80 protein-coding genes, 2 pseudogenes and 3 riboswitches (2 of these 85 cut by a window edge) are annotated in these 115343 nt (G+C 50.3%); of the genes and pseudogenes, 35 read left to right on the top strand and 47 right to left on the bottom strand.

The window, feature by feature from the left end:
* The 5 genes from dapF to gltB all read right to left on the bottom strand — a co-directional run.
* Positions 1-604, bottom strand: the 5' portion of a protein-coding gene (gene dapF, locus BUB52_RS09510; RefSeq protein ID WP_009123326.1) for a diaminopimelate epimerase. It extends 251 nt beyond the left edge of the window; 604 of the gene's 855 nt are visible here — the first part of the coding sequence; it begins with the start codon at positions 602-604; the stop codon falls past the left edge of the window.
* A 346-nt stretch (positions 605-950) separates the two neighbouring features.
* Positions 951-1715, bottom strand: coding sequence for a glycerophosphodiester phosphodiesterase family protein (locus tag BUB52_RS09505; RefSeq protein ID WP_009123327.1), 765 nt, complete (start codon positions 1713-1715; stop codon positions 951-953).
* 120 nt (positions 1716-1835) lie between these two features.
* On the bottom strand, positions 1836-3545 hold the full coding sequence (gene asnB, locus BUB52_RS09500; protein WP_009123329.1) for an asparagine synthase B: 1710 nt from the start codon (positions 3543-3545) through the stop codon (positions 1836-1838).
* Positions 3546-3731: 186 nt separating this feature from the next.
* Positions 3732-5072, bottom strand: coding sequence for a glutamate synthase subunit beta (locus tag BUB52_RS09495; protein WP_009123330.1), 1341 nt, complete (start codon positions 5070-5072; stop codon positions 3732-3734).
* A 131-nt stretch (positions 5073-5203) separates the two neighbouring features.
* Positions 5204-9763 (bottom strand): glutamate synthase large subunit, encoded by a 4560-nt coding sequence (gltB, locus tag BUB52_RS09490; RefSeq protein WP_009123331.1) that lies wholly within the window; start codon positions 9761-9763, stop codon positions 5204-5206.
* Between the two features lie 364 nt (positions 9764-10127).
* Here gltB and glmS point away from each other — a divergent pair, with 364 nt between their 5' ends.
* The 4 genes from glmS to carB all read left to right on the top strand — a co-directional run bounded on the left by glmS (position 10128) and on the right by carB (position 18617).
* On the top strand, positions 10128-11972 hold the full coding sequence (gene glmS / locus BUB52_RS09485; protein WP_009123332.1) for a glutamine--fructose-6-phosphate transaminase (isomerizing): 1845 nt from the start codon (positions 10128-10130) through the stop codon (positions 11970-11972).
* A gap of 122 nt (positions 11973-12094) precedes the next feature.
* Complete coding sequence (locus tag BUB52_RS09480) at positions 12095-13978, top strand: amidophosphoribosyltransferase (protein WP_009123334.1); 1884 nt, start codon at positions 12095-12097, stop codon at positions 13976-13978.
* A 2-nt stretch (positions 13979-13980) separates the two neighbouring features.
* The gene (gene carA / locus BUB52_RS09475) at positions 13981-15159 is read left to right on the top strand and encodes a glutamine-hydrolyzing carbamoyl-phosphate synthase small subunit (protein WP_009123335.1); all 1179 of its coding nucleotides are present in this window, start codon (positions 13981-13983) and stop codon (positions 15157-15159) included.
* 116 nt (positions 15160-15275) lie between these two features.
* The gene (gene carB / locus BUB52_RS09470; RefSeq protein WP_009123336.1) at positions 15276-18617 is read left to right on the top strand and encodes a carbamoyl-phosphate synthase large subunit; all 3342 of its coding nucleotides are present in this window, start codon (positions 15276-15278) and stop codon (positions 18615-18617) included.
* Positions 18618-18743: 126 nt separating this feature from the next.
* On the opposite strand, the gene BUB52_RS09465 is transcribed toward carB, so the two are convergent.
* From BUB52_RS09465 to BUB52_RS09450, 4 genes are all read right to left on the bottom strand, one after another.
* Positions 18744-20105 (bottom strand): TolC family protein, encoded by a 1362-nt coding sequence (locus BUB52_RS09465; protein WP_009123337.1) that lies wholly within the window; start codon positions 20103-20105, stop codon positions 18744-18746.
* Positions 20102-23230: an efflux RND transporter permease subunit gene (locus tag BUB52_RS09460; protein ID WP_009123338.1), complete on the bottom strand. Its 3129-nt coding sequence runs from the start codon at positions 23228-23230 to the stop codon at positions 20102-20104. Before BUB52_RS09460 ends, BUB52_RS09465 begins: the two co-directional genes overlap by 4 nt.
* A 29-nt stretch (positions 23231-23259) precedes the next feature.
* Positions 23260-24327, bottom strand: coding sequence for an efflux RND transporter periplasmic adaptor subunit (locus BUB52_RS09455; protein WP_009123339.1), 1068 nt, complete (start codon positions 24325-24327; stop codon positions 23260-23262).
* A gap of 126 nt (positions 24328-24453) precedes the next feature.
* The gene (locus tag BUB52_RS09450; protein WP_009123340.1) at positions 24454-25344 is read right to left on the bottom strand and encodes a helix-turn-helix domain-containing protein; all 891 of its coding nucleotides are present in this window, start codon (positions 25342-25344) and stop codon (positions 24454-24456) included.
* Positions 25345-25512: 168 nt separating this feature from the next.
* Here BUB52_RS09450 and BUB52_RS09445 point away from each other — a divergent pair, with 168 nt between their 5' ends.
* The 6 genes from BUB52_RS09445 to BUB52_RS09420 all read left to right on the top strand — a co-directional run bounded on the left by BUB52_RS09445 (position 25513) and on the right by BUB52_RS09420 (position 32755).
* Entirely contained in the window at positions 25513-26781 is a 1269-nt protein-coding gene (locus BUB52_RS09445) for a TolC family protein (protein WP_009123341.1), read from the top strand.
* 37 nt (positions 26782-26818) lie between these two features.
* The gene (locus BUB52_RS09440) at positions 26819-27712 is read left to right on the top strand and encodes an HlyD family secretion protein (protein WP_009123342.1); all 894 of its coding nucleotides are present in this window, start codon (positions 26819-26821) and stop codon (positions 27710-27712) included.
* 43 nt (positions 27713-27755) lie between these two features.
* A complete protein-coding gene (locus BUB52_RS09435) occupies positions 27756-29216 on the top strand; it encodes an ATP-binding cassette domain-containing protein (protein ID WP_009123343.1) in 1461 nt (486 codons plus the stop codon).
* A 37-nt stretch (positions 29217-29253) separates the two neighbouring features.
* Complete coding sequence (locus BUB52_RS09430) at positions 29254-30357, top strand: ABC transporter permease (RefSeq protein WP_009123344.1); 1104 nt, start codon at positions 29254-29256, stop codon at positions 30355-30357.
* 67 nt (positions 30358-30424) lie between these two features.
* Positions 30425-31540 carry an ABC transporter permease gene (locus tag BUB52_RS09425; protein WP_009123345.1) on the top strand — a complete coding sequence of 372 codons (1116 nt, stop codon included), beginning with the start codon at positions 30425-30427 and terminating at the stop codon, positions 31538-31540.
* Positions 31541-31618: 78 nt separating this feature from the next.
* On the top strand, positions 31619-32755 hold the full coding sequence (locus BUB52_RS09420) for an acyltransferase family protein (RefSeq protein ID WP_009123346.1): 1137 nt from the start codon (positions 31619-31621) through the stop codon (positions 32753-32755).
* 75 nt (positions 32756-32830) lie between these two features.
* On the opposite strand, the gene BUB52_RS09415 is transcribed toward BUB52_RS09420, so the two are convergent.
* The 9 genes and pseudogenes from BUB52_RS09415 to BUB52_RS09375 all read right to left on the bottom strand — a co-directional run bounded on the left by BUB52_RS09415 (position 32831) and on the right by BUB52_RS09375 (position 43347).
* The gene (locus BUB52_RS09415) at positions 32831-33274 is read right to left on the bottom strand and encodes an Hsp20/alpha crystallin family protein (RefSeq protein ID WP_174263185.1); all 444 of its coding nucleotides are present in this window, start codon (positions 33272-33274) and stop codon (positions 32831-32833) included.
* A 247-nt stretch (positions 33275-33521) separates the two neighbouring features.
* On the bottom strand, positions 33522-33989 hold the full coding sequence (locus BUB52_RS15885; RefSeq protein WP_230324830.1) for an alanyl-tRNA editing protein: 468 nt from the start codon (positions 33987-33989) through the stop codon (positions 33522-33524).
* 147 nt (positions 33990-34136) lie between these two features.
* Positions 34137-35270: pseudogene (locus BUB52_RS15880) on the bottom strand (GNAT family N-acetyltransferase); the annotation flags it as partial.
* A gap of 283 nt (positions 35271-35553) precedes the next feature.
* Entirely contained in the window at positions 35554-37221 is a 1668-nt protein-coding gene (locus BUB52_RS09400; RefSeq protein WP_009123350.1) for a long-chain fatty acid--CoA ligase, read from the bottom strand.
* Positions 37222-37328: 107 nt separating this feature from the next.
* A pseudogene (locus tag BUB52_RS09395) lies at positions 37329-38788 on the bottom strand (potassium/proton antiporter).
* 94 nt (positions 38789-38882) lie between these two features.
* The gene (locus BUB52_RS09390) at positions 38883-40253 is read right to left on the bottom strand and encodes a sensor histidine kinase (RefSeq protein ID WP_009123353.1); all 1371 of its coding nucleotides are present in this window, start codon (positions 40251-40253) and stop codon (positions 38883-38885) included.
* On the bottom strand, positions 40243-41589 hold the full coding sequence (locus tag BUB52_RS09385; RefSeq protein WP_009123354.1) for a sigma-54-dependent transcriptional regulator: 1347 nt from the start codon (positions 41587-41589) through the stop codon (positions 40243-40245). Before BUB52_RS09385 ends, BUB52_RS09390 begins: the two co-directional genes overlap by 11 nt.
* Positions 41590-41822: 233 nt before the next feature.
* Positions 41823-42563, bottom strand: a complete 741-nt coding sequence (locus tag BUB52_RS09380) for a hypothetical protein (protein WP_009123355.1) — start codon at positions 42561-42563, stop codon at positions 41823-41825.
* Positions 42538-43347, bottom strand: a complete 810-nt coding sequence (locus BUB52_RS09375) for a metallophosphoesterase family protein (RefSeq protein WP_039951206.1) — start codon at positions 43345-43347, stop codon at positions 42538-42540. Before BUB52_RS09375 ends, BUB52_RS09380 begins: the two co-directional genes overlap by 26 nt.
* A 1389-nt stretch (positions 43348-44736) precedes the next feature.
* On the opposite strand from BUB52_RS09375, the gene BUB52_RS09370 reads away from it, so the two are divergent.
* Genes BUB52_RS09370 through BUB52_RS09360 form a run of 3 tightly spaced genes read left to right on the top strand, consistent with a single transcriptional unit; the run spans position 44737 to position 50094 of the window.
* Positions 44737-47052, top strand: a complete 2316-nt coding sequence (locus BUB52_RS09370; RefSeq protein ID WP_009120815.1) for an ABC transporter permease — start codon at positions 44737-44739, stop codon at positions 47050-47052.
* Positions 47053-47082: 30 nt separating this feature from the next.
* Positions 47083-47769 carry an ABC transporter ATP-binding protein gene (locus BUB52_RS09365; RefSeq protein ID WP_009120816.1) on the top strand — a complete coding sequence of 229 codons (687 nt, stop codon included), beginning with the start codon at positions 47083-47085 and terminating at the stop codon, positions 47767-47769.
* 3 nt (positions 47770-47772) lie between these two features.
* Entirely contained in the window at positions 47773-50094 is a 2322-nt protein-coding gene (locus tag BUB52_RS09360) for an ABC transporter permease (protein ID WP_009120817.1), read from the top strand.
* A 22-nt stretch (positions 50095-50116) separates the two neighbouring features.
* Here BUB52_RS09360 and BUB52_RS09355 read toward each other — a convergent pair whose 3' ends face one another.
* Positions 50117-51475 carry an MATE family efflux transporter gene (locus BUB52_RS09355; RefSeq protein ID WP_009120818.1) on the bottom strand — a complete coding sequence of 453 codons (1359 nt, stop codon included), beginning with the start codon at positions 51473-51475 and terminating at the stop codon, positions 50117-50119.
* Positions 51476-51574: 99 nt separating this feature from the next.
* Between BUB52_RS09355 and BUB52_RS09350 the strand changes: the two genes are divergently transcribed.
* The 3 genes from BUB52_RS09350 to BUB52_RS09340 are packed head-to-tail and all read left to right on the top strand — an operon-like array spanning position 51575 to position 54056.
* Positions 51575-52222: an HAD family hydrolase gene (locus BUB52_RS09350; RefSeq protein WP_009120819.1), complete on the top strand. Its 648-nt coding sequence runs from the start codon at positions 51575-51577 to the stop codon at positions 52220-52222.
* Positions 52223-52276: 54 nt separating this feature from the next.
* Complete coding sequence (gene panB, locus BUB52_RS09345) at positions 52277-53098, top strand: 3-methyl-2-oxobutanoate hydroxymethyltransferase (RefSeq protein WP_009120820.1); 822 nt, start codon at positions 52277-52279, stop codon at positions 53096-53098.
* On the top strand, positions 53079-54056 hold the full coding sequence (locus BUB52_RS09340) for an MFS transporter (protein WP_009120821.1): 978 nt from the start codon (positions 53079-53081) through the stop codon (positions 54054-54056). The genes panB and BUB52_RS09340 overlap by 20 nt, the downstream gene beginning before the upstream one ends.
* Before the next feature lie 22 nt (positions 54057-54078).
* On the opposite strand, the gene BUB52_RS09335 is transcribed toward BUB52_RS09340, so the two are convergent.
* Positions 54079-54444 carry a diacylglycerol kinase family protein gene (locus tag BUB52_RS09335; protein ID WP_009120822.1) on the bottom strand — a complete coding sequence of 122 codons (366 nt, stop codon included), beginning with the start codon at positions 54442-54444 and terminating at the stop codon, positions 54079-54081.
* 134 nt (positions 54445-54578) lie between these two features.
* Entirely contained in the window at positions 54579-56801 is a 2223-nt protein-coding gene (locus tag BUB52_RS09330; RefSeq protein ID WP_039950306.1) for a RelA/SpoT family protein, read from the bottom strand.
* Between the two features lie 105 nt (positions 56802-56906).
* Between BUB52_RS09330 and BUB52_RS09325 the strand changes: the two genes are divergently transcribed.
* Together BUB52_RS09325 and purT are read left to right on the top strand one after the other, a co-directional pair.
* On the top strand, positions 56907-58424 hold the full coding sequence (locus tag BUB52_RS09325; RefSeq protein WP_009120824.1) for a DUF4301 family protein: 1518 nt from the start codon (positions 56907-56909) through the stop codon (positions 58422-58424).
* Positions 58425-58606: 182 nt separating this feature from the next.
* On the top strand, positions 58607-59773 hold the full coding sequence (gene purT / locus BUB52_RS09320) for a formate-dependent phosphoribosylglycinamide formyltransferase (RefSeq protein WP_009120825.1): 1167 nt from the start codon (positions 58607-58609) through the stop codon (positions 59771-59773).
* An 84-nt stretch (positions 59774-59857) separates the two neighbouring features.
* Here the strand turns inward: purT and BUB52_RS09315 are convergent, their stop codons facing one another.
* On the bottom strand, positions 59858-60343 hold the full coding sequence (locus BUB52_RS09315) for a PepSY-like domain-containing protein (protein ID WP_039950307.1): 486 nt from the start codon (positions 60341-60343) through the stop codon (positions 59858-59860).
* Positions 60344-60445: 102 nt separating this feature from the next.
* Complete coding sequence (gene ispE, locus BUB52_RS09310) at positions 60446-61276, bottom strand: 4-(cytidine 5'-diphospho)-2-C-methyl-D-erythritol kinase (protein WP_039950401.1); 831 nt, start codon at positions 61274-61276, stop codon at positions 60446-60448.
* A gap of 215 nt (positions 61277-61491) precedes the next feature.
* On the opposite strand from ispE, the gene dnaB reads away from it, so the two are divergent.
* On the top strand, positions 61492-63066 hold the full coding sequence (gene dnaB / locus BUB52_RS09305; RefSeq protein WP_009120828.1) for a replicative DNA helicase: 1575 nt from the start codon (positions 61492-61494) through the stop codon (positions 63064-63066).
* A 90-nt stretch (positions 63067-63156) separates the two neighbouring features.
* Here dnaB and BUB52_RS09300 read toward each other — a convergent pair whose 3' ends face one another.
* From BUB52_RS09300 to BUB52_RS09275, 6 genes are all read right to left on the bottom strand, one after another.
* On the bottom strand, positions 63157-63984 hold the full coding sequence (locus tag BUB52_RS09300) for an N-acetylmuramoyl-L-alanine amidase-like domain-containing protein (RefSeq protein ID WP_009120829.1): 828 nt from the start codon (positions 63982-63984) through the stop codon (positions 63157-63159).
* A gap of 11 nt (positions 63985-63995) precedes the next feature.
* Positions 63996-67211 (bottom strand): glycoside hydrolase family 2 TIM barrel-domain containing protein, encoded by a 3216-nt coding sequence (locus tag BUB52_RS09295; RefSeq protein WP_039950309.1) that lies wholly within the window; start codon positions 67209-67211, stop codon positions 63996-63998.
* Between the two features lie 67 nt (positions 67212-67278).
* Entirely contained in the window at positions 67279-68145 is an 867-nt protein-coding gene (locus BUB52_RS09290; RefSeq protein WP_009120832.1) for an alpha/beta hydrolase, read from the bottom strand.
* Between the two features lie 109 nt (positions 68146-68254).
* Complete coding sequence (locus BUB52_RS09285) at positions 68255-70246, bottom strand: OPT family oligopeptide transporter (protein ID WP_039950403.1); 1992 nt, start codon at positions 70244-70246, stop codon at positions 68255-68257.
* 250 nt (positions 70247-70496) lie between these two features.
* A complete protein-coding gene (locus BUB52_RS09280; protein WP_009120834.1) occupies positions 70497-70892 on the bottom strand; it encodes a DUF1573 domain-containing protein in 396 nt (131 codons plus the stop codon).
* A gap of 91 nt (positions 70893-70983) precedes the next feature.
* Positions 70984-71691 (bottom strand): precorrin-2 C(20)-methyltransferase, encoded by a 708-nt coding sequence (locus tag BUB52_RS09275; protein WP_009120835.1) that lies wholly within the window; start codon positions 71689-71691, stop codon positions 70984-70986.
* A 122-nt stretch (positions 71692-71813) separates the two neighbouring features.
* Here BUB52_RS09275 and BUB52_RS09270 point away from each other — a divergent pair, with 122 nt between their 5' ends.
* From BUB52_RS09270 to BUB52_RS09245, 6 genes are all read left to right on the top strand, one after another.
* Positions 71814-72671 (top strand): AraC family transcriptional regulator, encoded by an 858-nt coding sequence (locus BUB52_RS09270; protein WP_009120836.1) that lies wholly within the window; start codon positions 71814-71816, stop codon positions 72669-72671.
* Positions 72672-72765: 94 nt separating this feature from the next.
* Positions 72766-73356, top strand: coding sequence for a DUF417 family protein (locus tag BUB52_RS09265; RefSeq protein ID WP_009120838.1), 591 nt, complete (start codon positions 72766-72768; stop codon positions 73354-73356).
* Positions 73357-73360: 4 nt separating this feature from the next.
* The gene (locus tag BUB52_RS09260; RefSeq protein ID WP_009120839.1) at positions 73361-74716 is read left to right on the top strand and encodes an FAD-dependent oxidoreductase; all 1356 of its coding nucleotides are present in this window, start codon (positions 73361-73363) and stop codon (positions 74714-74716) included.
* Between the two features lie 92 nt (positions 74717-74808).
* Positions 74809-75978 (top strand): ABC transporter substrate-binding protein, encoded by a 1170-nt coding sequence (locus BUB52_RS09255; RefSeq protein WP_009120840.1) that lies wholly within the window; start codon positions 74809-74811, stop codon positions 75976-75978.
* A complete protein-coding gene (locus tag BUB52_RS09250; protein ID WP_009120841.1) occupies positions 75975-77039 on the top strand; it encodes an iron ABC transporter permease in 1065 nt (354 codons plus the stop codon). Before BUB52_RS09255 ends, BUB52_RS09250 begins: the two co-directional genes overlap by 4 nt.
* Before the next feature lie 103 nt (positions 77040-77142).
* A complete protein-coding gene (locus BUB52_RS09245) occupies positions 77143-78165 on the top strand; it encodes an ABC transporter ATP-binding protein (protein WP_039950405.1) in 1023 nt (340 codons plus the stop codon).
* 14 nt (positions 78166-78179) lie between these two features.
* Here BUB52_RS09245 and BUB52_RS09240 read toward each other — a convergent pair whose 3' ends face one another.
* From BUB52_RS09240 to BUB52_RS09200, 9 genes are all read right to left on the bottom strand, one after another.
* Complete coding sequence (locus BUB52_RS09240; protein ID WP_009120843.1) at positions 78180-78854, bottom strand: outer membrane beta-barrel protein; 675 nt, start codon at positions 78852-78854, stop codon at positions 78180-78182.
* The gene (gene cbiD, locus BUB52_RS09235; RefSeq protein WP_039950310.1) at positions 78851-80746 is read right to left on the bottom strand and encodes a cobalt-precorrin-5B (C(1))-methyltransferase CbiD; all 1896 of its coding nucleotides are present in this window, start codon (positions 80744-80746) and stop codon (positions 78851-78853) included. The genes BUB52_RS09240 and cbiD overlap by 4 nt, the downstream gene beginning before the upstream one ends.
* A 4-nt stretch (positions 80747-80750) precedes the next feature.
* On the bottom strand, positions 80751-82604 hold the full coding sequence (gene cobM / locus BUB52_RS09230; protein ID WP_039950407.1) for a precorrin-4 C(11)-methyltransferase: 1854 nt from the start codon (positions 82602-82604) through the stop codon (positions 80751-80753).
* 67 nt (positions 82605-82671) lie between these two features.
* Complete coding sequence (locus BUB52_RS09225; RefSeq protein ID WP_009120846.1) at positions 82672-83904, bottom strand: bifunctional cobalt-precorrin-7 (C(5))-methyltransferase/cobalt-precorrin-6B (C(15))-methyltransferase; 1233 nt, start codon at positions 83902-83904, stop codon at positions 82672-82674.
* A 42-nt stretch (positions 83905-83946) separates the two neighbouring features.
* Positions 83947-85371: a precorrin-3B C(17)-methyltransferase gene (gene cobJ, locus BUB52_RS09220; protein ID WP_009120847.1), complete on the bottom strand. Its 1425-nt coding sequence runs from the start codon at positions 85369-85371 to the stop codon at positions 83947-83949.
* 109 nt (positions 85372-85480) lie between these two features.
* Positions 85481-86431: a sirohydrochlorin cobaltochelatase gene (locus BUB52_RS09215; protein ID WP_009120848.1), complete on the bottom strand. Its 951-nt coding sequence runs from the start codon at positions 86429-86431 to the stop codon at positions 85481-85483.
* Between the two features lie 40 nt (positions 86432-86471).
* Positions 86472-88706, bottom strand: coding sequence for a TonB-dependent receptor (locus BUB52_RS09210; protein WP_009120849.1), 2235 nt, complete (start codon positions 88704-88706; stop codon positions 86472-86474).
* A 52-nt stretch (positions 88707-88758) separates the two neighbouring features.
* Positions 88759-89042, bottom strand: a riboswitch (cobalamin riboswitch).
* Positions 89043-89821: 779 nt separating this feature from the next.
* Positions 89822-91021 carry a sirohydrochlorin cobaltochelatase gene (locus BUB52_RS09205; RefSeq protein WP_009120850.1) on the bottom strand — a complete coding sequence of 400 codons (1200 nt, stop codon included), beginning with the start codon at positions 91019-91021 and terminating at the stop codon, positions 89822-89824.
* Positions 91022-91095: 74 nt separating this feature from the next.
* Positions 91096-93156: a TonB-dependent receptor plug domain-containing protein gene (locus tag BUB52_RS09200; protein ID WP_009120851.1), complete on the bottom strand. Its 2061-nt coding sequence runs from the start codon at positions 93154-93156 to the stop codon at positions 91096-91098.
* Positions 93157-93296: 140 nt separating this feature from the next.
* A riboswitch (cobalamin riboswitch) is annotated at positions 93297-93500 on the bottom strand.
* A gap of 54 nt (positions 93501-93554) precedes the next feature.
* Positions 93555-93764, top strand: a riboswitch (cobalamin riboswitch).
* Between the two features lie 62 nt (positions 93765-93826).
* On the opposite strand from BUB52_RS09200, the gene BUB52_RS09195 reads away from it, so the two are divergent.
* The 5 genes from BUB52_RS09195 (at position 93827) to BUB52_RS09175 (ending at position 99398) form a co-directional block, all read left to right on the top strand.
* Positions 93827-94066, top strand: a complete 240-nt coding sequence (locus tag BUB52_RS09195; RefSeq protein ID WP_073212646.1) for a cysteine-rich CWC family protein — start codon at positions 93827-93829, stop codon at positions 94064-94066.
* Complete coding sequence (accC, locus tag BUB52_RS09190) at positions 94032-95543, top strand: acetyl-CoA carboxylase biotin carboxylase subunit (RefSeq protein WP_009120853.1); 1512 nt, start codon at positions 94032-94034, stop codon at positions 95541-95543. The genes BUB52_RS09195 and accC overlap by 35 nt, the downstream gene beginning before the upstream one ends.
* Before the next feature lie 12 nt (positions 95544-95555).
* Positions 95556-96071, top strand: a complete 516-nt coding sequence (locus tag BUB52_RS09185; RefSeq protein WP_009120854.1) for an acyl-CoA carboxylase biotin carboxyl carrier protein subunit — start codon at positions 95556-95558, stop codon at positions 96069-96071.
* A gap of 2 nt (positions 96072-96073) precedes the next feature.
* Complete coding sequence (locus BUB52_RS09180; protein WP_009120855.1) at positions 96074-97606, top strand: acyl-CoA carboxylase subunit beta; 1533 nt, start codon at positions 96074-96076, stop codon at positions 97604-97606.
* 106 nt (positions 97607-97712) lie between these two features.
* A complete protein-coding gene (locus tag BUB52_RS09175; protein ID WP_009120856.1) occupies positions 97713-99398 on the top strand; it encodes a putative transporter in 1686 nt (561 codons plus the stop codon).
* On the opposite strand, the gene BUB52_RS09170 is transcribed toward BUB52_RS09175, so the two are convergent.
* Together BUB52_RS09170 and BUB52_RS09165 are read right to left on the bottom strand one after the other, a co-directional pair.
* Complete coding sequence (locus BUB52_RS09170) at positions 99395-100156, bottom strand: nucleotidyltransferase family protein (protein ID WP_039950311.1); 762 nt, start codon at positions 100154-100156, stop codon at positions 99395-99397. The genes BUB52_RS09175 and BUB52_RS09170 overlap by 4 nt on opposite strands.
* Positions 100157-100159: 3 nt before the next feature.
* Complete coding sequence (locus tag BUB52_RS09165; RefSeq protein WP_009120858.1) at positions 100160-101590, bottom strand: RapZ C-terminal domain-containing protein; 1431 nt, start codon at positions 101588-101590, stop codon at positions 100160-100162.
* Positions 101591-101727: 137 nt separating this feature from the next.
* Between BUB52_RS09165 and BUB52_RS09160 the strand changes: the two genes are divergently transcribed.
* Complete coding sequence (locus tag BUB52_RS09160; RefSeq protein ID WP_009120859.1) at positions 101728-103104, top strand: cobyrinic acid a,c-diamide synthase CobB; 1377 nt, start codon at positions 101728-101730, stop codon at positions 103102-103104.
* A 3-nt stretch (positions 103105-103107) separates the two neighbouring features.
* Entirely contained in the window at positions 103108-103677 is a 570-nt protein-coding gene (locus BUB52_RS09155; protein WP_009120860.1) for a cob(I)yrinic acid a,c-diamide adenosyltransferase, read from the top strand.
* Here the strand turns inward: BUB52_RS09155 and BUB52_RS09150 are convergent.
* From BUB52_RS09150 to BUB52_RS09130, 5 genes are all read right to left on the bottom strand, one after another.
* On the bottom strand, positions 103672-104379 hold the full coding sequence (locus BUB52_RS09150; protein ID WP_009120861.1) for a TapB family protein: 708 nt from the start codon (positions 104377-104379) through the stop codon (positions 103672-103674). The genes BUB52_RS09155 and BUB52_RS09150 overlap by 6 nt on opposite strands.
* 33 nt (positions 104380-104412) lie before the next feature.
* Positions 104413-105576 carry a nicotinate phosphoribosyltransferase gene (gene pncB, locus BUB52_RS09145; RefSeq protein WP_009120862.1) on the bottom strand — a complete coding sequence of 388 codons (1164 nt, stop codon included), beginning with the start codon at positions 105574-105576 and terminating at the stop codon, positions 104413-104415.
* Positions 105577-105815: 239 nt separating this feature from the next.
* A complete protein-coding gene (locus BUB52_RS09140) occupies positions 105816-108203 on the bottom strand; it encodes an ABC transporter permease (RefSeq protein ID WP_073212644.1) in 2388 nt (795 codons plus the stop codon).
* 33 nt (positions 108204-108236) lie between these two features.
* Positions 108237-109229 (bottom strand): HlyD family secretion protein, encoded by a 993-nt coding sequence (locus tag BUB52_RS09135; protein ID WP_039950314.1) that lies wholly within the window; start codon positions 109227-109229, stop codon positions 108237-108239.
* A gap of 78 nt (positions 109230-109307) precedes the next feature.
* A complete protein-coding gene (locus BUB52_RS09130; RefSeq protein WP_009120865.1) occupies positions 109308-110708 on the bottom strand; it encodes a TolC family protein in 1401 nt (466 codons plus the stop codon).
* A 112-nt stretch (positions 110709-110820) separates the two neighbouring features.
* On the opposite strand from BUB52_RS09130, the gene BUB52_RS09125 reads away from it, so the two are divergent.
* From BUB52_RS09125 to cbiB, 3 genes are read left to right on the top strand one after another with little or no spacing between them, the layout of a single operon-like run.
* Positions 110821-112380 carry a cobyric acid synthase gene (locus BUB52_RS09125; protein ID WP_009120866.1) on the top strand — a complete coding sequence of 520 codons (1560 nt, stop codon included), beginning with the start codon at positions 110821-110823 and terminating at the stop codon, positions 112378-112380.
* Between the two features lie 10 nt (positions 112381-112390).
* A complete protein-coding gene (locus tag BUB52_RS09120) occupies positions 112391-113428 on the top strand; it encodes a threonine-phosphate decarboxylase (protein ID WP_009120867.1) in 1038 nt (345 codons plus the stop codon).
* 24 nt (positions 113429-113452) lie between these two features.
* The gene (gene cbiB, locus BUB52_RS09115; protein ID WP_039950408.1) at positions 113453-114424 is read left to right on the top strand and encodes an adenosylcobinamide-phosphate synthase CbiB; all 972 of its coding nucleotides are present in this window, start codon (positions 113453-113455) and stop codon (positions 114422-114424) included.
* A gap of 22 nt (positions 114425-114446) precedes the next feature.
* On the opposite strand, the gene cobC is transcribed toward cbiB, so the two are convergent.
* Together cobC and BUB52_RS09105 are read right to left on the bottom strand one after the other, a co-directional pair.
* Positions 114447-114977: an alpha-ribazole phosphatase gene (cobC, locus tag BUB52_RS09110; RefSeq protein ID WP_009120869.1), complete on the bottom strand. Its 531-nt coding sequence runs from the start codon at positions 114975-114977 to the stop codon at positions 114447-114449.
* Positions 114978-115067: 90 nt separating this feature from the next.
* Positions 115068-115343 carry the final stretch of an adenosylcobinamide-GDP ribazoletransferase gene (locus tag BUB52_RS09105; RefSeq protein ID WP_009120870.1) on the bottom strand. Its footprint extends 465 nt past the window's final position, so the window shows 276 of its 741 coding nt (coding positions 466-741); its start codon lies off the right edge, out of view — the gene reads right to left on this strand; the stop codon is at positions 115068-115070.

The following is a 115343-nucleotide window of genomic DNA, read 5'->3' as shown; positions in this document are numbered from 1 at the left end:
CTTGGGCAAACTCCACATTGATGCGGTCGGGGAAGAGAGGGTGATTCTCCAGTTTGGGGCCGATAGAGGAGAGGTCTGCCTTCGTAATGTCGTTCACGAAGATTACCAGATGCGGGTTTCCCATGGATACGGTAGTACCCGTATAGCGTATGCCGTCTATTTCGATGGGATGTTCTGTCATCGGCTTGCTCCCCTTGCCGTCATAGTTCACGGGTTCGTCAGACGGAATACCCATGTCAACGGTTACAGTGTCTACTTTATCGCCTGTCGCGTGTAGTTTTAGAATCTTGATGCCGGACAGGGTATCGAGTGTGATTTCTGTTTTGGAAGTCAGCTTGTAGTCATAAAGGTATTTGCCGATGCATCGGCTGGCATTGCCGCACATCTTGGCTTCCGAACCGTCCGCATTGAAAATGCGCATGCTGAAATCGGCTTTGTCGGAGCGCCCTATAAGTACCAGACCGTCACTGCCGATTCCCGTATGCGGTGCGCTCCATTTCTTCGAGAGTTTCTCCGGGTTCTCGATAGGATAGCGGGTAGTGTCTACATATATGTAGTCGTTTCCTGCGCCATGCATCTTGGTAAACTTTATGCTTCTTGTCATTTTGTACTTACTTGGTCAGTTGACTATATCCTTTTGTCTTATTTCAATGCAAATATACGACGTTTTGGATGATTTTTATCTATATTGATATCTGTTTTCTATTTATTTCTATTTCGGCTTTCATTCAGTGCAAATATATACGATTTCCCTTTCAATTTAAAAGTATATGATGCTATATTCGTAAAGATTGTAATATAATGCTCTCGCATTCTTGCGGGGAAATAATAAAAATGATTGTTTTATTCGCTTATTACTACCTTTTTGAAATATAAAAGCTGCTTCATTGTTTTCAGAATGAAGCAGCTTGTCTATAATAACTTTCTAAATGTATTATAAGCTGATGCTTTTACTGTAATATTTCTTGCAGTTCTACGGGGACGTTGGTAGTGATGAAATCCACACCGTGGTCAATCAACCACTTCATGTCTTTGGCATCGTTTACGGTCCAAGCATTTACTTTCATGCCCAAGTCGTGGGACTCTTTAATCCATTCGGGATGTCTTTTGAATACGCTGAAGTGATAGTCGGGTCCGGCGCATCCCCATTCTTTCAGTTCTTTGGGAGAGAGGTCGCCTTCCAGATAATATACCGGAGTTCCTTTGGGGGTAAGACGGATAAATTCTTTGGTGGCGTGTCGCGAGAAAGCGATGTATTCCGTGCGGTTCTCCAATCCCATGTCTTTCACCATCTTCACGATACTTTCTACGGCACGTGTTTCCCGTTCGGGTGTCTTGTGGGATTTCAGTTCCAGAATAAGGCGCGTTTTCAGTTGTCCGGCCTTTTCCAAGTATTGCCGCAGGGTGGGGAGTTGCTCTCCGTTGTCCAGTATGACGGCGGTACACTGTTGTGCGGTGGATTTCTGCATATTCACTCCCTTGAAAGTGCTGTCGTGGTTTACTACAAGTTGGTTGTCGGCGGTGAGCCATACATCGAACTCGGAACCGTAACAATTTATGGAGTCGGCTTTCACCAGTGCGGCAATGGAATTCTGTGCCGAACCGTCTGTTTTCCAGAAGCCGCGGTGAGCAATGACTTGGGTGGACTGTGCCTGTGTATAGCCACAAGCGGCAAGTAACAGGGCGGAAGTGATAATAAGGCTTTTCAGTTTCATGGGCTTTAGAATTAATTATTTTCATCGTTCTTTCGCAAAGGTAGCATAAGCTTACGAATATGAAACAGAAAGTATATTAAAAATCCGTTGCATTTGCCGTGTGGTTACTTTTTTTAAGGTTCAGTCCTTGTAGGCTTCTTCGTGCACACCGGCAACGGCGCGTCCGCTAGGGTCGTTTTTCCCTTGGAATGAGACGTCCCATGCCAATGCTTCGGCGGTGGAACAGGCTACACTCGGTACGCTGGGTACACTGCGGGCGGCACTCTCGCTGGGGAAGTGCTCCTCGAAAATAGTGCGGTAGTAGTATTCCTCTTTGTTCATCGGTGTGTTTACGGGGAAGCGTTCGGAGGCTTTCAGCATCTGTTCATCACTGACGGCAGCGGCAGTGACAGCTTTCAGCGTATCAATCCAGCTGTAACCCACACCATCGGAAAATTGTTCTTTCTGACGCCATGCGACGCTTTCGGGCAGCATAGCCGCAAAGGCTTCGCGAACCACTTTCTTTTCAATTTCTTTTCCGGGACACATCTTCGTGGCAGGATTCAGTCGCATGGCTACATCCAGAAATTCTTTGTCGAGAAACGGGACACGTCCTTCCACGCCCCAAGCGGCAAGACTCTTGTTGGCGCGCAGGCAATCGTAAAGGTACAGTTTGGAGAGTTTACGTACTGTTTCTTCATGGAAGGCTTGTGGTGTGGGCGCTTTGTGGAAGTAGAGGTAGCCGCCGAATACTTCGTCCGCACCTTCACCACTAAGTACCATCTTGATGCCCATGCTCTTGATGACACGCGCCAGCAAGTACATGGGCGTGGATGCGCGGACAGTGGTTACGTCGTAGGTTTCGATGAAGTAGATGACATCGCGAATGGCGTCCAGCCCTTCTTGAATGGTGTAGTTTATTTCATGGTGGATAGTGCCGATGTATTGCGCCACTTCACGTGCTTTGATGAGGTCGGGAGCGCCTTTCAAGCCTACTGCAAAAGAGTGGAGTTGAGGCCACCACGCATCTGCTTTGTTGTCCGTCTCAATACGTTTTCCGGCGTATTTCTTGGCGATGGCCGAGATTACGGAAGAGTCCAGCCCGCCGGACAACAACACGCCGTAAGGTACGTCCGACATCAGTTGGCGCTGTACGGCGGCTTCGAGGGCATCATGTACGGCAGAGACCTGAGTTTGGTAGGTTGTGGCATTGACGTCAGGGTAACCAGTATGATAGTTGTCTTTTACGTCAGGGTATTGCATCCAGTCGCGAGTGTACCAGCGGTGCATTTTACCCTCACGTCCCCGGTAATAGTGTCCGGGCAGGAAAGGCTCGTACTCGTCGCAGAAGCCTTCGAGAGCTTTCAGTTCGCTGCCGAAGTAGATGCGGCCTTCCTTGTCGCGGCCTATATATAAAGGTATCACTCCGATGGGGTCGCGGGCTATGAGGTAATCGTCCGTCTCTTCATCGTAGAGGGCAAAGGCGAAGATACCGTTCAGTTCTTCGAGGAAATTGATGCCCTTGTCTTTGTAGAGGGCGAGGATGACTTCGCAGTCCGAACCCGTCTGAAAGGTGTACTTTCCGGCGTAATGTGCACGGATATCGCGGTGGTTGTATATCTCACCGTTGACGGCAAGGATTTGCTTGCGGTCGGGCGAGTACAGAGGTTGCCCACCCGATTGAGGGTCGACGATAGAAAGCCGCTCGTGTGCAAGGATTGCGGAGCCGCCTACATAAATACCGCTCCAGTCCGGTCCGCGATGGCGGATTTTCTGTGCCATTTTTAAAGCTTTACTCCTGAGTTCCGGAGTCTGGGATTTTATGTTGAAAATACCTGCTATTCCACACATGGTTGTAGTTGTTTTAGAAGTTGATATCGGGATGATGTTAGTTGTATCGGGTGAGACTGGCAGTTTCGTCCGTTGGAACGGATTGTTTCAAGCGTTGAAACGAGTCGTTTCACACCGGGGGACAGAAAGTTTCATGCGTTGAAACTCTTGGTATCCCTCTTTGAAACTTTTTTCGTTGCCGCAAAACTACCGGTTGAAGTATTGGTCAATCCGCTGGGCTACTTTGCGACCGTCAGCCAGTGCACGTACTACGAGACTTGCACCATTGGCGGCATCTCCCGCCACGAATACATTCTCTGCAAATGTCGGCTGTTCCGGTTTGAGGAAGCCCATAGCCAACAGCACCATATCGGCTTCAATGACTTCTTTCTTACCCGTAGGTTTCATGGTGGGGCGGCCACCGTCTTTTGCCGGAAGCCATTCCACTTCTTCCACTTCCACGCCGCAAACCTTTCCGTTCTTGCCGATGAATCTGTTGGATGTCAGTGACCAGCGGCGTGTGCATCCTTCTTCGTGACTGGAAGTGGTTTTCAGGACAACGGGCCATTGCGGCCAGGGCGTAGCGTCATTGTGGCCTACGGGTGGTTGTGGCATGATTTCTATTTGTGTCACGTTCGTAGCTCCTTGGCGGATGCTCGTGCCGATGCAGTCCGAGCCTGTGTCGCCACCGCCAATGACAAGCACCCGTTTGCCACGGGCATTGACAAGCTGCTCTTTCGGGAATGTCTCTCCGTCGAGGATACGGTTCTGTTGAGCCAGCATATCGAGGGCAAAGTAGATACCTTTCAGTTCACGGCCGGGGATGGTAAGGTCGCGGGCAGTGGGAGTACCTGTGCAGACGGCGTAAGCATCGAAACCTGCGGGTAGCTTCTGCATATCGATGCAGACACCCATTTCAAACCGGATACCTTCGGCTTTCAGTACATCCATGCGACGGTCTATCACTTCTTTGGGTAGTTTGAAGTTGGGAATACCGTAGCGAAGCAGTCCGCCCGGCATCGGTTTGGAATCGAATATCGTGACTTCGTAGCCACAGGCATTCAGCCGTGCGGCAACGCTCAGCCCGGCAGGCCCTGCACCGATGACAGCTATTTTCCAGCCATTGCGTTCGGGGCGGACAGGCACGATATATCCTTCACGAAAAGCGGCTTCGGCAATGGCTGCCTCATTCTCGCGGATGGTTACGGGAGCATCGCAGGAGAGTTTCAGCACACATGACTTCTCACAAAGTGCGGGGCAGATACGTCCCGTAAATTCGGGGAAATCATTCGTCTCGTTCAGTACTTGATAGGCTTCGCGCCATTTTCCTTTGCAGAGTGCGTCTTGAAACTCCGGTTGCTTGTTGCCCAACGGACATGCCCAATGGCAAAAAGGTACACCGCACTCCATACAGCGTGAGGCTTGGAGCTTGCGGTCGTGACTGTTCAGCGTCTGTTCCACCTGGCTGAAATCTGTGATACGTTCGTGTATCGGACGGTAGCCCGCTTCTTGGCGGGGGATATTTAAGAATGCTTTTGAATCGCCCATGATTGATAAATTGAGAATTAAAAATTGAAAATTAAGAAATAATACTCAGAGAATCGAAAATTAAAAAGAACGTGGAATTTGTAAGTACGCACTATTCTGTATTTTTTAATTCTCAATTCTCAATTTTTAATTTAATAGTCTCTTTGCATATCCGCAATCTTCTGTTGCAGCTTCTTCATCTGTTCTTCTTGCAGCACTTTCTTGTACTCGATAGGGACTACTTGAATAAACTCGTCTACGTAGTGCGTCCAGTCATCGAGTAGGATGCGCGCCAGTTTGGAACCGGTGTAGAGATAATGCTGGCGGATGAGTTCGTGCAACTCCTTGCGGTATGAGGTTTCTTCAATGAGGCTTAGTTCCACCATTTCCATGTTACAGAAATAGTCGAAGTTTCCGTCTTTGTTCCAGACGTAGGCCACACCACCGGACATACCTGCGGCAAAGTTACGTCCCGTCTGTCCGAGCACCACTACACGTCCGCCGGTCATGTATTCGCAGCAATGGTCACCCACACCCTCTACAACGGCTATTGCACCGGAGTTGCGGACGGCAAAGCGTTCGCCTACGCGACCGTTGATATATACTTCGCCGCTGGTTGCACCATACAGAAGGGTGTTTCCGGCAATTGTGTTCTTCTCGGCCTCGAAGTTGCTGCGTACAGGGGGTAGTACGGCGATACGTCCGCCACTCAGCCCTTTGCCCAGATAGTCATTGGCCTCACCTTCCAGCTTGAAGTTGATACCCGGTACGAGGAATGCTCCGAAACTCTGTCCGGCCGAGCCTTTGAACTTGACGTTCAGTGTATGTTCGGGCAGGCCTTTTGCGCCGTACTTGGCGGCGATAGCGCCGGAGAGCATCGCACCGCAGGCGCGGTCGGTGTTGGCGATGGTATATTCGAGAGAAACTTCTTTCTGTTCGTCTACGGCATTGGCGGCGGCATTCAGCATTTCCACGTCTTTTACGCGGTCGATGCCGTGTTGTTGGTTTATGATGTGGCGGATGGCGGCTCCGTTGTCCACACGCGCCAGTACTTTGTCGAAGTTGATGAGTTGATGTTTCTTGATGCCGTCATCCGGTCTGCGGATGATGAGGTCGGTACGCCCGATGATATCATCCAGTTTTTCCACTCCAATCTCTGCCAGATACTCGCGTACTTCGCGGGCAAGGAAGGTAAAGTAGTTCACAAGGTATTCGCTACGGCCGATGAAACGTTTGCGCAGTTCCGGGTTCTGGGTGGCTACACCTACGGGACATGTGTTTTGGTTACACTTGCGCATCATCACGCATCCCAATACGATGAGGGCAGCGGTGGCGAAACCGTATTCTTCCGCACCGAGCATGGCCATGAGTACTACGTCGCGTCCGGTTTTCAGTTGTCCGTCCACTTGCAGCAGCACTTGTCCGCGCAGCCCGTTCAGTACCAGTGTCTGTTGCGTCTCACTCAGTCCGAGTTCGGGCGAGATGCCGGCATATCGGATGGAACTTGCGGGTGATGCGCCTGTACCGCCTTCGGCGCCGGAGATGACGATGAGGTCGGCTTTGGCTTTCGCCACACCTGCGGCGATAGTTCCCACACCGCTTTCGGCTACCAGCTTCACGCTGATTTTGGCTTTCGGATTGACGTTCTTCAAGTCGAAGATAAGCTGTGCCAGATCTTCGATGGAATAGATGTCGTGATGGGGCGGGGGAGAAATCAATGAAATACCTGGAATGGAGTGGCGCGTGCGGGCAATCACTTGGTCTACTTTGAATCCCGGCAACTGGCCGCCTTCACCCGGCTTGGCGCCTTGTGCCACTTTTATCTGTATTTCGTCGGCATTCACCAGATATTCCGTAGTGACCCCGAAACGTCCGGATGCTACCTGTTTGATGGCACTGCGCATTTCCGTTCCGAAGCGTGCGGCATCTTCACCGCCTTCACCCGTATTGCTTCGCCCGTGCAGTTTGTTCATGGCAACCGCCATTGCCTCATGCGCTTCCTGACTGATGGCTCCGAAAGACATGGCGCCCGTAACGAAACGTTTCAGAATGCTTTCCACCGGTTCCACCCTGTCTATGGAAATGGGGTTGTGACGGAAGTCGAGAAAGTCGCGCAGGAAGATAGGCTTTTCTTTCTCATCGACCAAGCGGGTAAACTCTTTGAATTTCTTGTAACTGCCCAGACGGGTGGCTATTTGCAGGGTACTGATAGTCTCCGGGTTCCAAGCGTGCTTTTCTCCGTCCTTACGGTATGCGTACAGTCCTTTGTTCGGCAATAGGGGAGCTTCACCACCATCATTCTTCATGCGCGTTTCTTCCTTTTTCATCGCTTCTCCTTCGTCGTGAAAAGTGATGGCGTCACGTGCCACCTCATCCAAACGGATGCCGCCGATAGCCGATTTTAATCCGCCGAAGTAAGCGTTGCTCAATTCTTCGCTCAGCCCGACAGCCTCGAATATCTTTGCGCCCCGGTAGGAGCGGATGGTGCTGATACCCATTTTGCTCATAATCTTGAACAGGCCTTTGCAAATGGCTTTGATGTAATTCTTCTCTGCGGTGGCATAGTCCAACTGTACCTCTTTCTTGGCAACGAGTTCGTTCAGTACGGCAAATGCCATATAGGGGTTCAGTGCGCTTGCACCGAACCCAAGGAGCAGTGCGGCGTGCATCACTTCGCGTATCTCGCCGCTTTCCACTACCAATGCGGTCTGTACGCGCTTTCCTACCGAAATGAGGTGGTGGTGCACTGCCGATACGGCAAGCAATGAGGGGATGGCGGCATGGACGGTATCTACGTTGCGGTCGGTCAGTACAATGTAGTTCACGCCTTCGGTGACGGACTCTTCGGCTTCCTTGCACAGGCGGTCAAGCGCTTCCTGCAGTCCTGCACGTCCTTTGGAGACTTCAAACAGTATCGGCAGCTTTACAGTCTTGAAGCCTTTATAGCGGATGTTGCAGAGAATATCCAATTGCGCATTCGTCAGGATGGGGTGGTTCAGCCGTACCATTTTGCAATGGCTTTCGTTGGGTGTCAGTATGTTCATGCCCACTGCGCCGATGTACTCGGTGAGAGACATTACCAACTCTTCGCGGATAGGGTCGATAGGCGGATTGGTGACTTGCGCAAACTGTTGGCGGAAGTAATTGTATAGTAGCTGCGGCTTGTCGGAAAGTACGGCAAGCGGGGTGTCGTTACCCATTGCGCTGACAGGCTCGGCGCCGTTGGATGCCATGGGTAGGATGATTTTCTCGACATCTTCTTTGGAGAAGCCGAACGTACGTAGCATACTGTTATAGTTGTCCACGTTGTGGGGCACTTTGCGCCCGCTTTTCAGTTCGTTCAGTTCGATGCGGTTGCTGGCGAGCCAAGTGCGGTAGGGCTTGGCTTCGGCAAGTTGCTTTTTCAGTTCGCCGTCGTAGTAAATCTCGCCTTTTTTGGTATCTATCAAAAGTATCTTGCCGGGTTGCAGACGACCTTTCTCTTTGATGTCGCTCGGTTCGAAATCCATTACGCCGACTTCACTTGCCACTACCATGATGTCGTTGTGCGTAATAAGGTAGCGTGCGGGACGCAGACCGTTGCGGTCCAACATACCACCCGCATAGCGTCCGTCGCTGAAGAGTAGTGCGGCAGGTCCGTCCCAAGGTTCCATGAGGATAGAGTGGTATTCGTAGAAGGCCTTGAGGTCTTCGCTGATGGGGTTCTTTTCGTTGAAGGATTCCGGTATGAGCATTGCCATGGCATGCGGTAGGCTGAGGCCGGACATGACAAGGAACTCCAGTACGTTGTCCAGCGAGGCGCTGTCGCTCATGTTCGGCTGGATGATGGGACGCAGTTCTTTGATGTCGCCAAGGGCGGGAGAGGACAGGACGCTTTCACGCGCTTCCATCCAGCCGCGGTTACCGCGTATGGTATTGATTTCACCGTTGTGCGCCAAGAGACGGAACGGCTGTGCCAGTCCCCATGTAGGGAAGGTGTTGGTGCTGAAACGGGAGTGCACCAGAGCCAGTCCGCTGGTGAAGTAGTTGTTTGTCAGGTCGGGGAAGTAGTTACGTAGCTGTAGGGAAGAGAGCATACCTTTATAGATGATGTTCTTCGTAGACAGCGACACGATATAGAAATCCTCTCGTGCGGCTATATCCGACCTGCGTACTTTGTTTTCTATTCTTTTCCTTATTATATAGAGACGGCGGTCGGCGGTTTCACTGTCCGTAAATCCGGTGATGAAGATTTGTTTGATGTCGGGTTTGTTGGCAAGTGCGGCCTCACCCAGTATTTCGGGGCAGGTAGGCACATTGCGCAGGTGCATCAGCGTCAATCCTTCTTTCTCTATTTCTTCAATGATGATACTCAGGATGGCTGCCCGGTCTTTTTCATCTTTCGGAAGAAAAAGTAGTCCTGTTCCGTATTTCCCTTTTTCGGGAACGGGGATGCCTTGCAGCAGGATGAATTCGTGCGGTATTTGCAACATGATGCCGGCGCCGTCTCCGGTCTTGTTGTCGGCACCTTCCGCTCCGCGATGACGCATATTCTCCAATACTTTCAATGCGGATTCAACCAATTCATGTGATTTGCTGCCGTGAATGTTCACTAACATTCCCACACCGCAAGCGTCGTGTTCATTGGTGACATCGTACAGGCCCAACTGCATGGGCTGTCGTTGTGCGGGTTGTTTCTTTGTTTTGTTGTTAAAAAGCTCTTTGTTTTCCATTTTTGGTTTACTCTAATTTATGTAATATCTATTTGTTGTATCAAAATGTTTGGCAAATATAAATATTTAGTTTCAAATTGATAACAATATTCCTCGATTTGTGCCTTGTTAAATACTTACACCGGGGGATGAAGTTATAATCTGATAAAAAATACCCTTTGTTTTCTTCTAATCTTAAATCAGATTTCGTCTGTTTGCTTTAAGATTATAAATTCGACCTTTTGCTTTTAAAATATTATTTTCCTTGTCTTTTTGATAATAAAATAACTTTTTTCTACTCTTTTGATAAATAAATAGTGAAAAGGTTAACTTTATGTTCTAAAGAATATATATCTTTGCAGCGCAAATCAAATACTGATATATTATGTGTGGAATAGTAGGCTATATAGGTCAAAGAAAAGCCTACCCCATTCTTATCAAAGGTTTGAAGCGGTTGGAGTACCGCGGATACGATAGTGCAGGGGTAGCATTAATCAGTGATGACCGACAACTGAACGTGTATAAGACGAAAGGAAAGGTTTCGGATTTAGAAACTTTCGTTACTCAAAAAGATATTTCCGGTAGTATAGGTATTGCACATACCCGCTGGGCTACACATGGAGAACCTTGTTCCGTTAACGCTCATCCTCATTATTCCTCTTCCGAAAGATTCGCTCTTATTCACAACGGTATCATTGAAAATTACGCCGCCCTTAAAGACAAACTCCAAGCCAAAGGCTATACTTTTAAAAGTAGTACCGACACCGAGGTACTGATACAACTCATAGAATACATTCAGGTTATAAACCGCATCGATTTACTGACTGCCGTGCAACTGGCTTTGCAGGAGGTTATCGGTGCATATGCCATTGCCGTGCTCGACAGGGAGAATCCTGATGAGATTATTGCTGCGCGCAAAAGCAGTCCGTTGGTGGTGGGTATCGGGCAGGATGAATTCTTCTTGGCATCCGATGCCACTCCGATTGTGGAATATACGGACAAGGTGGTCTATCTGGAAGATGAGGAGATAGCCGTTATTCGTTGTGGGGAGAAACTGAAAGTGGTGAATCTCAAGAATGTGGAGTGCCCGCACGAGGTAAAGACGGTGGCGCTCAATCTCGGTCAGTTGGAGAAGGGCGGTTATCCGCATTTCATGTTGAAGGAGATTTTTGAGCAACCCGATTGTATTCACGACTGTATGCGCGGACGCATTAATCTGGAGGGTACTAACGTGGTGCTTTCCGCCATTATAGATTATAAGGAACGTCTGCTTGCTGCCAAACGTTTTGTAATTGTGGCTTGCGGCACGTCGTGGCACGCTGCGCTTATAGGCAAACATCTGATAGAGAGTTTCTGCCGCATTCCGGTGGAAGTGGAGTATGCTTCGGAATTTCGTTACCGGGACCCGGTGATTGACAGTAGTGATGTGGTGATTGCCATTTCGCAAAGCGGGGAGACAGCCGATACGCTGGCTGCCATAGAACTTGCCAAAAGCCGTGGTGCATTTATATATGGCATCTGTAATGCTATCGGTTCGAGTATTCCGCGCGCTACGAATACGGGGTCTTACATTCATGTAGGGCCGGAAATAGGTGTGGCGTCCACCAAAGCCTTTACAGGTCAGGTAACTGTGCTCACCATGTTGGCATTGACTCTTGCACGGGAGAAGCGTACGATTGATGAAACGCAATACCTCGCCATAGTGAGGGAACTCGGACAGATTCCCGGAAAGATGAAAGAGGTGCTGAAGCTGAACGACCGTATAGCGGAGCTTTCCAAAATCTTCACTTACGTACACAATTTTATCTATCTGGGACGCGGTTACAGTTATCCCGTAGCGTTGGAAGGCGCTTTGAAGCTGAAAGAAATCTCGTACATCCATGCGGAAGGCTATCCGGCCGCCGAAATGAAGCATGGGCCTATTGCCTTGATAGATGCGGAAATGCCGGTGGTGGTCATTGCCACACAGAACGGATTGTACGAAAAAGTACTGAGCAATATACAGGAAATTAAAGCGCGCAAAGGTAGGGTGATAGCGATTGTTACCAAGGGAGATACGGTTATCGGTAAAATCGCTGACATTTGTATCGAACTTCCCGAAACAATGGAATGTCTTGGTCCGTTAATAACTACGGTTCCCTTGCAACTGCTCGCTTATCACATAGCCGTATGTAAAGGCATGGATGTAGACCGACCGCGTAATCTTGCCAAGTCGGTAACGGTGGAATGATCGGAAGCGGATGATGTGTATGGGTAAAACAGAGAATGCGTTTGCCCTTGACAGATGATATGTTTTCAGAATATAAATAACGCGTTTTTAAAAGAAGTAATTACTCATTAGTAAATATATAAATGGAACAACTGAAGCATGAATGTGGCGTTGCCATGATACGCCTGCTGAAACCGCTGGAGTATTACGAAGAAAAGTACGGTACATGGATGTACGGGCTGAACAAGCTTTACCTTCTCATGGAGAAACAGCACAACCGGGGGCAGGAAGGAGCCGGACTGGCTTGCGTGAAATTGGAAGCGAACCCCGGCGAGGAATATATGTTCCGCGAACGGGCGCTCGGTTCGGGAGCTATTACCGAGATATTCGATACGGTGCAGAGCAACTTTAAAGACCTGACGAAAGAACAATTGCACGACGCCGGTTATGCAAAGCGTGTGCTTCCTTTCGCGGGAGAAGTGTATATGGGACATCTGCGTTATTCCACCACGGGGAAGTCGGGCATCTCGTACGTGCATCCGTTTCTCAGGAGAAACAACTGGCGTGCCAAGAACCTTGCCCTGTGCGGCAACTTCAACATGACGAACGTGGATGAAATCTTTGCACGCATCACCGCTATCGGCCAGCATCCTCGCAAGTATGCCGATACGTATATCATGCTGGAACAGGTGGGGCACCGGCTCGACCGCGAAGTGGAACGCCTCTTCAACCTTGCCGAAGCCGAAGGGCTGACGGGTATGGGCGTCACGCATTATATCGAAGACCATATAGACCTTGCCAACGTGTTGCGCACCTCGAGTAAAGAGTGGGACGGAGGCTATGTGATGTGCGGGCTTACCGGGAGCGGTGAGACATTCGCCGTCCGGGACCCCTGGGGCATCCGCCCTGCATTCTGGTATCAGGATGATGAAATAGCCGTGCTCGCTAGCGAACGTCCTGTGATACAGACCGTGCTCAACGTTTCCGCTGACAGCATCAAGGAGCTGCAACCGGGACAAGCCGTCCTTATCAACAAAGCCGGTAAGCTCCGTACGGTGCAAATCAATAAGCCGCGTGAGGTGAAACCTTGTTCCTTCGAGCGTATCTATTTCAGTCGCGGCAGTGACGTGGACATCTATAAGGAACGTAAACTGTTGGGTGAGAAGTTGGTGCCTAACATCCTGAAAGCCATTGACAAGGATATAGACCATACCGTCTTTTCCTTCATACCGAATACGGCGGAAGTGGCCTTCTACGGAATGTTGCAGGGACTGGACGACTACCTCAACGAGGAGAAAGTCCGGCAGATTGCCGCTTTGGGACATAATCCCAGCCACGATGAGTTGGAGCGTATCCTGTCCCGTCGCATACGAAGCGAAAAGGTAGCCGTCAAAGACATCAAGCTGCGTACTTTCATCGCCGAGGGCAACAGCCGTAATGACCTTGCCGCTCATGTGTACGACATCACTTACGGCAGCCTTGTGCCCGGTGTGGACAATCTGGTTATCATAGACGACAGCATTGTGCGCGGCACTACCTTGAAACAAAGCATAATCGGCATCCTCGACCGCCTCAATCCGAAGAAGATTGTAATCGTAAGTTCCTCGCCGCAAGTGCGCTATCCCGACTATTACGGTATCGACATGGCGAAGATGAGCGAATTCATTGCTTTCAAAGCCGCTATCGAGCTGCTGAAAGAGCGTGAGATGCGCGATGTCATCGAATCCGCCTACCGCAAATCCAAGGAGCAAGCGGGGCTGCCCAAGGAGCAGATGGTGAACTACGTAAAGGAAATCTATGCTCCCTTTACCGATGAAGAGATTTCCGCCAAGATGGTGGAAATCCTGACCCCGAAAGGCACGAAGGCCAAAGTGCAGATTGTATATCAGCCTCTTGAAGGCCTGCATGAAGCTTGTCTGCGGCACCGGGGCGACTGGTACTTCAGCGGTGACTATCCCACGCCGGGCGGTGTGAAGTTGCTGAACGCGGCATTTATTAATTACATAGAACAAGTATATCAATTCTGAATATGAGAAATGTAACTTTAATCCTTGACGACGGGAGCCGCTTCTGCGGTAAGTCGTTTGGCTATGAAAAGCCGGTAGCGGGAGAGGTGGTTTTCAATACGGCCATGTCGGGTTATCCCGAAAGCCTGACCGACCCTTCGTACGCCGGCCAGTTGATGACGCTCACTTATCCGTTGGCGGGCAACTACGGTGTACCGCCTTTCACCATCGAGCCAAACGGGCTGCCTACATTCATGGAGAGTGAACACATCCATGCCGAAGCCGTTATCGTAAGTGACTATTCCGAAAATTACAGCCATTGGAATGCCGTGGAAAGCCTCGGCGACTGGCTGAAGCGTGAGCAAGTACCGGGCATTACAGGCATCGATACCCGCGAATTGACTAAAGTACTGCGCGAGCACGGCGTGATGATGGGGAGAATAGAGTTTAATGAAGAATCGGGGGGGAGGAATGAAGAATTAAGAATGAAAAATGAAGAATCAGGGCGGAAGGATGAAGAATTGCCGGCAGCGGTGTACGAGGGTGTGAACTACGTGGACCGCGTGAGCTGCAAGGAAATCATCCATTACCTGCCCGACGGCACTTCCACCCGTAGCGCAGCCCATTCTTCATTCCTCATTCCTCATTCTTCATTCAAAAAGGTTGTTCTTGTGGACTGCGGTGTCAAGACCAACATTATCCGTTGTCTGCTGAAACGGGATGTGGAGGTCATTCGCGTTCCTTGGAATTACGATTTCAACGGGCTGGAGTTCGATGGCCTGTTCATCTCCAATGGACCCGGCGATCCCGACACCTGTGATGCCGCCGTACAGAATATCCGCAAGGCGATGCAGAACGAAAAGCTGCCTATCTTCGGTATCTGTATGGGCAACCAATTGCTCTCCAAAGCCGGAGGAGCCAAGATATACAAGCTGAAATACGGACATCGCAGTCATAATCAGCCGGTGCGCATGGTGGGTACGGAACGCTGCTTCATCACCTCGCAGAATCATGGTTATGCGGTGGACAACAATACGTTGGGTGAAGACTGGGAACCGCTTTTCATCAATATGAATGACGGCTCCAACGAGGGTATTCGCCATAAGCGCAATCCCTGGTTCTCCGCGCAGTTTCATCCCGAAGCTGCCAGCGGACCGACGGATACGGAGTTCCTGTTCGATGAGTTCGTGAAGTTGCTATAAGGGTTTGACAGGTATCGAAATGTGGTTTGATATACGTCAAAACTTCGTTTGATGTACATCAAAAAAGATTCGGATGCCTGTGAAAACCGATTGTTGGTATAATTAAATTTAGACAAATGAAAGAAAACAATATAAAGAAAGTCCTGTTGCTTGGTTCCGGCGCACTGAAAATCGGTGAGGCGGGAGAGTTTGACTATTCCGGCTCGCAGGCGCTCAAGGCATTGAAAGAAGAAGGTATCCATACCGTACTTATCAACCCGAACATCGCTACGGTGCAGACCTCTGAAGGTGTGGCCGACCAGATTTACTTCCTGCCCGTTACCCCTTATTTCGTGGAGAAAGTTATCGAGAAAGAACGCCCCGACGGCGTTATGCTCGCTTTTGGCGGACAGACGGCGTTGAACTGCGGCGTGGAGCTTTACAAGAAGGGTGTTTTTGAGCAATACGGTGTAAAGGTGCTCGGTACTCCCGTGCAGGCTGTCATAGATACGGAAGACCGTGAGATATTCGTCCGGAAACTGGATGAAATTAATGTAAAGACCATTCAGAGCGAGGCTGTGGAGAATGCCGAAGATGCCCGTCGCGCCGCTGCGGAACTGGGTTATCCGGTGATAGTGCGTGCAGCCTATGCGCTGGGCGGACTGGGGTCGGGCTTCTGCGACAATGAGGAAGAATTGAATGTGCTGGTGGAAAAGGCTTTCTCCTTCTCCCCGCAAGTATTGGTGGAGAAGTCCTTGCGCGGCTGGAAAGAAGTAGAGTATGAGGTGGTACGCGACCGTTTCGACAACTGCATAACGGTCTGCAATATGGAGAACTTCGACCCGCTGGGCATCCACACAGGGGAATCTATCGTGATTGCTCCGTCGCAGACATTAAGCAATACGGATTATCACAAACTGCGTGAACTGGCTATCCGCATCATCCGCCATATCGGTATTGTGGGCGAGTGCAATGTACAGTATGCCTACGACCCGGAAAGCGAAGACTACCGTGTAATAGAGGTAAATGCCCGCTTGAGCCGTTCGTCTGCACTTGCCTCTAAGGCAACGGGTTATCCGCTCGCTTTCGTAGCCGCCAAACTCGGATTGGGCTACGGGCTTTTCGACCTGAAGAATTCCGTTACCAAGACTACCAGCGCATTCTTTGAGCCGGCGCTGGACTATGTGGTTTGTAAGATTCCCCGTTGGGATTTGGGCAAGTTTCATGGCGTAGATAAGGAACTGGGTTCAAGCATGAAGTCTGTCGGCGAGGTCATGGCTATCGGACGCACTTTTGAAGAAGCTATTCAGAAGGGGTTGCGCATGATAGGACAGGGGATGCATGGCTTTGTGGAGAACAAGGAGCTGGTTATCCCCGATATCGATAAAGCGCTCCGCGAGCCTACGGACAAGCGTATCTTTGTCATCTCCAAGGCTTTTCGTGCCGGATATACCGTAGAACAGGTACATGGACTGACAAAGATAGACCGCTGGTTCTTGGAGAAGCTGATGAATATAATGAACACCAGCAAGGAACTGCACGAGTATTCGGAAGCTGTCTGCCATTCAAAAACTGTCTGCCATTCAACAGCCGCCTGTCATTCGGAGCGCAGCGGCGACTCTCTGCCCCTTGCGCTTTCAAAGGAGCAGTTTCTTCACTCCGTCCGGAATGACAAAACAGCTCGGGAGCTGTTGCGCAAGGCCAAGATACAGGGCTTCTCCGATTTGCAGATAGCCCGCGCTCTCGGTTTGGAACGCTATATGGATAGCGAGGACGGCATACTTGCCATACGTGCGTTGCGCAAGAGCATGGGTATTCTGCCCGTAGTGAAACAAATAGATACCCTTGCCGCCGAATATCCCGCGCAGACCAACTATCTGTATTTGACGTATAGCGGCATTGCCAATGATGTGCATTACCTGGGCGACCGTAAGTCTATCGTTGTACTCGGTTCGGGCGCGTATCGCATCGGCTCCTCGGTAGAGTTCGACTGGTGCGGTGTACAGGCATTGAACACTATCCGCAAGGAGGGCTATCGCAGCGTGATGATTAATTACAATCCCGAAACCGTATCCACGGACTACGATATGTGCGACCGCCTCTATTTCGACGAACTCACCTTCGAGCGTGTCATGGACATCCTCGAGCTGGAAAATCCGCATGGGGTAATCGTTTCTACGGGCGGCCAGATACCAAACAACCTTGCCATGCGTCTTGATGCGCAGAATGTGCCCATCCTCGGCACAAGCGCCAAGAGCATTGACAACGCCGAAGACCGGGACAAGTTCTCCGCCATGCTGGACCGTATCGGTGTAGACCAGCCCGAATGGCGGGCGCTTACTTCACTGGAAGACATCAACGCTTTTGTCGACAAGGTGGGATTCCCGGTACTGGTTCGTCCCAGTTACGTGCTATCCGGTGCGGCAATGAACGTTTGCTCCAATCAGGAAGAGCTGGAACGCTTCTTGCAGTTGGCGGCAAACGTATCGAAGAAGCATCCGGTAGTCGTGAGCCAGTTCATAGAGCATGCCAAGGAAGTGGAAATGGATGCCGTAGCGCAGAATGGGGAAATCATCGCGTATGCTATCAGCGAGCATATAGAGTTTGCCGGCGTACATTCCGGCGATGCCACTATCCAGTTTCCGCCGCAGAAGCTTTATGTGGAGACGGTACGTCGCATCAAGCGTATCAGTCGGGAGATTGCCCGGGAACTGAATATCTCCGGTCCGTTCAATATTCAGTATCTCGCCAAGGACAACGACATCAAGGTGATTGAATGTAACCTGCGTGCCAGCCGTTCGTTCCCGTTCGTAAGCAAGGTACTTAAAATCAACTTTATCGAACTGGCTACGAAAGTGATGCTCGGCATTCCTGTACAGAAGCCGGACAAGAACCTCTTCGACCTCGATTACGTAGGAATCAAGGCTTCTCAGTTCTCCTTCAACCGCCTGCAAAAGGCAGACCCTGTACTGGGTGTGGATATGGCGTCTACGGGCGAAGTGGGGTGTATAGGCAGTGACACTTCCTGTGCCATTCTCAAGGCGATGCTCTCTGTCGGTTATCGTATTCCGCAAAAGAACATCCTGCTCTCTACCGGTACTCCGAAACAGAAGGTGGATATGCTTTCCGCAGCCCGTATGCTTCAGAAGAAAGGATATAAACTGTTTGCCACCGGTGGTTCAAGCAAGTTTCTTACGGAGAATGGTGTGGAGAATACCCGCGTCTATTGGCCGAGCGAACCCGATATGCAGCCGCAGGCACTCGAAATGCTGCACAAGAAAGAAATTGATATGGTGGTGAATATTCCAAAGAACCTCACCGCAGGCGAGTTGGACAACGGCTACAAGATACGCCGTGCCGCTATCGACCTCAATATTCCGCTGATTACGAACGCACGTCTGGCAAGCGCCTTTATCAATGCGTTCTGTACGATGACACCGGATGATTTGGCTATCAAGTCTTGGGAGGAGTATAAATAACAGTCTATTACTGTTTGTTTCTTTTCAGGTACGGATTTCACGGAAAGAGGATAAAGTAAATCCGTGTAATCCGTGCCTGAAAGAAATCATCCGGTGCATTTTGGCTTCTTGTTTTTATAATAATCGTTATTTCAGCAGCGTACCCGTCGCCTTTAAATAAGCGACATAGTTCAAGTACAGCCGGAAATGTGTATCTACTTTGGTTTCGTACGCTTGCTGCCACATGGCTTGCGCTTCCAGATGGTCGGACAGTGTTTCCAGTCCCACATCATATTGGCTGCGGCTCACTCTCATATTCTCTTCCGCCTGTTGCAGGGAACGTTCGGCGATGGAGCTTTCCAGCCGGGCTTCATCGAGGTTGTTGGCGGCTTGTGTAAGTTCCAGTAACATCTGTTCGTTCATATTCTCCTGTTCAAGGCGGGTTTGTTCCAGTTTGGCTTTGGCCGCACGTACTTTGCCGGTACGTTCGCCGAAATGGAAAAGAGGTACGCTTACGTTCAGGAGAACGGAGAAACTGCCCTTATCAAACAAATTCTGATTGTTCACTTCCAGGCCGTGAATATAGTCGTATGAACCTTTTACACCGATTTGGGGCAGTAACTCGCTGCGGTTTAACTTAACCTGTTGCTTGGCAATGGCTACTTGCTGATTCAGTATGGCATATTCGGGACGGGCGGAGATATCCGATATCTGCAGTTGGATGTCCTGTTCCACTTCGGGAAAACTGTCGGAAGTCCGTATGTCCGTGCCCAAAGGCTTGCCGATGTAATGGCAGAGATTCATGGTTGCCAGACGGAGCGCATTGCCGGCCTTGCGGATATTGAGTTCGCTCTCATTCAGTTTTACCTGCACTTTCAGCACATCGTTCCGGGGCTTCAGACCATGCTTATGGGCGCTCTCAACATTCTTCATCAATTCTATAAGCACGGCGTTGTACTTCTCGGCCACTTTCTTCATCTCTTTGGCTTTGATGACCTGCGCATAGGCTTGGTCTGTTTTCACGATAACCTCCGAGGCTGTCAGCGTTTCGTTCATCCGCGCCATTTCTTTACCCAATAAAGACAGTTTGTAGGCCGCACGAATTTTGCCGCCCATATACAGCGGCTGTTCTATTTGTACACCGCCCATATATACCATGCCTATCTTATAGTTCAGGTCTACTCCGGGGAAATAGGCGAAACCGTTGTTGGGCAGAAACTGTCCTGCGGCATCGGGCAGAAAAGTGGGCAGATTGCCGCCGGCTATGCCGAAGCTGCCGTCCGCCGTACTGTAAATACCCGTTCCGCTGAGGGTGAAGTTGGGGAAGAAATTACCTTTATAACTCTTTGCGGTGTAGCGCGCGCTTTCCGTTTGCTTGGCGGAGGCCGCCATCTCTTTATTGTATTTCAACGCCATTTCCCTGCATTGCTCCAAGGTAAGCGTCTCCTGTGCGGAGATACCGGCAGAGAACAGCAGAGAGGTGAGGATGATTATTTTCTTTTTCATCATTGTTCGTTTTTTATATGAAAGAATAATGCGTACAGGATGGGGATGAAGAGGAGCGTTATCAGCGTTCCGAATGTAAGGCCGCCCATAATGGAAGCCGCCAGCGAACCGAACATGGCATCGGGCAGCAGCGGTATCATACCTAAAATGGTAGTCAGCGCCGCCATTGTCACAGGACGGAGACGGCTTTGGGCGCTGTCCACCAATGCCGTAATCGGTTCTATCCCCTGATTCAGTTGAAGAGTGATTTCATCCATTAGCACGATGCCGTTCTTGATGAGCATACCTATCAGTCCCAGTGTGCCCACAATTGCTACGAAGTTGAACGTTTTACCCGTAAGCAACATCACCGCCACCACTCCCACAAGAATCATGGGGAGACAACAGAAGATGATAATCGGTTTGCGGTAGTCCTTGAACAGCATAATCAGGATGGCAATCATCAGTATGATAGCCAGCGGGAAGTTCTTGAACAAATATTTCATGGACTGGTCGCTTGCATTCTTTTCTCCTTGCCAATGCAGGGTGTAGCCGTCGGGCAATTCTATCTGCTCTATCTTTCGTGCAATGGTTTGCCGCGCTTTTTCCGTTTCTATGCCGGGAGCGGGCGAGCATTGCACACGCTGGCTGCGCTGTCCGTTGTAGCGTGGCACTACGGGATCTTCCCAACGGATGTCTATGCTCTTGCTGATTTGTTTCAGCGGAGTACTGCCCATGAGGCTTTCCACCAGCTCTTCTTTGCTCAGGGTACCGGCTTTCAGCTTGACCATGGTTTCTTCATTCAGCAGTCCGTTCAGAGAGGGAAGGGCGGAGAATACCTGTGTGTTGCCCAAGTCTTCTATCGGCCGCCCTTGCTCGTCCAGACATTTCAGATAGATATTGTCGCGGTGTATGCCTTCGTAGAAAGAGCCGATAGGTATGCCGCCGTTCACGGAAAGGAGAGACATGCTTACGTCGTTACGGCTGAGGCCTGATGCCCGGGCTGCCGCCTGATCGTATTCAATGGAAAGTACAGGTATCTGCGGTTCCCAGTCGGTGGTGATGAGACATACTTCCGGGGTATTCTCCATAATGCTCCGTACACTGTCCGCCAACTGATGCAGCACGGCGGGATCAGGGCCCATGAATTGAGCTTCGATGGGGTACTTCTTGAACATCAGGTTGTAGCGTTTCAGTTTCACGTAGGCATCGGGATAATGCCGTGTCAGGTAGCCCTGTATTTCATCCATATTGTCTACTAGGGCGTCCGGTGAGGTGAAGTCGATAATCAGCTCGCCGTAAGACAGCGACGGATTGGCGATGCTGCGCACCAGATTGTAACGCCCCGGTGTGCCGCCTATGGAAGCGGTGACGTGGGCAATCTCCTTGCGTGTTTTCAGATAGGCTTCTATTTCCCTTAAATCTCTTGCCACACGGGTGGAGTTATTGCCCTCGGGCAATTTGTATTCCATATATAACTGGTCGTACACCATATCCGGGAAGAACCCCTGACGCATATATCCGTAACCGAATATGGAAAGCCCTAACAGAGCCGCCATTGCCAGTACAAAGCTCCAACGGTGTGCCAGTCCGAAATATAGGGCGGTGCGCAACAAGGCATAGGTACGCCCTTTGTATTCACGTTTTCCGGTAACGCTGACTTCTACTGTGGGGTGCAGCCTGTGATTGGCCATTAGGGGTACGTGCACCAATGCCAGTACCCAGCTTAGCAGCAGGGAGACAGCCAGCACAATGAAAAGGTCGCGGGTGTACACTCCGGCGGTGTCCGGTGACATGAAGATGGGAAGAAAGGCGATGATGGCTATCAGGGTGGCTCCCAGCAGAGGCATCGCTGTCTGGCGGCCGATGGCGGTCATGGCTTCCATACGGCTCTTCCCGGCTTTCAGGTCTACCAATATGCCGTCCACGATGACGATGGCGTTATCCACCAGCATACCCATGGCCAGCACGAAGGCGGCCAGCGATACGCGCTGCATGGTTCCGCCCGCCGTTTGCAGGAACAGGAAGGAGCCGAATACGGTGACAACCAGACTGATTCCGATAATGACTCCGCTCTTGAATCCCATAGCCAGCATCAGAATGACTACAACGATAATGACAGATTCAATCAGGTTGATTACGAAAGTCCCCAAAGAAGCTCCTACACGCTCCGGCTGATAGAACACTTTGTGGCACTCTACACCGGCGGGCAGGCGGTTTTCTTTCAGCTGCGCCAGTTTCTTCTCTACGGCGGCGCCGACTTTTACAATATCCGATCCGCTGGCGGCCGCGACAAGAATGCCTTGCGCCCGTTCGCTGTCGAAGAACAGTTCGTTGCGGGTAGGTTCTTCATATCCTTTTTCGATACGGGCAATGTCGCGCATACGGAGTTGGTCGTCGTCATGTCCCTGAATCAGCATATTGCCTATGTCTTCTACCGTCTTGAATTTATCGCTGACAGTGACGCGGATGCGGTTGTCTCCGTTGTCGTAATAACCGCTGTATGTAGTCTTGTTCTGTCCGTTCAGGGTAGTGAGAACTTCGGCGGGTTTCACGCCGAGGTTTGCCATGCGGTCTTGCAACAGGGAGATGTTGATACATTCGGGACGTTTGCCGTACAGCTCCACCCGGTCTACGTCTTCCATGTCACTGATTTCCCGCTTGATGAGTTCGGCATAGTCGGACAGTTCACGGTCGGACAGTCCGTCGCCTGTCAGTGCATAGAACATTCCGTACACATTGCCGAAATCATCTTTGACGATAGGGGTACCCGCTCCGTCGGGAAGCAGGGCGCAAGCGTCGTGTACCTTGCGGCGCAACATGTCCCAGCATTGCTCCACCTCTTCATCCCGGGTGGTAGTGGTCAGTTCTACCTGTATCAGCGAAAGGTCGTTGTAAGAGTAGCTTTCCACATTGTCTATGTTTCCCATGCTGCGGATGCTCTTTTCCAGCACATCCGTCACTTCCAATTCCACTTGGTGGGCGGATGCTCCCGGATATGTGGTCACCACCATGGCAAGTTTCACTTTAATTTCCGGGTCTTCCAGTTTACTCATCTGGTAGCAGGAGAGAATTCCGCCGATAAGCAGCACCGTCACCAGAAAATAGATAAGGTTACGGTTCTTAAATGCCCATTTACTTATATCCATATAACTAATATTTTAGATGTAAATCAATGTTACAACAGTCCACCGATATTTGTCTTACTGGCAGCGGGCAGAGGTTTTACGGTTTCTCCGTTCTGTATGTGGTGTATTCCGGCGGACACGACCAGTTCTCCGGGTTTCAGTTCATCGGATGTGATGATGCAGCGTCCGTCACTCATCAGGCGCACTATGGTTACTTCGCGGCGGCTCACCTTATTGTCGGACGGGGTGTATACAAATACACCGGCCTTGCCGTCTTTCTGCAGAATGGCATTGCAGGGTACGGACATACTGTGGGTATCGTCACTATCGCAACGGATGGTAACCATTGTATTCATGCCGGGCGAAGGAACGGGGTGTTTGTCCGCAACCAGTTGCAGGCGCATGGAGTACAGTTGGTTTGCATTGGCTTTGGGAGTGACGCTGATAAGCTTCAATGGGTAACTCCGGTCCGGATAAATGTCGAATGTGCAGTGATATTGGTTGAATTGCTCACGCCGGATATATTCGGCTGCAGGCAGATTTATCTCTACTTCCGGTGCACCGCCACTAATCATGGACAGGACAGGCATGCCGGCGCCTATTGTCTCGTGCGCTTCAAACAGACGTTTTTGTATATAGCCGTTGAAGGGAGCGTAAAGGCGGGTGTAACCCAGCTGGTCTTTGTGGTGCTGATATTTGGCGGTGATTTGTTTCAGTCCGTACACAGCCTTGTCGTTGGCGCTGGGAGTAGTCCCGTTCTCTTTGTACAGGGCCATTACGCGTTCCGCTTCCGCTTTTATCTGTTTGTATTCGGCTTCGGTGGCGTCCAGTTGTACTTGGTAGTCCGTCGGGTCCAGTTCGGCAAGCAACTGTCCCGCTTGTACACGGGCGCCGTCTTTTACATATATCTTCCGGATAGTTCCGCTTACCCTGAATGCAAGGCTGATGTCCTGTGCCGCTTTTACCTTTCCGGGATATTGCAGATAGGTCTGTCCGTTGGCGGAAGTAACCGTATCTATTTTTACAGTCTGGTATTCTCTTGCATCTTTCGTGCTACTGTTGCAGGATGCAAGTAAGCATGTGGTAATACTCGCTAAAACCCAATAAATTCGTTTCATAATTTACAGTATATTAGTTTTGTGACAAAACTACTCAGTAACCGCTATATAGAAAAGGTTTATAAGGTTTATAAACTGTTCTGTTTATGACATCCTGATAAAGAAAAACAGACCATTTCCGGTTTATTATGTTTTCTGGTATTCGGCAGGCGTCATTCCCGTCATTCTCTTGAAGAATTTCGAGAAGAAAGACGGATTGGGAAAGTTCAATTCATCCGATATTTGGAAGATTAGCAGGTCGCTGTGCTTCAGCAGCACTTTTGCTTCGAGAACAACGGATTGGTTGATCCATTGCATTACCGTCTGTCCGCTTGCCTCACGTATAATGGTGCTCAGATAATGAGGGGTCAGGCATAGCTTGTCGGCATAGAAGTTGACGGAACGTTCTTGCTTGCTATGTTCGTTTACAAGGGCTATGAAACGGCGGAATATTTCTTCCCGGCGCGAAAGGCGCAGGGGAGTGGTTGTGCGCGTTTGCTCGTAAGTATACTTAAGATTGTAAAGCAGGGAAATGATGAAGTGCTGTACGGTTTCACGACGGTAGGGCGAGGAATGGAGTATATTCCACAGCAGGGTAAAAAACATCTCCGCCTGTGTCCATTCTTCCTCATTAAGTGACAGTACGATACCGTTTCTCGTGTAAGTTTCCGACAGGATAGAACCGGGCAGGGCAGGCAGAAAATTACAGGCGGGCACTATGACTTGAAAATCGTAGTCGGGACTGATTTCAAGTAATTCTATCAGGGAGTTGTCGGGGATTATAATAATTTGATGAGCGGATACTTCGTATTCGATAAGGTTGATGGAGATTCGCCCTGTTCCTTGCAGAATACGGATGATTCGTCCTTCTTTGGCACGATAGGGCTGTCCGGTATGGAACAACTTGCTTCCCATTTGTATGAAACTGATAACCATACCCAAATCATCGTTTATAAAGCGATATTCCAGGTGGTTGATGATGTCCAGCTTATAACGGATATCATCGAATGCAACGCTTATAGGTCTGTTCTTTTCCATGTTTATAAATAGTAAGTAATTCAGTGGCAAAGATAATAAAGTATTCATATCGTTTGCCTTTTTCTACAAAAAGCCGTACTATTGGAACATCTTTGCCAACAAATAGGTTGTAAGCATACTAAGTTATGCGTCTATCTTTGCATTGTGCTAAATAAATAAGAAACAGATATGGATATGAAACAAGTAATTCTCTCTTTAACCTTTCTTCTTACGGCTACGTTGGCTCACGCCCAGCTTACTTTGGATGAGTGCCAACGTCAGGCGCAGGTTAATTATCCGTTGGTACGCCGGTACGGACTGATAGAAAAGGCACGTGAGTATGACCTTTCCAATGCCGGAAAGGGATATCTGCCCCGGTTCTCTTTGTCGGGCAAGGCTACGTATCAAAGTGATATAACGCAACTTCCCGTCGAAATACCGGGTATCAATGTAAAGACCGCTCCCAAAGACCAGTACCAGGTGATGCTTGAATTGCAGCAAACCATTTGGGACGGTGGGGATATCCGTAACAGGAAACGTCTGACACGTGCGGCATCGGATGTGGATATGGAAAAGCAGAATGTGGATATGTACGCGTTGAACGACCGCGTCAACCAGTTGTTTTTCGGTATCCTGTTGCTGGACGAACAGCTGAAGCAGAACCAACTTTTGCAGGATGATTTGGGAAGAACGCACAAGCAAGTATCAAACTATATAATAAACGGTATAGCCACTCAAAGCGATTTGGATGCCGTCAGTGTGGAACAACTGAATGCCAAACAACGCCGCATTGAGCTGGAAACATCGCGTCAGGCATACCTAAACATGCTTTCCGCTTTTATGGGACAGGAAATCCCTTCCGGAACTACTTTGCGGAAGCCCGTACTGGAAGATACGGGTAGTATGGTAAACGGAATGAATAACCGTCCCGAGCTTCGCCTTTTTGAGGCTCAGGGAGAACAGCTCAGAGTACAGGAATCTACGCTGAATGCAAGGGTAATGCCCCGTTTCGGGCTTTTTGTACAGGGCGCTTATGGCAATCCGGGTTTGAATATGCTGAAAGATGAATTTGATGCATATTATGTGGCAGGTATACGTATGTCATGGAACTTCGGCAGTCTGTATACTCTAAAGAATGACCACCGCAGGATAGACAACAGTCGCCGGCAGATAGAAACCGGCAGAGACGTGTTTCTCTTCAATACCCGTTTGCAAGCTACGCAGCAGGATGCGGGTGTATGGTCCATGCGCAGGCAAATGGCGAATGACGATGAAATCATCCGTTTACGTGAGAATATCCGCCGTGCAGCCGAAGCCAAAGTAGAGAACGGGACGCTGACCGTCACCGATATGCTCCGTGAGATAACCAATGAAAATCTGGCGCGCCGTACCAAGGCATTGCATGAAGTGCAGCTGTTGATGAATATCTGGCAGTTGAAATATACTTTAAATAATTGAGACTTTAGAATTGACAGTAACAATAAAATCCTATAATATGAAATCATTTAAATTATTGCCGGTATTGTTCCTTCTTGGCGCTTGCAGTAGTAGCACACCCGAATATGACGCTACGGGAACTTTTGAAGCTACCGAGGTTATAGTCTCTGCCGAAGCGTCCGGAAAGATACTCGGTTTGGATGTGGAAGAAGGTACGACCTTGAAAGCCGGGCAGGAAGTCGGCATCATCGACACGGTTCAGCTCTATCTGAAAAAACTCCAGCTGGAAGCCAGCGCCAAGTCTGTGGAAGGGCAACGCCCCGATATTCTGAAACAGGTGGCGGCAACCAAAGAACAAATTCTTCAGGCGCAACGCGAGCGTGACCGTGTAGCCAATCTGCTTCGTGTAGGTGCGGCTAATCAGAAGCAATTGGATGACGCCGAATCGCTACTTAAAGTACTTCGCAAACAACTTACCGCTCAAAACTCCACGCTGCGGAACAGCGACCAAAGCCTGACGTGGCAGAGCTCGTCGGTAGGTATCCAGGTCGCGCAGATGGAAGACCAGTTGAAGAAGTGCCATATCATTTCCCCGTTGACAGGAACTGTTCTTGCCAAATATGCAGAAGCGGGAGAACTGGCGGCACCGGGCACTCCGTTATTCAAGATTGCTGATATGGAACAGATTTATCTGCGCGCCTATATCACTTCCGAACAATTGTCCGAAGTGCAGCTGGGGCAGAAAGTGACAGTCTATTCCGATTATGGTAAAGATGTAAGGAAAGAATATCCTGGAATTGTCATTTGGATTTCGGACAGTTCCGAGTTTACTCCCAAGACGATTCTTACGAAAGATGAGCGTGCCAATTTGGTATATGCCATTAAAGTGGCTGTGAAAAATGACGGTATGTTGAAAATCGGAATGTATGGAGGAGTGGATTTTAACGACTGATAATGTATAGTTAGTATTTTGTAATTCATCATTCAACAACGTCATGAACTTTGCAGTAACTGTCGATAACGTCTTTAAGCGTTACGGCCGGGTGGAGGCCTTGCAAGGCGTCTCTCTCTCCGTCCGTCCGGGTGAACTTTTCGGAATCATCGGGCCTGACGGTGCGGGGAAAACGTCGCTGTTCCGTATTCTTACCACTTTGTTGCTTGCCGATGAGGGTAAGGCTACGGTATGTGGATTGGACACGGTGAAAGATTATAAGGCTATCCGCCAACGGGTAGGGTATATGCCCGGACGTTTCTCTCTCTATCAAGACCTGACGGTAGAAGAAAACCTGAGTTTCTTCGCTACGGTTTTTCATACTACCATTGAGGAGAATTATGATTTGGTGCGTGATATTTACCGACAGATAGAACCTTTTCGTACACGTCGTGCCGGGGCCTTGTCCGGTGGTATGAAGCAGAAGCTTGCCCTTAGTTGCGCGCTTATCCATAAGCCGGATATTCTTTTTCTGGATGAGCCTACTACGGGTGTAGACCCTGTTTCTCGCAAAGAATTTTGGGAAATGCTCCGCCGTCTCAAAGAACAGGGTATCACCATCATAGCCTCTACTCCGATTATTGACGAGGCACGCCAATGCGACCGTATTGCCTTTATCAATGAAGGCCGGATACATGGTATTGATACTCCCGGCCGTATTCTGAAACAATTTGCGGACATACTTTGTCCTTCGGGACTGTTACACGAGAAAGCGGATAACCGTGAGAATCATGTAATCGAAGTGGACGGACTGACCAAACGTTTCGGTACGTTTACGGCTGTCGACCATATTTCCTTCAAAGTACGCCAAGGTGAAATCTTCGGCTTTCTGGGTGCCAATGGAGCCGGTAAGACTACCGCTATGCGTATGCTCACAGGTTTAAGCCATCCTACGGACGGCAAAGCTTGTGTTGCAGGCTTTGATGTTGCCACCCAATCCGAAGCCGTGAAAAAGAACATCGGTTATATGAGTCAGAAGTTTTCCTTGTATGAAGATCTCAAAGTATGGGAAAATATCCGCCTTTTTGCCGGTATCTATGGGGTGCCCGAAACCGAGATTGCCTCGAGAACAGATGAATTGCTTCTACGTCTGGGACTGGAACAAGAGCGTGATACGCTTGTTAAGAACCTGCCGCTGGGATGGAAACAGAAGCTCGCTTTTTCGGTCTCCATTTTTCATCATCCCAAGATTGTTTTTCTGGATGAACCTACGGGTGGTGTCGATCCTGCCACCCGCCGCCAGTTTTGGGAGTTGATTTATCAGGCTGCCGATCAGGGTATCACTGTTTTTGTCACAACCCATTTTATGGATGAGGCGGAGTATTGCGACCGTATTTCTATCATGGTGGACGGTGTAATCCGTGCGCTTGATACTCCCGACAGGCTGAAACAACAGTTTGGAGCGGCTACCATGGACGATGTTTTTCAACAGTTGGCCCGTGAGGCTGTAAGAGCGGCCGATTGATACAGATATAAAATTCAAAACTGATTGTGATATAACCATGAAACAATTCATAGCTTTTGTCCGAAAAGAATTCTTTCACATCTTCCGCGACCGGCGTACGATGCTGATTCTGATGGGTATGCCCATTGTGCAGATTATCCTTTTCGGCTTTGCCATCACTACGGAGGTAAAGAATGTGCGTGTTGCCGTTCTCGACCCTTCCAATGATGTCGTAACCCGGCGCATTATCGACCGTGTGGATGCCAGTGAGTATTTTACCGTTACCCGCCGTCTGCATTCCCCCGAAGAAGCAGACCGTTTTTTCAGGAGCGGGGATATTGATATGGCAATAGTCTTTAGCGAACGTTTCTCGGACAATCTCTATACCGGTGAGGCCGGAGTACAGATTATTTCCGATGCCACCGACCCCAATATGGCTACCATGCAGGCCGGATATGCCACAAATATTATCTCTATGACGGGACAGGAGATGCTTCCGCCCGGAGTACGCGCTTCTGCCATTGTGCCCCAGGTCAAGTTGCTTTACAATCCGCAAATGAAGAGTGCCTATAATTTTGTTCCCGGTGTTATGGGGCTTATCCTGATGCTGATTTGCGCAATGATGACTTCTATCTCCATAGTGCGCGAAAAGGAAACGGGAACTATGGAAGTGCTACTGGTTTCTCCCGTAAAACCGCTGTTTATCATCCTTGCCAAAGCAGTGCCATACTTCGTTTTGTCATTTGTCAATCTGATAACGATTCTGTTGCTCTCTGTCTATGTCCTTCATGTGCCGGTTGCGGGCAGCCTGTTTTGGCTGATTGTAGTGTCATTGCTTTTTATTTTCGTATCATTGGCTTTGGGACTGCTCATTTCTACCGTAACCCGTACGCAGGTAGCCGCTATGCTGGTGTCCGGATTAATGCTGATGATGCCTACCATGCTGCTTTCGGGAATGATATTTCCTATCGAGAGCATGCCTGTTATTTTACAAGGTATTTCTACTGTGATTCCTGCGCGTTGGTATATTCAGGCGGTACGTAAATTGATGATAGAGGGGGTGGATATATCACTGGTGCTGACCGAAATCAGTATACTGACCGTTATGGCGGTATTTCTGATAACCGTTAGCTTCAAGAAATTCAAGAACCGGTTGGAATGATGCCGTTTCAATTGTATTAAGTATATAAGATGTGTCATGACCGTAGAGTATAAACAGTAGTATCCTTATGATTAAATATCTGATAGAAAAAGAATTCAAGCAGCTGTTTCGCAACTCATTCTTGCCAAAGCTGATTTTCATATTCCCATGTATGATTATGATATTGATGCCTTGGGCTGCCAACTTGGAGATAAAGAATATCAATCTGAATATTGTGGATAATGACCATAGTGTTGTGTCACGCCGTTTGGTAGATAAGATCGGCGCTTCCACCTATTTTCGTCTGACAGCGCTTCCCGATACTTATGATGAGGCTTTGCTGGGTGTTGAAAAAGGTACGGCAGATGTCATTTTGGAGATTCCCCATGATTTTGAAAAAGATTGGATAAACGGTAAAGCGCCTCGTTTACTTGTCGCAGCCAATGCTGTAAACGGAACAAAAGGAAGTTTGGGCGGCTCTTATCTGTCTTCTATCATCAGTGATTATGCCCGTGAATTAAGGTCGGAAACACCTGTTAGAACATTAGCGGGAAAACCGCTTCCCCGTATCGGCATCTCTACCTTGAATCTCTATAACCCCACTCTGAACTATAAGCTTTTCATGATTCCTGCACTTATGGTTATGTTACTGACATTGATTTGTGGTTTTCTTCCCGCCCTCAATGTAGTGGGAGAGAAAGAAGCGGGGACTATTGAACAAATCAATGTGACACCGGTCAATAAATTCACGTTTATCGCTGCCAAGTTGATACCTTATTGGTTGATAGGATTTGTGGTGCTTACCATTTGTTTTGTCCTTGCCTGGTTGCTTTATGGAATTTTGCCTGCCGGGCATTTTCTCACAATCTACGGTTTCGCACTGATATTTCTTCCGGTGGTTTCCGGTTTTGGCCTGGTTATATCCAATCATTCGTCAACGCTGCAGCAAGCCATGTTTGTCATGTGGTTTTTTATGCTCGTACTTATTTTAATGAGCGGTCTTTTTACTTCTATTCATAGTATGCCCGAATGGGCGCAATGGATTACCCGTATCAATCCGTTAAGGTATTTTGTAGAAGTAATGCGTACGATATACCTTCGCGGCGGTGGTTTCGCCGAGTTGCTTCCTCAACTGGGGGCTTTGCTTGCTTTTGCCGCAGTAGCCAATATCTGGGCGGTAAAAAGTTACAGAAAAAGCAATTGAAAAGGGGATGCCGCCTTATTATTCCTATGACCTTTTTTATTACCTTTGCACGCGAATTAATAAACATCTTATACCAAAATGGACACACAAAACTCTTACCTTGCTTCAAAGCCGCATTATGAAATTCTTGACGGGCTTCGTGGTGTAGCTTCTGTAATGGTTGTCGCTTTCCATTTGTTGGAAGCACATTCCGGCGGCAGTCATTTGGAGCAACTTATCAATCACGGTTATTTGGCGGTGGATTTTTTCTTTATGCTTTCCGGTTTTGTTATCGGTTATGCTTATGACGACCGTTGGAATCGGATGAGTGTCGGTACTTTCTTCAAGCGGCGTATAATTCGTTTGCATCCTATGGTTATAGTGGGAAGCATTATAGGTGCGGTATTCTTCTATTTTCAGGAGTCACCATGTTTTCCGGCTATTCAGAACACATCGGTCGGAACCATGTTATTGGTGATGCTGTTGGGATGTACTTTGCTTCCGCTTCCTCTGAAGTGGGACATTCGCGGTTGGACGGAAATGCATCCGTTGAACGGACCGGCCTGGTCGCTCTATTACGAATATATAGGTAATATTCTTTATGCGCTGTTCATCCGCAAGTTCAATAAAACAGCTTTGTCCGTTTTGGTTTTGGTGGCCGGATGTTTTACGGTGCACCGTTGCCTAACTGCACCTACGGGAGATATTGTCGGTGGCTGGGCATTGAACTGGGAGCAGCAATATGTAGGGCTTGTCCGGCTGATGTATCCTTTCTTTGGCGGATTGCTGTTATCCCGTTTAGGATGGTTGGTTCATATTAAAAAGCGGGCGTTCTGGTGGTGCAGTCTGATGATTGTGATAGTTATGGCTTTCCCCCGTTTGGGCGGTGAAAATCACTTCTGGATGAACGGGCTTTATGAAGCTTGCTGTATTCTTTTTATTTTTCCTGTGATTGTTTCTATGGGAGCGGGTGGCAAAGTGACCGGTAAACGCTCTACCGCTATATGCAAATTCCTGGGAGATATTTCGTATCCGGTATACATAACACATTTCCCGTTGGTATATACTTATACGGCTTGGGTATGCAATCATAATGCAACTATCGTAGAGAGTATTCCTTATATGATATTGACCTTTATCAGTGCTTTCATTCTTGCCTATGCCTGCTTGAAACTCTATGATGAGCCTGTGCGCAAATGGCTGACAGACCGTTTTCTGAAAGGAAAAAAGAAATAGCCAAAATACTGCTCCGATACATGAATGCCCCGATGCAAAGATTTGCACCGGGGCATTCTCTAATTACCGATTACTTTATTTTACGTCAATGAATTTTTTAGTTTTTTCCTTTTCCTGCTCGGTGAATTTCGGCAGATTGATATTCAACACACCGTTTTCCACTTGAGCGGAAATCTTCTCTTTGTCGACGTCGTCCGGAAGGATCATTGTCTGTTGGAATTTGGAGTATGAGAACTCGCGACGCAGATAGCGACCTTCTTTCTTTTCATCTTTATTGCTCTCTTCCCTGTTTTCCGTTTTCTTCTCCATGCTGATGACCAGATTGTTTTCTTCATCGATATGTACGTTGAAGTCTTCTTTTGTCATTCCGGGAGCGGCCAACTCTACTTTGTATTCTTTTTCCGTTTCAAAAACATTGATGGCTGGAGCGGTTGCATTGGCTTTTACCATCCAATCGTTATCAAAGAAATCGTTAAAGATACTTGGTAACCAATTCTGAGTTCTTCTTACAGGCATCATAATCATAGTCTCCTATCTTTTAAAAGTTATACATTCGGTTTATTCCGAACTTCGGTTCTCAGCGCTTTTCAATGTCCGTCTTTCGGCTTTCATTATTTACGTCTTGAACCGTCGTTCACCTACTATATTGCAAACCTCATGCCAGCAAGCTTATACTGACTTTATTGACTATTTGTCATTGAATAGCTGACTATTTTACTTGTATAATGCCAATATTGCTATCTTTTTATTTAAAATTGATTGATTTTTATACTAATTTAAAACGCATCCGCCAACGCTTGCTTTCTTCATCCCAGTCGTGGCTGATAATTTTGAAAGTTCCTATCTCGGAAGTATTGGCAACATGTGTACCGATACAAAGGCATTCGTCATAATCACCGACTTTTACTACACGTACGGTTTCCGAAGCATCTTCCGGTAACCGTTCCAAATCGAACCTGCCCTTAGCTTCTTCCTGAGTGATGAATTCGGTAGTGACGGGCAGGTGCCGTGCTATCACTTCATTAACCGCTTCTTCCAGGCTCTTTATTTGCTCTTCCGTAGGGCAGGCGTTCAATCGATAATCCAATTTGCTTTTCTTACGCTCTATATGAGCGGAGACAGAGCGGCCGCAACCGAATAATCTAATCATTGTCTGATTAACGATATGTTCGGTGGTGTGCATGGGCGGGTATTCCTGTTTGTTGTGCTCGTTGAGTTGAATTTGTTGTTCCATAAGTTCTTCTTTCAAAATGCTATATACATGTATATCCGCATACTCTCCCGAAGCCAACAATTCTCCGGCACGTTCCGTTCCTTCCAGACGGAAACCAAGCCGGACGGGAATGCCGTTACTTGCGGTATTGCCTGTGGCGCAACGGATTTGTATGCGTTTTATATCTTTGGCTTCGACCGCCCATTGGCACAGACGGCGAACACAGGCGGTCATAATTCCTTGATGTTGATATTCGGGCAATAACCAATAGCCGATTTCCGTACGATGATTGGCGAAGTCGGAGAAATGGAAACCTACCAGTCCGCAAATTTCATTTTGTTTATTCCAGATGCCGAATATCGGTTCGTAGCTGTCGGCAGGGACGGAGAGAACTCCTTTCAAAAAACTTTCCTCATCGGCCGCGGATTTCAGGTTGTCGACAAACGGTAGCCAAGTGCGCATATAGTCGCGATGGGTATCAATGGCATGATATATGGCGGTGGCGTCCTCTATCGTCACCTCACGCAATGAAATGTCCGGACGAATTTCGAAGGATATATTTAAATGATTGAAAGGCGTTGTTTCTTTCCGTGCGTTTTGTATTCTATCTTTGATTTTGTCCCAGGCGCGTGTATCGAACAGGCAGCTTTCGCGCATGGTGTGATACATTTCCTTGAATCGGGACATAGGTATGGTAAAGCTTAGTAAATCCGCCTCAAAATAAGGACGGACAGACGGATCGAAGAATCCTATAAACGTCCTTTTGCCCTGCTTCCGATTTTCAAGAACCGTTTGCGTCACAACAGAGCAACAGCCGGAACCGAATGGTGCAGAAACCATGTCGAATGCGTTACTGTCGAAAAACGCCCACGTGGTCAATCCGGCTAATACGTCGGGAGTTGCAAGGAACAGTATGCCTTCCGCTTTGTCGAAAGACACCAGATTATCGATTCGTGTAAAGTGCAGCCAGGCTTTTTCGGCTTTAGGCACTTGTATCTCCTGTATGAAGTCGACAACCATTTCAGGCGTTTTCTTGTACTTCTCTTTCAAGGAAACGAAGCCGGGTACATGCTCCGGCATATCTGTAAATCCTGTGTAAAACTTGCCGCCACCGCAGCCTATTGTTTCCGCGTTGAGGCTGATTGTCTTTCCGCTCCTGACCTGCGCCATGCTTTTAAAGAAGCATCCGCTTACTTTCTCTGTCGGAGCTTCCGGCCGGTCGGAGTACCAGAAAGCGATGGGAAGTTCGGTTTGCTGTCCGAATGCTTCCCGGTAATTGTTGATAAATGTATCTATATCCATTTCCTTCTATTTTTCCGTAAAGATAATTAATATTCCGGGATTTTCATTTCCGGCATATGAAAATGCAATGACGCGAAGGGAAAACAGGGGTGCTGAAATGTACGGGCATAAAAAAAGGAGTACCGCTGTACTCCAACCTTTGTTAACCTTAAATCTAATACTATGAAAAACACATTGCAAAGATACGGACAATTGGGAAATCTGCAAATTATCCAAGAAAAAAAGCATGTTTTATAACACTTCTTATAAAATCATACTTCTTGCTATATGTTTTTTAAGGATTTCAGCCTTTGGCTTCCTGATACATGAAGCGTTTGATGCTCTTTTTGGCTGTCTTTTCAAATTCCTCAAAGTGTATTTTCACTTTAGTAATCTGGCAATATGCCGGCAGCAGTTGGTTCAACTCATTCCGGTTGGCTTCCATTGCTTTCTCTATATCGGCTTGCTGCAAGCCATGGGCAAAGGCGTCGTCAAAGTCGGGATATATCAGGGCTACGAGTTTGTCGTGCTGCAATACAATCAATGACTCTGATACGTATGGCATATTGTTCAGTTTGCTTTCTATCTCTTCGGGATAAATGTTCTGTCCGCTGGAAGTGAGAAGCATATTCTTACTGCGTCCGCGTACGGTGACATAGCCGTCGGCATCCATCGTGGCAAGGTCGCCTGTGTGCAGCCAGCCGTTGACGTCTATTATTTGAGAAGTGGCTTCTGCATTCTTGTAATAGCCCAGCATAAGGTTGGTTCCCCGGCAGATAATTTCGCCCGCTACGTGCTGAGGGTCGGGAGAGTCTATCTTTACTTCCATACGGGTGGTGGCTTTTCCGCAAGAAGCGAGTTTCAGGGTTTCCCAACGGCTGGAGCAGATGATAGGACCACATTCCGTCATACCGTAGGCAATGGTATAGGGGAATCCTATCTGTTTGAGGAAACGTTCCACATCGGCATTGAAAGGCGCGCCACCGATAATGATTTCATCGAAGTTACCACCGAAAACATCCATTGCTTTCTTGCGCATATCGGCCTTTATCTTGTCATTGACAATAGGCATCCGCAGCAATAGTTTACCGATTTTGTTGTCTATAAGAGGCAGGATATTTTTCTTGATAATCTTCTCTACGATGAGCGGTACACAGGATATGACGCGCGGCTTGATTTCGGAGAATGACTGTGCGATAATCTTTGGCGACGGCATACGGGTAAGAAAGTAGAGGTGCGCGCCTGCCGAGAAGCCGTAAAGGAAATCGTATACCATACCGAAAACGTGTCCCAAAGGGAGCATGGATACGATATGGTCGCCGGGACGTACGGGCAACATCTCGTGGCAGTAGGCTATGTTGGACCATAAACTGCGGTAGGGCAGCATTACGCCTTTGGAATAGCCTGTGGTGCCGGATGTATAATTGATGACCGCCAACTCTTCGGGCGACTGTTCCTTGCGGTAGCAGATATGTTCGGGACGGAAGTTCTTGGGATAACGTGAGCCGTAGATGGCGTTTCGATGCTCGAACGCTTCCATGAGCCGTTCATCCCGGCAGACGACCGGAGTGAAGTCTGTCAGCAGGACGACTCCCATAAGCAGCGGCATGGCTTCTTCGTTCAAGTTCTCCCAAGCCTGGTCGCCGACAAAAAGGAGCTTGGCTTCGGAGTGGTTGACGATATTGTGTATATTGTCTGCCTTGAACTCGTGAAGAATAGGAACAATTACGGCACCATAAGTCACTGTTGCCAGAAAACAGACCGCCCAATGAGCGCTGTTACGACCACATACGGCTATTTTATCACCGGGCTGAATACCGGCGCTTTCCAATACGATATGAAATTTTGCAATTTTACGGGCAACATCTTTATATTGTAGAGTTATTCCTTTGTAGTCTGTCAGGGCATTTCTGTCCCAGTTTTGTACGATGCTTTGTTCGATATAGTCAATGAACCGTTGTTCTTGTTCCATGCGTATATTTGCACACTTTAGTTAAAACTGCGCAAATATAGGGCTTATAGTGATGCAAAGCAAATGCTTTGAAGTTTTTTTCATGGGAGAACACTCTCCCTTATTTCCTATTCTTTGGTCTTTTCAGAAATAAGCAGCAGCTTGTCTCCCACATGAAGTTTCAGACTGCCGTTGGGTATCAGGTATTCGTTGCCGCGCTTCACTATCATCACAAGAGTTCCCTGAGGCAGGTTCATATCTTTGAGCGTATCACCTTTCGCATCGAGTATCTCTTGAGTGACGGTAACATCGCGCAAGTCGGAATCGATATCTTCGGGCAGTTCTACTCCGAAGTCATTACCCGTCTTTTCCATCGGGGTGGAAAGTCCCAGCATACACGCTACTTTTGAAACGGTAGTACCTTGAATGACGAGGGACAGAATCGTGATGAAGAACACGATATTGAAGATTACGTCCGCACCGGGCACACCCGCTACCACCGGATAAGTGGCGAAGATAATGGGAACCGCACCGCGCAGTCCCACCCACGAAACGAAGAACTTGGATTTCATATTGATGCGTTTCCCGAATGGAAGCAGGCAGAGGAATACGCTGAGAGGACGTCCTATCACAATCATAAATACGCCGATGAGCAATGCCACGCAAGCCACCTCGAGCATTTCGTGCGGGTTGACCAGCAGGCCGAGACAAAGGAACATGATTATTTGGAAAAGCCATGTCAGTCCGTCCATAAACGTGTAAATCTCCTTGCGGTACATGATTTTGTTGTTTCCTACCATCATGCCGGCAATGTAAACGGCCAGATAGCCGTTGCCCTTCATCAGGTCGGTGATGGAGAATGTGAAGAACACGAACGACAGCAGCAGAATGGGATAAAGCGACTGGTTGTCTATATTCAGCTTGTTCAGCATAAGGATGGCCAGTTTGCCCAACAGATAACCTGCGGCGGCACCCACAATGAACTGTATCACAAAGGAGAGGGCTATCTGTGAAACACCCATTCCCGAAGACTGGATAAACTGAATCAGCACGATAGTCAGCATATAAGCCATCGGGTCGTTACTACCGCTTTCCAACTCCAGCATAGGACGCAGGTTGTGTTTCAAATTCATCTTTTGCGAGCGCAGGATGGCGAACACCGACGCCGAGTCCGTGGACGACATGGTAGAAGCGAGCAACAGGGATGTGATGAGCGGCAGATGAATATTGGTCCAGCTCATGCCCGACAGCCACCATATGAATAATCCGGTAAACAATGCCGTCAGCAGTACGCCGAAAGTGGACAATACGATACCGGGAGAGAGAATGGGCTTGATTTCGGTGAACTTGGTGTCCATACCGCCCGAAAACAGGATGATACTTAAAGCTACCATACCGATGAACTGCGCCTCTTTGGCTTGGCATTGTGGAACTGCAATCCGAGCCCGTCGCTTCCGAAGAGCATACCTACCACAAGAAAAAGCAACAAAGCGGGAACTCCGAAGCGATAGCCTGTCTTGCCTACGATGATACTGACGAAAAGTAAAATAGAACCTACGAGTAGAATATTTTCGGCTGTAAATAACATAAGTATTGTGTTATAAAGTTGATTATAGAATGTTTTGTGTACCTTGGTGTACAAAGATATTTATTATTGGTAACAAATACAAGACTTAATTGGTTCAATTAAATTTCAATACAAAAGTAGTCTCTTTCCCGGGTATCAGAGATATGTTTCCGCCGGATAAGCGCATGATTTGGCGGGAGATACTCAACCCGATGCCGCTTCCGTTTTCTTTGGTTGTGAAGAAAGGGATGAAGATATGTTCGGCAATGTCCGGGGGGATGGCAGGGCCGTTGTTGGATATTTCAATCAGCACGGCTTCGGCTTCGTTGCAATAGGCGCGTATGTCGATGTGCTTTTCGTCCGCTGCGGAAGGAGACATTTCAAAGGCCTGTATGGCGTTCTTCAGTAAATTGATGATAACTTGCGAAATGAGGTTCTCATCCGCATAGAGTATCAAATCATCGGGGACGATGGAAATATGGAAACAGGCCGGAGTATAGGGATATTGATGCCGCGCCAGTTCCACCATACGGCTGATGAAGCCTTTGAGATAGAATAAAGACGGTTCGGGAGTAGGGATACGCGTAAATCTGCGGTAGGATTCTACGAAAGCGAGCAGTCCCTTGCCTGTGGAGCTGATGGTTTGCAGACCGTTGCGTATCTCTTCTTTTGATATTTTCGCTTCGGTCAGTTCCAGTAGCGTGTCGCTCAGGGAAGTGATGGGGGTTACGGCGTTCATAATCTCGTGGGTCAGTACGCGTGTAAGGCGTATCCAGGAGTCTATTTCTTTTTCGTCCAACTCGTTGTTGATGTCGTTCAGGGCGAGGATGCGCAGGTGCTCCCGGCGGACGGTGATATCGCTGACGCGGATGGAAAGGTTCACGGTGCCGCGTTCGTTGCTGAATGCCGCCTGGAACTTGTCGCCGGCACGGCAGGCGGTGAGTATATCCATCAGGTGATTGTCCACACGTGACAGTTGGCGGACGTGGGTAAATACTTCCAGCCCGAGCAGATGCAGGGCTTCGTTGTTCTTTTGATAGATGGCTCCGTTGTCGTTCAGTACGACGATGCCGGTATTTACGCAGTCGAGGATAAGCTCGTAGTATTTCTCTTGTTGGGCGGTTTCGCTTTTTACATTATATAAGATGCGGGCTACACGGTTCAGGGAACGGTTCATGAGGCGGCTGTCTTCGGTTCCGTCCGTTTCGGAGAAGTGGATGGCGGTGTCGTTGTTTTCAATGGCATCGAGCATGAAGAGGACTTTACGGGTATGGCGGCGGTACAACCGTTGCTGCCAGCGTACTGTCAAAGGAAGAAGCACGGTGAAGCATACAGCCCAGAACAGAGGGGTGTCAAGACCATGCGATTCCGGAGACTTCAGAAAAAACAACGTCCACATTATTCCGGCGGCCACAGCTGTGAGCAGACTGATAACAGTCCGGAAAATATAATATTGATTTATATCCTTGTATTTCTTAAAGTCCATACTTTTTCATTTTATTGTAAAGCGTCTGCCGGGTAATGCCCAGTTGAGAGGCTACGGCCGAAAGATTGCCGCCGCACTTGTCCAGCGTCCGGCGTATCATTTGCTTTTCCATGTCTTCGAGGGTGGATACGGGCATTTCCGGTGTTTCGTTTCTACGTTGTAACTGGAATAATCCGGCGGATAGGAATGTGCCGTCGCAGATGATAACGGCTTTTTCGATGGCGTGCTCCAATTCGCGGATATTGCCGAACCAGGGGTGCAGCATCAGCTTCTCACGCGCCGCATTGTCCAGACGTAAAGGCGATTTTCCGTATTGTTTGCAGAAGCGGGTTATGAAACGTTCTGCCAGCGGAATTATATCTTCCGGCCTTTCCCGCAGCGCAGGGATTTCAAGATGGATGGTGTTGATGCGGTAGAGCAGGTCTTCACGGAATTCTCCTTTGTCCGCCATTTCGGACAGGTTGCGGTTGGTGGCGCAAATAAGGCGGATGTCTATGGGGACAGGCGTATTGCTGCCCACCCGTACGATGCTGCGACGCTGAATGGCTGTCAGCAGCTTGGCTTGCAGATGATAGGGGAGATTGCCGATTTCATCAAGAAAGAGCGTGCTGTGGTCGGCGACCTCGAACTTTCCGGGGCGGTCGGCATGGGCATCGGTGAAAGAGCCTTTCATGTGTCCGAAAAGCTCGCTTTCAAAAAGGCTTTCGGTGATGGCGCCCATATCCACGCTTATCATTTCCTTGCGGCGGCGTGTGGAAAGGGCGTGTATTTCGCGGGCAAGCATCTCTTTGCCCGTACCGTTTTCACCGGTGATAAGGATATTGGCGTCGGTGACCGCCACTTTTTCTACCAGCATGCGAAGTTGCTGCATGACGGGACTTTCTCCCCAATACATGGAAGAAGCGGCGGTGGCGGATTCAGCCGTTGCTTTCTTTTTCTTTTCAGATGCAGGGGTGTTCTGTGCGGCGTTCAGCAGAGTCTCTACCAACTTTCCGTTATCCCAGGGCTTGACGATAAAGTCTGTTGCACCTTCCTTTATCCCGCGCACGGCAAGGTCTATGTCGGCATAAGCGGTGAACAGTACTACGGGGAGTTCCGGATATTGCTTCTTTATTTCGCGCAGCCAGTAAAGACCTTCGTTTCCGGTGTTGATGCCGGACGTGAAATTCATGTCGAGCAGCACTACCTGCCATGTATCTTCGTGTAAAGTGCAGGGAAGGGTAACCGGTGAAGAAAGGGTGGTTATGTTATCAAAATAAGGTCTCAACAGCAGTTGCAAGGCGGTGAGTACGCCGCGATTATCATCAACGATTAGAATGTTTCCGGATTTCTTCATGGCAGCACAGTGTCTTTTTATATTTGTGAGGACAAATATATTCTATTTTCTCGAGAAAGAGGGAAAGAAAAATAATAAATTGGGGATACCGGAGCATATCATGCCTTGGTACGCGATGTACCACGGTAAGGTACGTGTCGTACCCTCGTGTGGTACAAGCCGTACCACGGTGAGGTACATCGTGTACCCCCGTAGGATACATGTCGTACCACGGCAGGGGACGGACAGTAAGCTTACAGCAATTGTAACTTCAATCCGAAAGACAAACTCAGGTAATCCCTTGGTTTCAGATATTTGTTGGTGAAGGCACTTACGATGTATAAGTCGCAGGTACTGAGCTCGTAGAAGAACGTAATGGCCTTTGCCGTAAATCTGCGGCGAGGGTCGATATCGTAAGTGATGCGTTGCCCCAAGAAAGCATGGATGCGCACTTTGGACGAGAACCCGTAGTAACCTTTCGGATAACGCTCCGGTTCGTTTACCCAAAACTCGTCACCGAATACGGTATTGAAGTACATACCGCAGGTCAGAGGCTCGACCGCGAACCGGCTTTCTTTGATTTGCAGGCTCCAGGGGATATAGTTTTGCTTCAAGGTAAATGTCAGCTTGGTGCAATCGGACTGATATTTGGGCAGGACACCCAGGAAAATATCCGTTTCCCATTGGTTACGCTTTCCGTAATCCCAGCCTGTACCCAGCGAGAGCAGTCCCATGTTGCCGGCAAACTGTATTTTGGTGTGTGTCGGAATCAGAGCTTCCCACCGTTTGCGATAGCGGTGTACACGCCGGTCGTAGCGGCTGTGGCGCACACGGCCGGTAACGATGGTGTCCGGTTTGCGTTGTAAATAAACCGTATCGTATTTTACGATAATCACCGTATCTCTTTCTTGCGCGGAAAGCGAGCCGCACCACAGCAACAACAGGCAGATAACGGCGAATGCCGGGTGATTAGAAATAGACCACTTCGCGTTCATATCCGTCGGGTGTTATGGTGAATACATAGTAATTGCGGTTCTTCATACAGTCGCTCATGTAGTACATGATGCCGTCCTCAAAGAGGTTTTCCTCGAAAACGTGGTGCTCGTGGGCGGCGGTACAGAATTGTATGCCGGGAAATTCGGTTACGTAACGGTGAAAGACACGCGCCACATTATTATTGAACTGGTCGGCATAGGGACGGACGTGCATGGATACTACGGTTTTGTCGAATTCATCCTTGCGGTCGGTGAGTTCTTTTTCAAGGAACGTGAAGTCGGGAATGGGACGGGAGTAGTCGAACTCCATGGCGTTGGTGTTCAGGCATACGAATTTTATCCGTCCGGCAATGAACGAGAAGTTCGGGTCGCCGAATACGGCACGGTATGTTTCTTCTCCTGTGCCGAGGCAGTCGTGATTGCCAATCAGGGTGACATAGGGAACGTGGAGCTTGTTCATAATGTCGCGCTGCCAAAGAAATTCGTCCGTAACGCCGAAGTCGCTCATGTCGCCGCCGTGGATAACGAAGTCGATGTCATCGCGCTTGTTCATCTCTCCTACGAAATCCAGTGTTTCGTCATACCAGCGCTGCGAGTCGCCCATGGTTACGAATTTAATCGTTGTCTTGTCTTTGCATTTCTGTTCTATCTCGGCAATATTATGGGCGTTTACATCGGTTTCACCGTTGATGCGTACATCATACGGGTGATAGTCTATCATCTCACAACCGCTCATAAACAGGCAGAGGAATGATAGGAGTAAGGGGGGATATGGCTTTATCATATTTATTTGCTTTATTATATTTTACTTTATTATTAAGCGTGTATCTATATTGTAATTGTATAAGTGTATATCTATGAAAGTTGAATTATGTTTAAATGTATGTTTATGAAAAACGGAATTATGTCTAAGTATATGCTTATGGAAACTGAGGGCAAAGGTAAAGTTTTCATTCGATAGAAAAGTTGTCCTATTTTCCGTTTTTCTGTCCTGTAAATAATAATTTGGTTTATCTTTTCTATTCCGTGAATGCCATTGACTAATCTGTATATATTATATATATGAGGCTATAAATGTTATTGTCTAATCTGTACATGCTCTTGTTTAAGGCTGTAAATGTCATCGCCTAATCTATAAATACTATCGTATAAGGCTGAAAACCTCTTATCTTCAAGCCCGGGGTAACACCCCGGGACTATGTGTATATGATTAACATTGCGCCCTGTAAGGGCAAAATTCTTGTATGCAGCTCTCTTGCCCTTACAGGGCGTAGGCGGATAGGAAGACCTTATTATTCCCGGGGCGTTGCTCCGGGCTGTATGCTTCAAGCCTTTCAAGCTTTAGACTGTAAGTGTTATTGTCTAATCTTCACATGCTCTTGTCTAAGGCTGAAAGCCTTTTATCTTGAAGCCCGGGGTAACACCCCGGGACTATGTATATATGGTTAACATTGCGCCCTGTAAGGGCAAGATTCTTGTATGCGCTCTCTTGCCCTTACAGGGCGTAGGCGAATAGGGAGACCTTATTATTCCCGGGGCGCTGCCCCGGGCTGTACGCTTCAAGCCTTTCAGGCTTTAGACTGTAAGTGTTATTGTCTAATCTTCACATGCTCTTGTCTAAGGCTGAAAGCCTTTTATCTTGAAGCCCGGGGTAACACCCCGGGGCTGTGTATATGGTTAACATTGCGCCCTGTAAGGGCAAAATTCTTGTATGCGCTCTCTTGCCCTTACAGGGCGTAGACGAATAGGGAGACCTTATTATTCCCGGGGTGTTGCCCCGGGCTGTACGCTTCAAGCCTTTCAGGCTTTAGACTGACAAACTTTAAAATACTGATTATATAATTATTAATCAGATATTTAATCAGGTATTTAGGTAGGTTTAAGTATATATCAGGCGGATGTCAGGTAAACATTAGGTGGGCTGTGTCTAATTATTGGACGGACTGTGTCTAATTCTTAGACACTTGTGTATGGACTGTTTGTTTATGAATAATTGATAATCAGTATTATAATTGTTTTGGCACGCTTTCTGCATTATTATAAGTAGGAAAAACATAACAATATAAACATAACAATAAGTAAGTGTTGAATTTTAATTTATATCAAGAGTATCTGTCATTCAGATAGTATAAGCTAATTATACAATATGTACTTATTCACTTATCAATATAGTATGAAACAAATCTATTATGTCATTCAAACCTTGCTTCGGGGACGTGGCTCGAACATTATCAAGATAATCTCTTTGGGATTAAGCCTGACGATGAGTATTCTGCTATTCTCCCGCGTGGCATACGAACAGAGTTTTGACACCTGCTACAAAGACTACGACAATCTTTATCAAATCTGGTCTGTATTTACCGTTAAGGGTGAGAAGTATCCGCCGCAAGAGCAGAACTGCGGTCCTGTGGCAGGTGCCATACTGGAGAACTTTCCGGAACAGGTAGAAGCTGCCACCAGCACTTGTCATTGGATGAATGCTCCGCTGTACAATGAGAACGCTCGTTTTGACGAAAAGAAAACGGTGGCGGATTCACTTTTCTTTAAGACGATGGGTATCGAAGTGCTGAGCGGCAATCCGGTGCAAGACCTTCAACAGCCCGATGTGATTTTCCTAAGCGACCGTTTTGCCAGGAAGATATTCGGTGGAGAAAATCCGGTGGGAAAGACTGTCAACTACAATCATGAGAAAGACTTTATGGTGAAAGGTACCTATAAGGCATTGCCCGAAAACGCTACCGTCAATCCGGAAGCCGTCATCTCTATGCCTACCTTGTGGAATGGCGGTGGCGGTAACTACTCATGGCGGGGCGGGGACAGCTACCCCGAGTACATCCGTTTCCGTCCCGGTGCGGACAAGTCGGTGGTGAATACGCGCATAGACGCTATGATAGAGAAGTATCGTCCGGAAGAGGACAAAAAGAAATATGGCTATACAGCGTTTGTAAAACCTATCCGTGACACCTACCGAAATTATGAAAGTGTGGAGCGGATGCGTAATATCATGACCGTTCTCGGTCTTGCCATTCTTTTCATTGCGGCGCTGAACTATGTATTGATTTCCATTTCCTCACTGACGTATCGTGCCAAAGCGGTGGGCGTGCATAAATGCAACGGTGCAAGCGGCGGTAAGATATTCGGCATGTTCCTTTTGGAGACAGGCATTATCATTGTGGCGGCGTTGCTTTTAATGACTTTGGTGCTGCTGAATTTCCGGGAGTTCTTTGAAGATACCGCTGCGGCCAAACTTTCTTTGTTGCTTGCTCCGGAGCGTATCTGGGTTCCGTTGACGGTAGTCGGCATACTGTTTATAGTGGGCGGAATATTGCCGGGACGTTTGTTTGCCCGTATTCCCGTGTCTCAAGTGTTCCGCCGTTATACCGAGGGAAAGAAAGGGTGGAAGCGTCCGTTGCTTTTCATCCAGTTTGCAGGGGTGGCGTTCATTTGCGGACTGATGTGCGTAGTGATGGTGCAGTATCAATACGTGCTGAATAAGGATATGGGGTATAATCCGCAGCGAATGGCGCTTGCCAATGCCTATTGGAATAAGGATAAAGAGTGTGATGCCGCTTTCCAATTCTTTAAGGGACTTCCTTATGTAGAGGCTGTGACCAGTGCCAATAATACGCCAATCAGCGGATATAGCGGTTCTATGATTCGTGATGCATCGGGCAATGTACTTTTTTCCACGCGTGCTTGTTACTATATGCGTGAGGACTATCCGGCTATGATGGGTATGGTGTTCAAGGCCGGGCGTATGGCCCGTACGGAAGATGAAATAATAATAAATGAAACATTCGCGGACATGATGCATTGGGGAGACGATGCCGTGGGGCGTACTGTTGACGTTGACAATACCGCGCAGATGAAAGTCGCGGGCGTACTGAAAGACTTTCAGATAGAAGACTTCACGGCTGCTAAGATGCCTTTCATCGCCCGTCATAATAAAGATTTCGTGGGAACGATACATGTCCGTCTGAAAGAACCTTTTGCACAGAATCTGCGGCAACTGAACAAGGATGTGGCCGATGCCTTCAGTAATCAGACCATCGACTTCGTAAGCTATGAAAAGAAGATTACCGATGCCTACAACAGCGTCCGTGTATTTCGCAATGCCACGTTGATGGCAGCCATAACGATGTTTTTCGTCATGCTGATGGGTCTGATAGGATATACCACCGATGAAGTACGCCGTCGTGGCAAGGAGATTGCCATCCGTAAGGTAAACGGTGCGGAAGCATCTTCTATCCTGGAACTGCTTTCCAAAGATGTGCTTGTCGTGGCGTTGCCTTCGGTTGTTCTCGGAAGCTTTGCATCGTGGTACATCAACGGTATTTGGATGGAACAGTTTGCCGAGCAGATTCCCCTCAGTTGGATTGTCTATCTGTTGGTGATAATCGCCAATCTGGTGATAATCTTAGGTTGCGTCCTCTGGAAGTCATGGCGGATAGCCAATGAGAATCCTGTAAACAGTATTAAGAGTGAATAAAAAAGATAATATATAGAAAAATAGAACATTATGATTGAGATTAATAACATCAGCAAAGTATTCCGTACCTCGGAAGTAGAGACAGTAGCATTGAACCATGTAGACCTCGAAGTGAAAGAGGGTGAGTTTGTAGCCATCATGGGCCCGTCCGGTTGCGGGAAGTCTACCTTATTAAATATACTCGGTCTGTTGGATAATCCTACGGACGGTAGTTATAAGTTGCTCGGGCAGGAAGTGGCGGACTTGAAAGAGAAAGAGCGTACCCGTGTGCGCAAAGGCAAACTGGGATTCGTGTTCCAGAGTTTCAACCTGATAGACGAGCTTAACGTTTACGAGAATGTGGAGCTTCCTCTTACCTATTTGGGAGTGAAAGCCGGTGAACGCAAACGCATGGTGGATGATATTCTGAAACGGATGAATATCAGCCATCGAGCCAAGCACTTTCCACAACAGCTTTCCGGTGGTCAGCAGCAGCGTGTAGCCATTGCCCGTGCTGTGGTAACGAACCCGAAACTGATTCTTGCCGATGAGCCTACCGGTAATCTGGACTCCAAAAACGGAGCGGAAGTGATGAGTCTGCTGACGGAGTTGAACAAGGAGGGCACTACCATTATCATGGTGACACACTCCCAACATGATGCCTCATTTGCGCATCGTACGGTGCATCTGTTCGACGGTAGCGTAGTGGCGAGCGTAAATACGGATATGGGGAAGTAAGCCATGAGACAATTGTATTATACGATACAAACGTTACTGCGCGGACGGGGTAGCAATGTGGTAAAGACGGTATCTCTTACACTGGGCTTATTTGTAGGTATTCTGCTGTTCTCACAGATTGCTTATGAGTTTAGTTATGAGAACTTCTATCAAGACCCGGAACGGTTGGTGATGCTTCGGATGCGCAATACCAAAGACGGAATCCCGGAGAAAGGGTACAATTACGGTACTTATCGTCCTGCGGCTGCCGACTTGTGGGAGGCAATGCCCGAGCAGGTGGAATGTGCCAGTCTGACTTCCAACTTCTTTCAGGCCACTTTCTACAAAGATGGCAAGAAACTGGAAGATACGCCTATGTTGTGTGTAGATACGCTCTATTTCCGTACCACCGGTCTGGAAGTGCTGAAAGGTAATCCCAATGACCTTGCCCTGATGCAGAATGCTTTTATCTCACAAAGTATGGCACGTCGCATCTTCGGTGATGAGGATCCCATAGGCAAGGAGCTTTCCGTAGAGAAGATGTTCAATGTCACCATTCGGGGTATTTATCGGGAAGTGCCACGCAATACGAACTTTCCCCACGAAATTCTGCTTTCCGACGCCGTATTGGATTGGGGATATGGGGCAGGCACATGGGGAACGAACAACATTTATCATATTCTTTTCCGGCTGAAACAGCCAAGTGATGTGGATATCATGAACCGACGTGTGCAAAAGGCAGTGGAGCAATACACCGACCCCCATTTGGGAGAATCCGTAGTGACGGAGTATAGCGTGATACCGATACGTGAGATTCACCGGAGCCAGCCCGATGCGCAACGCAAGTTGCTCATTATGGGGGTGCTGGGCTTTTCTATTTTCTTTGTGTCGGTTATGAACTATGTGCTGGCGGCAATTGCCTCTATGAGCTGGCGGGCTAAAATGGTGGGCGTGCATAAGTGCAGCGGAGCCGGTGAGGGGCATATACTGGGCTTGTTTTTGTGGGAAACGGGAATATTGGTACTCGTGTCCACGGTAGCGTGCCTGCTGCTGATGTATTTTTTTGGAGAACGCATCGAAGGGATGTTGGGCGCACGGTTGGCGGACTTGTTTACATGGAGCAACCTCTACGTGCCGCTACTGACGGTATTGCTGCTCTTTGTAGTGGCGGGAGCATTACCGGGGCGCATGTATGCGCGTATTCCCGTGACACAGGTGTTTCGCCGCTATACGGAGGGCAAACGTTCGTGGAAGCGCGGACTGCTCTTTGTGCAGTTCATGGGAGTGGCTTTTATCTTGGGGGTGTTGCTCACTACGGTATGGCAATACCGGGAAGTGGTGAGCCGTCATGTCGGCTTTCAAACCGAACGGCTGGCAGTAGGCTCTGTCAATGGAGCGATAGAGGAGAATGAGGGAATATCCGATGCCATTAGACGCCAACCTTACGTGGAAGCGGTGGCATGCAGCAGCAAAATGCTGTTGCAGCATTACAGTACGAACCGTCTGACCGATGCGCAAGGCAATTTTCTGTGTCCGCTACACTTCATGCTTATAGATAAGGACTTTCCGAAAGTAACAGGATTGAAGCTATTGGAAGGTGCGTTTCCGCAGCATGTCGGCGAAGCCGTGGTGGGCAAGGAGACGGTACGGACTATGAAATGGCAGAATAACGTGATAGGACGGAAGCTGCCGATAAAACCTTCATGGGCAGGATTGCAGGAGTCTCCTACGATTGTGGGCGTGGTGGATGATGTGCGGAATATGGGTTTCTTCAACGAGCAGACTTGTACGGCCTTCATTATGAACGACCGCGACCGCACTTTCAATGTACGCCTGAAAGAACCGGAGGAAGAGAATTTAAGAAAGCTGAACGCCTTTGTAAAGGAAGCTTATCCGAACAAAATGTTGGAATTCTCCACTTATCAAGAAATACGTGAATGGCAGAATGAAAGTGTGTCCCGCTTTCGCAACATTGTGACGGTGACTTCGGGATGTATATTGCTTATCGTCCTGATGGGACTGATAGGTTATGTCAGCGACGAAACACAGCGTCGCAGCAAGGAAATAACCATTCGTAAGGTGAATGGAGCCGAGGCTTCTTCCATATTGCGTTTGCTTTCTGCCGGTATCTTGAAGGTGGCTGTGGGAGCAGTACTGATAGGTATTGCTTTCTCATGGTACGTTTCCGGCATTTGGATGGAACAATTTCCGGATGGGACGCTGCTTTCTCCCGGCTGGTTCATCGGGGTGGGAGTGGCGTTGTTAGTACTAATTGTGTTGGTTGTGGTAGTTAAGGCATGGCGGATTGCCAATGAGAATCCGGTCAACAGTATCAAGAGCGAATAAAAGAAAAGTATTTGTGGTTTTTTTAAGAAGGAAGTTGGGGAGACGGTAGTCTCTTCAACTTCTTTACGTATATCCACAGCGCAATGACAGCCGTAACGAATGCAAAGAAATCCGATACGGGCATACATGTCCAGATACCGTCCAGTCCCATATAACGGGGGAGGATAATCAGTCCCGGCAGTAAATATAACAGTTGTCGGGTGAGAGACAGGAATATGCTGATTTTAGCTTTTCCGATGCTTTGGAAGAAGTTACCGATAACGATTTGGGCACCTACCAGCGGGAACATGGCTATGCCGATACGCACCCCTCTGGAAGCCATATCAATCAGCTGCTCGTCACTCGTAAAGATGGCCGATACGGCATGAGGAAACAGTTCGCAGATGATAAAGCCCGTACTGGTGATACATACGCCCGTAATGATGCTCAGACGTAGTGTCGCCTTTACACGGTCGTGTTTCTGCGCTCCGAAGTTGTAGCCCACGATAGGCTGCATGCCCATCGTCAGTCCCAATACAATCATTACGTAAAGCACCAGCAGCCGGTTCATGATGCCGTAAGCACCGATAGCCATATCGCCGCCATAACGTTGCAGGCTGTTGTTCACGATGATAACGATGACGCATGCCGTTACATTCATCAGGAACGGAGACATCCCTATGGAGAAAATGCTGCTGATAATACGTTTTTTCATCTTCCAGAAGCCCGGGTGCAAGCGTACGATGCTTGTCTTTTGCAGGAAGTGGCTTACCACCCATATCATGCCGATAAATTGCGAAATGACCGTTGCCGTTGCCGCTCCGCGGATACCCCAGTCGAAGTGGAAGATGAAGATAGGGGCGAGAATAATGTTGCACACCACCGTAACCATCGAGGTCAGCATCGCTTTCTTGGGATAACCCGTGGCACGCATGATGTTGTTCAGCCCTATCATCGTATATGTCACAGGCGTACCCAGCAGAATTACCTGCATGAAGTTCCGCGCATAAGGCAGCGTTTCGTTGCTGGCGCCGAAAAAGCGCAGGATTTCGTCCAGGAAGATAAAAGAGATACCGCCGAACAAGAATGAGTTAACGAGGCAGAGCGTCAGGGTGTGGTTCAGCACTTCTGTGGCTCCGTCCACATCTTTCTGCCCCAGACGTATGGATGATATGGTGGAGCCGCCTGCCGAGACTACCGTACAAAAAGCGACCACCAAATTCATCAACGGAAAAGTTATGGCAAGTCCGGCAATACCCATGGCACCTACGCCATGACCGATAAAAATGCTGTCGATGATGTTGTACAGTGAAGTTATTGTCATACCGATAATGGCAGGGATGGAATACTGTACAAGAAGCTTGCCGATTCGTTCGGTTCCTAAGATATGCGGATCGTTCATTTGATATACGTCAATTAAGCTTTTGCAAAGATAAGAAATATTTGCTCAGTTCGATGATTATTCAGACCTTTGCACCCGAATATTATATTTGTTTTAAACATGGATACAATAAAAACAACAGCCGTCCTTTTCGATTTCGACGGAGTGGTGATGGATACCGAAACGCAGTATTCTATCTTTTGGCACAAAGTCGGTGTCGATTATCTGGGTATGGACGATTTGGAGAGCCGCATAAAAGGCCAGACAATGACCTACATTTGCGATACCTTTTTCGCCGGGAAAACAAAGGAACAACAGGAAATCACAGCCGCCCTCAATCATTTTGAACAGGATATGGCCTATGACTACATCCCCGGCGTGCTCGATTTTATCGCCGACCTGCGTCGTAACCATGTGAAAATGGCAGTTGTCACCAGTTCCAACGACCGGAAAATGGCTGCCGTCTATCGTGCCCGTCCTGAGGTGGAGACCATGTTCGACAGAATTCTTACCGCCGAAATGTTTGCCCACTCAAAACCGGCTCCCGACTGTTTTCTGCTCGGGATGGAAGTATTCGGCACAACTCCCGCCACTACCTACGTATTTGAGGATTCCTTTAACGGACTGAAAGCGGGTGTGGCATCCGAAGCCACCGTTATAGGGCTGGCAACAACAAACTCCCGTGAGGCTATCGCTCCGTTATGTCATTGTGTATTAGATGATTTTACGGGCTTTACTTACGATAAAATGCTTCAAGTGCACAAGTAATGGGAAAAAGCGCTAACTTTGCGCCGCTAAAAAATCATTAAACACATAATTATCATGGCTGGATATATTTCAGACGACACTCGTAAAGTAACTACGCATCGCCTCGTTGAGATGAAACAAAGAGGTGAAAAAATATCAATGTTGACTTCCTATGACTATACCATGGCGCAGATTGTGGACGGCGCAGGTATGGACGTTATTCTGGTAGGCGACTCCGCTTCCAATGTAATGGCGGGTAACGTGACCACACTTCCGATAACCCTCGACCAGATGATTTATCATGCCAAGTCCGTTGTCCGTGGCGTAAAGCGCGCAATGGTAGTGGTGGATATGCCGTTCGGTTCCTATCAGGGAAATGAAATGGAAGGCCTTGCCTCTGCCATCCGTATTATGAAGGAGAGCCATGCAGACGCTCTGAAGCTGGAAGGCGGGGAAGAAATCATCGGGACGGTAAAACGTATTCTCAGTGCCGGTATTCCTATCATGGGACACCTCGGACTGATGCCGCAATCCATCAATAAATACGGAACATATACGGTGCGTGCCAAAGACGATTCGGAAGCGGAAAAGCTGATACGCGACGCCCATCTGCTGGAAGAAGCCGGATGCTTCGCCATTGTATTGGAAAAGATTCCCGCCGCATTGGCGGAACGTGTGGCAAGCGAACTGACCATTCCTATCATCGGTATCGGTGCCGGTGGCGGTGTAGACGGTCAGGTACTGGTTGTGCAGGATATGCTGGGCATGAACAACGGTTTCCGTCCCCGTTTCCTGCGTCGCTATGCCGACCTTCATACTGTAATGACGGACGCTATCAGTCATTACATCTCCGATGTGAAGAACTTAGACTTCCCGAATGAGAAAGAACAGTACTAACGGGCTCATGACGCTCAACTTCTGGCGGATGTGCGCGGCCAACCTGTTACTGTTTGTATCCGTCTATATGCTCTTTCCCGTACTTTCGTTCGTAATGCCGGAGCGACTGGGCATATCCTTCCCTCAGGCAGGGAGCATGTTTCTGGTATTTGCGGCGGCAATGTTTGCGGTAGGCCCGTTTCATGCTTATCTGTGCGATGAATACAAGCGGAAGAACGTATTGCTTTATTCCACCCTTGCCATGCTGGCGGCGACGGCGGGCTATGCCTTTGCAGACAGCTATATCAAACTGTTGCTGCTTGCGTTGGTGCAGGGGGGCTGCTTCGGACTGGCAACGACAGCGGGCATTACGGTAGCCATCGACATCACCACATCGGCGAGGCGCAGCGCGGGCAATATGGTATATGCATGGTCTGCACGCTTGGGCATGCTGATAGGAGCGGGAATAGGTATCTTGCTGTACGACCTTTACGGCTTCCGTACAGTCGTTTACCTGGCTATTGCAGTGGGAGTTCTCAGCATGTATTTCACATCAAGGGTATATGTCGCTTTCCGTGCGCCTATCGGGATGAAGCTATGCAGTTTAGACCGCTTCCTGCTACCGCGTGCATGGGTGCCTGCACTGAATATGCTGCTGATTGCTTTTGTGCCGGGTGTATTGCTGCCTTTATTATATGTAGGAGATTACATCGCATTCTTGACATTGGGTGTATTGGTGCTTCTTACGATACCGTTTACAAGGATGTTTGTGAAACTGTCGCATCATTGCCAAAGAGGAACGGGCAATACGACTTGTTATCTGGCTATGGAAACAGGACTTTTGGCGGGTCTGGCAACAGCTTGCCGGTTGTCGGATGCGTACTTGCTCTATCATGCAGCCGGTGTAGCCGCCCTGCTTGCATTGTTCTTCTTCGTCCTGCTGACGTATCCCTACTATAAAAGAAAAAAGGTGAGGTGATTGATTTCACCATTTACTTATTTTATAATCCACTAAAGTAGGGTATAAAGATAATCAATCCTATAATTGCCGCCGCAACAGCGCATACCAGCACTGCTCCGGCGGCAATGTCTTTTACCTGTCCCGCAATGGGATGCCGCTCGGGAGATACTAAATCGACCAGTTTCTCAATGGCGGTATTAAACAGCTCGGCGGCAATCACTATACTGATACACAGAATTATCACTGTCCATTCGGTATGTGTAATCCCCAAAACAAATCCTGCAATGATTACGATCACTGTGGCAATCAAATGAAAACTCAGGTTCTGCTCTTTGCCTACACAACTCAGGATACCCTGCCAGGCATAACCGAAACTGCGGAGCTGTTTTTTGAAATCGTATTGCATAATTGGTAAATTGAGAATTGAGAATTAAAAATTGAAAAATAAAGGCCGTGACGTCGGACTTGGGGAACATAGGGTTTAACTTGGGGGTAAAGTTGAACTTTAGAAACGCAGTGTTGAACTTTAGAATTACGCTGTCAGTTTCGTGACACTTGCTTTACTCCCTTTATTGTCCTCAGCTTTTTGATAAGCGCTTCCAGTCGTCCGGTATCGCCTACCATGACGGTAAGCGTACCTGAGAATAATCCGTCGTGAGAATCGATGCCGATGCTTCGCAACGTAATTCCGGTCTCTTTGGAGATGATGGAAGTGATATTGGTTACGATACCTATGTCGTCATGGCCTACCACACGTAGCGTAATGGGATATTGCGTACCTTGTGACTTACCCGCCCAACGCGCCTTGACGATACGGTATCCGAAACGTTCGCGTAAGTCGCTGGCATTCGGACAGTCGCAACGATGTATCTTGATGCCGCCGCTTACGGTGACAAAACCGAATACCTCGTCTCCGTAGATAGGATTGCAACAGCGTGCCAGCTTGAAGTCCAGGCCTTTCAGGTTCTGGTCGATGACGAGCACATCCTCTTTGGCGGTTGTTTCTTCGGGCAGGGTGGCGGCTTGCAGGTTATAGCCCTCGGCGCTACGGTACACGATGTCATCATGCGTATCATTCTCCCGCTTTTGCAGTTCGAGGTACTTGTCTATGATGTCGTTGACGTCGAGCGTTTCGTCGGCAATGCTCTGATAAAAATCCGTTACCACTTTGAAGCCGAGACGCTTGATGAGGCGCATCATCGTACCCTCGTCATATTCTATCTTCCGGTTTTTGAATTTACGTTCCAGCGTTTCTTTGGCAAATGCGTGCTGGCGGGCAGCCATTTCTTTGAGCGCCTGCCGTATCTTGGTGCGTGCTTTGGAAGTAGTGACGATGTTCAGCCAGCCTTGCTTGGGCGTCTGGGTATTGGAAGTCATGATTTCCACCTGATCGCCACTGTTCAATATCTGCTTGAGCTGTGCATTCCTGCCGTTTACTTTCGCTCCGATACATTTACAGCCCAGTTTGCTGTGGATGTGGAATGCGAAGTCGAGTACGGTGGAACCTTTACCCAGTTTGAACAAATCCCCTTTGGGGGTAAAGACGAATACCTCGTCTTCGTATAAGTCCAGCTTGAACTGATCCATGGTCTCCAATCCGCTGCTGTCGGAGTTTTCCAACGCTTCACGCACGGAAGTCAGCCATTCGTCCAAGCCGCTTTCGCCTTTGATTCCTTTATATCGCCAGTGGGCGGCAAGACCCCGTTCAGCTATTTCGTCCATGCGTTCGGTACGAATCTGCACTTCCACCCACTTGCCCTCGGGACCCATCACGGTGATGTGCAGCGATTCGTATCCGTTGCTTTTAGGCACGGACAGCCAGTCGCGCAGACGCTTCGGGTTGGGCTGGTACATATCCGTTACGATGGAATATGCCTGCCAACATTCCAGTTTCTCTTTTTCTACCTTAGAATCCAGAATCACACGGATTGCGAACAAGTCGTACACGCCCTCGAAAGGACACTTCTGCTTTTTCATCTTCTGGTAGATGGAGTGAATGGACTTGGTGCGTCCCTTGATGTGGAAGTGCAGTCCCGCATCTTCCAGCTTTTTCTGTACCGGAGCGATGAAAGCGGCTATATACTTGTCGCGTGAAGCTTTGGTTGCGTTCAGCTTCTCCTTGATGTGATAGTAAACGTCTTTCTCCGTATATTTCAGTGAAAGGTCTTCCAGTTCCGATTTCAGTTTGTACAAACCCAGCTTGTGGGCGAGAGGAGCATATAGATAAGCGGCTTCATTGGCCACCTGTTTGCGCGCTTCGTCATGCTCACAATCCTTTATCTGACGCATGATGTTCACGCGGTCGGCAATCATAATGAGGATAACGCGCATGTCTTCCGCAAAGGACAGCAGCAGGTTACGGAAGTTTTCCGACTCGATAGTGGGGCTTTTGGAGTAAAGCTCGTTTACCCGTATCAATCCTCGTATGATGCCCGCTACATCTTCGCCGTAGTTCCGTTCCACTTCTTCGGAAGTACAAGTGCCGCAGCGTACGGAGTCGTGAAGCATCAGTCCCAGAATGGAGGCGCGCTTCATGCCTATTTCTTCCGCTACGATAACGGCGGTCTGCATATCCTTGATAACCGGATTCAGGCCGAAGATGTCCCGTTGTATGCGGTTATTCCGTATAGAGTTTACAAGATGTGTTTTCAGCTTTTTGCAATCGCCTTTGTGGAGTGTTTCCCCTGAAAGTTGCAATAATTTTCGGTAGAGTACGAAGAGCAAACGCTTCTCTCCGGTAGTGAAAAATTCATCTGTTTCCATAATCGTCCGTATTTTCTGCTGTAAAGGTAGTTTTTTTCTTCTTTTTCTTGATGGCACTTCCGCTTTTTTTGTATTTTTGGGCATCAATTAATAAATTTAGATATTATGATAACACTCCAAGACAAAGAACTGCTTGCCAAGAAAGGCATATCAGAAGAGCAGATTGCCGAACAACTGGCCTGTTTCGAAAAAGGATTTCCATATTTAAAGTTATCTGCCGCCGCTTCCGTAGAGCAAGGTATACTGGCTCCGGACGCCGATGAGCAGAAAAAATATCTGAATGCGTGGGAAACATACACTCAGACAGACAAGACGGTTGTGAAGTTTGTTCCGGCATCGGGCGCGGCAAGCCGTATGTTTAAGAATTTATTTGAATTCCTCGGAGCGGAATACGATGCTCCCCAGTCAAGTTTTGAGAAAACATTCTTCGAGAAAATCGAGAAGTTTGCTTTTTACGATGACTTGAATGCCGCATGCCAAAAAACAGCCGGTAAAGATATTCCCGCGTTGCTGGCCGCCGGAAATTACAAAGCTGTGGTTGCCGCATTGCTCGAATCGGCGGGCTTGAATTACGGTGCGCTTCCGAAAGGACTGTTGAAGTTCCATAAGTACGAAGATGGCAGCCGTACCCCGTTGGAAGAGCATCTGGTGGAAGGTGCGCTCTATGCGGCCAACAAGAACGGCAAGGTGAATGTGCATTTCACCGTATCTCCCGAACATCGTGCGCTATTCAAGGCTTTGGTGGACGAGAAAGCGGCCGCCTATGCCAAGAAATACGGTGTGGATTACAATATCAGCTTCTCCGAGCAGAAGCCGAGCACCGATACCATTGCCGCCGATATGGAAAACAAACCTTTCCGCGATAACGGCAAGCTCCTGTTCCGTCCGGGCGGCCACGGCGCATTGATTGAAAACCTGAACGACCTCGATGCCGATGTAATCTTCATCAAGAACATCGATAACGTAGTGCCCGATAAGCTGAAGGGCGATACCGTATTATATAAGAAACTGATTGCGGGCGTACTCATCACGTTGCAGCAGCAGGCATTCGCTTACCTGCAACTGCTGGACAGCGGCAAATATACGCACGAACAGATTCTCGACATCCTGCAGTTTGTACAGAAGAAGCTGTTCTGCAAGAATCCGGAAACGAAGAACCTGGAAGATGCCGAACTGGTGATTTACCTGAAAGAAAAGCTGAACCGCCCGATGCGTGTTTGCGGTATGGTGAAGAACGTAGGCGAGCCGGGTGGCGGCCCGTTCCTTGCATATAACAGTGACGGTACGATTTCCCTGCAAATCCTCGAAAGCTCACAGATTGACATGAACGATCCGGAGAAGAAAGATATGTTTGAAAAGGGTACGCACTTCAATCCGGTAGATTTGGTTTGCGCCGTACGCGATTATAAAGGTCACAAATTTGACTTGGTGAAGTATGTGGATAAGGCAACAGGCTTTATTTCCTATAAGTCGAAGAACGGTAAAGACTTGAAAGCCCTGGAACTTCCCGGACTTTGGAACGGTGCGATGAGCGATTGGAACACGGTCTTTGTAGAAGTACCCCTGACTACATTCAATCCGGTTAAGACGGTGAACGACTTGTTGAGAGAGCAACATCAATAACAGCATCTGCATTTGGTTAACTTCATAGCCTCTGTGAAGTTAACCAAGTGGGTAGTAATATGTTAATATCATAATTACGGGAAGTTAACTCGATACGGTGAATGAAGTTAACTTCCCGTATTTCTTTTTATATCGTTTTTTCTCCCTATCTTTGCGATAATTCTATAATAACTGATACTGAAATGAAAAAGATTTTACTGTTAGGTTCCGGTGAGCTGGGTAAGGAATTCGTGATTTCCGCTCAGCGCAAGGGGCAATACATCATTGCCTGCGACTCTTATGCCGGAGCACCCGCCATGCAAGTGGCAGACGAATGCGAAGTGTTCAGTATGCTGGACGGTGACGCATTGGAACGTGTAGTACGCAAACACCGGCCGGATATTATTGTACCGGAAATTGAGGCTATCCGTACGGAACGCTTGTACGATTTTGAGAAAGAAGGTATTCAGGTTGTGCCCAGCGCGCGCGCAGTAAACTTTACCATGAACCGTAAAGCCATCCGCGACCTCGCCGCCAAGGAACTGGGACTGAAGACCGCCAAATATTTCTATGCCACTTCTTTGGACGAACTGAAAGCCGCTGCCGAAAAAATCGGTTTCCCCTGTGTGGTAAAACCGTTGATGTCTTCTTCCGGTAAGGGACAATCGCTCGTGAAGAGCGCCGACGAACTGGAGCATGCCTGGGAATACGGTTGCAATGGTAGCCGTGGAGATATAAAGGAGCTTATCATCGAAGAGTTCATTAAGTTCGACAGTGAGATAACCTTGCTGACAGTTACCCAAAAGAATGGTCCCACTCTGTTCTGTCCGCCTATCGGCCACGTACAAAAGGGTGGTGACTATCGCGAGAGTTTCCAGCCTGCCCATATCGATCCCGCTCATTTAAAGGAAGCGCAGGATATGGCAGAGAAAGTAACCCGTGCCCTGACAGGCGCCGGTTTGTGGGGAGTGGAATTCTTCCTGAGCCATGAGAACGGTGTTTACTTCTCCGAACTCTCTCCGCGTCCGCACGATACGGGTATGGTGACACTGGCAGGAACGCAAAATCTGAATGAATTCGAATTGCATTGCCGTGCCGTACTTGGCCTGCCTATTCCGGGTATCAAGCAGGAGCGGATCGGTGCAAGTGCCGTTATCCTGTCGTCCATTGCCAGTCAGGAGCGTCCTAACTATCGCGGTATGGAAGAGGTGGCCAAAGAAGAAGATACTTACTTGCGCATCTTCGGCAAACCGACTACCCGTGTCAATCGCCGTATGGGCGTTGTATTATGCTATGCGCCGCTGGGCAGCGACCTTGATACGCTGCGCGATAAAGCCAAACGAATAGCCGAGAAAGTAGAAGTGTACTAAGCCTGAGTTAAGTACATTTAAATATAAAGTGTGAAGTATAACGGTGCCCCAACCGCATGGTTATACTTCATACTTAAATAACGTTTAATCAAACAATCCCGGGTAAATCTCTCCACCCAGTTCGCTCACATTCAGTTGTTGCTGTAACTTTCCGTCCGACGAATAGAACAGTTGGAATTCTTCATTGGAATTGTAAACTTCCACTTCGATAACAATTATTGTAGGATGTTTGGGGAAAGTGATTATTCTCACATCTTTTAATCTCATGGAAGACATAATGCTTTCCATAAACGCTTCGGCAACGGGAGCGGGAACTTTCTCCAGCGACTCCACGTCATTCTCCGTCATTACCCATTGGGCATTTTCATCGAACCACACATCTATCTCCCGATTGTCCATAACGAACTCCGCCACATAACATCCCGCCATCTGTTCCCATTCCACATTAACGGCTTGCGGGTACATCTTCTCAAAGGCAGCCTGTATTTTCGCGGGAAGCTCTTTGGCAAAGGCGGAAGCGGAAACAAGCAGTAGCATACTTGCTACGAAACAAAATCTAAATCTTTTCATCTTAAAATACAAAACATTAAGTATAAAATATGAGGTATAACAATGCCCCGTCCGCATGGTTCATACCTGATACCTCATATTTTATACTTTATGTTTCGTATTTCAAACATTCAGCCTTCCCTTGTAGGAAAATGCTTTCTTCCCGAAATCAATATCCGGCAATACGGCATCAGCGGCAAACAGCCCGTAAACGGATGACCCCGAGCCACTCATTGACGCATAGACGGCACCCTGCCTGTACATCTCTTCCTTTATTTCTCCGATAGCGGGAAATTGAGGAAACACGCTCTCTTCAAAGTCATTCATCATATACTCTCTCCATTCTTTAACGGGCAACTGTATCGTCTCCTTTAGTGACCGCTGCGGACGGCGCGGCTTTATTTGCGAAAAGGCGTCCCGTGTGGAAACGAATATGTCCGGCTTTACCAACCAAAGCTGATACCCCTTCAACGACAAAGAAACAGGTGAGAATATATTCCCGATACCTTCCGCGTAAGTGGGGGCGTTCCGGATAAAGAAAGCGCAATCCGCACCCAGACGGGCCGCGTGTTCTTCCAGTTTGTCAAGACTCAAACCGAGATTGAATTTCTCATTCAGCAGTTTCAGCATAAAGGCGGCGTCAGCCGAACCGCCCCCCAATCCGGCTCCCGAGGGAATACGCTTGAACAGATGAATATCTACCGGCGGCAGGTCGAACAACTCATCCAGCAGTTTATAAGCCTTTACTACCAGATTGTTTTCCGCTTCTCCCGCTATTTCTATACCTGCCTGATGCAGGCAATATTTTCCGTCACCGTCATGCAACGGGTTTATTTCCAGCGCATCTTCAATAGGAATAGGGTAGAAAATGGTTTCCAGATTATGGTAACCGTCCGGGCGTTTCTCTGTAATGTTCAGCCCCAAGTTTATTTTAGCGTTCGGAAAAGTAAGCATTGTTAAACCGAGAATTAAGAATTGAAAATTAAAAAACAAAAAACGGGCTGCCAAAGCGGCTCCGGACACAAAGTTAATGAATTCTGTTTATAGTAGATTGAAAACTTAACAACGATTTATTGATTGCTATCAATAAAATCATTTATCTTTGCTTTCCCTTTTGAAAGGCCGACTATTATTTCTTAATTTTTAATTTTCAATTTTTAATTCAAAAAGTGGCAGAACAAAGACGAACTACACGTACTCCGAAATCAAAAGCACCCCAGCCCGTCAACGACTACGGGCGTATCCAGCCGCAGGCGCCGGAGCTGGAAGAGGCTGTGCTCGGTGCATTGATGATTGAGAAAGACGCTTATTCATTGGTGAGTGAAATTCTCCGTCCGGAATCTTTTTACGAGCATCGGCATCAGCTGATATATTCCGCTATTACGGACTTGGCGGTCAATCAGAAACCGGTGGATATCCTTACGGTCAAAGAGCAGCTGGCCAAACGCGGAGATTTGGAAGAGGTGGGCGGTCCGTTCTATATAACCCAGCTCAGCAGTAAGGTAGCCTCTTCTGCGCACATCGAATATCACGCCCGTATTATCGCCCAAAAGGCGTTGGCGCGCGAGCTGATAACATTCACCAGCAATATCCAGTCCAAAGCGTTCGACGAGACGCTCGATGTGGACGACCTGATGCAGGAAGCCGAAGGCAAACTGTTCGAGATTTCCCAGCAGAACATGAAGAAGGACTATACGCAAATCAATCCGGTCATTGCCGAAGCGTACGACCTTATTCAGAAAGCCGCCGCCCGTACCGACGGTTTGAGCGGCCTCGAGAGCGGATTTACGAAGCTGGACAAGATGACTTCCGGTTGGCAGAACTCCGACCTTATCATTATAGCCGCCCGTCCTGCCATGGGTAAAACGGCGTTCGTGCTTTCCATGGCAAAGAACATCGCCGTGAATTTCCGCAACCCTGTCGCCCTGTTCTCCCTTGAAATGAGTAACGTGCAGTTGGTGAACCGTCTTATCTCCAATGTGTGCGAAATTCCGAGTGAGAAGATTAAGAGCGGACAGCTTGCCGACTACGAATGGCAACAGCTGGACTATAAATTGCGTGACTTGCTGGATGCGCCGCTGTATGTGGACGATACTCCTTCTCTTTCCGTATTCGAGCTTCGTACCAAAGCCCGTCGTCTGGTTCGCGAGCATGGGGTAAGGGTCATTATCATCGACTACCTTCAGTTGATGAATGCCAGCGGTATGTCGTTCGGCAGCCGTCAGGAAGAGGTGAGTACGATTTCCCGCTCGCTGAAAGGATTGGCCAAGGAGTTGAATATCCCTATCATCGCCCTGTCGCAGTTGAACCGTGGTGTGGAGAATCGTGAAGGAGAAGAGGGCAAGCGCCCGCAGTTGAGCGACCTTCGTGAATCCGGAGCCATCGAGCAGGATGCCGATATGGTATGTTTCATCCATCGTCCCGAATATTATAAGATTTATACTTCCGCCGACGGTAGCGACTTGCGTGGTATGGCGGAGATTATCATAGCCAAGCACCGTAACGGTGCCGTGGGTGATGTGCGCCTGCGCTTTATCGGCCAGTACACCCGCTTCCAGAATCCGGAGGACGATATGGTGATTCCACCGCCTACCGAAGGTGGCGGGGGAGCTACGTTCGGTTCGCGTATGAACGCGCCCATCGGCAGTCCTTCTACGCCACCGCCACCGTCTGCCGCCGACTATATGCCTCAAACGGACAATCCGTTTGGCGGGGTGGGGTCGGACGGGCCGTTGCCGTTCTAACAAAAAACAAATCAAGGATGTACCGGTTATCGAGATAGAGGTACATCCTTGATTTGTTTTTTAGCCCTGTGATAGGGTTATCCAGCCTTGTTACTGTCCGTCCTTTTTCATCCTCAACACCCTGATCCCCGTAAATTTCTTATTGTTTTTCAGCATCTGTGCCAACGGCCTCTGCGTAACAACCACCATTTTCCGGGTAGAAGAAGCGTGAAGCAGCTTCAACACTCCTCTCTCATAATAGGCAAGCCCCAGATGGACAACATCCAATCCCGGAATATTGGTGGTGATGGCTATGATATCTCCATTCTTTATCCAACCGAAACCATTGTCGGGCAGCTTGTTCTTGGGGATATAATGAAAGACTTGTCCGGACAGGGACTTTTCTATTTCTTCCATCTTACCGATGTTGGCGGGAGATGACTCCAAGTGCTTGTACGCTTTGGCATGCGTAGACATGAAATCGAGGGACAGCCTTACCGTATCAGGACTGTTGGCTGCGGCCACATCTTCCATGAAGCCATGCCTGACACCGTTATTAACCCAATCGGCAATGTAATGCAGGCGGGACGTGTAACCGTCAATCTTACCGTCACGGTAACGGATGCTTTGCAGGTTTCGCGCATAGTCGGCCTTATCTATCGCCCCGTCCTTGACGGGGGACAGTGACAGAGCCAGCACATACTCCACAAAAGTAGTGCAATCCACTTCGTCGAAGTTGACTACGAGTTTCTCCTCGTCGTTCACTTCCAGCGTATGCGCCACATAGGGAGTTTTGAGGAAGCTCAATCCGTATTTCAGCATGGCATTGTCCGCTTCCTGTGCAGAGACGGACGATGCGATTGCCAAAGTACAGCATATACTGAGTAAAGTGGAAGGCATACCGGATAAAACACGGATTCTGCCTGATAAGGCTTTCATTGTCAAACGGTTTAGTATTTATATATCAAACTCTTGAAATCCGTTTTCTTGTCGAACGGAACAATCGTAAAACCATAATCGATGGCATTCCACTTACCGCAGTATATCAGGTAAGGTTCATGAGCCAAAGCTCCCCAACTGTTGTCGCCGCCTACGCCCATCATGCGGTAATCCAAGAAGAAATCTACCGAATGTTCCGGTTGCGGATCGGTGAGGTGACGGTGGTTGGTCTTTTCGGTACGGGGAGAGCCGTTTTCGAGAGAGTCGCCGCTATCCAGGCTTTCCAGCGGATAGTTGGACACGTTCATTTCAAAAGTGCGGTCGGCTACAAACAGCAAGCCTTCTTGCGCCTTGTCGGTGAGGGTGCACCAATAGATGTCCGTGCGGTGGTTGTTTTCCTGCGGGCGGACATAAGGCTCGTACATGTCTTTGATGCCCGACGTGTATTCGCCGATGAACTGTGAAGTGCGGCGGTCGCGGTAATTCTCTTCCGGACCCCGGCCGTAGTAGGTCAGCGAGGTGATGCGGGCGGGCAGTTGCATGCGCAGCCCCACACGCGGTATCATCGGTGTCTGGGCATTCTCCGCGACGAAGCGGTTGTCCACCTTGATGACGCCGTTGCCGTACACCTTATACGTTATATCCCAGCGGGCATCGGTCTGCGGGAAGCGGTAGGTCACTTTTACCGCCGTAGTATCTTTGTCACGCGTTACGTTGAAGCTTTCGGCTTTCGGTTCCTGATAGCTGGCCTCTTTCCACGCTTTCAAACGTACGGGAAGCTTGGCTCCGTAATCATTGTCGGTAGGGGCGCGCCAGAAGAAGGGGCGGGGACCTTGTCCGTTGTGAATGAATTCCTGCTTCTTGTATTGATAAGATACTAACAGACCGCTTTGCTTGTCGAATGTGGCTTTGAAGTCTGCACCGGAGAAAATGACTTGCCGGCCATTGTCTTCCGAATCGGCGAATGCCTGCTTCGGGGCGTTTTCCTTGTGGAAAGTATATACATAGGTTTGTTCGCGCGCGATGACTGTACCTGCCGGAAGGAACGGCTCGGACGTACGGATGGCGGCATAGAACTCTATGCGTACGTCTCCGGTGGAGTTATTGACGACGGGAATGCCATTCAGGAACGGACTGGTAACGGTCTGTCCCGGTTCGGCTTTGATGTCCTCGATACGTCCTTTGTAAATCTCCTTGCCATGATGGCGGACGATATAATAAAAGTCGAATTTGTCGAGATTGGTAAAGGAGAAGTCGTTCCGTATCTTTACGACAAAGGCTACACGGTCGAAGTCGAAGAACTTGATGTTCTGATACACCTTTCTCATTTCCTCGGTCTGCGGCTTGACGCTGCGGTCGGGATATACCACACCGTTGATGCAGAAGTTGCCGTCGGACGGAGTACCGTACTCACCGTAATCGCCCCCGTACGTCCAGTATTTGCGGCCGCCAGCGGTCTTGGCGGCAAGTCCCTGGTCTACCCAATCCCAGACGCAACCGCCTTGCAGGATGGGATACTTCTCGATGATGTTCCAGTAATCCTGGAAGTTACCCAGGCTGTTCCCCATGGCATGGGCGTATTCGCAGAGAATGAGCGGGCGGGTCATTTCGGGGTCTTGCGCGTATTTCTCAATATGGGCGGGGCGGTGGTACATGGGGCAGAAGATGTCCGTATTCCATTCCGTCAGGGCGCGTTCGTATTGTACGGGGCGGCTGTCAAGCGCTTTCAGCGTGTTATAGGTGACGTAGAAGTTCAGACCGTTTCCCGCTTCGTTGCCCAATGACCAGATGATGATGCTCGGATGATTCTTGTCCCGCTCATACATATTCAGCGTGCGGTCTACATGGGCGTTCATAAACAGCGGATTGTTTCCCAGCGTGCCGCCTACGCTCAGATTGTAGCCCATTCCGTGGCTCTCGATATTGGCTTCGTCTATGACGTAGAAGCCATACCGGTCGCACAGCTCATAGAAACGTTCCTGTTGCGGGTAGTGGCAGGTGCGGATGGTGTTTATGTTGTACTGCTTCCAAAGCTCGAAGTCTTTCAGCATGAGCTCTTCGGGAACGTAATGCCCGGTGTATTCATTATGCTCGTGATAGTTGACGCCTTTCACGAGGATAGGTCTGCCGTTTACCATCAGTTGCTTGTCCTTTATCTCTACGGTACGGAAACCGACTTTGCAGCTGGTGGCCTCGATAACGTCGCCGTTGATATGCTTCAGGCTGATAACGAGCGTGTAGAGGTCGGGCGTCTCGGCTGTCCATTGCAACGGTGCTTCGATTGTCTTGGGGGTGAACTCCACTTCCGTCTGACCGTGACCCACACGGGTCGAGGACTGGGCGACCTGCCTGTCTTTGCTGTCCAGCAAGCGATAGCCTACGACGAACGGGACTTCCTTGTCGGTTTTGTTGGCGAACTTCACTTTCAGTTTCAGGATTCCGTTGCGATAATCTCCGTCCAGAGGCGTTTCGGCCTTGAAGTCCGTCAGATGTATTTGCGGGCGGGCATACATGTAAATATCCCGTTCGATGCCGCTGATGCGCCAAAAGTCCTGACACTCCAGATAGTTGCCGTCGGAAAAGCGGTGTACCTGTATGGCTATCACGTTCTCGCCCCTGTGGGCAAAGGACGTAACGTTGAAGCGGGCAGGGGTCTTGGCGTCTTTGTTCATGCCGACAAACTTGCCGTTGAGGTAGTAGAACGCCGCTCCGCGCACTCCGTCGGCGCTCAGGAAGATTTCTTTGCTCTCCCAATCGGCGGGCAGGGTGAAGGTGCGGCGGTAGGTTCCCGTGGGATTCCATTCCTTGGGCACGTACGGCGGATTGGGCTTATCCCAGTAAGGAGCGTAGCCGGAAGAGCAGAATTCGTACGGGTGGTTGACGTAGATGGGAGTGCCGAAACCCTGCACTTCCCAGTTGCCGGGGACGTCGATGTCCGGCCAGCGGCTTACGTCTGTCCGGGCATCCATGAAGTCGGTGGGGCGGTCGGTGAAGTTCTCTACGTAGTTGAACTTCCACTTTCCGTTGAGGGAGATGCGGAATGTTCCGTTCTTGCGGTCGTTGATGACGGCGTCCGCCTCGTTCGTATAAGAGGTAAAGGTACTGCGGGGCGGTTCTTTGTTGATGTTTGTCAGTCGGGGATTGGTGATTTGCGCGTACCGGTCTTCCTGCGCCGCGAGGGCGAGAGGAAGAAGGGCGGCAGCCATCAGTAGTCTTTGTATTTTCATGATAATGGAGTTTTAAGGTTTGAACGGGTTGACGATGGTTGTAATCGTGTTGTTTTCGGAAGTGCTGTTATTCCGGAAAGGCAAGTCCTTCCCTCAACCATTTTTCCAACTCGCCGGTCCATTGGCGCTTGTACGTGAAGTTGTCACGGAAGCCCCAGCCGTGGCCGCCAGTAGGATAGACATGCAGCGTGGCGGGTACTTTTTGTTCGCGCAGGGCGAGGAAGTAACCGATGCCGTTGATGGGCAGTACGGTTGCGTCATCGGCGGACAGCATGATGAAGGCTTGCGGGGTTTGGGGAGATACCTGCCGTTCGAGCGAGTATTTCTGTTCCAGTTCGTCAGAAGGAGCCTCGCCGATGAGGTTCTTGCGTGAACCGCCGTGAGTGACGCCTTTCAGCATGGAGATAACGGGATAGAACAGAATCTGAAAGTCGGGACGAGTGGCGTCACTGCCGTACAGTGTGGCAAGAGAGGCTGCCAGATGTCCGCCTGCGGATGCTCCCATGATACCGATACGGTTAGGATTGAGCCCCCATTCTTTGGCATGCCCGCGTACGAGGCGGATGGCTTGCTCGGCGTCCGACAGGGGAACTTCGTTGTGCCCGTTCGGCATGCGGTACTTCAGCACCGCATACGTGATGCCTTGCGTTGTAAACCAGGCTGCCATGTCGTGCCCTTCGTGGTTCATGGCGAGACGGCCGTATCCGCCGCCGGGACACATGATGACGGCCATACCGTTGGGTTTGGCCGGACGGTAGACGGTAATGGACGGATTGACCACATTGGCGACGCGTCCGCCTTTCAAATCTTCCTGCGCACCGGTCAGCCCGTTGGTATTGGGCGCACCGTCAGGCCACAACAGCAGTTCGACGGGTTTCTGCGCGGACAGTGCCGTCGCTGCGAATAAAAGGGATAGGAATAGTATTTTTCTCATGATGTTGAACTTTAATTTATATCAAATGAATATGTATAACCTGACTGTACATATTCATTTGATGAATATCGTTTTATATTGTCCGAGCTTATTTCAGTATCCTCGCGGCTTATTTTGTTTTCATCGAAGCTTTGACGAGATAGAATATCAGGATGGCATAAGCGCCCAGCGCCAGCACTTCGGACCATGTGTTGTTGAGCCATGCGTCGTTCACCAGGTTTACGCCGCCGAAGCGCATTGCCGCACTTACCACGCCCATCAGCGCGCCGCCTGCAATGAAACCGGATGCCAGCAGCGTACCTTTCTCACCGCGTTCTGCGTTGAGGGCTGCATCTTTGCTGCGACCGGTTACGTACCAGTTTACGGCGCCGCCCACCACCAACGGAACGTTCAGTTCCAGCGGGATGAACATACCCAGCGCGAAAGCGAGAGCCGGTATCTTACAAGCGTTCAGCACGATAGCCAACACCGCACCGATGCCGTACAGCAACCACGGGGCGCCCACACCGTTCATCAACGGTTCGATAACCGCCGCCATTGCGTTGGCCTGCGGAGCTGCCAGTTGTCCGCTGGTAAATCCGTAAGTCTTGTTCAGGATAATCATCACACCGCCCACGGTAGCCGCCGAAACGATTGTTCCGAGGAACTTCCACGTTTCCTGCTTGACGGGGGTGCTTCCCAGCCAGTAACCGATTTTCAGGTCAGTGATGAAACCGCCCGCCATAGACAGCGCCGTACACACCACGCCGCCCATCACCAAAGCCGCCACCATTCCGCCGGGGCCTTTCAAGCCTACCGCCACCATTACTACCGATGCAAGGATAAGCGTCATGAGCGTCATGCCCGATACCGGATTCGTACCCACAATGGCAATGGCATTGGCCGCTACGGTGGTAAAGAGGAACGAGATGCCCGCAACGAGCAGGATAGCCACCACCGTGTGCAGCAGATTGCCCTGCATCACGTCGAAGTAGAAGAACAGCGTAACCAGTATCAGCGTGATGATGGAACCGATGGCGATAATCTTCATGGAAAGGTCGCGTTGCGTACGCTTCACGCCGGCTTCCGCATCGGCCTTGCCGCCCATCTCTTTGGCGGCCAGTCCCACGGCGCTCTTGATGATGCTCCATGACTTGATGATGCCGATGATGCCCGCCATTGCGATACCGCCGATACCGATGCTCTTGGCGTAGTATTTGAAGATTTCTTCGGGAGACATGGCGCCTACGGTGGCGGTAATCTCCGGGTTCCATTGATTGAGCACGCTGTCGCCCCAGATGAGGGACATGCCCGGAATGATAATCCACCACACGGCCAGCGAACCGGCGCAGATGATGGAAGCGTATTTCAGTCCGACGATATATCCCAGACCCAGTACGGCCGCTCCGGTATTCACCTTGAATACCAGCTTGGCTTTCTCCGCCAGCATTTCGCCGAAGCCGCATACGCGGGTGGTGAAATTCTCGTTCCACCATCCGAAGGTGGCCACGATGAAGTCGTAAAGACCGCCGATGATACCCGCCATCAGCAACGGTTTCGCCTGGCTGCCGCCTTTCTCGCCCGATACAAGCACCTGCGTCGTTGCGGTCGCTTCGGGGAAGGGGTATTTGCCGTGCATGTCGCTTACGAAATATTTACGGAACGGGATAAGGAAAAGAATACCCAGCACACCGCCCAGCAGCGAGCTGATGAATACTTGCGCGAACGTTACGGTGATTTCCTGCGGATAGCTTTCCTGCAGGATATACAGTGCGGGCAGGGTAAAGATGGCGCCTGCCACGATTACCCCGGAACTGGCTCCGATGGATTGGATGATGACGTTTTCGCCCAGCGCGTTCTTGCGTTTGGCTGCGCCGGACACGCCGACGGCGATGATGGCGATAGGGATGGCCGCCTCGAATACTTGTCCCACTTTCAGTCCCAGATAGGCTGCCGCCGCCGAAAACAGAACCGCCATGGCGATACCCCACAGTACCGACCAGAGGTTCACTTCGGGATATTTCCTGTCGGGGCTCATCAAGGGGTTGTAGACTTCTCCCGGCTTTAGCTCCCGGAACGCATTTTCCGGCACGCCGGTCAGTTTCTCTTCTTCTTGTTTCATGATAGTTGTTTTATTTTTATTGTTATGATTGCGATATGTCTTGATTATCCGCTTTGTAAATGTGTAATTTCCGTCCTGCGGGATGAAATAAACCGTCTCACGAGACGGATTTATTCGTCTTACGGGACGATATTTTTTGTCCTGCGGGATAAATATTTTCATCCCGCAAGACAAATTTGTTATAGACTTCAAAGAAAGCAAAAAAAAGGAGAATTGAAAAATTCTCCTTTATTCTGTATCATAAAAACGTTTATTTGGCGTCTTTGGCGGTCATGTCGCCCTCAACGAACAGACGTATCATTTCGGTCTTGGCGTTGGTGCGCAGCGTAATGGACTTCTTGAAGTGTCCGGGATATTTGCCTGTACCGTTGTAGGTAATCTTGATGGTTCCGGTCTTGCCGGGCATCACCGGCTCTTGCGTGTATTCGGGCACCGTGCATCCGCAAGATGCCACGGCCTGGTGGATTACCAGCGGAGCGTCTCCTACGTTGGTGAATGTAAACGTGCAGCTTACCACCGGATTGTTCTCGGAGAATGTTCCGAAGTTATGGGTGGTCTTGTCGAATTTGATGTCCGCCCCGCCTTGTGCGCAGGCATAACCGATGCTCATAACCAGCATCAACATATAAAAAGCAAGTTTCTTCATGTCTTTATCTTTTTTAATTACACAAGGTGCAAAGGTAAGCCATTTCCGCAAAAATCACTCGTACTCTGTGCGAAATTGTATTAAATCGGTATCAGAAACCATTGTGACGGATGATGAGCAGGGAGAAATAAGGGAAACGGAGCGTTTCGAGCTGCTGCCTGTCGCTGATGTATTTCTCTTGCGGAGTGCCTACGTTCTCAAAATAACGGTAGTCGTATTCGGGATGCAGGCGGATGCAGCGGTGTACCTCGCCTGCGCATTGCGACAGCTTCATGATGACGACTGTGCTCCCCGACTGTATCAGCCGCTCTATCTCTTCGGCGGTGGTGATGCCGGGAATTACGGTCAGCCTCTCTTCCTGGCTGGCGATGTGCAGTCCGCCCCGCGCTCCGGCGGCGATGAAGGCGGGGATGCCGGCAATCTGTTCCACGGGGATGCCGGCGGCTTGCAGTTTCTCATATATATAATGTATAGAGGAGTAGAAGCCTGCATCGCCCTCTGCCACGACGGCCACTTTCCTGCCTGCGTGATGCAGGGAAAGGGCTTCGGCGTACACTCGGTCGTAGGCGTTGAGGGCGTCCGTCCGCTGCTTGCTCATGGGCAGGGAGAAGCGGCGGATATGGCCGGCGGGTATGTCGAGCCGGAGCATGATGTCGGCGGCACGTGAGAGGGGACGGCCGTCGCGGGCGGGCGTTTCGGGACAGAAGATGCAGTCGGCGGCTTGCAGGGCTTTCAGTCCTTTCAGGGTAATCAGTTCGGCTTCTCCGGGGCCGAGGGATACGAAGGTGATGGGGAACATTCTGTTTTACTGTTAATCCGGTTAGAAATAAAAAGGAATTTCGGGATGCAAAAGTCGGGAAATAATCGGTAGTAAACAAGATATTATTTATCTTTGTTATTTCTATCAAATAATCTGCGAGTATGGATTACCAACTGAATACACGCTTGAACGGCAATATCGCGATGACATCCCGCTTCCACGAAAGCAAGCCGCTGCAACGTGACAAGACTTTGTATAAGTTTCTGTGGGTGCAGGGCGGTACGCTTACCGTCGAGGTAGACCACATCCCCATGAAGCTGGAAAAGGACGAGATTATTACGCTTACCCCGCTGCATCATCTGGATATCAAAGAGGTGGAAGGCGAGTATCTGGCTTTTGTGTTCAACAGTAACTTCTACTGCATCTACGGGCACGACGACGAGGTGTCCTGCAACGGATTCCTGTTCTACGGCTCGTCCCGGGTGATGCGGTTGAAGCTGTCGGAAGAGCAGTCGTCCAACCTGCGCGACATAGTCCGGATTTTCCGTCAGGAGTCCGCCGTTAATGATAATCTCCGGGAGGAGATGCTGCGGATTGTGCTGAAACGTTTCATCATCACGTGTACACGCATTGCCCGTACACGGTTCGGTGTGGGGCGGGAGAATGAACAGACGTTCGATGTTATCCGCCGGTTCTATGTGCTGGTAGACAGTAACTTCCGCGAGAAGAAGCAAGTACGGGACTATGCCGATATGCTTTGCCGTTCGCCTAAAACGCTGTCCAATCTGTTTGCGGCCTGCGGATTGCCTTCACCGCTTCGCGTCATCCACGAGCGGACAGAGGCGGAAGCCAAGCGGCTGTTGCTGTACACGCGCAAAAGCGCTAAGGAAATCGGCTCTATCCTGGGCTTTGAGGACGTGGCCGCCTTCAGCCGTTTCTTCAAGAAAATGACGGGCGGGAGCGTGTCGGACTACCGAAAACAGGCACAACGGGAAGAATTGCCAACTGTTACGGAATAATTGCCATTCCGCAACCGGCCGGAAACAGGGATATTTGCAAAAACATTTCACCGGAGCCGTAACGTCTCTTCAGTGAACCTAAAACAACAAAGATATGAAAACGAAATTGCAAAACCTGTTTCTTGCGGCGCTGACACTGGCCGCTTCTTCCCAAAAGCAGGGTGTTAACCTCATCCGTGTGGCTATTCTTGTGATATTTGTATGGATAGGCGGTTTGAAATTCTGGAACTACGAAGCCGAAGGAATCGTACCGTTCGTGGCAAACAGCCCGTTCATGAGTTTCTTCTACAACAAGCCTGCGCCGGAGTACAAGGAATACAAGCTGAAAGAGGGCGAGTTCAACGAAGCCAAGCACCGGTGGCACGCGGAGAACAATACCTACGGTTTCTCCCGCGGCCTCGGCATACTGATTATGACAATCGGTATCCTTACCTTCCTGGGGATATTCTCTCCCGGAATCGGACTGGCAGGAGCCGCGCTCGCCCTCATAATGACTGTCGGCACGCTTTCGTTCCTCGTCACCACCCCCGAGGTGTGGGTTCCCGATTTGGGAAGCGGAGAGCATGGCTTCCCCTTGCTGACCGGAGCCGGACGACTGGTCATTAAAGATACCGCCATCCTTGCCGGAGCCATCGTGGTGCTGGCGGACAGCGCGAAAAGAGTATTGAATCGATTAAAGAAATAAGAGTATGAAAAAGTATGATGCTATTATTATCGGCTTTGGAAAAGGCGGCAAGACACTCGCTGCCGAGCTGGCGAAACGGAACTTTACTGTTGCCATGATAGAACGTTCGGATAAGATGTACGGCGGTACGTGTATCAATATCGGATGTATTCCGACCAAGACGCTGGTACATTCGGCGGAGCTGGCGGATAAGAGCGCGTCCTGGGAACAGAAACAGGCGTACTACCGCCGTTCCGTGGCAAAGAAAGAGGAAGTGACCTCTTTCCTGCGTCAGAAGAACTACCGCAATCTGGCAGACCATCCCAATATAGCGGTATATACGGGTACGGGTTCTTTCATCGCCCCCGATGCGGTGGAGGTACGCATGGCGGAAGAAACGATCCGGCTTCAGGCGCCGCGGATATTTGTCAATACGGGAGCCGAAACCGTCATTCCGCCTATCGAGGGGATAAAGGACAATCCGAAGGTGTACACCAGCACTTCCATCATGGAACTGACGGAGCTGCCCAGGCGTCTCGTCATCGTGGGCGGCGGATATATCGGCTTAGAGTTCGCCTCAATGTACGCTTCTTTCGGTTCGCAGGTGACGGTGCTGGAAAGCTCTTCCGAACTGATAGCCCGCGAAGACCGTGACATTGCCGCCAGTGTGCAAGAGGTGCTGGAGAAGAAAGGCGTAACGTTCCGTCTGAATGCCCGTGTGCAGTCCGTGGACGGTACGGCGGTTGTCTGCCGGGATGCCGTGACGGGCGAGGTGCTGCGGCTGGATGCGGATGCTATTCTTCTGGCTACCGGACGCCGCCCCAATACCGCAGGATTGAACCTGTCTGCGGCTGGGGTGGAGGTGAACGAGCGGGGCGCTATCATCGTGAACGAGCATTTGCAGACCACCAATCCCAATATCCGCGCCATCGGCGATGTGAAAGGCGGTTTACAGTTCACCTACATCTCGCTGGACGATTATCGCATTCTCCGCGAGGATTTGTTTGGAGCGGGCGAGCGTAAGGTGTCCGACCGTGAGCCGGTGAGCTATTCGGTATTTATAGACCCGCCGCTTTCACGCATCGGCATGAACGAGGACGAAGCCCGCAAGAAAGGCTTGAACATCAAAGTAAACAAACTCCCCGTCGCCGCCATTCCCCGTGCCCGTACATTGGGCAATACGGACGGGCTGTTCAAGGTGGTGGTGGATGCCGATACCGATAAGATACTGGGCTGTACCCTGTTCGGAGCGGAGTCGGGCGAAGTCATCAATCTGGTGGCAATGGCCATGAAGACGGGGCAGGAATATACTTTCCTGCGCGATTTCATCTTCACGCATCCCAGCATGAGCGAGGCGTTGAACGATTTGATGAACTTGTAGACTCTTTTTCTTTGGCGATTTGTGCGGGGAGAGTTTGCGTATCTCCCCAAAATTGCCGAATATTGTGCTCTGAAATATAAAACCGAATAATCATGACCAGATTACCTCTCATGGGTATTGCATTCGCGTGTGCATTGTCTATGACTTCCTGCGGCGCGAAGTCCCGGCAAGCGTCCGGCGATTCCGGTTCCGCGGCTGTTGCGGTCTCCGTTACGGACACCGCTTCCGCAATTGTTCCCGTCTACGCCAAAGGCTATACGGTGAAATATCTGCCGGGAAATGTACGCTTGGTGGACATACGCGACCCTCAGAAAGAAGAGGGGAATACTTTCCGGTATGCCTTGGTTCCGAAGGGCGCTAAGCCTGCCGGTATCCCCGACGGCTATACCGTGATAGAAACTCCGGTGAAGCATGCCATCTGCATGACTTCCCTGCAACTGTCCAACTTCATCCGTTTGGATGCCTGCGACTACGTGGCGGGCATCACCAGTACCCGCCACCTGTTCAACAAGGAGATGAAAGAGCGTCTGAAATCGGGGAAGACATCCAAAATAGGGATTGAGGGGAACTTCGATAATGAGGTGATTATGAGCATAAACCCCGATGTCATCTTTATCTCTCCTTTCAAGCGGGGCGGATATGATGCCATGCGTGAGACAGGCATTCCGCTGGTTCCGCATTTGGGATATAAGGAGATGACTCCGCTGGGACAGGCGGAATGGATAAAGTTCATCGGCATGTTCATCGGCCGGGAAGCAGAGGCGAATGCCGGGTTTGCCGGGATAGAGAAACGGTATAACGAGCTGAAAGAGCTGGTGGCCGGTGTGAAAAGGCGTCCTGTGGTGTTCAGCGGTGAAATGCGTGGCGGCAACTGGTATGCGGTAGGCGGAAAGAGTTTCCTCGCCGAGCTGTTTCGTGATGCCGGGGCAGACTATTTCCTGAAAGACGACCCTCGTTCGGGGGGCGTGACACTGGATTTCGAGACGGTGTACAGTCAGGCGGAGAGCGCCGACTACTGGCGCATCGTCAACAGCTATGACGGAACATTCTCTTACGACGCCTTGAAGTCCTTAGACCCTCGCTATGCCGACTTTCGCGCTTTCCGTGAGCAAGGGGTAATCTACTGCAATATGCGTGAGAAACCCTTCTATGAGAGTATGCCCATGCAGCCCGAGGTAGTCTTGGAAGATTTGATTCATGCTTTTCATCCCGACCTGCTTCCCGATTACAAACCCACTTATTACGAGCGACTGAACCGATGAAAAGACCTGCGCTGCCGTTGATGCTCCTTATACTGGCATCCATCTTCCTGTTCTTTTTGCTGAACCTGTTGCTGGGCTCCGTCCATATCCCGTTTGGCAAGATATGGGAATTGCTGTGGGGGACGGGAGCGGCTTCCACCCCCGATATGATGAGCAATCAGGAAGTTATCTGGAGCAATATCCTTTGGAAAAGCCGTGTGCCGCAGGCTCTTACGGCGTTGGTGGCGGGAGCGGGGCTTTCGGTCAGCGGTTTGCAGATGCAGACGGTGTTCCGTAATCCGCTGGCAGGACCTTCGGTGCTGGGCATCAGTTCGGGAGCGAGCCTGGGAGTAGCCTGCGTGGTGCTGCTGTCCGGCGCTATGGGCGGTGTGGCGCTGAGCCGTCTGGGATATATGGGAGAGGTGGCGCTCTCCGTCGCCGCCATTATCGGGGCATTGTCCGTGATGGCGCTGATAGTCTACGTCTCCCAGAAGGTAAAGGGAAATGTGACGCTGCTGATTATCGGCGTGATGATAGGCTATGTGGCAAGCGCCATTATCGGCGTACTGAAATACTTCAGTGTGGAAGAGGATATCCGGGCATACGTCATCTGGGGGCTGGGCAGCTTTGCGCGCGTCTCCGGCGACCAGATGCTGCTGTTTGTCTGCATTATGGCGGTGTTGCTGCCCTTGTCGTTCCTGCTGATAAAGACCATGAACCTGTTGCTGCTGGGCGACGGCTATGCACGCAACCTGGGACTGAACATCAAGCGGGCGCGCCTGCTCGTCATATCCTGTTCCGGAGTGCTGGTGGCCATTGTCACCGCCTACTGCGGGCCTATTATGTTTATCGGGCTGGCAGTGCCTCATTTGTGCCGCGCCATCTTCCATACGTCCGACCATCGCATCCTGATGCCCGCCACCTTGCTGGTAGGCGCCGCATTGGCGTTGGTGTGCAATCTGATTGCCCGTATGCCGGGATTCGAGGGGGCGTTGCCCGTCAATTCGGTGACTGCGCTGGTAGGCGCTCCGGTGGTTGCGTCCGTACTTTTCAGAAAGAGAAAAGGGGAGCTGAACGAATGAAAATGTCAGGTCTGTCAAAACGGGTGTATCAAGTATGTCAAACGGGCGTATCAAGTACGTCAAACGACCATATCAAGTATATCAAACTGTAATATCATATATATTGAAGAACGAGACTATACATATCGAGAATCTCTCTATCGGTTATCCCGGTAAGAGTGATGTGAAGGTAGTGGCGGACGGCATCTGCGCCGGCATCAACAGCGGCGAGCTGACCTGCCTGCTGGGTGCCAACGGAGTGGGTAAGTCCACATTGCTCCGTACCCTGTCCGCTTTCCAGCCCAAACTGGGTGGAGAGATACGTATCCAAGGAAAAGAGATTGAATCCTATACCGACAAGCAACTGTCGCGCGTTATCAGCGTAGTGCTGACGGAGAAATGCGACATCCGCAACATGTCCGTTACGGAGCTGATAGGACTGGGACGCAGCCCTTATACAGGCTTTTGGGGGACGCTTACCAAAGAGGACAGGCATATAGTGGAGTACTCCGTTTCCCTGGTCGGTATTTCTCACCTTGCGCATCGGATGGTGCATACGCTGAGCGACGGCGAGCGTCAGAAAGTCATGATAGCCAAAGCGCTTGCGCAGGAAACTCCTGTGATTTACCTGGACGAGCCTACCGCCTTTCTCGACTTTCCCAGCAAGGTGGAAATGATGCAACTGCTGCACCACCTCAGCCGGCAGACGGACAAGACCATTTTCCTCTCCACGCACGACCTCGAACTGGCTCTGCAAATAGCCGACAAAATCTGGCTCATGGACAAGGCGAACGGTGTCACCATCGGTACTCCCGAAGACCTGTCGCTGAACGGCAGCCTTAGCAGCTTTTTCGCCCGCAAGGGCATCGTGTTCGACTTGGAAACCGGATTGTTCCGTGTAGACAATGAATATACCTCTCAGATACGTCTGTCGGGTCATGGGCAGAGATACGCCATGGTGCGCAAAGCCTTGCAGCGCAACGGCGTCCTCGCCAACCGCAACGTAGAGTCGGACACCTGTATCGAGACAGGCGATTTGAAGGGAGACGGCACTTTTGTCCTGCATCGTCCCGGTGAAGAACCGGTGCGCCTTACCAGTATCGAGGATTTATTGGCGAAGCTCCATGAGCGCTCGCTTTGTAAATAGCAGTCATCCGGCCGTTATCGGAATTTATATCCTACGGTAAAGAATGAAGCGAAGTTTCGGGGCAGGTAGTTATGGAACTCTTCCGTATCTATTACCTGCCTCAGTTGCTGATTGACCTTTACCAGCCCCACCTGTGCCTCTGCACCGATGACGAGCTTGCGGTATTCCAAAGCGATTCCCACTACGATACCGCCGTCCAACCGCCGGTTTCCGGCATTATTCTCCAGGACGCAACCAAACGTATCCATCTTGAACCGCCTGTTTCCGTCGGCGGAGCTGCCGCTGTAATAATACGGGATGCTGCCGGATGTCTTTCCGCCCACACCGCAGGCGATGTACGGGCCGACATTCAGCGAGGCGTGGTAATCCTTTCCCAACGGCAGCCTTGCGGCTACCCTGACGGGTATCTGCAAGTACAGCTCGTTCATCCCGGCGTTCCGCACGTAGTCCATATCATCCCTGCCGCCTATGGATACAAATTCCAACGCGGATTGCAGCGCCCAGGTCTTATTCAACGCGTATTCCGCGCCTATCCCCGCTTTGCAGGCTATTTGCGTATCACTGCCGGAGTGCTTTCCGTAAAGGCGGGAAGTTCCGATTCCCGCCTCTGCATAAAAGGAGATAGGTGACTGCGCCCGGACGGCCGATGTGGCGACCGCCATGCACATTATCATCAATGCCTTTTTCATACATATATCTTTCCGTCTTCACCGATTAATAAAATCGTGAGCTCTCCGTCGGGCAACAGGGGAGCGCAGCACTGCCCGCAAAGCTCTATCAATAGCTTGGCGAATGTTTCCAGCTTTTCCGCGGGAATGATGTCCCATAACTCCCGCGCCAGATTCATCTTCCGGATAGCGGCCGATACGTCTTCGCCGCATTCCGCCCGGCGGGCTATGTCCTGAATGAAGTCCTTGTTCATCACAACCTTCTTGCTATGGGTATCGAGGTGGCCTTCCGCCAGTTTCACGGCTTTGCCTATCATTACTCCCAGCGTGACGCGGGGCAGTTTCAGCTCGTCGGCTATCTTCAGCGTCTCGCCGATGAAGTTGCCGTAATGTACAAAGGCCTGTACCGGCAACCCGGGATAGTAGGCCTTGATGTACCGTTCGCTCTTTGCCCCGGAACTGATAACCACACGCGGGCTGTCCGTGGCGCGCGCCACTTCCATCGACTTGCGGATAGAGCTTACGAACGCCTCGCTGGAGAACGGCTTCACGATACCCGACGTACCGATGATGGATAGTCCCCCCTCTATGCCCAGACGGGGATTGAAGGTACGCTTGGCTATTTCCTCGCCGCCGGGTACGGAGATGGTCACAACGATGGGATTGCTCATTTTAGGCACGCCGACATAGCTGAGGTACATCCTTACATTCTCCTCTATCATCTTGCGTGGCGTGGGATTAATGGCGGGCGCTCCCAATTCCAGTCCTAATCCCGGCATGGTGACGATACCTATTCCTTCTCCGCCGGCGATGATGATGTTATAATCGTCTTGCTGCTTTCCACTGTTCACCTCGTCCATATTGAACGGCAGGGCGATATTCACCTTAATCTGCATTCCGTTGGTAATGTCGGGGTCGTCTCCCGCGTCTTTTATGACGCAGGCTTCCGATTCCACCATCCAGTTGTCGTTGACGGAACTGGAACGGGGACGTTGCTTCTGAGGCTCTACGGGAACTCCTATCATCTCTCCATTGGGCAGGGTTACTATAAACTCCGGGGGACGGGGAGTTCCGTCGAGGTTGAATATATCCCATATGGCTGCTGCGGCCGCTGCGGCCGCGCATGTTCCCGTGGTGAACCCGCTGCGCAGGTCATAGAATCCGGGATGGTACAGCTCTACCATTCTTCGCAGACCGTGTCGCCCGTTTACGGGCAAGAGATTGGGTTGGAGCGGCGGACGCTTTATGATGAAGATGCGGATGCCCAGTTCCTGGGCTGCTTCCACCTTCTCGGAAAATCCGCCGGAAGCGCCGCTTTCTTTGATTACGATAGCATCGGGACGTATCTGCCGTATCAGCAGGCGTTCGTCTTCTCCGGCATGGTAGTAACGCAAATATTCTTCGGGGAATGCCTCGCTTCTCGCCAATTCGCGTGAACTCTCACGGTCGAGGATACGGAAATAGCAGCGGCAGCTTTCCTGCCAGAGCGCTTTCAGTTTGCCTATACTCTTTACTCCTGTCAGCGCCAGTAGTATGTAGACCTCTTCCTTCTTTATCTTTTGGACGGCGTCTTCAAAACTGTCGCACCATACGATACCGTCATGCTTTTCTATGCGGGGGTAAATGCGGTCGTAGAGGATGGCCGGAATCTGAAGCTTGTCGGATACGTCGTTGACGTTCCTGTGCAGCTCCTCGGCAAAAGGATGCGCGGCATCTATCAACAGTGAAATGTTCTCTTTACGGCAGAAAGATTCCATAGCGTCTTTATCCATGCCACCTTGCAGGCGGATGCCGTTATGCAGAGGAATGTCTTGTTCGTAACCCTTGGTTGAATAATAGAAGGGCTTTCCAGCTTCCTCAAGTGTTTGGACGGCTATGCGTCCTTCGGTTGTACCGCCTAATACTAATATCATTTTTTTATTTTCTAAATAAGTGTTTGAATTCGTGTGCATACAGTCGCGACAGTCCTTCGCGATTGCCGATAGCCTCGCCTACGACAATCATGGTTGTCAGGGTCAGGTTATTCTCTTTTACTATCCGTGCAAGGTCTTTCAGCTTTCCCCGGAAGATGCGTTCGTCCGGCCAGGTGAGGTGATAGCATACGGCTACGGGGGTTGTTTCCGGGTACTCTTGCAGAAGTTCCGCCTGTACCTGTTCCGCGATGCCTGCGCTGAGGAAGATGCACATGGTGCTTTGCGAGCGTGCCATGAGGTGCAGTTTCTCCCGTTCGGGCATAGGAGTCCGTCCTTCGCCGCGGGTCAGTATGATGCTCTGTACTTTCTCCGGAATGGTGAACTGCGACTTCAGAGCCGCCGCCGCTGCCTGGAAAGAAGATATGCCCGGCGTGATGTGATAGCTCATGCCGTATCGGTCGAAGTAGTTCATCTGTTCCTGTATCGCTCCGTAGATGCAGGGGTCGCCCGTATGCAGGCGCACGATGAACTTTCCTTTGTCGTAGAACTCTTTCATCAGCGCGAACTGTTCTTCCAAATCCATGGAAGCGGAGCTGCGCACCGTTGCGCCCGGTTTGGCGCAAAGCGTCAGCTCACGGGGCACGAGGCTGCCTGCATAGAGGATGAGGTCGGCCTTTTCCAGCATCTCCCGTCCCCGTACGGAGATAAGGTCGGGGTCACCGGGGCCTGCGCCTACAATCTCGATGTGTCCCCGGCGCAAGGCGCGGATATTTATAGCGGCGGCTACCGTATAGTTCCCGCCTTTACGTTTCGGCATTATCAGCTCACTGTTGCCGGAAGACAGCAACGCTGCCGCCTCGCTCACGCTGGGCGTACCCATGTGCTTCATCACGGTTTTGCTGGGATGCGGCACGTCTGTCGCCGCCAGCTCTTCGGCCGTATAGAAACAGACGTCGTATTCCTTTTGGAGCGACTTCACCACCGGCTCGTCACGCTTGGCGTCAATCGTAGCGATGGATGCGATGGCCTGTCGGGGAATGCCGTATTCTTTCAGCCTGTCCAGAATCTCTTCCGTCACTTCCTTCACAGGCCCGGCCTGGCGGGCAAGTCCGATGCCGACGTGTACCATTCGCGGCACATAGCAGATAGACGGCGTCCCCTCTATGTAATGCACCTGCGGCGAGACGCACAGCACCAGTTGGAAGCGGGATACCTCGATGTCTTTCAGACGATAGAACACCTCTACATGAGGGGGAAGATGCGCTTCCAGCCAGTCAGTACCCTTGTCGCGGACTTCCAGCAGCAGCGCGGTGGGCTTTCCGCTTACGAAGAGGCGGATAGGCTCGTTCATGCACGCCTTCATCTTCTCCTCGCGAGTTTGGGCGAGCTCCGCCAGCCGCAGGGCGGAAGCATCCACATTGAGTATCGGGAACCAGCCGAAACGCCCGGGCAGTTTGTCCAACGCCCACAGTCCGGTAAGGTCGCTTTGGGTGGTTATCACGGGCTCGGCTCCCAATGCGCCGGCTATCGCTGCGGTCAGTTCGTTGGCTCCGCCGATATGTCCGGACAGGACGGAGATGGCGTATCTGCCCGTACTGTCCACGCAGATTACGGCGGGGTCGGTGTACTTATTCTTCACGCAGGGGGCGATGGAACGTACGCAGATGCCCATGGCTCCGATGAAGATAAATGTGTCGTAACGGTTGAAGTTCTCGGCAGTAAAGCTGCCGGTCGATTCGATGTGCGTACATCCGTCTTCATGGCGCGGGGTGAAAATCTCCGCTTCGGGAAACTCCTTGAGCAACAGCCGCGCAGAAGCCAGTCCCGCTTCCGAGACGAGCATGATGGCCGTCTTCATGCGGGGAGCGTCCGCTTTCATAACAGGTATGTCTGTTTTCATAATGGATATATCTTGTCTTATTGTTTTATGAAAGCGTCGCTTTCATAATTTCGATGGGGTTATAATCATTCAGCGCGATGCGTACGGACGGATGCGGTATCAGACCGGCGGCTTCGGCTCCTTTCGTGAACGCGTTTTTACTGTCTGCCGATACGGAGTTGAAGACGATACATCCGCCGGGCTGTAAGTTTTCCTTTATCTTCGCCAGCATTTCCGGCAGCCGTCCGCCGTGTCCGCCTATAAAGACGGCGTCGGGGCGGGGGAGAGCATCGGTCTCCGTTTGCAGGAAATCGCCTGTGATTGCCGTGATGCCCGGCGTACCGAAGCGGCGGCTGTTGATATTCATCAGTTCTTCACCCTCGGCGCGTACCTCGAAGGAAATGACCGTGAGGTGGGGAAATTGCAGCCGGGCTTCGATGGATACCGACCCGGTGCAGAAACCGACATCCCAAAATACACGACGCCGGTTCAGCTCCAGCGCCTGTAAGGTAAGCAGGCGGACGGGCGCTTTGGTTATCATGCGGGCGCGTCCGTTCAAGTGCGCGAACCGTTCGTCGGGAATGCCGAAAGGACGGGCTTCTAAGGAAGCGGTGGCGCAAAGCAACAGGTTGTTGGGATGCTCGAAACCGCCTTGCGCCGCTTCCCGCAGCGTCATGTGGCGGATACGTTCTTTTTCGGGGTTGCCGAGATGCTCGCCTACATACATGGTGTAACGGTCATACCCGTATTCCAGCATGCGGGACGCGATAGCGGCGGGCGTATGTTCCCGGTCGGTAAGGATGCCTATCTTGGGAGCGCGCTCTATCAGGGCACGGTCGAACTCGTGCCAGGGACGTCCCGTCAGCGAAACGGTGCGCATATCGTCATAAGGCATTACGAGGCGGTGCGCCAATGTCTGGAGAGAGTTGAAAGAGGGGTAGAGCTTGATTTCGGCATCCGGCAATTTCCGTTTCACCGTATTGGCAAAGCCGAAAAACAGCGGGTCGCCCGAAGCGAAGACCACGATTTGCCTGTGGCCGGCATCCGTTTGTCCGCATCCGTCACCGCCGAACACCCTCTCATATCGCGCGAATACATTCTCCAACGGTACGGTAATGGAAATCCATTCCGCATCATCCGGTAGCAAGTTCCCGACAATCTCTTTATGCCGTATTCCCCCCGAAAAGACCTTCCCGCGCCGTATGTGTTCCAATACTTCCGGCGGAAAGAAAGGCGTCCGGTTATCGTCCGTTCCTATAATGATAAATTTCCGTTGCATAACCAATCGCTCACCACTAATCGTTAATCCTTAACCGTTGTTTCACACGTCCCGTCCCGGTCGCAGTTGCTCCGCGTCATTGTAGCACAAAATGGCGTTTACCAATGTCGCGGCAAGGTTGCTTCCGCCTTTGCGCCCTTCCACGATTATCTTCGGGATGGCGGTGAAAGGCTTTATCATGTGCTTGGACTCCTGTACGTGCACAAAGCCCACCGGAGCGGCGATAATCCCTGCCGGATGCGCTTTCCCTTTGCGTATAAGGTCGCAGAGTTCCATTAAGGCTGTCGGAGCGTTGCCGAATACAAAGAGGGCGTCGGGATGGTCTTCGACGGCAAGGCGTGTGCCGGCCTGTGTGCGGGTGATTCCTTTCTCCGTTGCCATCGCTGCGGTGCGAGGGTCGCCGAGGTAGCATTTCACCTCTACGCCCAAACGCTCCAAAGCCCCTTTGCGAATACCGCTGGCGGCCATTGTCACATCTGTGACGATAGTCCGTATACGCTTTCCGATGATACCTTGATATAATGTTTCCACTGCTTTGTCGTCTGTGCGCAGCAGCTTTTCCATTTCAAAGTCCGCGGTGGTATGGATGGCATGCAGCAACGCCCATTTATGATCGAGGGGGATGTTCCCGTTCTTGAGCTCTTTCTCGATGGTGCGGAAACTCCGTATCATAATATCCTGTCCTTTGTTGGTCGGGAGTTGCCGAGGGTGGGTTTCCGCCTCTTCCCGGTAATATCCCCGCGGAGTAATCATCGCTCCGTTCCATTCGTACGACTGCGAATTGCCTATCAGTACAACGGTAAACATATCCGTCTCTTCGGGGTCGAACGCTTCCAGCGTCGTTATGTGCACTTCCTGTTCGGGACGTCCCGCTTGGCGCACATATCCTACGGGCGTCTGCGGTGATCGCCCTTCCTGCAGGAACAGCTCTTTCAGCCGGTAAAGTTGCCAGTAGCGGCCATCGCTTTTGGGATTGTAGACGGCTGTCACGAAATCGGCTGCGGCAGCGGCAATGATGCGTTTCTCGATGCGTTCCCACGGTGTCATCAGGTTTGAGAGGGAGATAACGCAGAAGTCATGTCCCACAGGAGCTCCCAGCAGGGAAGCCGCTTTCTGAAACGCGCTGATACCCGGCAGGGAAACAATCTCTACGTCGCTGTTCCGTTCCCGCTTCATCTCATGCACAAGGGGCGTCATACCGTAAATCCCGGCATCGCCCGAACTGATGACGCACACCGTTTTTCCCTGTTCCGCCAGTTCAAAAGCCTGTTCGGCGCGGACGCGTTCCCGCTTCATTCCCGTATCGATACATTCCGTACCGGGACGTAAGTGTGGAGTGACAAAACGGAAGTAGTATTTATATCCCACTACTGCATCGGCTTCCTGCAAAGCGGTAATTACGGCGGGTGTTATGTCTTGCTCATTACCCGGACCGATGCCGGCAACGATTATTTTGGATTGTTTCATTTGCTATCTGGCTTATCGCTTCTGTCTTGCAGAGCATGGTAAGCGTTGCGCTTACAGTCTACAAAGATACATTCTATTTATCACATTAAGGCATGAAAATGCAACTTTCTCACTCGTTTTTTTCTCCTGCCGCATAGGCCGCTTTCTTTTCCATGATGCCCTGCATGCGGTGCTTCAGCCCGAAACGGATATGGTCTGTGAATATCTCCTGTATTTCAGGTATTTGCCCCAAACCTTCCATACGCACATGAACGGTATAGCCTTCTTTCTCAAGCATCTCCCGCCATTCTCCGGCAATATCGTTCTTGGCGTGGTCGCCGGCTACAAACATAAAAGGGACGAGCGTCACGCTCTTTGCCTGGGCCGCTTTCAGTTGCGCCAGCATGGTTTCAAAGGTGGGATAGCCTTCGATGGTCCCCACATGGAAGTTGCCGAATCCGGCCGCTTTCAGCATATAGTCCATTTGACTGTACGCAGCGGTACCGGGCGTATAAGTGCCGTGTCCCACCAATACGAAGTGCTCTTGGGACTTCTTCTTGGCGCCCTGCCGTACCGAAGCATCGAGGCGTCGTCCCAGAATACCGGCTACTTTTTCCGCGTCTTCCACCGAATAGAGCAGGGGAGTGCCTACGCGTATCTCCTTGAAGAAAGGCAGCACGCTTTCCACATCACGGCGGAGCGACTCCATTTCCACGCCGTCGATGATATTGGTGCTTTGCACGATAATGTGCGTATAGCCCTCTCCACGCAGTTGGAGCAGCGCGTCCAGCGGGGTGGGTTTGTCGATGCCGCGCGCCTTGAGGCGGCGTATGATGATGCGCGAAGTGTAGGCTTCGCGAAATTCCAGGTCGGGAAAAGCCTTGCGCGCCTGGGCATTGACGGCGTCAATCGTCTGCGCGCGCGTATCGTCGTGCGTCGTGCCGAAGTGCACCATAAGCAACGCGGCCTTTTCGCCGGGTTTCATACTTGCGAGCATATCGCTCGACACGAAGTTTCCCCCTTCGTGCGCGGCGCAGAAGAGAGAAACGGCAAGGAGCAGAGAGAGAAGAGAGGCTTTCATAAACGAAAGTGATTGCTGTTTTATACAAATGGTTACTGTTTTATTTCTTGAATCGTACCGACAGGCTCACATACACCGAGCGTCCCGGGTTGAGCGTGGAGAAGTTGTTGTTCCAGGGGCGGTCGTCTGTCTTGTCGAAGATGTTTTCGATGCCTATGCCCGGTTCCAGAATCACGGATTGCAGGTTGAAGGTATGGCGGGTGTTCAAATCCCATTGCTGGAATTTGGGAGCGTAACCGTACGTTTGCGAGTAGCGTTCGCCTTGCAGGTGTCCGTGCACGTTTACGTTCAGGCGGTAGAAGTTCCAGGCGTGTTCCCACTGGCCGTTGATGTTCCCCATGTGCCTGACGCTTTTGTCTATGGGCGACACTTCGTAGCTGCCGTCGGCTTGCAACTGCCTGGCTTCGGTGTCCATGTACGTGTATCCGCCGCCTGCCCTGAAGCCCGCGCCCAGGTTCAGGCTGGCGTTCAGGCTGATGCCTTTGGTCTTGGCTTTGTCCACGTTGTCGCGCTGGCGTATCTCGTCGAAGGTGGCGTGCTTGTCGTCCAGTCCCATGTCGTGTATTTCCTGGTCGGAGAGAGTGCGGTAGTTTATCATGTCGCGGATGTCGTTGATGAACCCGGTGACGGACACGGAGAGCCGGCGGTAGTTGTACTCCGCATTCAGCGAGTAGAAGTTGTTCTTTTCCGGTTTCAAACCGACGTTGCCCGTGGTGTAGCGGTTGCTGGTCTTGGATTCGTCGGTGGCGTAGAGTTGCGACAGGGTAGGCGTACGGAAGCCTGCCGCATAGGCGGCGCGCAGGTTCAGTCCGCCGAGCTTGTACATCAGCGATACGTTGGGAGTGGCATAATTCTTGAAGTTCTCGTTGTAGATGTAGCGTATGCCCAGTACGGCTTGCAGGTTCAGGGGCAGTTTTATTTCATCCTGCGCATAGAAAGCGAGGGTGTACATGTGGCGGGAGTCGATGTTGTCCGATTCGCTCTCAAGCCCCTCGTTTACGTATTCCACTCCGGCGGACAGCTTGTTGCGGTTGCCCAGACGGAAGATACCTTTGATGTTTCCGTTGTAGTAGCGCACTTGCTTGCGGGTTACTTGGTCGCCCGGCAGATAGCTGCCCGATTTCTTGAAGTACATATAGTCCGACGAGAAATTGTCCGAGTAGAATTCCGCGTCGATGTAGGCCGAACGGTTTATCATGTACTTCATGCCGGCGCCATAGGTATAGGTCTCGTGTCTCAGGTTGTAGGTATAGGCGTCTTTCTGCACGAACTGGCCTTTGCTTTTGGCATAGTAGGTGGCATCCTGCGGACGGCGGGTTTTATTATCATAATAAGTACCGCGCGCGTAGAACGACAGTTTATCTGTGGCATTGAACACGAAACGCTGGTTTACGGTGTTGGAGTAGAAGCCTACGGAAGTAGGACGTCCGGTTTCGTAGCCGTTCTCGTCGATGTTGTTGTTCTGCCAGCTTCCTGCCTGACGGCGCTGGTAGGAAGTGTAAGAGGAGAACTTGCCCGCATTGACATCGGCATTGACGCTTTCCGTCAGGCGTCCCTCGCCGGAGTAGTGGGTGTAGCTGGATACGTTTACGGTGTTCCGGGCATCGTCCGTGATGATGTTGATAACGCCGCCTATGGCATCGCTTCCGTACAGGGCGGATGCTGCGCCGTTCAGTATCTCGATGCGCTTGATGTTGGCCACGTTGATGCGCGTGTAGCGGTCTTCGCCTGCCAGACGCTTGCCGTTTTCCAGTATCAGTATGTAGTCCTCGTTGATGCCGTTCAGGCTCATGGTAGTGCCCATGCCGTTGGTGTAGGAAGATATGTTGGGAGTCAGTTTCACCAGCGCTTCTTCCAGCGTGGATACGTTGGCGCCGCCTATTTCTTTGGCCGTGATTACGGAGACGGGAACGGGGCTGTCCGTCATGCGGCGGTGCGTACCGGTTCCGGTCACTACCACCTGGCTGAGGTTGCTGTAACTCTCTTCCAGCTTTACGAGGATATCGGTCTCCTGTCCGTCCGTAGTGTATTTCCCGGGGGTGAAGCCGATGTAGGAGAAGCGCAGCGTGTGCTGTCCGCCGGACAGGTTGTCGATGGTAAATTCTCCTCTTCCGTTGGTGGTGCATCCCGTCAGACTGTTGTCTACGCGGATATTTACCCCTACGAGGGGCTCGTTGGTGCCGGCACTCACCACTTTTCCGCTCAATGCGGTCTGGGCATGGAGCAGGGGTGTCAGGCAGCACAGCATGGCTGCCAATAAACATTTGGTTCTCATTTATTGAAAAATGTAAGATTAATACTTGTCTTCCTGACCCCGGGAAGGCGTTGACTGTGTAATCGCCAAGGCAGGTTTCCTGACTCAGCCCTGCGGAAAACCACACCTTCCCGTCCCCCGGACTGCGATGCGCCCGAACCGGCGCTTGCTATCGGCAGCCGTCTGTAAGACAGTGGCATCGTTTTGAAGAATGTTTTCCGTATGCTCCGTTGCCGCGGTAAGCGGACGGGGCAAAGTGGCTTTACAGTAGCGGGCACTGTTCCGGCTTCGCACCGGATTCCCTTTTATACAACTCGTTGGAACAACGGGTGTATCACCTAAGCGGTGACAAAGATAGGGGTTTATTTTTAATTGATGAAGGAAAGGGCGGGATAATGCAATCGGTCTTACGGGATGATTCGCTTTGTCTCGCGGGATGAATGTTTTCATCTCGTGAGACGGTTGGTTTGGTCTCATGGGATGAATATTTTTAGCTTGTAAGACGGATGAGAAAGGGGGTGCTGTCGGTTATTTTTACTTGATGGGCTCTTAAGGAAAGGGTCGTTTTTAGGCTCATTTCCTTATTGCCCCTATTTAGCCGCCTATTTTTAAGGTATTTATTTGATTTATAGATGATTGTGAAAAATAGGATGCTTGGGCAATATTAATCGTCATTATGAATCGGAATCTTATTTTGTAAAATAAAAAAGAAGAGTGTTGCCTGGTTGATATGCCCATTCGGCACAGATGATTTTTAGGGTTTCCGGATGGTTTGCAAATGAGAGGAGCTGCTTGTGAAAGAGGGTTGTGCTTATCTTGTCTTTTTATAGAAAAATGTTGTCATTCGGCGTTGGGATGATTTGTTTTATGGCGGCCAAAGAGGGTCATATAGGAAACGACCCTTGGAATGAACCTGAAAAAGTTTGGATATTCTTTAAAATTTTGATTTAATGGTTTGATTATTAATATAATAAGCGGGTATCTCTCCCGAAATGAGAAATACCCGCTTTTTCTCTCTGCCTCTGCCTTTTTTCTCCTTTTCTTCCCTATTGAATTAAGAAAATATTTGTCGTTTTCCGGCAGTGGGACAAAGATGTTCTTTCTTAGCCGGACATCTGTCGGTAAAAGGAAGAACGTTATGCTTCCGGTTGATACCCTTCACCGTTTTCCCAAGCGTCGGCATCCCATTGTTCTTTCAGGTGGTTCACCCAGATTGCACGTATTTCGGGATAGCTGCCCAAAGCTTTGATACCGCAACCGTCTTTGATACCGTGGTCGGCATCGGCCTGGCCTACGGGGTGGGCTTCAAATGCTCTGTCTACCTTGAAACCTGCTTTTTCCAGACGTTCGCGCCAACTGTATTCGTTGGTGTTGAGTTCCACTTCGTCCGAGCCTTTGTTTTCGGCTATCGCTTCGATACCCCAAAGGTCGTTGTGGGCGTGGTCGCCGGCGATGGACATGAAAGGAGCGAGGTAAACGGTTACGTCTGCGGGTTGCAGGTTATTGTCTTTGCAATACTCCATCACTTGTGAGTAGATGCAGCCGGGGTAGCTGCTTATCATTTGGTCGGGAGAGGCTACCGGTATACGGTCTGCGGCTTTCTCTTCCTCTTCTTTCGGCCAGAAAAGCATTTCGCCGTAGTCTACGGTACCTACGAAGATATTCTTGTTCGCGGCGAGGGCTTGCAAGGCGGTTTGGGTTTCGGAGTACTTGATGTTGGCATTGTAGTTCACATCGGGGTTACCGTGTCCCATCAGGAGAACGATGTTCTTCTTGTCGGCCAGTTTGTCCTTGTAATGAGTGTAAAGAACCCGTGCCACTTCTTCCGTATCGTCATCGGTAGAGAGCAGGTTGGCGCCTTTCAGTACGTCGATGTGCGGGTACCAGTCAATCATAAAGTTTTTCTTGATATCGGTATTCATCAGCGAGAGGTATTCCTCACCGGGGATAACGTGAAGCGACTGTACGGCTACGCGTGCATATCCCGCATCGCCGATAGCTTTCAGCCATTGGTCCAGTTTGTAGCGCGCCTCGCCGGTAGAAGCCTCTGCACGGCCGATACAGGTACGTGAGGTGAACGACATGTAGATGTCTGTTTGAGGGAACTGCTTCTGGAAATCGGCGATGATGTCGTTGTATACATCCAACGACTCGTTATAAGTGCTTCCGAACGTACAGAGCAGGATAGCGGTATCATGCTTCTTGGTTTCGGCTACTACCCTGGTTGCGGGATTTACGGTACTTTCCGCATCGTCGTCGTCACTGCAGGAAGTGAATCCCGCGCAAGTTGCGGCCGCTACGAGAGCCGCCATCAGATAAAACTTGAAACTTTTCATACTTTGTTTGTAAATTGATTAATAAAAAAGATATTTTGTTATTGGGAATTCAGGAGTTAATGAAGCGGACTTCCTTACTTATTCTTGAACTTTATGAGCGCCGATGCGTAGAAATTCCTTCCCGGCGTGCTGGTAGCCCGGTTGCGTCCGAAAGGAGTGCGGTCTACGTAGTCGAAGAGGTTGTCTACGCCTATGTTCATCGTCAGCGTCCAGAACCGCATTTTCATCAGGGTATGGGCGGTGTTGACGCGCCATGTCTGGAAGCCGTCGGCGTTGTTGTCGTTGACGTAGTGGCGGGTTGACTGGTATCGGCCGTACACTCCCAAGCCGAGGCGGTAACGGTTCCACGTGTGCTGCCAGGTGGCGTTGAGCGTGGCGTTATGGTTGGATGTGGCGTCGATGTAGAGATACTTCATGTAGTTGTCGCCCTTATCGGCGGCATACTGCGCTTTCGGATCGGCATAGCTGTACCCGCCGCCCAGCATGATGTCTTTTACGGGGCGGTAGTTGAAGGTGAAGTCCATTCCGTAGATGCGGGCTTTCGTGAGGTTGGTGTATCTCTTGCTTTTCTCTATCTCGAGGAGTTTCTCTTCGGGGGTGACTTTTATCTCTACCAGCTCTATCATGTTGCGGATGAAGTTGGCGTAACCTGTCAGGCTCGCCTGGAACTTGCTCCCCACGTATTCCACGCTGACGGAAGCGTATTGTGAGGTTTGCGCCTTGAGGCCGGTATTGCCATGATAGGCGGTGAGAGAGCCGCCGCCGATGCTGCCTGTGTATTCGTAGTAGAGCTCTTTGATGGTAGGCGCTTTGAAGCCCATGGCGTAGGAAGCGCGCAGGTTGAAGTCGCCGGCCTTGTAGAGCGCGGATACTTTGGGGCTGAGGTTCAGTCCGGTTTCCTTGTGCTGCGTGCCGCGCACGCCGGCGGTCAGTATAAAGCTGTCCGTGGCAGTCCATTCTTCCTGCGCGTAGGCGGCGAGCGTATAGACGGAAGCGAGGTCGCCCGCTATGTGGTGGGGCGATTCCAGGCGGTTGTACTGGTACTCTATACCGGTATTGAGGATGTGCCGGTCGCCGAAGTAGAAGATGCCTTTCACCTGCGCCAGCACTTGTTGCTGTATGCTCTGCTTGATGCGCTGGCCGGGGTAGTAGGTGATGCGGTCGCCGTCTTTGAAGTAGTCGGTGATGTCTTTCAGCTTATAGTCGTAGAAGTAACCGTAGCGGCCGTATGAGAGGTCGGCGGTGAGGTAGTTGCGCCCGTTCAGCTTGTACCTGCTTCCGGCGGCAAAGGTGTAGTTGCGGTAGTAGAAGTCGTTGGGCAGGTACTTCCACGGGCCGTGCGTACGCATCACCCAGCGTTCGTAGTACGTTCCTTCGGCGGTGAGGTTCAGTCTCTTGTTTACCTGCCACTCCAGATTCTCGGAGAGGGTGTAGTTGCTGGAACGGTTGACGGTAAGCATGGTAGAGCCGGACTTCAGTTGGTTCTGGTCCCATTGCATGTCCGTATTGCGCCAGCCGTCGGTATGGCGGAAGTTGATGCCGGTCACCGATTTCAGTTTGCCGTAGCTGAAGCCGAAACTGGTGCTCTGCCGTACGTCGCCATGCTCGCCCACACGGGTGGTATTGGTGAGTTCCATCTTCTCCCTGCTCTGCTTGGTGATGATATTGATGACTCCGGCGATGGCATCGCTGCCGTAGAGCGAAGAGGCGGCGCCTTTCACAATCTCGATGCGCTCTATGTTGGCGGGATTCAGTTGGTTGAGGTCGTTCTGTCCGCCGATGTCCCCGTTCATGCGTTTGCCGTTTATCATGATGAGGATATAGTCGTTGTTCAGTCCGTTGAGCTGGATGTGGCTGCCCATATCGCCGTCATGGAAGGTGAGGGAAGGGCTGAGACCGCTGAGAAGGTCGTCGATGCTGCGCGCCTGGTATTGCTCCAATGCTTTTCCTGTGAGCACTTCTGTCTGCACGGGGGCGTCTTTCAGGTAGTGTTCGGTTCCCGTACCTGTTACCACTACTTCGTTGAGCAGTAACGAGAGTTCTTTCTCATCTTTGTTTTTAAGGATACTTTGCGCCGTGGCTGATTGCATCACACCGCACAGCAGTACCGCTTCAAGCCAATACTTGTGCTTCATCGTCTACCGATTTTTACGTTGAATAAAACAAAACGGCACGTCGCTTCTGTGTGCGAAAAGGATAATGGCCCGAAAGAGTAAAATAGGAATCCTATCGTATCAGTATGGGGGACATCGCTTCTAATCCTGGAAGCTCAGTGCTCAAGTTACGGAAACTGGTAGGTATTCTGGCTCTCCTCTGCTTGTATTGCCTTCCCATCGCATTGCTGCGACAGTGGCTTTTGCGGATACAAGCGTCTTTTACTGAGGATTACAGCTGCAGGTACAGCTCCGGTTTTGCACCGGATTCCCTTACATCGGCAGGCGGATATGCCTTCCCGATTGCCAATTCCGGGAGCAAAGATAAAGACTTTTATACATTATTTTGTCTTTTATTCCTAATTATTTTAGTTTTTCTTTATCTTTGCCCCCCGAATCGGTTCCGGACGGACGTATCTGCCGTTCGGATTAAAAGGGAACCGGGTGTAAATCCCGGACAGTCCCGCTGCTGTGAAGCTCCGTCAAACGAAGTCTTGATAAGAACCTTTGCCACTGATATGCGTTTATATATCGGGAAGGCATCAAGATAAGGAGTCAGTCAGAAGACCTGCCATTCATTAAAGTCTGTCTTTTCTCGTGGGATAGGAAAGCAGTACGAAGCCCAAGTTAACGTTTAACTATAAAAAAAGAGATGCCTATGCAAAAGGTATGTCCGCGTTGTGGTGCAACATTCGAGTGCATGCACAATGATATATTACAGTGCCATTGCGCGTCCGTCCGGCTGAGCCCGGAGCAACACGCTTATTTGAAAGAAACCTATCCGGATTGCTTGTGTCATGCTTGTCTGACGCAATTGGCGGCCGGAAATATTCCTTATATAAATAAATCAAGAGAAAATGATAAAGAAAGTATTGATAGCGAACAGAGGTGAGATTGCCCTGCGCGTGATGCGCTCCTGCAAGGAAATGGGAATACTGACCGTGGCTATATTTTCCGAAGCCGACCGTACTTCGCATCATGTAGCGTACGCCGACGAAGCCTATCCGATAGGAGCGGCCGCGGCCAAAGAGAGTTATCTGAACATAGAGAAAGTAATCGGAGTGGCGAAGCATTGCGGTGCGGATGCCATTCATCCGGGCTACGGCTTCTTGTCGGAGAATTCGGAGTTTGCCCGCCGTTGCAAGGAAGAAGGCATTATCTTCATCGGCCCTTCGGCGGAAACCATGGAAGCCATGGGCGACAAGATAGCCGCCCGCAAGCGGATGATTGCGGCCGGCGTACCCGTAGTGCCGGGTACGGAACAGCCTTTGCAAAGTGCCGAAGAGGCCGTACGCATCTGTAACGAAATCGGTTATCCGGTGATGCTGAAAGCGTCTATGGGCGGTGGCGGCAAAGGCATGCGCCTTATTCACAAGGAAGAAGAAGTGGTGGAAGCGTATAATACGGCGCGTTCGGAGTCGATGTCCTCATTCGGCGACGACACGGTGTATCTGGAGAAGTTTGTGGAAGAACCGCATCACATAGAGTTCCAGATTTTGGGTGATAACCACGGCAATGTGATTCATCTGTTCGACCGCGAGTGTTCGGTGCAACGCCGCAACCAGAAGATTGTGGAAGAAAGCCCGTCACCGTTCCTGACGCCAGAGCTGCGCAAGGAGATGGGAGAGAAGGCGGTTGCCGCCGCCAAGGCCGTAAACTATTCGGGTGCGGGTACCATCGAATTTCTGGTGGACAAGAACAGGAACTTCTACTTCCTCGAAATGAATACGCGTTTGCAGGTGGAGCATCCCATCACGGAAGAAGTGGTGGGCGTGGACTTGGTGAAAGAGCAGATTTTTGTAGCCGACGACCAGCCGCTGCATCTCCGCCAGGAAGACATCTTCCAGCGCGGTCATGCCATAGAGTGCCGTATCTGCGCCGAAGATACGGAGAACAACTTCATGCCTTCGCCGGGTATCATCAAGCAACTGACCGAACCGAACGGTATCGGCGTGCGCATTGACAGTAACGTGTACGAGGGATACGAAATCCCCGTCTACTACGACCCGATGATAGGCAAGCTCATCGTATGGGCCACCACCCGCCAATACGCCATCGAGCGTATGCGCCGTGTGCTGTACGAGTATAAGATAACCGGACTGAAAACCAACCTTGCCTATCTGAAACGTATCATGCACGTGCCCGATTTTGTGAAGGGCGAGTACAACACGCTGTTCATCGAGAAGAACGCGCGCATGCTGGTACGCTCCAACGGCAGCAACGAAGAGATAGAGAATGTCGCCATGATTGCGGCTTATATGGATTATCTGGTGAACCTGGAAGAGAACGCTTCGACACAGTTGCCCGACGGCCGTCCTATCAGCCGCTGGCGCGAGTTCGGATTGCAGAAGGGTGTGCTGAGAATTTAAAGGAAATTGTTTATGGAAATACATATCGGAGACCGTGTGGCGGACGTTACGCTGGTCAGTAAAGAGGGAAATAAGGTACAGCTCACCATCGACGGGAAGCCGTACGAAGTGGATATCGTAATGGCGGAAAACGGAAGCTGCTCCATTCTGCACGACGGGAACTCGTTCAACGCGGGACTGGTGCGTGGAGAAGGCGGAAAGAGCTATGACGTGAGTATGTTCTACCGTTCGTATCATGTGGATATCGTGGATACGCAAGCCAAGTATCTGCACATGAAGAAAGGGGCGGACGAGAAACAGGGTGACAAGATTATCGCCCCGATGCCGGGTAAGGTAGTGAGCATTCCCGTGAAGGCGGGCGACCGCCTGGCGGCCGGAGACATTGCCGTAGTGCTGGAAGCCATGAAGATGCAGAGCAATTACAAGGTTAATGCGGACTGCGTCGTGAAAAACATATTGGTGAACGAAGGCGAGCCGGTAAACGCGAATCAGGTATTGGTAGAATTGGAACTTATTAAAGAAGAATAATCATGAATAGAGAAGAAATATACGCGCGTTTTGAGGAACTGGATAAACGCGCCTCGCTGGGTGGCGGAGTAGACAAGATAGAGAAGCAACACGCCTCCGGGCGCATGACGGCGCGCGAACGCATCGACATGTTGCTGGACAAGGGCACTTTCAATGAATTGGATAAGTTCGTTACCCACCGTTGCACGAACTTCGGCATGGAGAAGAAACAGATAGCGGGCGACGGCATGGTGACCGGTTACGGAAAGATTGACGGACGTCAGGTGTTTGTATACGCCTACGACTTTACGGCGCATGGCGGCTCGCTGAGCGAGACGAATGCGGCCAAGATTGTAAAAGTGCAGCAGTTGGCATTGAAAAACGGCGCTCCCGTCATCGCCCTGAACGATTCCGGCGGCGCACGCATACAAGAGGGCGTGAACAGCCTGGCGGGATATGCTTCCATCTTTTATCAGAATACGATAGCTTCGGGAGTAATCCCGCAGATTTCGGCTATCCTGGGCCCTTGTGCGGGTGGCGCATGCTATTCGCCGGCATTGACGGACTTTATCTTCATGGTGAAGGAGCAGAGCCATATGTTCATCACGGGTCCGGACGTGGTAAAGACCGTTACGCACGAGGAAGTGGACAAGGAAGAACTGGGCGGCGCCTATACGCATAGCAGCAAGAGCGGCGTCACCCACTTTATGTGCAATACGGAAGAGGAGACGCTGATGAGCATCCGTGAACTGCTGAGTTTCCTGCCGTCCAACAATATGGAAGACGCTCCGTTCGCAGCTTGTACGGATGATATTCATCGCCAGACGGAAGCGTTACAGACCATCATACCGGAAGACCCGAATATGCCTTATGACATCAAGGACATTATCGAACCGGTACTGGATAACCAGTATTTCTTTGAGGTGATGCCCCACTTCGCCAAGAACGTGGTGGTGGGCTTCGGACGGCTGAACGGACGTTCGGTGGGTATTGTAGCCAACCAGCCGGCTTATCTGGCAGGCGTGCTCGACATCGACGCTTCGGACAAGGCGGCACGCTTTATACGTTTCTGCGACTGTTTCAATATTCCGCTGATAACGTTTGAGGACGTTCCGGGATTCTTGCCCGGCACGGTACAGGAGCACAACGGCATCATCCGTCATGGAGCCAAGATTGTCTATGCCTATGCAGAGGCTACCGTGCCCAAGATAACGCTGATAACCCGCAAGGCTTATGGCGGCGCGTATATCGTAATGTCCAGCAAGCCTACCGGCTCTGACGTGAATCTTGCCTATCCGCAGGCCGAGATTGCCGTAATGGGCGCGGAAGGAGCCGTGAATATCTTGTACAGAAAGTCCTCTCCCGAAGAGAAGGAAGAGATTATCAAGGAATACGAGGAGAAGTTCTCCAATCCTTACCGTGCTGCCGAACGAGGCTTCATCGATGAGATAATCATGCCCCGTAACACCCGCTATAAGCTGGTACAGGCATTGGAAATGGCTCATAACAAGAACCAGAGCAATCCGCCGAAGAAACACGGCAATATGCCTTTATAAATAGTTATTTTTAATGTGTGAAAACTTGTATCCCCGGAGAAGTGATTTCTGTGGGGGTACTTTTTTTACTTGATTACCGATTACCCTGTTATTATACGTTGAAACTATGGAATTATTAAGAAATCTCTTTGAGGGATACCCCAATCTGTGGGGTGGCGGGGTGGCGCACTCCGTACTTATTTTGTCGCTTGTCATCGCGTTCGGCATTATGCTTGGCAAGATAAAGGTTGCCGGAATATCGCTGGGCGTTACCTGGATATTGTTCGTAGGTATCGTATTCGGTCATTTCGACCTGAATCTGGATGAACACTTACTCCACTTCCTGAAAGAGTTCGGATTGATTCTGTTTGTTTATTCTATCGGTCTGCAGGTGGGGCCCGGCTTTTTCTCCGCCTTTAAGAAAGGGGGATTTACGCTGAACGTGCTGGCGGTACTGGTTGTGTTTATCAGTGTCCTGATTACGGTGGCGCTTCATTTCATAACGGGAATACCTATTACTACAATGGTCGGCATCTTGTCGGGAGCGGTGACCAACACTCCGGGACTGGGCGCTGCGCAGCAGGCCAACAGCGATTTGAACGGGATTGACGCGCCGGAGATAGCATTGGGCTATGCGGTGGCGTATCCTTTGGGTGTTATCGGATGTATTCTGGCTTTGCTGGCGTTGAAATATCTGCTCCATATCAATACCCGGAAAGAAGAGGCGGAAGCCGAACAGGGGCTGGGACATTTGCAGGAGCTGACCGTACGCCCCGTTTCCGTGGAGATACGAAACGAGGCGGTGGACGGCAAGACGATAAAGGAGATAAAGCCGTTGCTGAACCGTGCATTTGTCATCTCGCGTATCCGTCACCGTGATTCGGAAAACGAGGTGGAACTGGTGAATGCCGATACGGTATTGCATCTGCAAGACCAAATTCTGTTCATCTCCAACCCGAAAGATATGGAAGCCATCATCGCCTTTTTCGGCAGGCAGATCAGCGCGGAGTGGGAGCAGGACAAGAAACTGATTTCCCGCCGTATCTTGATTACCAAGCCGGAACTGAATGGGAAATCGCTGGCGCAGCTGAAAATCCGTAATAACTTCGGTGCAAGCATCACCCGTATCAACCGTTCGGGAGTGGACTTGGTGGCAACTCCTCACCTGCAGTTGCAAATGGGTGACCGGGTAACGATTGTGGGTAGCGAACTGGCTGTAAGTCATACGGAAAAGGTACTGGGCAACTCCTTGAAACGTTTGAACCATCCGAACCTGATTCCCATCTTCCTGGGCATAGCGTTGGGATGTATTTTGGGAAGTCTGCCTTTCATGTTTCCGGGCATTCCGCAACCGGTCAAGCTGGGGCTTGCAGGCGGTCCGCTGATTGTATCCATACTTATCAGCCGTTTCGGCCCCCAGTATAAACTGATAACGTATACCACCATGAGCGCCAATCTGATGATACGTGAAATAGGTATCTCCCTCTTCCTTGCATGTGTGGGATTGGGAGCGGGTAAAGGCTTCGTAGATACCATTATCCACGAGGGCGGCTATGTGTGGATAGCATACGGCGCGATTATAACGATAGTTCCGTTGCTGGTGGGCGGACTGATAGGACGCTATGCCTGGAAACTGAACTACTATACACTGATAGGCGTACTTTCAGGAACGAATACCAATCCGCCGGCACTGGCTTATTCTTCGGAACTGACTTCGTGCGATGCGCCCGCCGTGGGATATGCTACGGTTTATCCGCTGGCTATGTTCCTACGGGTGCTGACCGCACAACTTCTGATATTGGCATTGGCTTAAAAAGAAGGGAACGCTTGCCGGTCTGACGAATAGTACGCTTCGGCTTTAGCCAGTGTTTCCGGTTTGCCGATGTCGAACCAACGGCGGTCTTGAAGCGGATAGCCCTGTATGCGGGCTGTTTCGCAGACAGACAGGTAGAAGGGGATAATGGAGAACTTTTCTTTCCATTGTCCCCTTTCCATATAGCGGAAAAGGGAAGGGGATATGACGTGAATACCGCCGAAAGCCATTTCCTTGTATCGGCCTTCCCGGAAAGAGAACCCCTCGGGCTTGGTTTCGCCTGTGGATTTATTAATCCAGCCATGCAGACGGTTGGCGTCATCCAGTAACAGGTAACGGGATGTCTGCCGCCGGCTGACGAGCAGTGTAGCTTCCGCATCGCTCTCCCGGTGATGCCTGTAAAACTCTGCGAGATCTATATCGGAAAGGATGTCGGCGTTGTGTACTAAGAACGGCTCGTCGCCGTCCAGAAAAGGACGGGCTTTCTTTATCCCGCCACCGGTGTCGAGCAGCATCTCCCGCTCGTCACTGATGTGGATAGTGACGCCGAAATTGTTATTGGCGCGGAGAAACCCGATAATCTGTTCTCCGAAGTGGTGGATGTTGACCGTAATGTCATTGAATCCGGCCTCTTTCAGTCGTAGAATCACCCGTTCCAACATCGGTTTTCCGGCTACGGAGACGAGCGCTTTCGGGGTGTGGTCTGTCAGCGGACGAAGGCGGGTACCCAGTCCGGCAGCGAATATCATTGCTTTCACTGTTTACTTTTTTGCGCTAAAGCTTTGTTCTATGTTCTGTTCTCTATGCATCAGGTTCACTTGCACGCCGAATTTCTTGTTCAGGTGCTCGGCAAGATGCTGTGCCGAATATACGGAACGGTGCTGACCGCCTGTACAGCCGAAACATACGGACAGGCTGGTGAAACCGCGTTCCATATACCGTTTTACGGATGCATCCACCAGGGCGTATACGTGCTCGAGGAAGACGGCGATTTCTCCGTCCTCTTCAAGAAAGCGGATAACGGGTTCGTCGAGGCCGGTGAAGGGCTTGTAACGTTCGTATTTACCGGGGTTGTTCACGGCGCGACAGTCGAATACGAAGCCGCCGCCATTGCCGGAAGAATCTTCGGGGATGCCTTTTTTATAGGCAAAGCTGGTGACTTTTACCACCAGACGACGTTTTTGCAGGTCGTCGGTGAATTGTTTCAGCTCGGTCAGTTCGTGCAGCACTTTGCAGAGATACGGATATTCGGGGTAAGGCTCTTGCAACAGCTGGCGCAGGTTTTCAATGGCGAAAGGCACGCTTTGGATGAAGTGGGGCTTCTTCTCGAAGTAACCGCGGAAACCGTAGGCGCCTAACACCTGCATGGTGCGGAACAGTACGAAATGACGGAGCTGGGCATAGAAGTAGTTCTCATCCACCGGCTGGTATTTGCGCAAGGCTTCGATGTACTCTTTCAGGAGCTCTTGGCGCAGACTGTCGGGATAGTTGGCTTTGGCTTGCCACAGGAACGAAGCCACGTCATAGTAGACAGGGCCTTTGCGTCCGCCCTGGAAGTCGATAAGCCAGGGTTCGCCGTCCTTAATCATTACGTTGCGGCTCTGGAAGTCGCGATACATGAAAGTGGCGGAACTGCTGCGAAGGAGTACGTCCGCCATTTTCTGGAAATCATCTTCCAGACGGTCTTCCTGGAAATCCATGCCGGTTGCCTTGAGGAAACAGTATTTAAAGTAGTTCAAGTCCCACAGGATGCTGCGGCTGTTGAACTCCGCCTGCGGATAGCAATAGGAGAAGTCCATGCCGTCGGCTCCGGCAAACTGTACGGCGGGCAGCAGGCGGATGGTTTTACGCAGCAATTGCTTCTCCTCTTCTCCGAATACGCTCGTCTTGCGCCCTTTCTCGATGGCATTGAACAGGAGAGTGTCTCCCAAATCTTCCTGAAGGTAGTACACGTCGTCTTCGGAACGGATAAATACTTGGGGTACGGGTAAGCCCTTTTGGCGGAAATGCTCTGCCATATAGAGAAAGGCACGGTTTTCCTCGACGGATTCGCCGCTGACGCCTATCAGTGTAGGCGTGCCTGTGAGGCGGAAATAACGGCGGTTGGAGCCGGAAGAGGGAAGTTCGTCGATGGCTTCGGGTTCGTGCCCGGTATGCGCGATGTAGAGTTTTTTAAGTTCTTCGGTTATCATAGCGGTTTTTTTATATTTGGCAGCTAAGATAAGGTTTTTGTCGGAGATATTTTTACCTTTGCCGAATAAAATCCGTAAATCAGTCTGTAACGGAGAGCCTGCTTATACTTTATACCTTATATTTAAATTCAAGCGACATGCGCCACATTCCTCAATTTCTCATAGCAGCCCCTACATCGGGTAGCGGAAAGACTACCGTAAGCCGCGGCCTGATGGCTCTGCTGACGCAAAAAGGGTTGGCGGTACAGCCTTTTAAATGCGGACCGGATTATATCGATACCAAGTACCATACGGCTGTATGCGGACGCGCGTCCGTTAATCTGGACACGTTTATGGCTTCCGGTGAACATGTGCGCGAGCTTTACGCGCGCCGCGCCGCTTCTGCGGACGCCTGCATTGTGGAAGGGATGATGGGGATGTTCGACGGGTACGATCGCGACCGGGGGTCTTCGGCGGAGATAGCGCGGTTGTTGCAGCTTCCTGTCGTGCTGGTGGTGGATGCCAAGTCTGCCGCTTATTCGATGGCTCCTTTGCTGTCGGGATTCATTCATTTTCGTCCGGAGATACGGATTGCGGGGGTGATATTCAATCGTGTGGGGTCGCCCCGGCATTATGAAATGCTTCGGGAAGTGTGTGACGAGGTGGGCGTTGCCTGTTTGGGCTACCTTCCGAAGACGAAAGCGCTGGAGCAGGAATCGCGTTATTTGGGGCTTGATTTCAGCCGATCCGAAGGTACGGATGCCATCGGTACTCTGACAGGGTTGCTGGAGCAATACGTGGATTGGAAACTGTTGCTGGAAAAGACGGCGCTTCCGTTGCGGGAAATGAGGGGAAAGGGGCAGGATAGGGTCGGCGGTCGGAAACCGGGCGGTCTGCGTATATCGGTGGCGCGTAATGAGGAATCTTTCTCTTTCATTTATGAGGAACATTTGGAGATATTGCGCGAAATGGGGAGTGTCTCTTTCTTCGATCCTGAAAAGGATGTTCCCATATCGCGGGATATCGATTTGTTGTACTTGCCGGGCGGGTATCCTGAAAAGTATTCCGTGACGCTCGCCGGAGCCCGTCGGGTGAAAGAATCCGTTCGGGAGTATATAGAGTCCGGTGGCAGGACACTGGCGGAGTGTGGCGGACTGATTTACCTTTCGTATGCCATAGGTTATGACAAACGGGAACATGAGGGTGGCGGTTGCGGGTTCGACAGAATGGCGGGTGTATTTCCTTTTTATATCTCCAATGAGAGTGCATACCGGAAACTGACATTGGGGTATCGCAGCTTCGACTATAAGGGGCAGCGTTTGCGGGGACACGAGTTTCATTATACGCAGTTTGGAAAGCCGGGGACGGCTCCCGATGACAGCCGGAAAGAGCTGTATATGCCGCCTACCGTCGCGCAGGTGTATAACGCCAAAGGGCAGCCGGTGAGCACGCCCGTATTCCGTTATAAGAACACGATAGCGAGTTATACGCACCTTTATTGGGGAGAGACGGATATAATGAAGTTATTTGAATAAAAGATGAAAAAAGTATATACCCGTACGGGAGACAAGGGGACAACCGGAATTCATGGCGGAGCACGTGTCCCCAAAGATGATATTCGCATCGAGGCAAACGGTTGCCTGGACGAGCTGAATGCTGTGATAGGCATTGTGCGTTCCATGCTCTCTGCCGGGGATGACCGGCAGGAATTGCTGCACACTATTCAGAAGGAACTGATGGTAGTGATGAGCCATGTGGCTACTCCCGATGATGTATTGAATCCTAATCTTCTTTCTGCCGCCGGACTGACCGTACGCTGCGAACAGGAAATGGATGCCATGACTGCCGGGCTGACAGAGAACGGTTATTTCCTTCTGCCGGGCGGTACGCCCGTTTCGGCGCAACTGCATTTTGCCCGCACGGTGGCAAGGCGTGCCGAAAGACGCTTATGGACGCTTCACCGCCAATCTCCGCTGAATGAGGATATTTTGAGCTTCGTGAATCGCCTGTCGGATCTCTTCTTTGTCATGGCACGCACGGAGATGCAGCGACAGGACTGGCCGGAAGAGAAATGGCAGGAGTTTGCTTATAAGAGGAAGAGGCTATAACGGTTCCTTTATATCGATTAAGGTCTTGATTGTCTTTGTCTTTTCTTTGTTTTCGTACTCCTCGCTCTTTACCAAGCCGATGCCTTGGGCATACCATTCGGTGATATTAACCGTTTCGGAGAAGAAAAGGAGCATGTTCGCTTTCATGGTATAGGTCAGCTTTATGCAGTCGAATTCTCCGGCAGGCGTTTTGAGCCGTTCAAAGCCCTGGTATTCTCCGTTTAGGGTGGTTGTCATCTTGATTGGTCCGGCCTTGAAGGTGTATTTGCTTTTCTTCATTTTCTCGCCTTTCCTGACGCGGTTGTGCAGCACAATATAGATACATCCTTCGGAACTGAGCTTTTTCATGACTTCCTCTTCCTTTTCCTTGTTGTCCATGATGATTTTCATGTCATCGCTCATGGACGTTTCATCCATCATATACACAATGGTGTTGTCTTGGGTATAGGCTATCTTTTGTCGGGACATGAAGCCTTTCTTTTCTTCGTTGAGAGGAAGGACGGAATCCGCCAGTGTGATGTGCAGCGTATCATTTTCGGCTTCGGTCTGCTTGACGAAGGACAGGGACTGACGTGTGATGTTGTTCCGGCTGTTGTGGGTTTCATAGTACAGGTGTTTGCCGGTGGTATTATAATACTGGGCGTTTGCGGCGAGGATATTTCCCAATGCTGCCGATAGGAAGATGAACAGGGCTTTTTTCATGGTATTATGTTTTGAATGGTGCCGGAAACAGTTTTATAGCAGCCGTAAATCGTACAGGCAGGCGCGTACTTCTTCTTTGCTGCCGATATGTTTTCCTTTATCGTCGGACAGCTTTACGCATTCGCGCCATTCCTGGTTGACGTTCATTTTGCATTGCGTCAGCTTCATCACGATGTTCGAGGGCTTGAAGCCGGTGTCGTTGGTCAGGTTGGTACCGATGCCGAAAGCGCAGCGAATTTTGCCGCGGCAGTGTTCCTGTATGTCGAGGGCTTTGCCGAAGTCCAGGGCATTGCTGAATACGATTGTCTTGGTAGTGGAATCTATGCCCAGTTCGCGATAGCGGGCAACCAGTTTGTCGGTAAACTCGAACTCATCTCCGGAGTCACAGCGCACACCGTCGAAGAGCTTTGCCTGCTTGCGGCTTAAATTGGTCAGGAACACACCGGATGTATAGGTGTCGGACAGGGCGATGCCCAAATCTCCGTCGTACACGTTTACCCAGTTCTCCAAAGCCATGTAGTTGGCGTGTTTGTAACCAAACTGCGCTCCATGAAACATAAACCATTCGTGCGGGTGCGTTCCCATTGTCTTCAGACCGTATTTCATGGCGAAGTGGCAGTTGGATGTTCCTGTGCAATAATGGGCGGTCTGTTTCAGGCAGTCGATAACCTTGTCCTGTACTTCGAATGAGAAACGTCTGCGTGTGCCGAACTCCGAGAAAGAAAGCCGGTGCTCGTTGGACAGCGTGACCTTTTCCGACAGTTTGCAGATAATGTCGTCCATATCCGCGACGTTGCCGAGAACCTGATTCTTGATTTCAGATACAATGGCAAGAAGGGGTACTTCGTAGAGGGTTGCTTTGTATAGATAATCGGTAAATTCGATGCTCAGATGGCGGTCTTTGTCCAGAGAGATATCAATCTTGTCCGGCCGGAAACGGAAAGAGGACAGCCATTCCCAGTAAACTCCGGGCAGGAAGCGGCAATGCTTCGTCATGTACTCCAGTTCTTCACGGGTCAGCGTCACTTCGGACAGCCTGGCAACCGCTTCTTTCAGTCGCCGCAGAAACTCGTCCGTATACGCTGTCTCGTCCCTGTCTTTGAAGCTGAAGGTTCCCAAAGCATAAGGAAACAACTTGATGTAGGCGTATGACGTTGTAAACTTGTAGAGGTCTGTATCGAGGATGGTATGAATCATTGTATTGCTTTTTTAGTCACTGCATTTAAATTGGGGGTGAAGATAGTAACTTTTTCTTAATTTTCGGGTATCAATTTGTTAACAACAGCGTATTCCTATTAAACCATGTTATAAGTCGGGCTGCAGCCCCCGAATAATTTGGAGATTCCCGAAATGTCCGTATATTTGCAATGTGTTTTTCATAGTATTAGATTTAAGGTTAACAAAAAGATTGGCTGTCTGGGATAGATAGCCTTTTTTTATGCCTTTATGTTACCTGTCTCGATGTTACTTCGTTTATAAACCCGCCTTGTTGTGTGCACCGCCCATGCGCCGTATACGATTACTTGTATCCATAGCGTCAGCATCTGAGGCCAGATGTCGGCAAGGTCGGCACCCATTGAATTTAATTTTACGAAAGCGAGTACTGCGGGAGCCACAGGGAAGACGTAATGCGCCGCTTGCCAATACCAGGGCATCAACTCCAACGGATAGGAAACGCCGGAAAGGAAGATGTAGCCCACTGAAAAGAAGGCTATCATCAGCAGCGGGGCTTCGGAGTCGGTAAACCAGCGGGATACGGCAAGCGCAAAGAAACTTGTGGCAAGCAGGAAAGGAATCATCATAGTGGCAATGTCCCAACCGTTTCCTATGTTGGGTATGCTGAAAATATGCGGAAGAAGTCCCAACAGGAATATGGAGAACACAACATACAGCATGACATATACGAAAGTTCTTCCCGACACGATGCACAGAGCATTTCCCAAAGAACGGGCGTTCATGGGAAAGACCCCTTTTCGTCTCTTTTCCGCCTCTTCGCCTGTAAGCATGGCAATCACCATCAGCATCGTCTGGAAGATGATGACAATCATTACGGCAGGAATCAGATAAGAGCCATACCCTTCGGTGTAATTGTAGAGAGCTGTTCCCGATACGCTGACGGGAGCGGATGATGCAACGGCCAGCAACCCTTGCGGTGGCAGGAAAACAGCTCCGGCAGGTCGGTGGGCATCGTTTACGGCAAGCATGACGCGTGAACTTGCTTCTTGCAATCCCTTGAAGTTGAGAAATGCGTCGGTAGAGGCGTAAAGGGTGAATACGGACGTTTCGCCGCGTGCCACACGCGTCTCGAAGTCGGCAGGAATATAGAGTATGCCGGCAACTTCGCCTTTCTTCATCCATTCGCGGGCTTCGAGGATATTGGACGTTTGGGCATAGACCGATGTCTGCGGGGCGGCATCCAGCCAGCGCACATACTCCCGGCTGAGCGCGGAGTGGGAGAGGTCTGCTACGGCAACGGGGGCTTTACGCACCAGATTGGGAGCATACATATAGTTGTAGAGCAAGCCGTAGAGGAATATACCGCCCGCCAATACCAACAGGATGGCGGGATTGGTGGAGATGGCTTTCCATTCGCGGCGGATTACATTATCTTCTTCACTGACATGAAGGGTTTCTTCGCTCTCTACCGTTCTCTTTATCCACCATTTCAATAAAGGCAGAATCAGTATCGCCAGCAGTAGGAATATCAGTAGTATGGCTACCGATTGCCAGAAATAAGCAAAGCCTGCATTGAAATAAATCATGGCTTGTGCCGCTTCGGTGAAATGACGTACCGGAAACAGATAGGATGCGGCATGGACAGGCGCGTACATGGCCGTTACCGGAAAGGTGACCCCGGACAGGGTAGCTCCCAATGAACCTACCATTGAAACGACACTGATGATATAAGCTATTTTAGGGAAGATAGAGAATATCAGCACTGCCAATGCCTGCGTAGCCATGATAAACAGTATTGTTACGACGTTCATCAACCACAGGCTGCCGTGAAAGGGGATATGCAAAGGGCTGAACAGAACATAGTTTGCCAGTATACCTATGATTGAGAATATAAGGGTGTAGGGCAACAGCTTTCCTGCAACAGCAGTCAGGATGTCGGCATTTTGCGGATTGTCGGGGTCTTTTCCTGCGGGTATGGCAGCCCGAAGCCAGTCCCGGGTTGTACCGAACTTGAATTCGCTGCCTATGGCATAGACGGTTACAAGCAAAATCAGTATTTGGAACAGGACGAAGAAAAACGGCTGGCTCAGATAGATAGAGTAATCCATATCCGGGTTATAGAGCGGATGCGTACTGGCTTCTACCGGAAGAAGGAAGGTCTGCATTTGTTCTTGTCCCACTCCCAACGCTTCTGCCTGGACGATGATAGGAGATAGGGCTACGGGGGCAAGCGTGGTTTCAAAGGCAGCCATTAGTTCGCTTCCTACCGAAAGCAGGGCATAGTGGTAGTAATAGGTCAGTGACGCATCCGTTCCGCTGACGGCTTTCTGCTCGAACCGGGGCGGGATGGACAGGTAGCCGTATATTTCTTTCCGCTGCAATGCCTGGCGTGCAGAGGCTTCATCGGTAAAATGCTCCGTAACGCTGAATGTAGGGGTTGCCGATATGCGGCGGGAGATGTTGCGTGAAGTGGCTGTGTTGTCCTGGTCTACAATGCCTATGGGGATGTTTTCCATTTGTCCGTTGCCGAAAATGGTGGCCATGAAGAACAGACAGAACAGGGGCAGGATAATGCACACGCCGAGGTAAAGACGGCGTGAGGTGATACGGTGATATTCGCGGAAGAAAGTATTATATAATAAATTCATAATAAGGGGCTTGTATGGTGATACGGACGACTACTACTTTGCGTCGATTGCCAGCAGTACGGACATTCCCGGTCGCAATCCTTCTACCGTTTGTACAGGGCGTGCGTGTATTTCAAAGGTTTGCATATCGTAGCTGCCTGTTTGTTTAGTGGACTTCCAGGTGGCAAAACTGCCCAAAGGACTGATGTAATAGATGCGGAATTCGATACCCTTTCGGTCGAGGGCGGGAACGTCGGCCTTGAATGTACCGCCCATTTTGAATCGGGGCATCAGGTCTTCCCGGATATTCAGGACTACGTGTACATCATTCATCACAACCAAACTCATAATAGGGGTACCCGGAGCGACCAGTTCGCCGCGTTTGGGAAAGATTGTGGCTATCTGCCCGTCTTCGGGAGCGGTGAGTCTGGAGTCTACCAAGAGGGCGGAGACTTCATCGACAGTACTGCGGGCGGCATCTACAAGACTGCGGGCGGCGGCACGGTCTTCACTCTGCGCACCGTCTACTGCCATTTGATACTGTTGGTAGGCGGCGCGTTCGGCAGCTTGAGCGGCTTTGTACATGGCCTCTGCTTCATCCTTGCGCTGCGAGGTAACGACACTGTCCTTGTAGAGGGTGAGGATACGCTGATAGGTGGTTTGGGCAAGAGTGAGGTCGCTTTGCGTTTTGTTCCATAGCTGCCGGGCTGTGGCGACAATCTGCCGTCGTGTACCGGCGTCAATCTTTTTGTTCTGTTCTTGGGCCACCTGTTCCAGCGCATTGACTTGGCGGTACTTGGCTTCGATGACGGGGCTGTTGATGACAACGAGCGTGTCACCGGCTTTTACCCATTTGCCTTCCTCTACAAGAAAGGAGTCGATGCGTCCCGGAAGCTTTCCGCTGATACGTATCTCTGTGGCCTCTATCTGCCCTTGCAGCACCATGGGCTGCCGGCTCATAAGTAACATTCCAATGGCCGACACTGCTACGGTAACGGCTAATATGACGATGAATGTAATGCTGATGGTTTTATTGTTGATATTCATTTTTATTACAATTATAAAGTATAACATAGGATTGCCCAAGGAATTAAAACTCCCATTGCGCAGCCTGTTTCTCAATTTTTAATTCTCAATTCTCAATTTATCAAACTGTTCCGGTATGCCGCATAGCGCCAGAAGGTTCATCAGCGCCACGTCATACTCGTAATAGGCAGCCAAACGGGCGACACGTACGGTAGCCAGCATCGTTTCGGCATCTATTACTTCGGTACTCGTAGCCATGCCTTCGGTGAACGATTTCTTGCGGATACGCACCAGCTCTTCACTCAGTTCGATAGTGGTATTCAGTGCACGTACATTGTCCTGGGATTTCTGCATCTGCGTGTAGAGCTTGTCGATGCCCACGCTTAAATCGTCTTTGGCTTTTTCTTGTCCTATGGCAAGGGTTTGTTGGGCTATCTTGGATTGGCGTATCCGTTTCTCCCGTGCCAAGCCGTCAAAAAGATTCCAGGTGAATCCTACTCCTATCATGGTGCGGGGGACGAGGTTGCTTTGGATGCCGTGGGCGTACAATGTCTGTTTGCCGAATACGGCGATGTCGGGCAGGTATCCGCTTTGGTCGATACGGAGCTGTTGCTTGGCGATGTGCGACTGTAACTGCAATTGGTTGACGGTGTAGTTCTCGGTTCGCATGGTTTGCAGGAACTCTTCCTTGGCGGGTAGGACGGCATTTATGAAGAGTGGGGAAGTAGGCTGTATGTCGCAGGTGTCGTCCATATTGAGCAATGTGCGCAATGCGTTTTGCAAAACAGCGACTTCTTTTTGCGAGGCTTCCAACGAGCGTTGCGCTTCGTCCATGTTTACTTGCGCAAAGAGCCGTCCGGCTTTGTCTATCATTCCGGCGGATTCCAGTTTCAGTGCATTCTCGTAATGGCGTTGCAGGCTGCGGTAGGTATCTTGGCGCACGCGCGCCACTTCTTGTGCCAGACGCAGTCCGAAATAACTCTCCGCTAAAAGGGTACGTTGGGTGGCGTCGGTTTGCTCACGGTTTTCGCGTGCCATGTCAATCATCGTGTTTCCTATTTTACCGGCACGGATACGTTTTCCACCGGAGAAGACAATCCATTCGGCTGTCAGTCCTACGGTGGTGAGGTTGCTCGGAGCAAGCGGAAAGACGAGTGTGTGGCTGCCTATCTGGTCGAGGATGCTGCTGATGAACTGGTCGTCGGGGACGATGTTGTGCACGAAGTCTTTGGCGGGGTCTGTAAATTGCGAAAGAGGTTGTTTGACTTCTATCTTTTCGGACAGATGTACGAATGTTCCCGCACCTTGCAGACTGGGATACCAAAGGGCATTCAGCTTGTCACGCTCTGCGCGTGCGGCTTCAATGCCTTTGTCGGCTATCTTCAGGCTGCGGTTTCCCTGCTGCATTTGCCGCAGGGCATCATCGAAACTCAGGGAAAGGGTTTGTGCCGTTACGGAAAGACCCGTTCCCAGAAGGATAATGAGTAAGATTTGTTTCATATGTCAAGTTTATCGTTTAGGTTTAGAATGATAAACTTGAAACACTCTTTCTTTTCTATTGTTCAATCTACCGACCTTTTTGCTACCTTTGCGCTCGGAAATACAGAAATATATGAAGATACTTCACCCTATTATGTTTGCCGGCACGGGCAGTGATGTGGGCAAGAGCATTATTGCGGCTGCTTTCTGCCGTATTTTCAAGCAGGACGGTTACCGGCCTGCGCCTTATAAGGCGCAGAATATGGCGTTAAACTCGTATGCCACTCCCGAGGGGTTGGAGATTGGCCGCGCGCAGGCTGTGCAGGCTGAAGCTGCGGGTGTGCCTTGCCATACGGACATGAATCCGCTGCTGTTGAAGCCACAGTCCGACCATACCTCGCAGGTGGTTCTGAACGGCCGTCCCATCGGCAATCGCAACGCGTATGATTATTTCCGCAAGGAAGGGCGTGAAGAGTTGCGTAAAGAGGTGCGCGCCGCTTATGACAGGCTGGCACGGAGATATAATCCTGTGGTACTGGAAGGTGCGGGGAGTATCTCCGAAATCAATTTGCGTGACTCCGATTTGGTAAATCTTCCTATGGCCTTGTATGCCGGGGCGGATGTGATTCTGGTAGCGGATATTGACCGGGGTGGGGTGTTTGCCAGTGTCTACGGTTCGGTAATGTTGCTTCGCCCGAATGAACGTGAACGGATAAAGGGGATTCTTATCAATAAATTCCGTGGAGACATACGCCTGTTTGAATCGGGCGTTAAGATGATTGAAGAACTATGCGGTATTCCCGTTGTGGGTGTAGTGCCTTATTATAAGGATATTTATATAGAAGAGGAAGATTCGGTGGCTCTTGCCGCAAAGTCGATGCAGGCGGAACGGGGAAAGGTGAACATTGCCGTTGTGCTTTTGCGCCATCTCAGCAATTTTACTGATTTCAACGCGTTGGAACGTGACCCGCGCGTACATCTTTTCTATACCAATAATACGGATGAACTGGCAAAAGCGGATATCATCATTCTGCCCGGTAGCAAAAGCACGCTTTCCGACCTTTATGAACTTCGCCGTAACGGGGTGGCGCAGGCTGTTGTCCGCGCCCATCGTGAGGGGACTGCCGTACTGGGTATTTGCGGCGGTTATCAGCTTATGGGGCAGGAAGTACTCGACCCCGATCATGTGGAAGGAGATATTGACCGCTTGCCCGGTTTGGGGCTTCTGCCTGTGAGTACCCGTATGACGGGGGAGAAGGTGACGAGACAAGTGAACTTCCAACTGCTTGAAAGCTGCCGTACCGCTGTTTCGCACGGTAACTCTCGTCTCCCGACTCCCAACTTTCAACCTTCAACTCCCAACTTTCAATTAAAGGGCTACGAGATTCACATGGGTAGCACCGTTCCCGTAGAGGGTGCGCCTGCGTCTCCGCTGAACTTACTGGAAAATGGACAGTGGGACGGGTATTTGGCCGACCGCACCTGCATGGGAACTTATATCCACGGTATTCTTGATAATCCGGAATTTATCGACTTCCTGCTCGAACCGTTTGCCGATAAATTATCGGAGAAGACAGGGGCATTCGATTATCAACAGTTTAAGGAAGAACAATATGACAAGCTTGCCGAACATGTGCGCCGCCACGTTGATATGCCGCTTATCTATCAGATATTGACCGAGAACCCAATATAATAACAGAGATATGATTGAAGGACACGGAGATGATTCCTACAAATATAACCGCCCGGTAACGGCTAATTTCAGTTCCAACGTTTACAGCAAGGTAGACCTTTCTCTTTTGAAAGCGCACCTGTGCGAGCGGATTGGGGGTATTGGCAACTACCCCGAACCGGAACCCTACACGCTTGAAGCCCGGATAGCCCGGCTGTATCATCTGCCTGCCGATGCCGTCTGTGTGACAAACGGCGCGACTGAAGCCATCTATCTCATAGCACAGACTTTCCGGGGTATGAATACGGCTATTCTGCAACCTACTTTCAGCGAGTATGCGGATGCCTGCCGTATGCACGGACATCGGGTTACTTCATTATATCAGCTACCCCAGGCACAAGACGGGTATCTCTTACCGGACGATGTGCGGATGTTTTGGCTGTGCAATCCCAATAATCCGACAGGAACAGTGGTTGATAAGGAATATATGCGCGAACTGATTGAACATAATCCGCAGGTTTGTTTTATTATAGACCAGTCTTATGAGTTCTTTACTTTGTGTCCGCTCTTTTCTCCGGAAGAGGCGGTGGAATATTCCAATGTCCTGCTGCTGCATTCCATGACGAAAAGATATGCTGTTCCCGGTTTGCGGCTTGGCTATGTGACAGGCAATTCCGGTTTGCTGGTACGTTTACGGACTAACCGTATGCCTTGGTCGGTCAATCAGCTTGCCATTGAAGCGGGACTGTTTTTGTTGGAACATGATGTTCCCAATCCGTTGGATGTAGCGGCTTATTTGGAAGAAACGGCGCGTCTGTCCGCTGCGATTCAAGCCATTGGCGGACTGGAAGTATGGGCTACGCAAACGCATTTTATGTTGGTACAGCTTCGTATGGGCAAGGCATCCGCCCTGAAAGATTATCTTGCCGGAGAACATGGTATCCTCATTCGGGACGCTTCCAACTTTACAGGGCTGAACGAGCAGTTTTTCCGTATAGCCACGCAAACTCCGGAAGAGAATGACAGGCTGGTGGCTGCGATTGCAAAATTTATGAGTTCGGATTTATAATGTATGAATGAAGGGAATATGCTTATGGAAGATATAATCATCATGTTAGGTATTGCTTTTAATCTGAACCTTCCGTTGCTTACGGCATGGTTGCTCGACCACTGGCTGGGTGATCCGGTTTGGTTGCCGCATCCTGTGGTGGCTTTCGGTAAGGCCATTTCTTTCTGTGAGCATCGCTTGAACAACGGGAATGCCCGTTTTCTGAAAGGAGCTGCCATGTCACTGGCACTTGTGGCGGGCGTTTATTTCCTTACACTGTTTCTGCTGCGTCGGGTGGCGCATTATTCACCCGGACTGCTTTTGGCTTTGCAGGTGCTGCTTATTTTCTATTGTCTTGCCGGTACTACGCTGGTGCGTGAGGTTCGTGAGGTGTTTAGGGCCGTAGACCGTTCTTTGGAAGAAGGCAGGCGGCAGGTGGCGCGCATTGTAGGACGTGATACTTCCGGGCTTTCGGCGCAGGAAGTACGTACGGCGGCATTGGAGACATTGGCGGAGAATCTGAGCGACGGGGTTATCGCTCCGTTATTTTGGTACATTATATTAGGTGTTCCGGGAATGATTGCTTATAAGATGATAAATACACTCGACTCCATGATAGGATACAGGAATGAGCGATACAGCCGGTTCGGATGTTTTGCGGCGCGCCTGGATGATGTTGCCAACTATATTCCCGCACGCTTGACGGCTTTTCTTATGGTGGCGGCTTCCGGCAGGTTCTCATTGCTGCTCTTTGTCGGTAAGTACGGCAATCAGCACGCCAGTCCCAACTCCGGTTACCCTGAAGCTGCTCTTGCCGGAATCTTGAATTGCCGTTTTGGCGGACCTCACAACTATTTTGGAGAAGAGGTGTGGAAACCTTATATCGGGGAGCATGAGCGTCCCCTGACAACGGAAGATATGCAGATTGCCATACGTATCAACCGTTGTGCAGAATGGATGATGATAATGGTTGTCGTCGCTACGGCTACTTGCTTGTCTCTTATAGGGCAGTTCTAATTCTTAATGGTTCATCCGGTGCTTATACTTCAATTCTGATGATACCTCCGTAAGGTGTCAGCGCATTGAATGCTTCTTCGGCTTTGATAAGTCCGGCATATATCTGTGCGCAAATCAGTACTCCGCCATGCGCAAAGATTGCCACCCGTTGGTATGGTTTTGTTTTCAGTTCATCCAGAAAACTGCTGACACGCTGGTATTGCATGGCAAACGATTCTCCACCGGTAGCTACAACATTCAAGTAATCGGCATACCATTCCTGCAGGCGCGGGTCGTCGTTACGGTCGAAAGGCTTCATTTCCCAGTCTCCGAAGTTAATCTCCATAATCCGCCTGTCACGTTCCGCATCCGGATAACCGCAGTAAGAGGCAAGGCGTACACAGCGTGTGAGCGGACTGGTGTATACATGGTCGAAAGGTAAATACACCTTCAGATTTTCTTTGCTAACAGCCGCTTCCTGTTCAAAAGACGGTTTCAGAGGAACATCTGTCTGGCCGTAGCATACGCCGGGCGGAACATCGACAGAAGTGTGTCGGATAAGTACTATTTCCATAATTTCAATATTTTGTTTTTAAGTCAGGTGCTTATGTCCAATCAGCTTAGGATTGTTCAAGTCTTATGATTATCCTTTGAAGCCTGCTCTTTACAGATGCTCTATCACAAGGCTGCCTATATAAAAGGATAATTCACAAAGCAAAAAAGCTGCTCCGCAACAATCGCCCGTATATCCTTGCAGGCGATGTTTCATCAGTCGATAGAGTAATATAAAGGTCAACAGCGGAAATAAAGTGGCCGGCCATAGCTTTATGGGTAGGAACGCTATTAACGGCAGTAATCCGCAAATGAATGCAGTGAGAAGCTCATGCCAACTCATGCGATTGTATATCACTTTGGCTTTGCTGTCTTCCTCTTTACGGGC

Origin of the sequence: Bacteroides clarus YIT 12056 (assembly GCF_900129655.1) — a bacterium.
GTDB lineage: Bacteria > Bacteroidota > Bacteroidia > Bacteroidales > Bacteroidaceae > Bacteroides > Bacteroides clarus.
This window is presented reverse-complemented; position numbering and strand designations above follow the sequence as displayed.

What these genes read in the sequence shown, in the direction of transcription:
- BUB52_RS09130 (WP_009120865.1), bottom strand. Translation starts at nt 110,708, where the DNA reads ATGAAACAAATCTTACTCATTATCCTTCTGGGAACGGGTCTTTCCGTA.
- BUB52_RS09260 (WP_009120839.1), top strand. Translation starts at nt 73,361, where the DNA reads ATGAAAAAGTATGATGCTATTATTATCGGCTTTGGAAAAGGCGGCAAG.
- BUB52_RS09160 (WP_009120859.1), top strand. Translation starts at nt 101,728, where the DNA reads ATGCGCCACATTCCTCAATTTCTCATAGCAGCCCCTACATCGGGTAGC.
- BUB52_RS09250 (WP_009120841.1), top strand. Translation starts at nt 75,975, where the DNA reads ATGAAAAGACCTGCGCTGCCGTTGATGCTCCTTATACTGGCATCCATC.
- BUB52_RS09185 (WP_009120854.1), top strand. Translation starts at nt 95,556, where the DNA reads ATGGAAATACATATCGGAGACCGTGTGGCGGACGTTACGCTGGTCAGT.
- BUB52_RS09175 (WP_009120856.1), top strand. Translation starts at nt 97,713, where the DNA reads ATGGAATTATTAAGAAATCTCTTTGAGGGATACCCCAATCTGTGGGGT.
- BUB52_RS09430 (WP_009123344.1), top strand. Translation starts at nt 29,254, where the DNA reads ATGAAACAATTCATAGCTTTTGTCCGAAAAGAATTCTTTCACATCTTC.
- BUB52_RS09400 (WP_009123350.1), bottom strand. Translation starts at nt 37,221, where the DNA reads ATGGAACAAGAACAACGGTTCATTGACTATATCGAACAAAGCATCGTA.
- BUB52_RS09505 (WP_009123327.1), bottom strand. Translation starts at nt 1,715, where the DNA reads ATGAAACTGAAAAGCCTTATTATCACTTCCGCCCTGTTACTTGCCGCT.
- BUB52_RS15885 (WP_230324830.1), bottom strand. Translation starts at nt 33,989, where the DNA reads ATGGAACAACAAATTCAACTCAACGAGCACAACAAACAGGAATACCCG.
- BUB52_RS09365 (WP_009120816.1), top strand. Translation starts at nt 47,083, where the DNA reads ATGATTGAGATTAATAACATCAGCAAAGTATTCCGTACCTCGGAAGTA.
- BUB52_RS09415 (WP_174263185.1), bottom strand. Translation starts at nt 33,274, where the DNA reads ATGATGCCTGTAAGAAGAACTCAGAATTGGTTACCAAGTATCTTTAAC.
- BUB52_RS09440 (WP_009123342.1), top strand. Translation starts at nt 26,819, where the DNA reads ATGAAATCATTTAAATTATTGCCGGTATTGTTCCTTCTTGGCGCTTGC.
- carA (WP_009123335.1), top strand. Translation starts at nt 13,981, where the DNA reads ATGAGAAATGTAACTTTAATCCTTGACGACGGGAGCCGCTTCTGCGGT.
- BUB52_RS09325 (WP_009120824.1), top strand. Translation starts at nt 56,907, where the DNA reads ATGATAACACTCCAAGACAAAGAACTGCTTGCCAAGAAAGGCATATCA.
- BUB52_RS09195 (WP_073212646.1), top strand. Translation starts at nt 93,827, where the DNA reads ATGCCTATGCAAAAGGTATGTCCGCGTTGTGGTGCAACATTCGAGTGC.
- BUB52_RS09135 (WP_039950314.1), bottom strand. Translation starts at nt 109,229, where the DNA reads ATGAATATCAACAATAAAACCATCAGCATTACATTCATCGTCATATTA.
- accC (WP_009120853.1), top strand. Translation starts at nt 94,032, where the DNA reads ATGATAAAGAAAGTATTGATAGCGAACAGAGGTGAGATTGCCCTGCGC.
- BUB52_RS09165 (WP_009120858.1), bottom strand. Translation starts at nt 101,590, where the DNA reads ATGATAACCGAAGAACTTAAAAAACTCTACATCGCGCATACCGGGCAC.
- cobC (WP_009120869.1), bottom strand. Translation starts at nt 114,977, where the DNA reads ATGGAAATAGTACTTATCCGACACACTTCTGTCGATGTTCCGCCCGGC.
- BUB52_RS09380 (WP_009123355.1), bottom strand. Translation starts at nt 42,563, where the DNA reads ATGAACGCGAAGTGGTCTATTTCTAATCACCCGGCATTCGCCGTTATC.
- BUB52_RS09425 (WP_009123345.1), top strand. Translation starts at nt 30,425, where the DNA reads ATGATTAAATATCTGATAGAAAAAGAATTCAAGCAGCTGTTTCGCAAC.
- BUB52_RS09300 (WP_009120829.1), bottom strand. Translation starts at nt 63,984, where the DNA reads ATGAAAGCCTTATCAGGCAGAATCCGTGTTTTATCCGGTATGCCTTCC.
- BUB52_RS09210 (WP_009120849.1), bottom strand. Translation starts at nt 88,706, where the DNA reads ATGAGAACCAAATGTTTATTGGCAGCCATGCTGTGCTGCCTGACACCC.
- BUB52_RS09460 (WP_009123338.1), bottom strand. Translation starts at nt 23,230, where the DNA reads ATGGATATAAGTAAATGGGCATTTAAGAACCGTAACCTTATCTATTTT.
- BUB52_RS09265 (WP_009120838.1), top strand. Translation starts at nt 72,766, where the DNA reads ATGAAAACGAAATTGCAAAACCTGTTTCTTGCGGCGCTGACACTGGCC.
- BUB52_RS09280 (WP_009120834.1), bottom strand. Translation starts at nt 70,892, where the DNA reads ATGAAGAAACTTGCTTTTTATATGTTGATGCTGGTTATGAGCATCGGT.
- BUB52_RS09385 (WP_009123354.1), bottom strand. Translation starts at nt 41,589, where the DNA reads ATGAAGAAATCCGGAAACATTCTAATCGTTGATGATAATCGCGGCGTA.
- BUB52_RS09155 (WP_009120860.1), top strand. Translation starts at nt 103,108, where the DNA reads ATGAAAAAAGTATATACCCGTACGGGAGACAAGGGGACAACCGGAATT.
- BUB52_RS09495 (WP_009123330.1), bottom strand. Translation starts at nt 5,072, where the DNA reads ATGGGCGATTCAAAAGCATTCTTAAATATCCCCCGCCAAGAAGCGGGC.
- BUB52_RS09360 (WP_009120817.1), top strand. Translation starts at nt 47,773, where the DNA reads ATGAGACAATTGTATTATACGATACAAACGTTACTGCGCGGACGGGGT.
- BUB52_RS09455 (WP_009123339.1), bottom strand. Translation starts at nt 24,327, where the DNA reads ATGAAACGAATTTATTGGGTTTTAGCGAGTATTACCACATGCTTACTT.
- BUB52_RS09275 (WP_009120835.1), bottom strand. Translation starts at nt 71,691, where the DNA reads ATGTTCCCCATCACCTTCGTATCCCTCGGCCCCGGAGAAGCCGAACTG.
- BUB52_RS09295 (WP_039950309.1), bottom strand. Translation starts at nt 67,211, where the DNA reads ATGAAAATACAAAGACTACTGATGGCTGCCGCCCTTCTTCCTCTCGCC.
- BUB52_RS09315 (WP_039950307.1), bottom strand. Translation starts at nt 60,343, where the DNA reads ATGAAAAGATTTAGATTTTGTTTCGTAGCAAGTATGCTACTGCTTGTT.
- BUB52_RS09125 (WP_009120866.1), top strand. Translation starts at nt 110,821, where the DNA reads ATGAAGATACTTCACCCTATTATGTTTGCCGGCACGGGCAGTGATGTG.
- carB (WP_009123336.1), top strand. Translation starts at nt 15,276, where the DNA reads ATGAAAGAAAACAATATAAAGAAAGTCCTGTTGCTTGGTTCCGGCGCA.
- cbiB (WP_039950408.1), top strand. Translation starts at nt 113,453, where the DNA reads ATGGAAGATATAATCATCATGTTAGGTATTGCTTTTAATCTGAACCTT.
- cobJ (WP_009120847.1), bottom strand. Translation starts at nt 85,371, where the DNA reads ATGAAACAATCCAAAATAATCGTTGCCGGCATCGGTCCGGGTAATGAG.
- BUB52_RS09420 (WP_009123346.1), top strand. Translation starts at nt 31,619, where the DNA reads ATGGACACACAAAACTCTTACCTTGCTTCAAAGCCGCATTATGAAATT.
- BUB52_RS09200 (WP_009120851.1), bottom strand. Translation starts at nt 93,156, where the DNA reads ATGAAGCACAAGTATTGGCTTGAAGCGGTACTGCTGTGCGGTGTGATG.
- glmS (WP_009123332.1), top strand. Translation starts at nt 10,128, where the DNA reads ATGTGTGGAATAGTAGGCTATATAGGTCAAAGAAAAGCCTACCCCATT.
- BUB52_RS09330 (WP_039950306.1), bottom strand. Translation starts at nt 56,801, where the DNA reads ATGGAAACAGATGAATTTTTCACTACCGGAGAGAAGCGTTTGCTCTTC.
- purT (WP_009120825.1), top strand. Translation starts at nt 58,607, where the DNA reads ATGAAAAAGATTTTACTGTTAGGTTCCGGTGAGCTGGGTAAGGAATTC.
- BUB52_RS09390 (WP_009123353.1), bottom strand. Translation starts at nt 40,253, where the DNA reads ATGGACTTTAAGAAATACAAGGATATAAATCAATATTATATTTTCCGG.
- BUB52_RS09215 (WP_009120848.1), bottom strand. Translation starts at nt 86,431, where the DNA reads ATGAAAGCCTCTCTTCTCTCTCTGCTCCTTGCCGTTTCTCTCTTCTGC.
- BUB52_RS09285 (WP_039950403.1), bottom strand. Translation starts at nt 70,246, where the DNA reads ATGAAACAAGAAGAAGAGAAACTGACCGGCGTGCCGGAAAATGCGTTC.
- BUB52_RS09445 (WP_009123341.1), top strand. Translation starts at nt 25,513, where the DNA reads ATGGATATGAAACAAGTAATTCTCTCTTTAACCTTTCTTCTTACGGCT.
- pncB (WP_009120862.1), bottom strand. Translation starts at nt 105,576, where the DNA reads ATGATTCATACCATCCTCGATACAGACCTCTACAAGTTTACAACGTCA.
- BUB52_RS09435 (WP_009123343.1), top strand. Translation starts at nt 27,756, where the DNA reads ATGAACTTTGCAGTAACTGTCGATAACGTCTTTAAGCGTTACGGCCGG.
- BUB52_RS09270 (WP_009120836.1), top strand. Translation starts at nt 71,814, where the DNA reads ATGGATTACCAACTGAATACACGCTTGAACGGCAATATCGCGATGACA.
- gltB (WP_009123331.1), bottom strand. Translation starts at nt 9,763, where the DNA reads ATGGAAAACAAAGAGCTTTTTAACAACAAAACAAAGAAACAACCCGCA.
- BUB52_RS09335 (WP_009120822.1), bottom strand. Translation starts at nt 54,444, where the DNA reads ATGCAATACGATTTCAAAAAACAGCTCCGCAGTTTCGGTTATGCCTGG.
- ispE (WP_039950401.1), bottom strand. Translation starts at nt 61,276, where the DNA reads ATGCTTACTTTTCCGAACGCTAAAATAAACTTGGGGCTGAACATTACA.
- BUB52_RS09120 (WP_009120867.1), top strand. Translation starts at nt 112,391, where the DNA reads ATGATTGAAGGACACGGAGATGATTCCTACAAATATAACCGCCCGGTA.
- BUB52_RS09450 (WP_009123340.1), bottom strand. Translation starts at nt 25,344, where the DNA reads ATGGAAAAGAACAGACCTATAAGCGTTGCATTCGATGATATCCGTTAT.
- BUB52_RS09370 (WP_009120815.1), top strand. Translation starts at nt 44,737, where the DNA reads ATGAAACAAATCTATTATGTCATTCAAACCTTGCTTCGGGGACGTGGC.
- asnB (WP_009123329.1), bottom strand. Translation starts at nt 3,545, where the DNA reads ATGTGTGGAATAGCAGGTATTTTCAACATAAAATCCCAGACTCCGGAA.
- BUB52_RS09290 (WP_009120832.1), bottom strand. Translation starts at nt 68,145, where the DNA reads ATGAGAAAAATACTATTCCTATCCCTTTTATTCGCAGCGACGGCACTG.
- panB (WP_009120820.1), top strand. Translation starts at nt 52,277, where the DNA reads ATGGCTGGATATATTTCAGACGACACTCGTAAAGTAACTACGCATCGC.
- BUB52_RS09375 (WP_039951206.1), bottom strand. Translation starts at nt 43,347, where the DNA reads ATGATAAAGCCATATCCCCCCTTACTCCTATCATTCCTCTGCCTGTTT.
- BUB52_RS09240 (WP_009120843.1), bottom strand. Translation starts at nt 78,854, where the DNA reads ATGAAAAAGGCATTGATGATAATGTGCATGGCGGTCGCCACATCGGCC.
- BUB52_RS09150 (WP_009120861.1), bottom strand. Translation starts at nt 104,379, where the DNA reads ATGAAAAAAGCCCTGTTCATCTTCCTATCGGCAGCATTGGGAAATATC.
- cobM (WP_039950407.1), bottom strand. Translation starts at nt 82,604, where the DNA reads ATGAAGACGGCCATCATGCTCGTCTCGGAAGCGGGACTGGCTTCTGCG.
- BUB52_RS09225 (WP_009120846.1), bottom strand. Translation starts at nt 83,904, where the DNA reads ATGCAACGGAAATTTATCATTATAGGAACGGACGATAACCGGACGCCT.
- cbiD (WP_039950310.1), bottom strand. Translation starts at nt 80,746, where the DNA reads ATGATATTAGTATTAGGCGGTACAACCGAAGGACGCATAGCCGTCCAA.
- BUB52_RS09140 (WP_073212644.1), bottom strand. Translation starts at nt 108,203, where the DNA reads ATGAATTTATTATATAATACTTTCTTCCGCGAATATCACCGTATCACC.
- BUB52_RS09480 (WP_009123334.1), top strand. Translation starts at nt 12,095, where the DNA reads ATGGAACAACTGAAGCATGAATGTGGCGTTGCCATGATACGCCTGCTG.
- BUB52_RS09255 (WP_009120840.1), top strand. Translation starts at nt 74,809, where the DNA reads ATGACCAGATTACCTCTCATGGGTATTGCATTCGCGTGTGCATTGTCT.
- BUB52_RS09180 (WP_009120855.1), top strand. Translation starts at nt 96,074, where the DNA reads ATGAATAGAGAAGAAATATACGCGCGTTTTGAGGAACTGGATAAACGC.
- BUB52_RS09350 (WP_009120819.1), top strand. Translation starts at nt 51,575, where the DNA reads ATGGATACAATAAAAACAACAGCCGTCCTTTTCGATTTCGACGGAGTG.
- BUB52_RS09465 (WP_009123337.1), bottom strand. Translation starts at nt 20,105, where the DNA reads ATGATGAAAAAGAAAATAATCATCCTCACCTCTCTGCTGTTCTCTGCC.
- BUB52_RS09205 (WP_009120850.1), bottom strand. Translation starts at nt 91,021, where the DNA reads ATGAAAAGTTTCAAGTTTTATCTGATGGCGGCTCTCGTAGCGGCCGCA.
- BUB52_RS09340 (WP_009120821.1), top strand. Translation starts at nt 53,079, where the DNA reads ATGAGAAAGAACAGTACTAACGGGCTCATGACGCTCAACTTCTGGCGG.
- BUB52_RS09355 (WP_009120818.1), bottom strand. Translation starts at nt 51,475, where the DNA reads ATGAACGATCCGCATATCTTAGGAACCGAACGAATCGGCAAGCTTCTT.